The organism is Kordiimonas marina (assembly GCF_023006325.1).
Taxonomy (GTDB): Bacteria; Pseudomonadota; Alphaproteobacteria; order Sphingomonadales; family Kordiimonadaceae; genus Kordiimonas; species Kordiimonas marina.
This window is the reverse complement of sequence record NZ_JAINDF010000003.1, coordinates 57,672-173,014: the sequence shown is the minus strand read 5'-3', so window position 1 is coordinate 173,014 and position 115,343 is coordinate 57,672. Positions and strand designations below refer to the sequence as shown.

At 59.3% G+C, this 115,343-nt stretch carries 103 protein-coding genes and 1 tRNA gene (2 of these 104 cut by a window edge); 46 read left to right on the top strand and 58 right to left on the bottom strand.

Going from position 1 to position 115,343, the window contains the following annotated elements; all coding sequences use genetic code 11:
* Window positions 1-596 carry the 3' end of a DNA gyrase subunit A gene (gene gyrA / locus K6118_RS07275; protein ID WP_247119576.1) on the top strand. Its footprint begins 2,164 nt before the window's first position, so 596 of the gene's 2,760 nt are visible here — the last part of the coding sequence; its start codon lies off the left edge, out of view; its stop codon occupies window positions 594-596.
* Between the two features lie 62 nt (window positions 597-658).
* Here the strand turns inward: gyrA and K6118_RS07270 are convergent, their stop codons facing one another.
* Complete coding sequence (locus K6118_RS07270) at window positions 659-1,294, bottom strand: LysE family translocator (protein ID WP_247119575.1); 636 nt, start codon at window positions 1,292-1,294, stop codon at window positions 659-661.
* 236 nt (window positions 1,295-1,530) lie between these two features.
* Here K6118_RS07270 and K6118_RS07265 point away from each other — a divergent pair, with 236 nt between their 5' ends.
* The 16 genes from K6118_RS07265 to K6118_RS07190 all read left to right on the top strand — a co-directional run bounded on the left by K6118_RS07265 (window position 1,531) and on the right by K6118_RS07190 (window position 16,405).
* Entirely contained in the window at window positions 1,531-2,496 is a 966-nt protein-coding gene (locus K6118_RS07265; protein WP_247119574.1) for an SPFH domain-containing protein, read from the top strand.
* 11 nt (window positions 2,497-2,507) lie between these two features.
* On the top strand, window positions 2,508-2,969 hold the full coding sequence (locus K6118_RS07260; RefSeq protein WP_247119573.1) for an NfeD family protein: 462 nt from the start codon (window positions 2,508-2,510) through the stop codon (window positions 2,967-2,969).
* 135 nt (window positions 2,970-3,104) lie between these two features.
* Window positions 3,105-3,629, top strand: a complete 525-nt coding sequence (coaD, locus tag K6118_RS07255) for a pantetheine-phosphate adenylyltransferase (RefSeq protein ID WP_247119572.1) — start codon at window positions 3,105-3,107, stop codon at window positions 3,627-3,629.
* 68 nt (window positions 3,630-3,697) lie between these two features.
* On the top strand, window positions 3,698-4,249 hold the full coding sequence (locus tag K6118_RS07250; protein WP_247119571.1) for a peptidylprolyl isomerase: 552 nt from the start codon (window positions 3,698-3,700) through the stop codon (window positions 4,247-4,249).
* 99 nt (window positions 4,250-4,348) lie between these two features.
* Window positions 4,349-5,380, top strand: coding sequence for a tRNA preQ1(34) S-adenosylmethionine ribosyltransferase-isomerase QueA (gene queA / locus K6118_RS07245; protein ID WP_247119570.1), 1,032 nt, complete (start codon window positions 4,349-4,351; stop codon window positions 5,378-5,380).
* Window positions 5,381-5,400: 20 nt separating this feature from the next.
* Window positions 5,401-6,543: a tRNA guanosine(34) transglycosylase Tgt gene (gene tgt / locus K6118_RS07240; protein ID WP_247119569.1), complete on the top strand. Its 1,143-nt coding sequence runs from the start codon at window positions 5,401-5,403 to the stop codon at window positions 6,541-6,543.
* Between the two features lie 626 nt (window positions 6,544-7,169).
* Window positions 7,170-7,245: transfer RNA gene (locus K6118_RS07235), tRNA-Lys, on the top strand.
* A 172-nt stretch (window positions 7,246-7,417) separates the two neighbouring features.
* Window positions 7,418-8,473 (top strand): lytic murein transglycosylase, encoded by a 1,056-nt coding sequence (locus tag K6118_RS07230; RefSeq protein ID WP_281500675.1) that lies wholly within the window; start codon window positions 7,418-7,420, stop codon window positions 8,471-8,473.
* A gap of 17 nt (window positions 8,474-8,490) precedes the next feature.
* Window positions 8,491-9,399, top strand: coding sequence for a septal ring lytic transglycosylase RlpA family protein (locus K6118_RS07225; protein ID WP_281500674.1), 909 nt, complete (start codon window positions 8,491-8,493; stop codon window positions 9,397-9,399).
* A 20-nt stretch (window positions 9,400-9,419) separates the two neighbouring features.
* On the top strand, window positions 9,420-10,607 hold the full coding sequence (locus tag K6118_RS07220) for a D-alanyl-D-alanine carboxypeptidase family protein (RefSeq protein ID WP_247119567.1): 1,188 nt from the start codon (window positions 9,420-9,422) through the stop codon (window positions 10,605-10,607).
* 11 nt (window positions 10,608-10,618) lie between these two features.
* The gene (gene tmk / locus K6118_RS07215; RefSeq protein WP_247119566.1) at window positions 10,619-11,275 is read left to right on the top strand and encodes a dTMP kinase; all 657 of its coding nucleotides are present in this window, start codon (window positions 10,619-10,621) and stop codon (window positions 11,273-11,275) included.
* Window positions 11,272-12,381, top strand: coding sequence for a DNA polymerase III subunit delta' (locus K6118_RS07210; protein ID WP_247119565.1), 1,110 nt, complete (start codon window positions 11,272-11,274; stop codon window positions 12,379-12,381). The genes tmk and K6118_RS07210 overlap by 4 nt, the downstream gene beginning before the upstream one ends.
* A 30-nt stretch (window positions 12,382-12,411) precedes the next feature.
* Complete coding sequence (gene metG / locus K6118_RS07205) at window positions 12,412-13,968, top strand: methionine--tRNA ligase (RefSeq protein WP_247119564.1); 1,557 nt, start codon at window positions 12,412-12,414, stop codon at window positions 13,966-13,968.
* A complete protein-coding gene (locus K6118_RS07200) occupies window positions 13,968-14,783 on the top strand; it encodes a TatD family hydrolase (protein WP_247119563.1) in 816 nt (271 codons plus the stop codon). Before metG ends, K6118_RS07200 begins: the two co-directional genes overlap by 1 nt.
* A complete protein-coding gene (locus K6118_RS07195) occupies window positions 14,780-15,532 on the top strand; it encodes an MBL fold metallo-hydrolase (protein ID WP_247119562.1) in 753 nt (250 codons plus the stop codon). Before K6118_RS07200 ends, K6118_RS07195 begins: the two co-directional genes overlap by 4 nt.
* 69 nt (window positions 15,533-15,601) lie before the next feature.
* Entirely contained in the window at window positions 15,602-16,405 is an 804-nt protein-coding gene (locus K6118_RS07190; protein ID WP_247119561.1) for a retropepsin-like aspartic protease family protein, read from the top strand.
* A gap of 17 nt (window positions 16,406-16,422) precedes the next feature.
* Here the strand turns inward: K6118_RS07190 and K6118_RS07185 are convergent, their stop codons facing one another.
* Window positions 16,423-16,755 (bottom strand): hypothetical protein, encoded by a 333-nt coding sequence (locus tag K6118_RS07185; protein ID WP_247119560.1) that lies wholly within the window; start codon window positions 16,753-16,755, stop codon window positions 16,423-16,425.
* A gap of 401 nt (window positions 16,756-17,156) precedes the next feature.
* Between K6118_RS07185 and K6118_RS07180 the strand changes: the two genes are divergently transcribed.
* Both K6118_RS07180 and K6118_RS07175 read left to right on the top strand, forming a co-directional pair.
* Window positions 17,157-17,669, top strand: a complete 513-nt coding sequence (locus K6118_RS07180; protein ID WP_247119559.1) for a YybH family protein — start codon at window positions 17,157-17,159, stop codon at window positions 17,667-17,669.
* Between the two features lie 58 nt (window positions 17,670-17,727).
* The gene (locus K6118_RS07175) at window positions 17,728-18,906 is read left to right on the top strand and encodes an alpha/beta fold hydrolase (protein ID WP_247119558.1); all 1,179 of its coding nucleotides are present in this window, start codon (window positions 17,728-17,730) and stop codon (window positions 18,904-18,906) included.
* Between the two features lie 22 nt (window positions 18,907-18,928).
* On the opposite strand, the gene K6118_RS07170 is transcribed toward K6118_RS07175, so the two are convergent.
* The 4 genes from K6118_RS07170 to betB all read right to left on the bottom strand — a co-directional run bounded on the left by K6118_RS07170 (window position 18,929) and on the right by betB (window position 23,697).
* Window positions 18,929-19,186, bottom strand: coding sequence for a hypothetical protein (locus K6118_RS07170; RefSeq protein ID WP_247119557.1), 258 nt, complete (start codon window positions 19,184-19,186; stop codon window positions 18,929-18,931).
* A 64-nt stretch (window positions 19,187-19,250) separates the two neighbouring features.
* Window positions 19,251-20,471 (bottom strand): BCCT family transporter, encoded by a 1,221-nt coding sequence (locus tag K6118_RS07165; protein ID WP_247119556.1) that lies wholly within the window; start codon window positions 20,469-20,471, stop codon window positions 19,251-19,253.
* Window positions 20,472-20,548: 77 nt separating this feature from the next.
* Window positions 20,549-22,234, bottom strand: a complete 1,686-nt coding sequence (gene betA, locus K6118_RS07160) for a choline dehydrogenase (protein WP_247119555.1) — start codon at window positions 22,232-22,234, stop codon at window positions 20,549-20,551.
* Window positions 22,234-23,697 carry a betaine-aldehyde dehydrogenase gene (gene betB / locus K6118_RS07155; protein WP_247119554.1) on the bottom strand — a complete coding sequence of 488 codons (1,464 nt, stop codon included), beginning with the start codon at window positions 23,695-23,697 and terminating at the stop codon, window positions 22,234-22,236. Before betB ends, betA begins: the two co-directional genes overlap by 1 nt.
* 218 nt (window positions 23,698-23,915) lie before the next feature.
* Between betB and K6118_RS07150 the strand changes: the two genes are divergently transcribed.
* The 12 genes from K6118_RS07150 (at window position 23,916) to K6118_RS07095 (ending at window position 37,470) form a co-directional block, all read left to right on the top strand.
* Window positions 23,916-24,263, top strand: a complete 348-nt coding sequence (locus K6118_RS07150) for a PepSY domain-containing protein (RefSeq protein ID WP_247119553.1) — start codon at window positions 23,916-23,918, stop codon at window positions 24,261-24,263.
* A complete protein-coding gene (locus K6118_RS07145) occupies window positions 24,260-24,925 on the top strand; it encodes a response regulator transcription factor (RefSeq protein ID WP_247119552.1) in 666 nt (221 codons plus the stop codon). Before K6118_RS07150 ends, K6118_RS07145 begins: the two co-directional genes overlap by 4 nt.
* A complete protein-coding gene (locus K6118_RS07140; RefSeq protein WP_247119551.1) occupies window positions 24,922-26,280 on the top strand; it encodes a sensor histidine kinase in 1,359 nt (452 codons plus the stop codon). The genes K6118_RS07145 and K6118_RS07140 overlap by 4 nt, the downstream gene beginning before the upstream one ends.
* Before the next feature lie 44 nt (window positions 26,281-26,324).
* A complete protein-coding gene (locus K6118_RS07135) occupies window positions 26,325-27,377 on the top strand; it encodes an efflux RND transporter periplasmic adaptor subunit (protein WP_247119550.1) in 1,053 nt (350 codons plus the stop codon).
* Between the two features lie 4 nt (window positions 27,378-27,381).
* Window positions 27,382-30,483, top strand: a complete 3,102-nt coding sequence (locus K6118_RS07130) for an efflux RND transporter permease subunit (protein ID WP_247119549.1) — start codon at window positions 27,382-27,384, stop codon at window positions 30,481-30,483.
* Window positions 30,480-30,788 (top strand): DUF3240 family protein, encoded by a 309-nt coding sequence (locus K6118_RS07125; protein WP_247119548.1) that lies wholly within the window; start codon window positions 30,480-30,482, stop codon window positions 30,786-30,788. Before K6118_RS07130 ends, K6118_RS07125 begins: the two co-directional genes overlap by 4 nt.
* Window positions 30,788-32,053, top strand: a complete 1,266-nt coding sequence (locus tag K6118_RS07120; protein ID WP_247119547.1) for a TolC family protein — start codon at window positions 30,788-30,790, stop codon at window positions 32,051-32,053. The genes K6118_RS07125 and K6118_RS07120 overlap by 1 nt, the downstream gene beginning before the upstream one ends.
* Before the next feature lie 175 nt (window positions 32,054-32,228).
* The gene (gene acsA, locus K6118_RS07115) at window positions 32,229-33,983 is read left to right on the top strand and encodes an acetate--CoA ligase (protein ID WP_247119546.1); all 1,755 of its coding nucleotides are present in this window, start codon (window positions 32,229-32,231) and stop codon (window positions 33,981-33,983) included.
* Entirely contained in the window at window positions 33,980-34,972 is a 993-nt protein-coding gene (gene pdhA / locus K6118_RS07110; RefSeq protein ID WP_247119545.1) for a pyruvate dehydrogenase (acetyl-transferring) E1 component subunit alpha, read from the top strand. Before acsA ends, pdhA (K6118_RS07110) begins: the two co-directional genes overlap by 4 nt.
* Window positions 34,969-35,946, top strand: a complete 978-nt coding sequence (locus K6118_RS07105) for an alpha-ketoacid dehydrogenase subunit beta (protein ID WP_247119544.1) — start codon at window positions 34,969-34,971, stop codon at window positions 35,944-35,946. The genes pdhA (K6118_RS07110) and K6118_RS07105 overlap by 4 nt, the downstream gene beginning before the upstream one ends.
* Window positions 35,947-35,962: 16 nt before the next feature.
* Window positions 35,963-37,231, top strand: a complete 1,269-nt coding sequence (locus tag K6118_RS07100; protein ID WP_247119543.1) for a dihydrolipoamide acetyltransferase family protein — start codon at window positions 35,963-35,965, stop codon at window positions 37,229-37,231.
* Entirely contained in the window at window positions 37,228-37,470 is a 243-nt protein-coding gene (locus K6118_RS07095; protein WP_247119542.1) for an acyl carrier protein, read from the top strand. The genes K6118_RS07100 and K6118_RS07095 overlap by 4 nt, the downstream gene beginning before the upstream one ends.
* A 9-nt stretch (window positions 37,471-37,479) precedes the next feature.
* On the opposite strand, the gene K6118_RS07090 is transcribed toward K6118_RS07095, so the two are convergent.
* From K6118_RS07090 to ppsA, 5 genes are all read right to left on the bottom strand, one after another.
* The gene (locus K6118_RS07090; RefSeq protein WP_247119541.1) at window positions 37,480-38,829 is read right to left on the bottom strand and encodes an erythromycin esterase family protein; all 1,350 of its coding nucleotides are present in this window, start codon (window positions 38,827-38,829) and stop codon (window positions 37,480-37,482) included.
* Window positions 38,826-39,482: a phosphoribosyltransferase gene (locus K6118_RS07085; RefSeq protein WP_247119540.1), complete on the bottom strand. Its 657-nt coding sequence runs from the start codon at window positions 39,480-39,482 to the stop codon at window positions 38,826-38,828. The genes K6118_RS07090 and K6118_RS07085 overlap by 4 nt, the downstream gene beginning before the upstream one ends.
* Window positions 39,469-40,170, bottom strand: coding sequence for a dienelactone hydrolase family protein (locus K6118_RS17325; RefSeq protein WP_425531543.1), 702 nt, complete (start codon window positions 40,168-40,170; stop codon window positions 39,469-39,471). The genes K6118_RS07085 and K6118_RS17325 overlap by 14 nt, the downstream gene beginning before the upstream one ends.
* 195 nt (window positions 40,171-40,365) lie before the next feature.
* Window positions 40,366-40,824, bottom strand: coding sequence for a host attachment protein (locus tag K6118_RS07075; RefSeq protein WP_247119538.1), 459 nt, complete (start codon window positions 40,822-40,824; stop codon window positions 40,366-40,368).
* Between the two features lie 78 nt (window positions 40,825-40,902).
* Window positions 40,903-43,332, bottom strand: coding sequence for a phosphoenolpyruvate synthase (gene ppsA / locus K6118_RS07070; protein ID WP_281500671.1), 2,430 nt, complete (start codon window positions 43,330-43,332; stop codon window positions 40,903-40,905).
* 451 nt (window positions 43,333-43,783) lie between these two features.
* Between ppsA and K6118_RS07065 the strand changes: the two genes are divergently transcribed.
* Together K6118_RS07065 and K6118_RS17505 are read left to right on the top strand one after the other, a co-directional pair.
* Window positions 43,784-44,959: a glycosyltransferase family 4 protein gene (locus K6118_RS07065; protein WP_247119536.1), complete on the top strand. Its 1,176-nt coding sequence runs from the start codon at window positions 43,784-43,786 to the stop codon at window positions 44,957-44,959.
* A gap of 49 nt (window positions 44,960-45,008) precedes the next feature.
* A complete protein-coding gene (locus tag K6118_RS17505; protein WP_247119535.1) occupies window positions 45,009-46,208 on the top strand; it encodes a glycosyltransferase in 1,200 nt (399 codons plus the stop codon).
* A gap of 21 nt (window positions 46,209-46,229) precedes the next feature.
* Here the strand turns inward: K6118_RS17505 and K6118_RS07055 are convergent, their stop codons facing one another.
* Complete coding sequence (locus K6118_RS07055) at window positions 46,230-46,976, bottom strand: DUF2334 domain-containing protein (RefSeq protein ID WP_247119534.1); 747 nt, start codon at window positions 46,974-46,976, stop codon at window positions 46,230-46,232.
* An 85-nt stretch (window positions 46,977-47,061) separates the two neighbouring features.
* Window positions 47,062-48,231, bottom strand: coding sequence for an LptF/LptG family permease (locus tag K6118_RS07050; RefSeq protein WP_247119533.1), 1,170 nt, complete (start codon window positions 48,229-48,231; stop codon window positions 47,062-47,064).
* A 170-nt stretch (window positions 48,232-48,401) separates the two neighbouring features.
* On the opposite strand from K6118_RS07050, the gene K6118_RS07045 reads away from it, so the two are divergent.
* The gene (locus K6118_RS07045) at window positions 48,402-49,349 is read left to right on the top strand and encodes a hypothetical protein (RefSeq protein ID WP_247119532.1); all 948 of its coding nucleotides are present in this window, start codon (window positions 48,402-48,404) and stop codon (window positions 49,347-49,349) included.
* Here K6118_RS07045 and K6118_RS07040 read toward each other — a convergent pair.
* The 15 genes from K6118_RS07040 to K6118_RS06970 all read right to left on the bottom strand — a co-directional run bounded on the left by K6118_RS07040 (window position 49,346) and on the right by K6118_RS06970 (window position 63,358).
* Window positions 49,346-49,882, bottom strand: a complete 537-nt coding sequence (locus tag K6118_RS07040; RefSeq protein ID WP_247119531.1) for a DUF2141 domain-containing protein — start codon at window positions 49,880-49,882, stop codon at window positions 49,346-49,348. The two genes, K6118_RS07045 and K6118_RS07040, sit on opposite strands and share 4 nt — an antisense overlap.
* 90 nt (window positions 49,883-49,972) lie before the next feature.
* Window positions 49,973-50,641 (bottom strand): glycosyltransferase family protein, encoded by a 669-nt coding sequence (locus K6118_RS07035; RefSeq protein ID WP_247119530.1) that lies wholly within the window; start codon window positions 50,639-50,641, stop codon window positions 49,973-49,975.
* 133 nt (window positions 50,642-50,774) lie between these two features.
* Window positions 50,775-51,620: a F0F1 ATP synthase subunit gamma gene (locus K6118_RS07030; protein WP_247119529.1), complete on the bottom strand. Its 846-nt coding sequence runs from the start codon at window positions 51,618-51,620 to the stop codon at window positions 50,775-50,777.
* Between the two features lies 1 nt (window position 51,621).
* Window positions 51,622-53,154: a F0F1 ATP synthase subunit alpha gene (locus K6118_RS07025; protein ID WP_247119528.1), complete on the bottom strand. Its 1,533-nt coding sequence runs from the start codon at window positions 53,152-53,154 to the stop codon at window positions 51,622-51,624.
* Complete coding sequence (locus K6118_RS07020; RefSeq protein WP_247119527.1) at window positions 53,141-53,896, bottom strand: F0F1 ATP synthase subunit B family protein; 756 nt, start codon at window positions 53,894-53,896, stop codon at window positions 53,141-53,143. Before K6118_RS07020 ends, K6118_RS07025 begins: the two co-directional genes overlap by 14 nt.
* A gap of 3 nt (window positions 53,897-53,899) precedes the next feature.
* Entirely contained in the window at window positions 53,900-54,142 is a 243-nt protein-coding gene (locus K6118_RS07015; protein WP_247119526.1) for a F0F1 ATP synthase subunit C, read from the bottom strand.
* A 16-nt stretch (window positions 54,143-54,158) separates the two neighbouring features.
* Window positions 54,159-54,836 (bottom strand): F0F1 ATP synthase subunit A, encoded by a 678-nt coding sequence (atpB, locus tag K6118_RS07010; protein WP_247119525.1) that lies wholly within the window; start codon window positions 54,834-54,836, stop codon window positions 54,159-54,161.
* Window positions 54,833-55,105 (bottom strand): ATP synthase subunit I, encoded by a 273-nt coding sequence (locus K6118_RS07005; RefSeq protein WP_247119524.1) that lies wholly within the window; start codon window positions 55,103-55,105, stop codon window positions 54,833-54,835. The genes atpB and K6118_RS07005 overlap by 4 nt, the downstream gene beginning before the upstream one ends.
* On the bottom strand, window positions 55,102-55,392 hold the full coding sequence (locus K6118_RS07000; RefSeq protein WP_247119523.1) for an AtpZ/AtpI family protein: 291 nt from the start codon (window positions 55,390-55,392) through the stop codon (window positions 55,102-55,104). Before K6118_RS07000 ends, K6118_RS07005 begins: the two co-directional genes overlap by 4 nt.
* A gap of 11 nt (window positions 55,393-55,403) precedes the next feature.
* A complete protein-coding gene (locus K6118_RS06995; RefSeq protein WP_247119522.1) occupies window positions 55,404-55,865 on the bottom strand; it encodes a F0F1 ATP synthase subunit epsilon in 462 nt (153 codons plus the stop codon).
* Window positions 55,862-57,367 (bottom strand): F0F1 ATP synthase subunit beta, encoded by a 1,506-nt coding sequence (gene atpD, locus K6118_RS06990; RefSeq protein WP_247119521.1) that lies wholly within the window; start codon window positions 57,365-57,367, stop codon window positions 55,862-55,864. The genes K6118_RS06995 and atpD overlap by 4 nt, the downstream gene beginning before the upstream one ends.
* Window positions 57,368-57,442: 75 nt before the next feature.
* Window positions 57,443-59,146 carry an MBL fold metallo-hydrolase gene (locus K6118_RS06985; RefSeq protein WP_247119520.1) on the bottom strand — a complete coding sequence of 568 codons (1,704 nt, stop codon included), beginning with the start codon at window positions 59,144-59,146 and terminating at the stop codon, window positions 57,443-57,445.
* Complete coding sequence (locus K6118_RS06980; RefSeq protein ID WP_247119519.1) at window positions 59,146-60,036, bottom strand: ribose-phosphate diphosphokinase; 891 nt, start codon at window positions 60,034-60,036, stop codon at window positions 59,146-59,148. The genes K6118_RS06985 and K6118_RS06980 overlap by 1 nt, the downstream gene beginning before the upstream one ends.
* Window positions 60,033-61,526, bottom strand: a complete 1,494-nt coding sequence (locus K6118_RS06975) for a thymidine phosphorylase family protein (RefSeq protein WP_247119518.1) — start codon at window positions 61,524-61,526, stop codon at window positions 60,033-60,035. The genes K6118_RS06980 and K6118_RS06975 overlap by 4 nt, the downstream gene beginning before the upstream one ends.
* 86 nt (window positions 61,527-61,612) lie before the next feature.
* Entirely contained in the window at window positions 61,613-63,358 is a 1,746-nt protein-coding gene (locus tag K6118_RS06970; RefSeq protein ID WP_247119517.1) for a Na/Pi cotransporter family protein, read from the bottom strand.
* Window positions 63,359-63,520: 162 nt separating this feature from the next.
* On the opposite strand from K6118_RS06970, the gene K6118_RS06965 reads away from it, so the two are divergent.
* The 4 genes from K6118_RS06965 (at window position 63,521) to K6118_RS06950 (ending at window position 66,625) form a co-directional block, all read left to right on the top strand.
* Window positions 63,521-64,453, top strand: coding sequence for a DnaJ C-terminal domain-containing protein (locus K6118_RS06965; protein WP_247119516.1), 933 nt, complete (start codon window positions 63,521-63,523; stop codon window positions 64,451-64,453).
* Between the two features lie 8 nt (window positions 64,454-64,461).
* On the top strand, window positions 64,462-64,794 hold the full coding sequence (locus K6118_RS06960; RefSeq protein WP_247119515.1) for a chaperone modulator CbpM: 333 nt from the start codon (window positions 64,462-64,464) through the stop codon (window positions 64,792-64,794).
* A 95-nt stretch (window positions 64,795-64,889) separates the two neighbouring features.
* Window positions 64,890-65,381 carry an Hsp20/alpha crystallin family protein gene (locus K6118_RS06955; RefSeq protein ID WP_247119514.1) on the top strand — a complete coding sequence of 164 codons (492 nt, stop codon included), beginning with the start codon at window positions 64,890-64,892 and terminating at the stop codon, window positions 65,379-65,381.
* 206 nt (window positions 65,382-65,587) lie between these two features.
* Window positions 65,588-66,625 (top strand): LacI family DNA-binding transcriptional regulator, encoded by a 1,038-nt coding sequence (locus K6118_RS06950; protein WP_247119513.1) that lies wholly within the window; start codon window positions 65,588-65,590, stop codon window positions 66,623-66,625.
* 54 nt (window positions 66,626-66,679) lie between these two features.
* On the opposite strand, the gene K6118_RS06945 is transcribed toward K6118_RS06950, so the two are convergent.
* Genes K6118_RS06945 through K6118_RS06935 form a run of 3 tightly spaced genes read right to left on the bottom strand, consistent with a single transcriptional unit; the run spans window position 66,680 to window position 71,764 of the window.
* Complete coding sequence (locus K6118_RS06945; protein ID WP_247119512.1) at window positions 66,680-68,302, bottom strand: alpha-glucosidase family protein; 1,623 nt, start codon at window positions 68,300-68,302, stop codon at window positions 66,680-66,682.
* Window positions 68,302-70,167 carry an alpha-amylase family glycosyl hydrolase gene (locus tag K6118_RS06940; RefSeq protein ID WP_247119511.1) on the bottom strand — a complete coding sequence of 622 codons (1,866 nt, stop codon included), beginning with the start codon at window positions 70,165-70,167 and terminating at the stop codon, window positions 68,302-68,304. The genes K6118_RS06945 and K6118_RS06940 overlap by 1 nt, the downstream gene beginning before the upstream one ends.
* Before the next feature lie 16 nt (window positions 70,168-70,183).
* On the bottom strand, window positions 70,184-71,764 hold the full coding sequence (locus K6118_RS06935) for a sodium:solute symporter (RefSeq protein WP_247119510.1): 1,581 nt from the start codon (window positions 71,762-71,764) through the stop codon (window positions 70,184-70,186).
* A 632-nt stretch (window positions 71,765-72,396) separates the two neighbouring features.
* On the opposite strand from K6118_RS06935, the gene K6118_RS06930 reads away from it, so the two are divergent.
* Window positions 72,397-73,926 (top strand): tryptophan halogenase family protein, encoded by a 1,530-nt coding sequence (locus tag K6118_RS06930; RefSeq protein WP_247119509.1) that lies wholly within the window; start codon window positions 72,397-72,399, stop codon window positions 73,924-73,926.
* On the opposite strand, the gene K6118_RS06925 is transcribed toward K6118_RS06930, so the two are convergent.
* From K6118_RS06925 to K6118_RS06915, 3 genes are all read right to left on the bottom strand, one after another.
* Window positions 73,902-75,410: a tryptophan halogenase family protein gene (locus tag K6118_RS06925; RefSeq protein WP_247119508.1), complete on the bottom strand. Its 1,509-nt coding sequence runs from the start codon at window positions 75,408-75,410 to the stop codon at window positions 73,902-73,904. The two genes, K6118_RS06930 and K6118_RS06925, sit on opposite strands and share 25 nt — an antisense overlap.
* Before the next feature lie 131 nt (window positions 75,411-75,541).
* The gene (locus tag K6118_RS06920; protein ID WP_247119507.1) at window positions 75,542-78,319 is read right to left on the bottom strand and encodes a TonB-dependent receptor; all 2,778 of its coding nucleotides are present in this window, start codon (window positions 78,317-78,319) and stop codon (window positions 75,542-75,544) included.
* A gap of 505 nt (window positions 78,320-78,824) precedes the next feature.
* Window positions 78,825-80,165 carry an SAM-dependent methyltransferase gene (locus tag K6118_RS06915; protein WP_247119506.1) on the bottom strand — a complete coding sequence of 447 codons (1,341 nt, stop codon included), beginning with the start codon at window positions 80,163-80,165 and terminating at the stop codon, window positions 78,825-78,827.
* Window positions 80,166-80,337: 172 nt separating this feature from the next.
* Here K6118_RS06915 and K6118_RS06910 point away from each other — a divergent pair, with 172 nt between their 5' ends.
* A complete protein-coding gene (locus K6118_RS06910) occupies window positions 80,338-81,324 on the top strand; it encodes a zinc-dependent alcohol dehydrogenase family protein (RefSeq protein WP_343269933.1) in 987 nt (328 codons plus the stop codon).
* Here the strand turns inward: K6118_RS06910 and K6118_RS06905 are convergent.
* From K6118_RS06905 to K6118_RS06895, 3 genes are all read right to left on the bottom strand, one after another.
* Window positions 81,321-83,657: a heavy metal translocating P-type ATPase gene (locus K6118_RS06905; RefSeq protein WP_247119504.1), complete on the bottom strand. Its 2,337-nt coding sequence runs from the start codon at window positions 83,655-83,657 to the stop codon at window positions 81,321-81,323. The two genes, K6118_RS06910 and K6118_RS06905, sit on opposite strands and share 4 nt — an antisense overlap.
* Before the next feature lie 206 nt (window positions 83,658-83,863).
* Window positions 83,864-84,811 (bottom strand): nucleotidyltransferase family protein, encoded by a 948-nt coding sequence (locus tag K6118_RS06900; RefSeq protein ID WP_247119503.1) that lies wholly within the window; start codon window positions 84,809-84,811, stop codon window positions 83,864-83,866.
* Between the two features lie 168 nt (window positions 84,812-84,979).
* The gene (locus K6118_RS06895; protein WP_247119502.1) at window positions 84,980-85,675 is read right to left on the bottom strand and encodes a phosphatase PAP2 family protein; all 696 of its coding nucleotides are present in this window, start codon (window positions 85,673-85,675) and stop codon (window positions 84,980-84,982) included.
* Between the two features lie 96 nt (window positions 85,676-85,771).
* Between K6118_RS06895 and mazG the strand changes: the two genes are divergently transcribed.
* The gene (gene mazG, locus K6118_RS06890; protein WP_247119501.1) at window positions 85,772-86,605 is read left to right on the top strand and encodes a nucleoside triphosphate pyrophosphohydrolase; all 834 of its coding nucleotides are present in this window, start codon (window positions 85,772-85,774) and stop codon (window positions 86,603-86,605) included.
* 4 nt (window positions 86,606-86,609) lie between these two features.
* Here the strand turns inward: mazG and hflX are convergent, their stop codons facing one another.
* From hflX to K6118_RS06875, 3 genes are all read right to left on the bottom strand, one after another.
* A complete protein-coding gene (gene hflX, locus K6118_RS06885) occupies window positions 86,610-87,983 on the bottom strand; it encodes a GTPase HflX (RefSeq protein ID WP_247119500.1) in 1,374 nt (457 codons plus the stop codon).
* A 1-nt stretch (window position 87,984) separates the two neighbouring features.
* A complete protein-coding gene (gene hfq, locus K6118_RS06880; RefSeq protein ID WP_247119499.1) occupies window positions 87,985-88,230 on the bottom strand; it encodes an RNA chaperone Hfq in 246 nt (81 codons plus the stop codon).
* Window positions 88,231-88,447: 217 nt separating this feature from the next.
* The gene (locus K6118_RS06875) at window positions 88,448-89,920 is read right to left on the bottom strand and encodes a TrkH family potassium uptake protein (RefSeq protein ID WP_247119498.1); all 1,473 of its coding nucleotides are present in this window, start codon (window positions 89,918-89,920) and stop codon (window positions 88,448-88,450) included.
* Window positions 89,921-90,216: 296 nt separating this feature from the next.
* Between K6118_RS06875 and trkA (K6118_RS06870) the strand changes: the two genes are divergently transcribed.
* A complete protein-coding gene (gene trkA, locus K6118_RS06870) occupies window positions 90,217-91,593 on the top strand; it encodes a Trk system potassium transporter TrkA (RefSeq protein WP_247119497.1) in 1,377 nt (458 codons plus the stop codon).
* 73 nt (window positions 91,594-91,666) lie between these two features.
* On the opposite strand, the gene trkA (K6118_RS06865) is transcribed toward trkA (K6118_RS06870), so the two are convergent.
* From trkA (K6118_RS06865) to dusB, 6 genes are all read right to left on the bottom strand, one after another.
* Window positions 91,667-93,043, bottom strand: coding sequence for a Trk system potassium transporter TrkA (gene trkA, locus K6118_RS06865; RefSeq protein ID WP_247119496.1), 1,377 nt, complete (start codon window positions 93,041-93,043; stop codon window positions 91,667-91,669).
* 36 nt (window positions 93,044-93,079) lie between these two features.
* On the bottom strand, window positions 93,080-94,477 hold the full coding sequence (gene ntrX / locus K6118_RS06860; protein WP_247119495.1) for a nitrogen assimilation response regulator NtrX: 1,398 nt from the start codon (window positions 94,475-94,477) through the stop codon (window positions 93,080-93,082).
* 21 nt (window positions 94,478-94,498) lie between these two features.
* Window positions 94,499-96,754, bottom strand: coding sequence for a sensor histidine kinase NtrY-like (locus K6118_RS06855; protein WP_247119494.1), 2,256 nt, complete (start codon window positions 96,752-96,754; stop codon window positions 94,499-94,501).
* 158 nt (window positions 96,755-96,912) lie between these two features.
* Entirely contained in the window at window positions 96,913-98,370 is a 1,458-nt protein-coding gene (gene ntrC / locus K6118_RS06850; protein ID WP_247119493.1) for a nitrogen regulation protein NR(I), read from the bottom strand.
* Entirely contained in the window at window positions 98,367-99,446 is a 1,080-nt protein-coding gene (locus K6118_RS06845; RefSeq protein ID WP_247119492.1) for a two-component system sensor histidine kinase NtrB, read from the bottom strand. Before K6118_RS06845 ends, ntrC begins: the two co-directional genes overlap by 4 nt.
* A complete protein-coding gene (gene dusB / locus K6118_RS06840; RefSeq protein ID WP_247119491.1) occupies window positions 99,446-100,432 on the bottom strand; it encodes a tRNA dihydrouridine synthase DusB in 987 nt (328 codons plus the stop codon). Before dusB ends, K6118_RS06845 begins: the two co-directional genes overlap by 1 nt.
* 43 nt (window positions 100,433-100,475) lie before the next feature.
* Between dusB and K6118_RS06835 the strand changes: the two genes are divergently transcribed.
* The 3 genes from K6118_RS06835 to K6118_RS06825 all read left to right on the top strand — a co-directional run bounded on the left by K6118_RS06835 (window position 100,476) and on the right by K6118_RS06825 (window position 102,778).
* Window positions 100,476-101,690: a bifunctional 2-C-methyl-D-erythritol 4-phosphate cytidylyltransferase/2-C-methyl-D-erythritol 2,4-cyclodiphosphate synthase gene (locus tag K6118_RS06835; RefSeq protein WP_247119490.1), complete on the top strand. Its 1,215-nt coding sequence runs from the start codon at window positions 100,476-100,478 to the stop codon at window positions 101,688-101,690.
* A gap of 2 nt (window positions 101,691-101,692) precedes the next feature.
* The gene (locus tag K6118_RS06830) at window positions 101,693-102,202 is read left to right on the top strand and encodes a phosphatidylglycerophosphatase A family protein (protein ID WP_247119489.1); all 510 of its coding nucleotides are present in this window, start codon (window positions 101,693-101,695) and stop codon (window positions 102,200-102,202) included.
* A 102-nt stretch (window positions 102,203-102,304) separates the two neighbouring features.
* Window positions 102,305-102,778, top strand: a complete 474-nt coding sequence (locus K6118_RS06825; RefSeq protein WP_343269931.1) for a CinA family protein — start codon at window positions 102,305-102,307, stop codon at window positions 102,776-102,778.
* A gap of 14 nt (window positions 102,779-102,792) precedes the next feature.
* Here the strand turns inward: K6118_RS06825 and K6118_RS06820 are convergent, their stop codons facing one another.
* The 11 genes from K6118_RS06820 to eno form a co-directional block, all read right to left on the bottom strand.
* Window positions 102,793-103,068 (bottom strand): hypothetical protein, encoded by a 276-nt coding sequence (locus K6118_RS06820; RefSeq protein ID WP_247119487.1) that lies wholly within the window; start codon window positions 103,066-103,068, stop codon window positions 102,793-102,795.
* Window positions 103,069-103,167: 99 nt separating this feature from the next.
* Complete coding sequence (locus K6118_RS06815) at window positions 103,168-103,626, bottom strand: type II toxin-antitoxin system RatA family toxin (protein ID WP_247119486.1); 459 nt, start codon at window positions 103,624-103,626, stop codon at window positions 103,168-103,170.
* 64 nt (window positions 103,627-103,690) lie between these two features.
* On the bottom strand, window positions 103,691-104,359 hold the full coding sequence (locus K6118_RS06810) for a DUF3667 domain-containing protein (RefSeq protein ID WP_247119485.1): 669 nt from the start codon (window positions 104,357-104,359) through the stop codon (window positions 103,691-103,693).
* A 280-nt stretch (window positions 104,360-104,639) separates the two neighbouring features.
* Window positions 104,640-105,566 (bottom strand): lipoyl synthase, encoded by a 927-nt coding sequence (lipA, locus tag K6118_RS06805; protein ID WP_343269930.1) that lies wholly within the window; start codon window positions 105,564-105,566, stop codon window positions 104,640-104,642.
* A 342-nt stretch (window positions 105,567-105,908) separates the two neighbouring features.
* Window positions 105,909-107,306 carry a dihydrolipoyl dehydrogenase gene (gene lpdA / locus K6118_RS06800; protein WP_247119483.1) on the bottom strand — a complete coding sequence of 466 codons (1,398 nt, stop codon included), beginning with the start codon at window positions 107,304-107,306 and terminating at the stop codon, window positions 105,909-105,911.
* 11 nt (window positions 107,307-107,317) lie between these two features.
* Window positions 107,318-108,658 carry a pyruvate dehydrogenase complex dihydrolipoamide acetyltransferase gene (locus K6118_RS06795; RefSeq protein WP_247119482.1) on the bottom strand — a complete coding sequence of 447 codons (1,341 nt, stop codon included), beginning with the start codon at window positions 108,656-108,658 and terminating at the stop codon, window positions 107,318-107,320.
* Window positions 108,659-108,683: 25 nt separating this feature from the next.
* Entirely contained in the window at window positions 108,684-108,908 is a 225-nt protein-coding gene (locus K6118_RS06790) for a hypothetical protein (protein ID WP_247119481.1), read from the bottom strand.
* 18 nt (window positions 108,909-108,926) lie between these two features.
* Entirely contained in the window at window positions 108,927-110,300 is a 1,374-nt protein-coding gene (locus K6118_RS06785) for a pyruvate dehydrogenase complex E1 component subunit beta (protein ID WP_247119480.1), read from the bottom strand.
* Between the two features lie 14 nt (window positions 110,301-110,314).
* Window positions 110,315-111,346: a pyruvate dehydrogenase (acetyl-transferring) E1 component subunit alpha gene (gene pdhA, locus K6118_RS06780; protein ID WP_247119479.1), complete on the bottom strand. Its 1,032-nt coding sequence runs from the start codon at window positions 111,344-111,346 to the stop codon at window positions 110,315-110,317.
* Between the two features lie 159 nt (window positions 111,347-111,505).
* Window positions 111,506-111,781, bottom strand: a complete 276-nt coding sequence (locus K6118_RS06775) for an FtsB family cell division protein (protein ID WP_247119478.1) — start codon at window positions 111,779-111,781, stop codon at window positions 111,506-111,508.
* A 198-nt stretch (window positions 111,782-111,979) separates the two neighbouring features.
* The gene (gene eno, locus K6118_RS06770; protein ID WP_247119477.1) at window positions 111,980-113,254 is read right to left on the bottom strand and encodes a phosphopyruvate hydratase; all 1,275 of its coding nucleotides are present in this window, start codon (window positions 113,252-113,254) and stop codon (window positions 111,980-111,982) included.
* Between the two features lie 199 nt (window positions 113,255-113,453).
* Between eno and K6118_RS06765 the strand changes: the two genes are divergently transcribed.
* Window positions 113,454-115,004, top strand: a complete 1,551-nt coding sequence (locus K6118_RS06765) for a M20/M25/M40 family metallo-hydrolase (RefSeq protein ID WP_247119476.1) — start codon at window positions 113,454-113,456, stop codon at window positions 115,002-115,004.
* Here the strand turns inward: K6118_RS06765 and K6118_RS06760 are convergent.
* Window positions 115,001-115,343, bottom strand: the end of a protein-coding gene (locus K6118_RS06760) for a hypothetical protein (protein ID WP_247119475.1). The gene runs 365 nt beyond the window's last position; only the last 343 of its 708 coding nucleotides appear in the window; the start codon falls outside the window, past its right edge; it ends in the stop codon at window positions 115,001-115,003. The two genes, K6118_RS06765 and K6118_RS06760, sit on opposite strands and share 4 nt — an antisense overlap.

Sequence of the window (115,343 nt, the reverse complement as noted above, 5' to 3'; positions counted from 1 at the left end):
GTGTTCGCGGCATGAAGTTCGCGGAAGGCGATGAAGTTGTCTCCATGTGCGTGATCAATGGCACCAATGCCTCGACCGAGGAACGTGATGCCTACCTGAAAGCGGCTTCCTGGAAGGCCGAGCCGGGTGAGCAGACGCTTAGTGATGAGCGCATGGCCGAGCTGGCCGAAACCGAGCAGTTCATCCTGACAGTGACGGACAAGGGTTACGGCAAACGCACCTCCAGCCATGAATACCGCCTGACCAACCGGGGCGGGCAGGGTATCTGGAACGCACCGTCCGATGAGGAGAAGCGTACCCAGATCGGCCCTGTGGTTGCGGCGTTCCCGATCGAGGAAACCGAGCAGATCATGATGGTCACCGACCAGGGCAAGCTGATCCGCACGCGGGTCATCAACGTCCGGATCGTCTCGCGCAACAGCCGTGGCGTCACGCTCTTCAAGGTCGCCGAGGACGAGCATATCGTCTCTGTCGCTAAGCTGCAGGAATCCGACGAGGATGAAAGCGGCGATGAGCTGGAAGAAGGCGCTGAAGCCGGTTCGGAGGCTGTGGCTGATGCTGCGCCGGAAGGTGAGGTTGATTCCGCTGAGGAATAAACTTAGCTAAAACAATGATATTAACGCCCATTCTTCATGTGAAGGATGGGCGTTTCTTATGATTATTTGTTGATGAGCAACAGCGCGATGGCGGCAAAGGCGAGCACGCTGCCGGAGATGCGACTGATCAGCATGGTCGAGCCGCGCTTCTGCAGGAACTTGCGTGCCCCATGGGCGGCCGCGACCCAGCAGAGGTCCAGCATCGGCGCGACGATGGCGAAGGTGAGGGCAAGCGCGATAAGCTGCGGCATCACCGGCAGGTCGTGGGAGATAAACTGCGGGAAGAAGGCGGCAAAAAACAGGATCGCCTTCGGGTTGGTGGCGGCTATCCCGAGCGCGGCCTTGTAAGCCATCTTCGGTGTCCGTGCGACCTGAACGCTGTCCGGGTTGTCGTCCGCGGGTTTCTTGCGGAAATTCTGCACCGCCATATAGATGAGATAGGCGGCACCGGCATAGCGGATCACGCGCAGCACATCGTCCGACAGGTAGCCGACAATGGCGGAAAACCCAGCCAGATAGAGCGCCAGCATGATGATGCCGACGGTTTCAGCGCCGAGCACGACCGCTATGCCGTGGCGCGGGCTTTCGCTCAGCGTTTCCGCGATGATCAGGCTGACGATCGGCCCCGGGGTCAGCACCAGAAGCGCGACGGCACCGACGAACAAGCTATATAGAAACGGGTCGACGACCAGGCCCATGATGATTCCTCACTGACAATCACTGCTGATTGAACATTGGTTTATTCGGTCTCGGGGCCAACAGCCCTCGGAGGCAGACTTTTGCCGCTTCCCTGACCGATTGCAAGCCTTTGAAACCTGCGGTCAAGCATAAGGTCTGCCCTTTGTAACCGTATGAATTGTGCGTGCGGGCCATTTACACGCAGAACTAGCGTTCCTATATCTTGTTTATCGGGATTTATTGAGGGGACTTCAGAATGGATTTTGCAGGGTTTTCCGTATTCGCGCTGGCAATCTTCGCCGTCATTCTCATTACCATTTTCATGGGGGCGGTGGTCGTGAGCCAGGGCTATGAATTCACCGTGGAGCGCATGGGCAAATACACCAAGACGCTGAAACCGGGTTTTCATCTCATCATTCCTTATATCGACCGGATCGGCGCCAAGGTGAATGTGAAGGAACGGGTGCTGGATATCCCCAGCCAGGAAGTCATCACCAAGGACAACGCCATGGTGCGGATCGATGGTGTCGTCTTCTTCCAGGTACTGGACACGGCGATGGCGACCTATGAGGTCAACGACCTCGGCATTGCGATCATGAACCTCTCGACCACCAACCTCAGGACCGTGGTCGGCAGCATGGAGCTGGATGAGCTCTTGTCCAAGCGGGATGAGATCAGCGGCCGCCTGTTGATGGTGGTCGATGAAGCCACCAACCCGTGGGGCGTGAAGATCACCCGGGTGGAGGTGAAGGACATCGAACCGCCGCAGGACATCATTGATTCGATGGCCCGTCAGTTGAAAGCCGAACGGGACAAACGCGCTGCCATCCTGGAAGCTGAAGGCCACCGTCAGGCGCAGGTGTTGCGCGCCGAGGGTGAAAAGAAATCCGCTATTCTGGAGGCTGAAGGCCGCCGGGAGGCTGCGTTCCGTGATGCTGAAGCGCGGGAGCGGTCCGCTGAAGCCGAGGCCAAGGCAACCGAGGTGGTTTCCGAAGCCATCGCCAAAGGGGACGCGCAGGCGATCAACTATTTCGTGGCGCAGAAATATGTCGAGGCCCTTGGCAAGTTTGCTACCTCGAACAATGAAAAACTCGTCTTTATGCCGCTTGAAGCCAGCGGTATCATCGGCTCGATTGGCGGCATCAACGAGCTTGTCAAAGGCCTTGGCGGCAAAGCCGGGGCCGGGCGCGCAGGCGCAAGCGTCCCGAATGCCGGGGACTAGGAGAACCGTTCATGCATCACCTTCTTTCCGACCTTGAGTTCACGCACTGGACCTGGATGATCGCGCTGGCGGTTTTCCTGGGGCTGGAGATGGCGATGCCCGGCATCGTCTTCCTGTGGCTCGCGATCGCGTCCGGTGTCATGGCGGCCGTGGTGTTCATCCTCCCGGACATGAGCTGGGAATGGCAGATGGTCTGGTTCTCGATCCTGTCTGTGATCTCGGTCTTCATGGGGCGGCAGTTCATCCGGAAGCACGGCGAAATTCCGTCCGAGAATGAAAACCTGAACCGGCGCTCAGCCGCGCTGGTTGGGCGGACGGTCAAGGTCGCATCTGCCATTCAGGATGGTCGCGGCAAGGTCAAGGTGGGTGACAGCCTCTGGACCGCCCTTGGCCCTGATGCTGCTGAAGGCACCAAGGTCGTGATCAAAAGCGCGACCAGCACAGAGCTGCATGTCGAACCTGCTTCCGAATAGGGGAAGCATCGGTTGAGGGCCACTTTTCAAGCGCTATTTGCCTCATTTCCGGCAGATGGCGCTTGTGTTTTATGACAGTTTCGGGAATGGTGCAGCCAAACCTGTGGGCACAAGCTGACTTGTGAGGGGAAAGCCTTGAGTACTAAACGTGTTGGTCTCTATCCTGGAACGTTCGACCCGATCACCAACGGACATATCGACATCATCAAGCGCGGGCTCCGGCTTGTGGATCGGCTCGTCATCGGCGTTGCCACAAACCCAAGCAAGAACCCGCTGTTCACGCTTGAGGAGCGTGTGGCCATGGTCGAAGAAGCGACCCGTCCGATGGCTGAGGCTGCAGGTGTTGAGTTTGAAGTCGTTCAGTTCGACGAGCTTCTGATGCATTTTGCCGAACGCGTTGGCGCGACCATCATCATCCGTGGATTGCGGGCCGTGGCCGACTTCGAGTACGAATTCCAGATGACCGGGATGAACTATCAGATCAACCCGTCGATTGAGACGGTATTCCTGATGGCGGACCCGAAATATCAGACAATCGCGTCGCGTCTTGTGAAAGAAGTGGCGCGGTATGGCGGCAAGATTAGCGCCTTTGTGCCGGGCGATGTGGCGAAAGCCGTGGTGGCGCGGGTGGCGGAATTGCCGTCCCCGTCTGAGAGTTGAAGCGGCTGCTTCGCCGGGAGTTGGGTATGAAGAAATTTCTTATTATATTAGCGACAATGGTGGGTTTGATGACTGAACAAGCATCTGCGGTCGACCTCGACCCCGAAAACACCCTTTATATGGACCTTCCCTTTGGCCGTGTGGTTATTGCCATGCGCCCTGATGTTGCGCCCAAGCATGTGGCGCGCATCAAGGAACTGGTCCGTAAAGGCTTTTATGACGGCACGGTGTTTCACCGGGTAATCGAAGGCTTCATGGCCCAGGGCGGGGACCCGACCGGGACCGGCCTTGGTGGCTCCGGCCAGAAGATTCCGGCTGAATTCAGCCGCCTGCCGCACATGCGCGGCACGGTTTCGATGGCACGCGCGAATGATGATAACAGTGCTGACAGCCAGTTCTTCATCTGCTTTACCCGTGTACCGTTCCTGGACGGCAAATATACCGTTTGGGGCCGGGTCATGAAGGGCATGGAATATGTCGATGAGATCGCACGCGGCGAACCGCCTGCGAACCCGACCAAGATCCTGCATATGTATGTCGCCGCCGATGTTGACGGCAAAGACGGCCAGAAGACTGAGAATAAGGCTGAGGAAAAGCCGGAAGATAAAGCCGGCAAATAAGTCTGCCACCAAGAATTCGATAAGGGCGTCCATAGCGGGCGCCCTTTTTCTTGTTCTGGTTCTTGTTCTAAGCCCTGAGTTCCGTTACAAGCCCGCTTCATGGATGTGAACCTGTTCGATTTTGTCCTGCCGAAGGACCATATTGCCCTCCGCCCCGCGCGTCCGCGGGATGCGGCCCGTATGCTTGTTGTCGGCCCGAATGGGGATGAGCACAAAACCGTGCTCGACCTTGCCGATTATCTGACCGACAAGGATGTGCTCGTCTTCAACGATACCCGCGTGATCCCTGGCCGCCTGAGCGGCAAGCGGGGCGAGGCCAATGTTGAAGTGACGCTGCACAAACGCGAAAGCGAGACTGTCTGGCGTGTGTTCGCCAGGCCAGCGCGCAAATGCCGCATGGGCGATGTTCTGAACTTCAGCGGGCTGGAAGCTGAAGTTATCGGCCTGGGGGACGAGGGCGAACGCACGCTCAACTTCCGGGTCGAGGGCGCGGAGATGACCTCAGCGCTTGAAAGCCATGGTGTGATGCCGCTGCCGCCCTATATCGCCAGCCAGCGCGATATCGATGAAGCGGACAAAAGCGACTATCAGACCCTGTTCGCGAAACAGGACGGCGCCGTTGCGGCCCCGACCGCAGGCCTGCATTTCACCCCGCGCATGATCGAAAAGTTGGAAGCCAAGGGCGTTGAGCGCCTTGCGGTGACGCTGCATGTGGGGGCAGGGACCTTCCTGCCGGTCAAGGCCGAGAATACCGACGATCACAAGATGCACAGCGAATGGGGCGAGGTAAGCCCTGAAGTCGCCGCCCGCCTGAATGAAGCGCGCGCCAAGGGGGGCCGCATCGTTGCTGTCGGCACCACGTCGCTCCGGCTGCTGGAAAGCGCCGCGACCGAAGACGGTATTATCAAGCCTTTCATGGGTGATACCGATATCTTCATCACGCCAGGCTACAAGTTCCGGGCTGTCGATATCCTGATGACCAATTTCCACCTGCCGAAATCGACGCTGTTCATGCTGGTTTCCGCCTTTGCGGGGCTGGAGCGGATGCAGGCGGCCTATAAAACGGCGGTTGATGAGAATTACCGTTTCTATTCCTACGGCGACAGCAGCCTGCTGTTCCGGGCCGAATAGCGGACAAGAATGAGGCGATCATGACTGAACGTTTTGCCTTCGACATTCACGCGACAGACGGCATGGCCCGCACAGGGACCATCCGCATGTTGCGCGGCGATATCCGCACGCCGGCTTTTATGCCGGTGGGTACGGCAGGCACGGTCAAGGCGATGATGCCGGAAAGCGTGCGTTCGACCGGCGCCGACATTCTGCTCGGCAATACCTATCACCTGATGCTGCGCCCGACGGCTGAGCGTGTTCACCGCTTGGGTGGGCTGCATAAGTTCATGAACTGGCCCCGGCCGATCCTGACTGACAGCGGCGGCTTCCAGGTTATGTCGCTCACCGAGCTTCGCAAGATGACGGAGGAAGGCGTGACCTTCCAGTCGCACCTTGATGGCCAACGCATCCTCTTGACCCCCGAACGCTCGATGGAAATCCAGCGGCTTCTGGGCTCGGACATCGTGATGGCGTTTGACGAGTGCACGCCGTTCCCGGCCACGCATGACCAGGCGAAAGAATCCATGGAGCTTTCCATGCGCTGGGCCAAACGCTCGCGCGAGGGCTTCAATTCTGGTGCTGACCATGCCGCGCGCTCCGCTTTGTTCGGCATCGTGCAGGGCAGTGTGTATGACGATCTGCGTTTCCGCTCCATCGATGCCTTGCAGGAAATCGGGTTTGACGGTTATGCGGTCGGGGGCCTCGCGGTCGGGGAAGGGCAGGAGATGATGTTCAATGTCCTCGACTTCACCATGCCGCGCATGCCTAAGGAAACCCCGCGGTACCTGATGGGCGTGGGCAAGCCGGATGATATCGTCGGTGCGGTTGAACGCGGTATCGATATGTTCGATTGCGTGATGCCGTCCCGCTCCGGCCGTACCGGGCAGGCCTTTACCTGGCGCGGGGCCCTCAACATGAAGAACGCGCGCCATAAGGACGATGACCGTCCGATTGACGCTGCCTGCCATTGCCCGGCCTGCACGCAATATAGCCGCGCCTATGTTCACCACCTTATCCGGTCCGGTGAAATTTTGGGTGCTATGTTGCTGACATGGCATAACCTGCAGTTCTATCAGGACCTGATGGCGGGCTTGCGGGGCGCCATCAGCGAAGGCCGGTTGACCACATATGCCCGAACCTTCCGCGAGACCTATGCCATGGGTGATATCGACCCGCTGTGATCAAGTGCACCCGCACGGGCGTGTAAAGCCGTTTTCGGGCCATCTTAGCGATGGCTGCTGCCCAACTATCTGTCGCGTGAATCGATGGGCAGATGGCGAATCCCGCACACCTCCAATCCGCGTATCTTGCTGGTAATCCACCCGCCATATGATTCGACCAGGTCATTCCTGCCGTGGATATGAAAATATTTTCGTAAATGCGGAAAGCCATGGCGTTTCAGGCTATTTTGCTGAGCTGCAAGCGTTGTGGCGGCTGTCCCTCGACTTAGGGGCCTGCTTCTTCAACGCAAGGATATCGGCGGTGATGCTGTCTGGCGCGGGGCTCAGGCGACCAACTTTTCAGTGTGTCTGGATGCTGTTTGGGACAGGGCATGGTGCGGGGGGGCAAACGCGGAAAACAGGAAGGGTAGCTGCCTGGTGACGGGCGAATAAACCTGGGGTCGGGACAAGGCAAAATGCGATCTTGATGCATGTGGGAAACAGGCCAAACCCGTTGATATTCAAGGGAAAGCGGGGTGCCTGTTAGAAAAAGTTCATTTTCTATGTTACTTTCTCTTGACCCATCGGAATGATGCCCCTATGTTCCGCCGCGTTCGCAGGGAACACCCCGCGACACTCACTGGTGAGGGCCCGTAGCTCAGCTGGTAGAGCAACTGACTTTTAATCAGTTGGCCACAGGTTCGAATCCTGTCGGGCTCACCAATTCAAGGAAAGGCTGGCGCTTTATTGCGCCGGCCTTTTTCTTATTTCGGCCGTAGCGTCGCCCGGCCAGGGGCCTGCCATCAAAAAGCCGCCTTTATCCCCTTGTTTTTAAGGGGCTCAACCGCCTAAAGTGGGGGGAGAGACAACCCGTATCAGGAGGGACCGTTACGGCATGGCATTTGGTCGTCGAGTTGGGAGTATTTGTGGGCTGGCACTTGGTGCCTGTTTGGGGCTTTCCGCCTCTTTTACAGCCCATGCCGAGACGAATGGTTTTGACACCGCCGGGTTTGAAACCTGGCTTCAGGGTGTGCGCACAGAAGCCCGCAGCCGCGGCATCAGCGACAAGACCATCAAGCTCGCGCTTTCGAACGTCAAGCCGGTCCATATCGTGGTCAAGCGCGACCGCAACCAGCCTGAACTCAAGCAGACCTATGCGCGCTATCTGAAAAGCCGCCTGAGCGACTGGCGCCGCAAGAAGGGCGCTGAGATGATGGCCTCGCACAGCGATGAGCTGAAGACGATCCAGAAAGATTATGGCGTTCAGGGCCAGGTGGTTGCCGCCATCTGGGGCATTGAAACCAATTATGGCACTGTGCCGCTCAGCTATTCGGTCTTCGATGCGGTTGCGACACTTGCGTACGACAAGCGGCGCGGCCCGCGCTTTCGCCGGGAACTGTTCGCGGCGCTCGAGATCCTCGACAAGGGCTATGCGCCTTATGATGAAATGAAGGGCTCCTGGGCGGGCGCCATGGGGCAGCCGCAGTTCATGCCGGAAAACTATCTCAAATATGCTGTCGACCAGGACGGTGACGGCAAGCGGGATATTTGGGCGAGCAGTGAAGATGTCTTCGCCTCGATCGCCAACTTCCTCAAAAGCAATGGGTACCGCAGCGATGAAATCTGGGGCCGCAAGGTCAAGCTGCCCAAGGGTGGCGAGCAGACGCTTCAGGGCACGCAGGCCGCAGGGCTGACGCCGCCGGCTGTATGCGCGCGCTATAAAAGCCTCGGTATCTGGCGGAACCTGCAGGATTGGCAGGCCCTTGGTGTCCGGCGCACGAACGGCGCCGACCTTCCGACACGCTCCATCCCCGCTGCGCTCGTGGTTGGCGATGAGGGGGACGGCGAGGGTTATCTGGTTTACGGCAACTTCTGCTCGATCATGCGCTATAACCCGTCGTTCAAATATGCACTGGCTGTCGGCATGCTGTCCGACATCATCAAGGACTAGGGGAGGGACTTTCACGCATGCGCCTGCTGTTCGCATTTATGGGAGTTGTCCTGCTGGCCGGCTGTTCGTTCGGCCCGAACCTGCCCCATGACAATGAGTTGCCGACAGGCGACCAGGGCGGCGTGCAGAAAGTGGGCAAGCCCTATAAGGTCGCGGGCAAATGGTATTACCCCAAGGAAGACCCGGATTACGACGAAGTCGGCTATGCCTCCTGGTATGGGCCGGATTTTCACGGCAAACACACCGCCAACGGCGAAATGTACAATATGAATGCGCTGACGGCCGCGCATAAGACCCTGCCGCTGCCAAGCTATGTCAAGGTGACCAACCTGTCCAATGGCCGGACACTGGTGCTGCGCGTCAATGACCGCGGGCCGTTCGTGAAAAGCCGCATTCTGGATGTCTCGCGCCGTGGTGCCCAGCTTTTGGGGTTCGACAAAAAAGGCGTTACCCTTGTCCGGGTCCAGGCGTGCGATGAACATGGCAATGTGCATTTCAGCCGTCGTCACCAGAAGCCGAAGGAACTGGACCGGATGCCGGTGATGCAAACCGCGCAAGCATCCTTGACGCCGGCACCTGTTGAAACCGTGACAGAAGAAACCTTGAGCAGCCCGGTGCCCGCGCGCCCGGCGGCAACGGCTTCTGCCCCGGCCACGAATACTGCAACCGCAGCCGCCACAGCCGCCGCCCGGCATTATGTCCAGGTTGGTGCCTATTCGAACCGTGCCAACGCCGCGCTTCAGGTGGCCCGGCTCAAGAAAGAAGGCTTTGCGGCTGAACTGCAGACGAGTACAACACGGGGGCTGACCTTCTGGCGGGTTCGCATCGGACCGTTCGTCGAGCGAATGCTCGCACAGCGGAGCCTTGAACGCGTCCTTGCCGATGGGTTTTACGAGGCCCGCATTTTCACCGAAACGTCACGTTAAGAACGGATCAAGGGATCACAATGTTTAGAAATATACTGGTACGACTGGGGATCATCTGGCTCGCAGCGATGAGCCTCGCGCTTCCTGCATCGGCGCAAATGACGATGGCAACCCCGGCGAAACATGCCATCATTATCGATGCCGACTCCGGTGATGTTCTTTTCGAGAAAAATGCCGATGAGCCGTTCCCGCCGGCGTCGATGACCAAGCTGATGACCGTCTATCTGGCTTTCGAAGCCATCAAGAACGGCCAGATGCACCTGGACGACAAAGTAACCGTGTCGGACGAAGCCTGGCGGAAATGGAACAACAAGGGATCGACCATGTTCCTGCGCGCCCGTGACGTCGTTACGGTGAAGCAGCTTCTGCAGGGCATCATCGTGCTTTCGGGTAACGACTCCTGCGTCGTGCTGTCCGAACATATGGCGGGTTCGGATGAAGTGTTCGTCCAGTGGATGAACGCCAAGGCCAAGGAACTGGGCCTGACCCACAGCCATTTCGAGAACACCAACGGCTGGCCGCATGATAACCATTATATGAGCGCGCGCGACCTGGCGACGCTGGCTTATCACCTGATCAAGGATTTCCCGGATATGTACCCGCTCTTCGGTGAGCGGTCGTTCCTCTATAAGGATTTCGAAAGCAACAAATGGAACCGCAACCCGCTTCTGGGTTCGTTCCCTGGCGCTGACGGCCTCAAGACCGGTCACACCGAAGAAGCGGGCTACGGCCTCGTGGGTTCCGCCGTTCGTGATGGCCGCCGGGTTATCCTGGTGGTTGCCGGCCTGCCGTCGATGGCGGCGCGTGAGCGTGAAAGCCAGCGCCTGATGCAATATGCTTTCCGCAACTTCGACCATTATCCGCTGCTCCGCGCTGGCGAGACGGTCGATCATGCTGAAGTCTGGCTTGGGGACGACGCCACGGTGCCGATGGTCCTGGGCAAGGACCTGGCGCTCACGCTGTCACGCCTGCAGCGGGCGCGGATGAAGGTGTCGATCCATTACACCAACCCGGTTGCCGCCCCGATCAAGAAGGGCCAGCAACTCGGCGAACTGGTCGTTGATGTCCCGAACCGTCAACCGATCCGCCGTCCGCTTCTGGCCGGTGCTGACGTGGCGAAGGTCGGCGGCTTTGGCAAACTCGGCGCCGCGTTCGAATATCTGCTGTTCGGCTCTGCTGGGTCGAGCAAAGCGCCCGAACATAAGTGACGCCTGGGGCCATGACGGCGCGCACGCCGAAATTTATTACGCTTGAAGGCGGGGAAGGGGTCGGTAAATCGACCCAGATCCGCCTTCTTGTCGACTGGCTGCAGTCCTCCGGGATCGGTGTTTGTCAAACCCGGGAACCCGGTGGGTCACCGGGGGCGGAGCATATCCGCGATCTGCTGGTCAAAGGTGACGGTGACCGCTGGGACCCGATGGCCGAAGCGCTTCTGGTCACCGCGGCGCGCGCCGAGCATGTGGCCCGCACGGTCAAACCGGCGCTCAAGCGAGGGGACTGGGTGGTCTGTGACCGTTTCTCCGATTCCACCGTGGCCTACCAAGGCGCGGGCCGGGGGCTTGGCGTGCCTGAGATGCAGGAACTGCAAGCCCTGGCGCTCGGTGGTTTCAAGCCTGACCTGACGATCATCCTCGACATGCCGGTCGATGTCGGCCTTTCCCGGGCTTTGGGCCGCGAAGAAGGCAAGACCAGCGATATGGAAGACAGGTTCGAACGTCTCGACATCAGTTTTCACAAAAAGCTCAGGCAGGCGTTTCTCGATATTGCCGTCGCGGAGCCGGAGCGCTGCGTGGTGCTGGATGCCGCACAGTCGGTCGAAGGCCTCCATACGGCACTAAGGGCGGTCATTAAGGCCCGCTTTGGGGACGTGGCGTGAGCGAGCTTGAAACAGCGGAAATGGACCATCCGCGGGCGACCACGGAGCTGATCGGCCATGAAAGCGCCGAACGGATGTTCCTTGAGGCCTTCAATAATGACCGGCTGCACCACGCCTGGCTGATTACCGGCCCCAAGGGGGTAGGGAAGGCCACGCTGGCCTGGCGTTTTGCCAAGTTTCTTCTCAGTCAGCCCGCAGAGGATGACGGCGGCCTGTTTGGCGAGCCTTTGCCCGCAGTCAAACCTGACACGCTTACTATCGACCCGGACAACCCATTCGTGCAGCGGATCATGTCTGGCGGCCATGGCGGTGTGGCTGTTGCCGAGCGCACGTTCAATGAAAAGACCGGCAAGCTCAGGAACGATATCGTCATCGATGATATCCGCAAGCTGATCAGCTTCTATACCCAGACGAGTGCCGAAGGGGGCTGGCGCGTTGCCATTGTCGATGCCGCCGATGAGATGAACACCAACGCTGCCAACGCGCTCCTGAAACTGCTCGAGGAGCCGCCGCACAAGTCGATCCTGTTCCTGGTGTCCCATTCACCGGGGCGCCTGTTGCCGACGATCCGCAGCCGCTGCCGTACGCTTGCCCTCAAGGCGCTCAGTGAAGACAGCGTCCAGGCTGTGCTGGCCGGGAAATACCCATCCCTGAACCCGGATGACCTCAAGGCGCTTGCGCGTCTGTCCGATGGCGCGCCCGGCAAGGCGATTGAGCTTGCAAGCCTCGGCGGCGTCGGGCTCTACCGCCAGATGGCCGAGGAACTCGTCGGCCTGCCCAGGCTTCATATGCCGCGCATTCATGCGCTGGCCGACAAGCTCGCGGCCCCGAAAGCCGATGGCGAATACCGGCTTTTCATCGAAATGCTGCTTGGCTGGCTCGAGCGGATGGTACGCCAGACGGCGAGCGGTGAGGCCGTCCCGGACATCATGCCCGGCGAAAGTGCCGCCATGGCCCGCATTTCCGCCTTCAGCGGGCTTGATCAGTGGCTGGACCTGTGGGAAAAGATGGGCCAACTCGTGACCCGCGCCGACGCGGTCAACCTTGACCGTCGGCAGGTGATCGTGAACCTGTTTGCTTCGCTTGGCGCCGCCTGCCGTCGCTGACGCTGTTTTTCTTATTGTGATGAGAGACTTATGACCGAGAAACCGGCCTATTATGTGACTACGCCGATCTATTATGTGAACGATGTTCCGCATATCGGCCACGCTTACACGACGCTTGCCGCCGATGTGCTGGCGCGCTTCAAGCGGCTGGATGGTCATGACGTCATGTTCCTCACCGGTACCGATGAGCACGGACAGAAGGTAGAAAAGTCCGCTGAGAAGGCCGGCGTTGACCCGCAAGCCTTCTGTGACCGGGTCTCCGCCCGGTTCCAGGACCTCGCCAAGGCGATGAACTTCTCGAACGACCAGTTCATTCGCACCACGGAAGAGCGGCACAAGAAATCGGTCCAGCACCTGTGGAAGGTGCTTCAGGAAAAAGGCTATATCTACGAAGACAAATATGCCGGCTGGTATTCTGTCCGCGATGAAGCCTTCTATACCGAAACCGAGCTGACGGACGGTGAGAACGGCGAAAAACTGGCGCCTACCGGTGCCCCGGTCGAATGGGTCGAGGAGCCGAGCTATTTCTTCAAGCTGTCCGCGTTTGAAGACAAGCTTCTGGCTTTCTATGACGAAAACCCGGACTTCGTGCTCCCGCGCGCGCGCCTGAATGAAGTGAAAAGCTTCGTTAAAGGCGGGCTTGAGGACCTGTCCATCTCCCGCACCACCTTCAGCTGGGGTGTGCCGGTGCCGGATGCGCCCGGGCATATCATGTATGTCTGGATCGACGCGCTCACCAACTATCTGACCGCTGTCGGCTACCCGGACGAGGGCGCTGAAGCCTACAAGAAATTCTGGCCTGCCAATGTGCATATGGTGGGTAAGGATATCCTGCGGTTCCATGCCGTTTACTGGCCCGCGTTCCTGATGGCGGCGGACCTGCCGCTGCCGGGCAGGGTGTTCGCCCACGGTTGGTGGACCAATGAAGGCCAGAAAATCTCCAAATCGCTCGGCAACGTGATCGACCCGTTTGAGCTGATCGAGAGCTACGGCCTCGACCCCGTGCGTTTCTTCCTTCTGCGCGAAGTGCCGTTTGGGAACGACGGCGATTTCTCGCGCAAGAATTTCGTGCTCCGCTGTAACGCGGACCTCGCCAACGGCATCGGTAACCTGAGCCAGCGCACGCTGTCGATGATTCACAAGAACTGTGACGAACAGGTTCCTGCTCCTGGTTCTTTCACCAGTGATGACAATGCGTTGTTTGCTAAAGCTGAAGAAACGCTTGAGGTCGTGCGGGGCCATATGGACCGTCAGGCTTTCCATCTGGCATTCGATGCCATTATCGGCCTGGTGACGGCAGCGGACGGCTATATTTCGGTCCAGCAGCCCTGGGCGCTCAAGAAAACAGACCCTGAGCGCATGAACACGGTTCTTTATGTACTCGCCGACGTTATCCGCCAGATCGGCATCCTCGCGCAGCCGATTATGCCGCAGTCGATGGACAAGCTGCTGAGCCAGATGAATGTGGCTGAGCGCGGGTTCGAGCAGATCGGCGAAGCGGGCCGCATCAAACCGGGCACGGCTATTCCCAAGCCTGAAGGCGTGTTCCCGCGCTTCGAGCTGCCGGCGGAGGAGGGCGAAGCCTGATGGCTGACTATGGCTATATCGTCGACAGCCATTGCCATCTGAACTACGGCGGGCTTGAAGAACAGCAGGAAGCGGTGGTTGAGCGCGCCCGTGCGGCCGGGGTCGGCTGTATGCTGGCGATCAATACCAAACTGCGCGAATTCGAAGAGATCCGCGCCATTGCGGAATGCTACCCGGATGTTTACGGCACTGTCGGCATTCACCCGCATGAGGCTGAGAATGAGCCTGATGTCGCGCTAGAGGCTCTGCTTGAGCGCGCGATGCATGAGCGCATCGTCGGGATCGGCGAAACCGGGCTCGACTATTTTTACGACAATGCGCCCCGGGACATGCAGGCGGTGAATTTCCGCGTTCATATGACTGCCGCGCGCGAAACCGGCCTGCCGGTCATCATCCATACCCGTGATGCCGATGACGACTGTATCGCCATGGTCGCTGAGGAAATGAAAAAGGGCGAATTTCCGGGCGTTATCCACTGTTTTACCGCCAGCCAGAAGCTCGCGGATGCCATGGTGGAGATGGGGCTCTATATCTCACTGTCCGGCATTGTGACCTTCAAAAGCGCCAAGGCGCTTCAGGGAACCGCGAAAACCATCCCGCTTGACCATTTGCTGGTTGAAACCGATGCGCCGTTCCTCGCCCCCGTGCCGCACCGCGGCCAGACCTGTGAACCCGCCTTCGTGATGGATACGGCGCGCTTTGTGGCTAACTTACGGGGTGAAAGCTTTGAAGAGCTTCAGGAAGCGACCACCAGTAACTTCTTCCGGCTGTTCAACAAATCGAAACCGCCGGTTCTTGCGGGGCAGGCGGCATGAAACTGACCGTCCTCGGCTGTGGGACATCGGGCGGCGTTCCCAAGATGCCGGAATATTGGGGCGCGTGCGACCCCAAGAACCCGAAAAACCGCCGTCGCCGCGCGAGCGTATTGGTCGAGGAGGGCGACACCACCGTCCTGATCGACACCACGCCGGACCTTCGGGAACAGATGCTGTCAGCCCATGTGCAGGCGCTTGATGCTGTTTTCTACACCCACGACCATGCCGACCATACCCACGGGATCGATGATCTGCGCGGTTTCTTCCAGGCTACGCGCGAAAAGGTGCCGGTATACGGTGACGCCTGCACGCTTGAAGCGCTCAAGGAGAAATTTCGGTACGTTTTCCGGTCGCAAAACGGCTATCCGGCCATTTGTGCGGCGAAAGCACTGAACGGACCGGTCAAGGTCGGTGGTCTTACCATGATTCCGTTCGAGCAGGGGCACGGCAGCGGCATCAGCCTTGGCTACCGCTTTGGCAACATGGCTTATTCGACCGACCTGGACCGCCTGCCGGAAACCGCGTTCGATGTGCTGAAGGGTGTGAAGGTCTGGGTCGTCGACGCGCTTCGCTACGAACCGCATCCAACCCATGCGCACCTTGAGAAAACACTAAGCTGGATCAATAGGTTAAAGCCGGATAGGGCGATCCTGACCCATATGACCTGGGACATGGATTACGAGACCCTGCGCGCCAATTTGCCTGAAGGGGTCGAACCCGCCTATGACGGCATGGTGATTGAGGTCTGAGACCCATTAAACAGTCTTGGCGTGTGACAGCGCATTCCGTATGCTGAAGGCGAACAAGGAGGCCCGTGCATGAGCCATTCGTCTTGGCAAGTGCCAGACCATCACAGAAAAGACCATGACCCCGGCGATCCGCCGCCGGGTGACTTAACAGTGCGTGAGCCGAAATCAGACAAAAATACCGACACTCGGGAGATCAGGGCGCCGCGCTGGGGGCGATTCCTCATCTTCGTTGTAGGGCTGGGGCTGTTGCTGCTGGGCCTTTCCCTGGCATTTCCGACCGAAGGACTGACGAGCGATCCTTATTTTGTACGGGCGATGATCATCCTGTTCATTTTTGGCGGTGCCGCAGCTTTCTGGAGCCGTTCAAGCTTGTTTCGCCTCGCAAAAATGGCCGGGCTCTGGATCGTCATCCTGTTCGCTATCGTGGTTTTCTATCTGTACCGGTCGGACTTTGGCACGCGTTTCATGACCGCGCTTGACCCGTCTGGTGTGACCGAAGGCGAGCAAGGGCTGATGCTCGTCCACAGGGCCTTGGACGGCCATTTCTGGCTACGGGCCGATTTTAACGGCGTTCCCGTGCGTTTGATGGTGGATACCGGTGCCTCGAACATTGTTCTGAGCCCGGAAGACGCCAAACGGATAGGGATCGACCCATCCACACTTCATTTCGATGCCGTCGCGGGTACAGCCAACGGGACTGTGCGTTTTGCCCGGACCACGGTGCGGATCATGAAGATCGGGGATAAGGAATTCTATAACGTGCCCGTGACAGTCAATGGCGCGGAAATGCCTGGCTCGCTTTTCGGCATGACGGCACTCAATAAATTCTCAAGCGTGGAATTCCGGTCGAATTTACTGCTGCTGAAGCCGTAAAGGCCGGGCATGTCAGTTCAGACCGTGCTTCTGACGTAGGATTTCGAGCGGGTTTGTGTTTTCCCACAATGCGAACAGGTCATCTCGCCACGGAGAAAGCGTGCCTTATTCGGCATTTGCGCAAGTTTTGTAAAATGACCACAGCTATTGCAGCGCCAGGAAAGTTTCAGCACAGCCTGTGTGAGAAACACCAAGGATACGGACAGGACGACGATGAAGGTCACGAATGTCGGGCTCAGCAAAAACAGCGCGGGGACCACGAGGAGAAACCAAACACTGGCGAATATTTTGTCAGAGAGGGTCATAGAAGATAACTGCGCTGCTTTATTACCGTGATAATCGTCTGACATGGATACAAGCTATTGGTTAAAAAGCAATAAATGTCGAAAAATTTAATTAAGATTTAAGCTATATGAATAACCTAACATTTCCCATAATATAAATTATGCGTTATTCGTGACTCCTTTGTTCACGAACTGTTTGCGCTAGCAGGTTTTTTCCGACTCCCTTCCCGGAATGCCTTTTGATCGAACCAGCATATGGTTTGTGTGATGGACCCGATCGCACTTCCGTATCAGCCCTAGTGATCGACATCTCTCGTCAACATGACTTCGGAGACCAACTAAGGTCGAGCCAATAGTTTTTGATCCGCACGATAGGATCTTGCTTGATGGGGCTGGCCTTCCGCCTTGAATGCATGGCGATATGATATACGATTATTCATGGATCGGGATTTGGGGAGCTTGTAACCATGATGAAACGTTTGATGACAATGCCGCTGATCGTGATCGCGATGTCAGCGTCCTTGGCCTCCCCCGCCGCCGCACAGGTTTCTCCTGAAGTTGCCGCCAAGGCGAAGGCCGATATCATCGCCGTCATTACCGCGATGGAGAAAGCGTGGAACAGCGGGGATTTCAAGGGCTATATGGCTGGCTTTGAAAATCCGGGCGTGCGGTTCGTCTCAGGCGGCCGCATCAAGGGCGGCTGGCAGGATGCGCTCGACCATTATGTGAAGGACTATGGCGGCTCGCCAGACGGGCGCGGCCAGCTCCATTTCTACGACATGACGGTCGAGGTCTATGCCCCCGATGCCGCGCTCCTCATTAGCCATTATCATCTGGAGCGGAAGGATCATCCGCAAGAAGGCATCAACACCCGCCTGTTCCGCAAGATAGACGGGCGGTGGGTTATCAGTATGAATCATGTCTCCTCGTTCGAGGCGCATGCCGGCGCGCCCGGCACAGAGGGTGTGCCCGTCCGCTAAAGGCGCAGACACCGACCGCAGCAGCCCCTACTCCAGGCCGTAATCAAGGAAAACCGCTATGTTATCGATCATCTTCGCCGCCGCCCTCCAGGCCTCAAGCCTCACTTCCGCCGGAGCGGCCATCGATCAGTTTCGCGAGACCGGCACATTGACCGCACCCAAGCCCACCGTGGCGAGCGATTTTCCCCCACCGCTCAAGCCCATGCCGATGCCCGCTCCGGAACGCGTCGCCTGGCCGACCCATGAGGGCGATTATGTCGTCCATGATTTCAAGTTCCGGAGCGGCGAAAGCCTGGCTGAGGTGCGCCTCCACTATACCACGCTCGGCAAGCCGCACAGGAACGCTGACGGCGAGATCGATAATGCGATCATGGTGCTGCACGGCACCGGCGGCAGCGGCAAGCAATTTCTCGTGCCGCAATTCGCAAACCTGCTCTATGGCCCCGGCCAGCCCCTCGACATCAGCAAATATTGGATCATCCTGCCCGACAATATCGGCCATGGCGGGTCAAGCAAGCCGTCGGACGGGCTGCACATGCGCTTCCCCAAATATGATTATGACGACATGGTGGATCTGCAGCACAAGCTGCTGACCGACGGGCTGGGCCTCAAGCATATCCGGCTGATTTTCGGCACCTCGATGGGCTGTATGCATGGCTTCATCTGGGGCGAAAGGTACCCGGATTTTCCGAAGGCGCTGATGCCGATGGCCTGTATGCCGACGCAGATCGCCGGGCTTAACCGACAGTGGCGGCAAATGGCGATGGATGCGATTGTGAACGACCCGGCCTGGATGGGCGGCGAGTATAAGACCGAGCCGCTCCAGGGCATCCGGACCGCCTCCTCCATCCTCTTCATCGCAGGGTCCCGCCCGATCAACTATCAGGCGCTGTACCCGACCCGCGATAAAGCGGTGGCCGCGGTGCGTGCCGCGGTCGAGCGCGACATGAAAACCCGCGACGCCAATGACTTCCTGTTCCAGTTCGACAGTTCGCGCAACTATAACCCCTGGCCGGGGATAGAGAAGATCAAGGCACCGACCATGTGGGTCAACTCGGCCGACGACTTCATCAATCCGCGCAACTTGCCTTATCCAGAATGGACGGTGAAGCGCAACCCGGTCATACAGTATCGCCTGATCCCGGAAAGCACCGAAACCCGTGGCCACGGCACCCACACCTGGGCGAAATTCTGGATCGAGGACCTGAAGGCCTTGATGGCGCGCACGGGCGACTGACCGCCCGGCCGCTGGCGTGTCGTCAGGATATTTTGCCGCCTGACAGCATCATGGCTGCGATGGTGAAGAGCGTGACAGGGGCCAGCACGAGGGCGACGGCGATAACGCCATTCAGGCCCCAGATGAAGCCGGCCGCGACCCAAAACATGATGAGGTTCAGAACCGCGAAAATGAGTGCCTCTTCACTTTTGCCGGCGTCCTTGATCATATGCCCGACGAACGGAAGCGAAAGCAGCAGGCGTTTAAACAGTGACGGGCGAACGGCGATAGTGTCGGTCATGAGGCATAACTCCAATCAATAAGAACAGGTGCGGCGCTATGGGCTGCGCCGCGCGGAGATAGCCTTAGCGGGCGTGAGCGTCACTGCGGGCAAGTGTCGCACCCTGCCCCTTATGCGGAACCGGCTGGCGACTTGATGAGAGCTTCGACCGGTGAGCGACGATATAAAGGAAACAAACGAAATATATGCCGATAACAAGCGCGCCCACCCACTCTATTTTGAGGAAATTCCCCAAGAAAGCCGCTGTTAAGAGTGCGAGCGCGGTAAAATTGATGAGCCAATAGCGCCCGCGTCCGAGCCTTTTAACCGTGAGGCCGAGATTGTCCGTATAAAGCCGAACAAGTGAATCGAGCGAGTTGATCACGAAGGTGATGCCGACAAAGATCATCGCCCAATTGATGAGTCCTTCCGTGGCGAACCCATGCTCGTGATAATAATAAAGCACGGAGAACCAGAGCGCGATCGGGATGGACGGTACCACCACCATGGCGAGGAAGACCTGATATGTCCTCAGTCCGCCGATGAATTGCGCGGTAAACTGGCCGATCATGATGCTCCAGGCGAACCACCAGTAGAGATAAAAGGCGTGATACTGGTTGATCGGCAGCATGAATTTATCGAGGTGTTTGAAATAGCCGCCAATCAGCCCCAGGGTTGAAAGATAGTCCGCAAAGGACCCGCCCTTCATAAGCGACGCTATCCACAGGAACAGGATAAGCGCGCCAAACAGGCCTGAGCTGGCAAGGCTCAGAATCCGGATATATTTGATATCCATGCTGGAGAAAACCGCAGCCCCAATCACCACAAGCACGATGGCCATGAAAATGACAGGGGCCGCCTTATTCTCGGCAAGGGAGGGAATATACCAGGGCAAGTTGGCGAGAAGCAGGTATGCCGTGAAGGCACAAGTCCCAATAATAACTATATTGTTCAGCAGCTTAACGGGCCATAGCTCGAAAAACCGTACCTTGGGTTCGATCAGGCAGAAATAGCTGCATGTCAGGAAATAGAAACCCCAGATCAGGAAGCCCCAGAAGCCGAATTCGATGGCGAGCGGGTTGGTGAAGCCATATTCGGGGTGGGTCGCAAGGTCGGTGTAGGTCCCGAACTCGGTCAGCGGAAACATGATAAGCCCGACATCGAGCCCTGACGTAAACAGGATGGCGATAAAGGTAATCGTCGGGACCGGAAGCGGGCCCTCACACCGGACACGCCCCCACCGGAAAAGAATGTACAGAACCGCTGCAAAGGTGAAGATGAGGCCAAGGCTCAACCATGCTGTCATCGGCCTGCCCTCATGCTATGCCATACGTCCTGTCTGATGTTTCACTCCCGTTTGTTATCAATTTATGTCGTAGGTCATTATTGTTCGGAGGGGCGTTCAGCTGCGTCCTGGCGCTGTCGGTTTTGCCAGTCGGCATCTTCGAAATGCGGTAGATCAGAAGGCGCCAGCGGCGCCCGCCCGAGGATTATGTCCGCCGCTTTTTCCGCCACCATGATGGTTGGCGCATTGAGGTTGCCGTTCGGCAGCGTCGGGAAGATGGACGAATCCACAACGCGCAGGCCCTCAAGCCCCCGCACTTTGGCTTCAGGCGTAACCACGGCCATATCGTCCACCCCCATCCTGCAGCTACAGGAGGGATGGTAAGCACTTTCCACATTCTGCCGGACAAAGGCGTCGATCTGGTCATCCGTCACAATATTGGCCCCAGGCTGGATTTCATTGCCGCGGTATGCGTCGAAAGCGGGTTGGTTGATGATCTCCCGCGTCAGCCGCACGCACGCGCGGAACCCTGCGATATCATCTTCATGTTGCAGATAATTGAACCTGATGGCCGGGGCGTCCTCAGCCCGGGCGGAAAGGGCCTTCACGGAGCCCCTGCTCTTGGGTTTATTGTGGCCGACATGGACCTGGAAGCCATGGCCATTAAAGGCGGATTTGCCGTCATACCGGATTGCAGCCGGCAAGAAATGATACTGGATATCAGGCCAGGCAACCCCTGCTTTCGACCGGATAAACCCACACGATTCAAAGTGGTTCGTGGCCCCGAGACCACGTTTGGTCAGGATCCATTCAGCGCCGATCAAGCCCTTGCTGAACCAATCGAGCTTGCCGTTGAGCGTGATGGGCTCATTACATTCATATTGAAAATAAAATTCGATATGGTCCTGCAGGTTTTCACCGACCCCCGGCAAGTCATGTGTGGGGGTAATGCCCGCGTCCTTGAGGGTATCGGGATTACCGATACCGGAAAGCTGCAGGATATGCGGGGAGCCGATCGGCCCCGCCGACAGGATCACTTCCCGCCCTGCGGATGCAGATTGTTCACGGCCGTGCTGGGTGAAAACGACCCCTGCGGCCCTTTTGCCATCAAGCAGCAGCCTTTCAACCCGGACGCCGGTCAAAACCGTCAGGTTCGGCCGTTTCATGGCAGGGCGCAGATAGGCGTTCGATGCCGACCAGCGCACGCCGTCTTTCACGGTCATATGCATGGGGCCGAAGCCCTCCTGATTGAAACCGTTATAATCCGGGGTTCCCAGATAGCCCGCTTCAACACCGGCCTTGATGAAGGCCCGGTAGAGCGGGTTCTGCATTTCATTGCCGTTGTTAACCGCCAAAGGGCCATGATCGCCGCGGTATTCATCACCCCCGAAAGCCCAGGTTTCAGCCTTTTTGAAGTAAGGCAGGCAGTGGGCATAATCCCAGCCTTCGGCGCCTTCTTGCGCCCATTCGTCGAAATCACGGGCGTGACCGCGCACATAGACCATGCCGTTGATGGAGGACGAGCCCCCGAGCACTTTACCGCGCGGGCAATGGAGGCGCCTGCCGTCAAGCCCTGGCTCAGGCTCGGAATAATATTGCCAGGCGTATTTCTTGGTGTTCATCGGGATCGACAGCGCCGTCGGCATCTGGATGAAGATGCTTTTGTCCGACCCACCGGCTTCCAGAAGCAGGACAGAATACTGCCCGCTTTCGGTCAAACGATTTGCAAGAACGCAGCCCGCCGAGCCTGCGCCGACGATGATAAAATCATATTTTTTTGCCATCAGAACGGGCTTTCGACCGGGGTCATGCCGACATAGACGGCCTTGAGCTGGGTATAGGCCTTGATCGTCTCAAGCCCATTTTCCCGCCCGATACCGGACTGTTTATAGCCGCCGACAGGCATTTCGGCTGGCGATGCGCCATAGGCATTGATCCAGCAGATCCCGGCCTGAAGCCGATGGATCACCCTGTGGGCGCGCCTGATATCCTTGGTGAAGACGCCAGCGGCCAAGCCATAATGGGTGTCGTTGGCGCGGGCAATCACCTCGTCCTCATCATCGAAGACCAGAACCGACATGACCGGCCCGAAAATCTCTTCCTGTGCGATTGTCATGGCATCCGTGCAATCGGCGAATACCGTCGGTGCAACGAAATAGCCGCCTTCGCAGCCGTCTGGCGACACGGTGTTGCCGCCGGTTATCAGACGGGCGCCCTCAGCAATACCTTTGGCGATATAAGCGAGGACCAGATCCCGGTGTTTTTCAGAAATCAACGCCCCAAGATTGGTTCTTTCATTCCCTGGATTACCAATAATTACATTGGTTTCTGTTCTTTCTTTAACCCTATTCAGGAAGTCATCATATAGCGACCGATGAACAAAAACCCGTGTGCCGTTGGTGCAGACCTCGCCCTGGGTATAGAAATTGGCCAGCATCGCGGCGGATACGGCTTCTTCCAACTCAGCGTCGTCGAAGATGATGAGCGGCGATTTGCCGCCAAGTTCCATGGTGACATCCTTCAGCGAACTTGCGGCTGCCGCCATGACCTTTTTGCCGGTCCCTACTTCCCCGGTGAAGGAAACCTTTGCGATCCGGTCGTTATGGGTCAGCCACTCACCAATCTCGGCACCGCCCTGAACAACATTGAAAACACCGGCCGGAACACCGGCCTCGATGAAGATTTCCGCGAGCTTGATGGCCCCAAGCGGTGTTTCTTCCGATGGCTTGAAGATCATGGCGTTGCCGCACGCCAAGGCGGGCGCGGCTTTCCAGCAGGCGATCTGAAGCGGGTAGTTCCAGGCGCCGATCCCGGCACAGACGCCGAGCGGTTCCCGGCGGGTATAATAGAAGTCACCCCCAAGGTCCTGTTGGTTGCCTTCTATGGCTGCGGCAAGCCCCGCGAAGAACTCGATGGCATCGGCCCCGGTGACGACGTCAACGGTAGAGGCTTCCTGCCAGGGTTTTCCCGTGTCCGTCACTTCGATCGCCGCGAGCGCATCATTTCTTTCCCGCAGAAGTGAGACGGCTTTCAGGAGGATGCGGCCCCGTTCCACGCCCGGCATGGCAGACCAGACTGCAAACCCCTCCTCCGCGCTTTTTATAGCTTCTTCCAGGACAAAAGTATCCGCAATTTCAACGCTATAGACCACCTTGCCTGTAGCCGGGTTTATCACCGGCAGGGTTTCCCCTGTTTTATTGGCAAGAAAGCGTCCCCCCACGAAATTCTGGTAAATAGGATCTGTCATCAAACTCTTTCATCTTCAAACCACCCTGCCGCCCAACCATGGCAGGTGCCCTATACGGGCCTTAGGGGGTAAATGTTTAACTTGAATGACTATTCAATAAAACCTTTAATCTGGCACAAATGGCCGATCCCGTGGGTTTAGAGCGAATTCGGAGAATATTTAACCTATTTTGACGTTTGTCAGGTTCTTGTCAGCAGCAAATAGGTATGGTCGCGACCATGATGAGAAAACTCGCCATTGCTATCCTGCTGCTGCTGCCTGGTGCTTATGCTCCTGGCGCGATGGCGACCGTGCATCCGCCCGGGCCGGAAAGCAGTGAGCAAAAGCACAGTGTCGACCATCTGACGGCCCGCGCAGCGCTTGACCGCGGCGAGGTCCTGTCGCTTGAAACAGTGCTCGCCATGGTGCGCCCGAAGCTGAAGGACGAGATCGTCGGCATCAAGTTCGAGATGCACCGCGGTATATGGTATTACGAATTCCGCACCGTCGATAAGGCCGGCCACCTGCATTATATCCACGCCAATGCCAAGACCGGAATCATCCAAAAAGTGGAGAACCATCCATGAAGGTTCTCCTCGTTGAAGATGACGACCGGATCGCAAGCGAGGTCGAGCATGCGCTCGTCGAGGCCGGCTATCTTGTCGACCGCACCGCCGATGGCCAGGAAGCCTGGTTCAAGGGCGATGTCGAAGACTATGACGCCGTCATCCTGGACCTTGGCCTGCCGTCGATGGATGGCCTTGCCGTTCTCAAGCACTGGCGCGCCAATGACCGCACCTGCCCTGTCCTGATCCTGACCGCGCGCGGCAGCTGGGCCGAACGGGTGGATGGGATAGACGCCGGTGCTGATGATTACCTGCCGAAACCTTTCCAGATGCCGGAACTGATGGCCCGTCTTCGCGCCATTACCCGCCGGGCAACCGGCCGAACCCAGCCGGTGATCAAGATTGGTCCCGTAATGCTGGACCCGCGCACCATGAAGGTGGACGTGGGTGGCCGTAACCCCAACTTGTCCGCGCAGGAATACCGCCTGCTTGCCTACCTCATGCATCATGCCGGGCGCGTTGTCTCCCAGGCGGAGCTGATCGAGCACCTCTATCCCGGCGATAGCGATACCACCGAAAACACCATCGAGGTGATGGTCGGCCGGGTACGCCGCAAGCTTGGCGCCAATATTATCCTGACCCGCCGCGGGTTTGGCTATGTGGTGGAGGATGAAGCGAAATGAGCTTTCGGTCCCTCCGCCTCCGCCTTCTCATCGCTGCTGCCGCCGCAATCTCGGTTGCGCTGATCCTTGGTGGCTTCGGGCTTGAATATCTGTTCGACCGCCATGTTGAACGCCGGGTTCAGGATGAACTGGCCACCTATCTGCGCCAACTGTCCGGCGGGATCGAATTTGCCCCTGACGGAAGCTTCAGCCTGCGGATGCCGCTGGCGGACCCACGTTTCGACCAGCCTTTCAGCGGTCTCTACTGGCAGGTGGAAGACAATGACCGTGGGCAGGCCATATATTCCCGCTCGCTGTGGGATACCAAGATCGCGCTACCGCCCGACCCGCTTAAAGTCGGCGCCATTCACCGCCATATCCTGCCGGGGCCGGATCACACCACGCTTCTGGTGCAGGAGCGCCGCATCATTATCCCGACGACGAAGGGGGACCGGTCGCTCCGCATGGCGGTTGGCCTTGATGAAGCCGACCTTGTCCAGGCGCGCGCCGCCTTCGCGGCAGAGTTGAAGCCATCAATGGCGATCCTCGGGCTTGTGCTGCTGATCGCTGTCTGGTTCCAGGTCGGCATGGGCTTGAAGCCGCTTGAGGCGGTCCGCCGCGGTGTCATGGCTATCCGTACCGGGGATGCCCGCCGCCTGAGCGCCGACCAGCCGGATGAGGTCAAGCCGCTCATTGATGAAGTGAATGACCTTCTTGAAGCCCAGGAACAAGCCGTGGAACGGGCCCGAACCCGGGCGGGCGACCTTGCCCATGGCCTGAAAACGCCGCTGACCGTGCTACAGGGCGAAGCCCGGCGCCTGCGTGAGCGCGGCCAGGATGAGATAGCCGAGGAAATCGAACGCCTTGTTGATGTCATGCGCCGTCATGTCGACCAGGAACTTAACCGCACCCGGCTTGATGAACGCGGCACCCTTCGCGGTGTCCGCACCCCCTTGAGGGAAATGGCCGAACGCGTTGTCCGTACCCTACAGCGCACGCCCGCTGGCGAAAGTCATGCCTGGCACATCGATATCGCGCCCGACCTTACGGTTCAGATGAACCGTGATGATCTGGTCGAACTGCTGGGCAACCTGCTCGATAACGCCGCCAAATGGGCAACGGGCAACATATGGCTCCGCGCCAATGCGGCGGGGCCTCAACATGTGATGCTTATCGTCGAAGACGATGGCCCCGGTGTTCCCGCCGAAGGCTTGCCCCGGCTGGGGGAGCGTGGTGTTCGCCTGGACGAAGCCGCCCCAGGTAACGGCCTCGGCCTCGCCATCGTGCGGGACATTGTCACCGCATACGGCGGCAGTATTCATTTTACCAATCGCCCCAAGGGTGGCCTCCATATTGACGCGAGGCTGCCATGTTAACCCCTGTTTTAATCCCCTTTCCCCACCGTAGAGGACTGGTTCCTATGTTTTTGAAACATGCAGTTGCAGCATTCCTGCTTTCCGGCGTTGCCGCCGGTATGGCGTCCGCCGCGCCGATTGAGCTTACTCAGGCGCAAATCGACCATCTGGGCATCCGCCTCAAAACGGTGGAAGCCGCCCAGAAAATGTCGCTGAGCACCTTGCCCGGCAAGATTACCGCGCCGATGAACGCTCGTCTCGCGGTGGCTGCCCCGTTTGCGGGCTCGGTCATGTCGCTTGCTGCCCTTGAGGGCAAGGCGGTGAAGAAAGGCGATACCCTCCTGACCATCGCCAGTGGGGATTACCTGACAGGCCGCTCTGAAATGCAGCAGCACAAGGCTGAATATCAAACCGCCAAGGCGGCCGCTGTTCGGCTTCGTAAGCTGGCGAAAGAAGGCATTATCGCCGAAGCCCGTGCCCAGGAAGCCGAAGCCCGCGCCAAACAACTGAAGGCTGCCCTCAATGCCTTGGAACGCCGGCTGTCCCTTGCCGCTGCCGATCCTAAGCAAACGGGTGTTTACCGCCTGACCGCCCCGCGGGATGCGCGGGTTGCCGTGGTGGATGCCGAACCGGGTGACATGGTCGACGCCATGGAAACCGTTGTGACACTTGAAACGTCTGCGGATGCCTGGGTTGAAGCCAAGCTGCCGCCCGCGCTCGTCGGGGCCGTCTCCGAAGGCTATGAGATTTCCGTCGCACCGGGTGACCTCAAGGGTCATGTCATCGCCGTTGGCAAGGTTATCAACCCCAAGACCCACTCGGCCACTGTGCGCGGTGTGCTGGATAGCGCAGGCAAGCTGCCACTTGGCCATGCCGTGCAGGTAACCGTGTTCGCTCCCGCGCCTGATGGCTCAATCGCCGTCCCGCGCTCGGCCATCATTCGGGTCGACGGCAAGGAAACCATTTTCGTGGCAAACGGCAAATCCTTTGATGCTGTGCAGGTAGACGTGCTGGCGCTCGGGGCTGAGATGGCCACCGTGACCGGGCCGGTCAAGCCTGGGGCGACCGTCGCCGTTGCAGGCGTGTCCGCCCTTAAAGCCATCGCGCAGCAGGAATAGAGCCATGCTGTCAAAAATCATAGAATTCGCGCTGTCACAGCGCTTGCTCATTCTGGTGCTCTCGCTTCTCATCGCGGGCGCCGGGGGCTATTCCTTCTCGAAATTGCCGATTGATGCTTTCCCCGATATTTCGCCGACCCAGGTGAAAATCATCCTCAAGGCGCCGGGTATGACGCCTGAGGAAGTGGAACAGCGCATCAATATGCCGCTGGAGATGGAGCTTCTCGGCATTCCGAAGCAGACCATTCTGCGCTCAGTTGCCAAATATGCCATCGCCGACGTCACTATCGACTTCGAGGAAGGGACCGACGTTTACTGGGCGCGTCAGCAGGTCGCCGAACGGCTGGCCGGGGTCATGGATATCCTGCCTGTCACCGTCTCAGGCGGGCTGGCACCGATCTCCACGCCGCTGTCCGATGTCTTCATGTTTACGATTGAAGGCGGCGGCTTAAGCCTTGAAGAACGCCGCACACTTCTGGATTGGACAATCCGGCCCGCACTCCGGACCCTGCCGGGTGTTGCTGACGTCAACGCGCTCGGCGGCCGTGTCCGCACCTTTGAAGTCGTGCCGAACAACGCTGCCCTTCTGGGCGCAGGCCTTACAGTTGCCGACCTTAAAGACGCCATCGAAATGGCCAACCGGAATGACGGGGCCGGCCGCCTTGATGACGGTGAGGAAGGCCTTATCGTTCGGGCCGTCGGCGCAATTCAGACACTGGATGACCTTCGCCAGATCGTCGTGAGCCAGAACCACGGCCATGTGCTTAGGGTGCAAGACCTTGCCAAGGTGCGCTTCGGGTCGCTCACCCGCTATGGCGCCGTTACCAAAAACGGCCAGGGTGAAGCGGTCGAAGGGCTTGTCCTCGCCCTGCGCGGTGCCGATGCCCGTGCTGTTGTGGATGAGGTCAAAGCACGTATCAAGGAGTTGAAGCCCAGTCTGCCGGAAGGCGTGAATATCAACGTCTTTTACGACCGGTCCACGCTGATCGAACGTGCCGTCGGCACGGTTTCCAGCGCGCTTGTTGAAGCCACGGTGCTTGTGGTGGTCCTGCTGCTCCTGTTCCTCGGGAACGTCCGGGCTGCGCTCGTTGTGGCGGTGACGCTGCCGTTCGCCGCCCTGATCACCTTCATGATGATGCGCACGTTCGGTTTGACCGCAAACCTCATGAGCCTCGGAGGGTTGGCAATCGCCATCGGTATGCTGGTCGATGCTGCCGTCGTGGTGGTGGAAAACACGGTCGAGCACCTGGCGCATCATAAGAAAGAAGCCAAGGTCCCTGCCCTCCATAGGGTTTACCGGGCTACCACTGAAGTGGCCGTGCCTGTGGCATCGGGTATCCTGATCATCTGTCTGGTGTTCCTGCCGCTCCTGTCCTTGCAGGGCCTTGAAGGCAAGCTGTTCGCGCCGGTTGCACTGACCATCGTGTTCGCGCTGTCGGGCTCGCTTGTGCTGTCGCTGACGCTGATCCCGGTCCTGTCATCCTTCGCCCTGAAGGCTGGCGCCCATGCCGACCCTTGGCTTATGCGCCAGATCATGCCGCGCTACCGCAAGCTTCTGGATATGGCGCTCAATCGTCCTTCCCCGGTTTATGCGCTTGCCGGCGTCGGGCTTATCGCTGCCGTCATCAGCTATATGGCTGTGGGCAAGACCTTCATGCCCACCATGGATGAAGGCGCGATCCTGTTGCAGACCACCAAACTGCCGTCCGTGAACCTCAACCGCAGCACCAAGGGTGACCTGTCGGTAGAACAGGCGGTCATGAAGGCTGTCCCTGAAGTCACCGGCGTTTATGCGCGCCTGGGCTCGGACGAACTGGGCCTTGACCCGATGGGCCTCAATGAAAGCGATATCTTCCTGACGCTCAAGCCCAAGGAAGAATGGCGCAAGCCGGATAAGGTCTGGCTCACGGACCAGATCCGCCAAGTCATGGACAATTATCCGGGGGTCGATTTCGCCTTTACGCAGCCGATTGAGATGCGGGTATCCGAAATGCTCACCGGTAGCCGCGGAGACTTGGCAATCAAGGTTTTTGGTCCCGATCTTAAAGTATTGGGTAAACTGGCGGGCGAAATCCAGAAGGTCGTCGGCAGCATCAATGGTGCTGCGGAAGTGATGACCGTCGCCAATGACAACGTCCAGTATCTTCAGGTTGGCATCAACAGGCTCGCCGCCGGTGCCGCCGGGCTCAAAATCTCGGACGTTCAGGATGAGCTCCGGGCCCAGCTTGAAGGCACCCGCGCAGGCTATGTCGCCAAACTCAATCGCCGTATCCCGATCCTGATCCGTGGTGAAGGCGATGTCCGTGACCGGCCTGAGGTGTTCGAGAACCATATGATGGCAACCCCGAACGGCGGTATGGTGCGCCTAAGCGATATCGCCCACATCAGTATGCCGGAAGGTGCGGTGAAGATTGACCGTGAAAACGCGTCCCGCTTCGCCGTCATCCAGGCTTATGTCAGCGGCCGTGACCTCGTCGGTTTCGTGCAGGACGCACAGGCGCAGGTTGCCGCTAAAGTACCGCTGCCGCCGGGCTACCGGCTGGTTTGGGGTGGCCAGTTCGAGAACCAGAAACGGGCCGCGGCCCGCCTGGCGATCGTTGTCCCGCTTGCCATCGCGCTTATCTTCCTGGTGCTGTTCGCCACGCTGCGGTCGGTCCGGCAGTCCATGCTGATCCTCGCGAACATCCCGTTCGCGCTGGTGGGTGGCGTCGTTGCCCTGTGGATTTCCGGCCAGTATCTGTCGGTTCCAGCCTCGGTGGGCTTTATCGCCCTCCTCGGGATCGCGGTGTTGAACGGCCTTGTGCTTGTGGCGCACTTCAACCAGTTGATCGCGCTCGGCATGGATGCCCGCTCGGTGGTGTTTGAAGGGGCCCAGCGCCGGTTGCGGCCGGTTCTGATGACGGCCTGTATCACGGCCTTCGGCCTGATCCCGCTGTTGTTCGCAACCGGACCGGGGTCTGAGATCCAGAAACCGCTCGCGATTGTGGTGATTGGCGGCCTCGCCAGTTCGACCCTGCTCACCCTGTTCCTGTTACCGATCCTGTTCCGCCGCTTTGGCGCGGTGCCGGAAGTAACCTCCCTTTCAGTGGAAAGGAGCGACGCATGACCGAAGCATTGTGCAAGCTCGCTATCGTCTGCCCGACTGAGGTCGCGGAAGACATTGTCGATACTCTTCTCGAGCTGGAGCCGTCCCTGCCTGGGTTCACGACCTTTGCGGCGGACGGCCACGGCCAGGATTTCAGCCATGCCTCCGCGCAGGAACATGTGCGCGGACGCATCGGGCGGCGCGTCCTGTGGGCCGTGCTGGCTGAGAGTGATGTGAAGCGTGCGCTTGAGGCGGTGAAAGCCCGCAGCAAGGGCGCCCATGTCATCTACTGGACCGAACCCGTACTCGAATATGGGAGTCTGTGATGAAGATTACCCCTACTATTGTCGGTCTGCTTCTGACGGTTGCCCCGGTGTTTTCACCCGCGACCGCTGAAGACCAAGACGCTTTCCTGCCGCCCTTCGACATGGTGCAGCAGGCGATCAACGAGCATCCCATGGTGAACGCTGCCTCGGCCCGTTTCACGGCGGCGGAGGCTGATGCCCGCGGCCGCCGCGCAGGCCACGATTATACCTTCAGCGGCAGTTACATGCGCCGTGACACGCCGGAAGGCAATTATGGCGAGCTGGACGGTACCCTCAGCCGCGCCATTCGCCTGCCGGGCAAGGCCAAGGCCGACCGCAAGATCGGCGCGCTCGGCATGGAAGTCGCGGAAAATGCCCGCGATGACGCCCGCCATCAGGTCGCCTTGCTCCTGAAGGACCACTGGATGGCTTGGCTTGCGGCCTCGGCTGTCGCCAAGGTCGACCAGGAAGCGCTCGGCACTTACGAGCGCGAGCTCAAGGCCGTGAAGGAGCGTAAGCGCCTCAAGGATGCGGCTGAACTGGACGTGGAAATGGTCGAAACCGCCCTCATGCAGGCCAAGGCCACAGCCCAAGCCAGCAAGGCCAGGGAGCTGGAGGCCAAACGCGCGCTGCACCGTATCTTCCCGGACCTCGCCCTGCCCGCAACCGCCCCGGCCCTGCCGGACCCGACAGAGACCGGTCACACCCGGCGCGAATGGCATGACCTCATCCTGACCCGCAGCCATGAACTCAAGATGGCTGAACAGGAAGCGCAGCGTCAGTTGGCGCTCGCCCACCGGGCCAAGCTCGACAAGATGCCGGACCCGAGTGTCGGTGTCCGTCTGTTCCGTGAACGCGGCGGGACGGAGACCGGCGTGGGTGTCGTCTTCTCGATGCCCTTCGGCATGTCACGCAGGTCAGCGCAGAGTGACTATCAGCGTGCTCAGGCTGTTGCTGCTGCCGCAGAAGCGCAACAGGCCCGCCGTGACCTTGAAGTGTTGGCTGAACGGGACATCACCCGGGCACAAACCGGCCTCGGCATTTGGCAGGATGCCCAATCGGCCGAGAAATCCGGCATGGCCGTCACCAAACGTTTCGCCCGCGCGGTTGAGCTGGGTGAGCGTGACCTGACTGACTATCTGCGCGCGCTCCGCCAGCAGTATGAGCTCAAGCGCTCTGAAGTCATGGCACGGGCGGAAGCGCAGAATGCCACGCTTCAGCTCAAGATCGATTCACACGAGATTTGGGTGCGTCACGCCGAAGGCGAACACGAACACCATGAATAATCTCGTCTAAAGTTTACCCCCCAGGCTGTGACCCGGCACTCTATTCTCCTCGTCCGGGTCACAGCCGACCCCTAATTTCAAAATACAGTCTATGGTTTGACAAGCGTCAAGGTAGCGCCCAGCATTAGCCCGTACCCAAGGATAACGGTGCAAAGGTTAGGGAGGACCCGCCGCCATGACAGCCAGGACAGTTATCCACCAGAAAAACGACCCCAAGTGCCCACCCAATATGGACGATTATGGCGCCGTGCGTGCGCGCTTCACCTGGGAAGGCGCCCGTAGGACGCTCGATGGCCTTGCCGGAGGTGGCCTCAATATCGCTTATGAGGCTGTGGACCGGCATGTCCGCCACGGAAAGGGCGATAAGACCGCCATTCGCTGGCTCGCCAAATCAGGCGAGGTGACAGACATCAGCTATGCGGAGCTCAAGACCCGCACGGCACGTTTTGCGGCTGCGCTTGAAAGCCTTGGCGTCAAGAAAGGCGACCGTGTCTTCGCCCTGCTCGGCCGTGTGCCTGAGCTTTATATCACGGCGCTTGGCACCCTGAAGCGTGGCGCCGTTTTCTCCCCGCTCTTTTCCGCCTTCGGGCCGGAACCGGTGAAAGCCCGTATGGGCATCGGTGAAGGCCAGGTTCTTGTGACCACCGCGCAATATTACCGCAAAAAAGTTGCCCCCATCCGAGCCGACCTGCCCAAGCTCACGCATGTTCTGATTGTCGGAGACGGTGATCTGCCGGAAGGCACCCAGTCCTTCGATGGGCTGATGAAACGTGCCCGTGATGACTTTGAAACTGTCACCACCCAGGAAGAGGACCCGGCGCTCCTGCATTTCACCAGTGGCACCACCGGCAAGCCCAAAGGCGCGATCCATGTCCATCAGGCGGTGGTCGCCCATCACGCGACGGCTGAGCTGGCGCTCGACCTGCATGAAAGCGACATCCTGTGGTGCACGGCGGACCCTGGCTGGGTAACGGGCACCTCTTACGGCATTATCGCGCCGCTCACGATCGGGGTCACCATGATCATCGATGAGGCCGAGTTCGACGCTGAACGCTGGTACAAAACATTGCAAGACCAGAAGGTTACGGTGTGGTACAGCGCGCCGACAGCGATCCGGATGCTGATGAAAACTGGTGCGGACCTTGCCAAAGGCTATGATCTCATGAGCCTGCGTTTCCTTGCCTCCGTGGGGGAGCCCCTCAATGCCGAGGCTGTGCTCTGGAGCAACGATGTCTTCGGCAAGCCCTTCCATGACAATTGGTGGCAGACCGAAACCGGCGCGATCATGATCGCCAATTTCGCCGTGGGGGACGTCAAACCCGGGTCGATGGGCCGTCCCCTGCCCGGCGTCGATGCCGGCATTGTCGACCGGGAGGCCGACGGCAGCCTGAAGGATGTGACGGAAACCGGCGCAGTGGGCGAGCTTGCCCTCCGCCCCGGCTGGCCGTCCATGTTCCGCGGCTACCTGCATGAGGAAGAACGCTACAAGAAATGCTTCGTAGACGGCTGGTACCTGACCGGTGACCTCGCCATGCGTGATGCGGACGGCTATTTCTGGTTCGTCGGCCGTGCCGATGACATGATCAAATCCTCCGGCCACCTTATCGGCCCATTTGAAGTGGAAAGCGCGCTCGTGGAACACCCAGCCGTCGCCGAAGCCGCGGTGATCGGCATACCCGATGAACGGGCGGGTGAAGTGGTCAAGGCCTATGTCACGCTGCATCACGGCTATGAAGCGTCAGACGAGCTGGAGCGGGATATTATGGCCCATGCACGGCGCGCACTGGGGTCCGCTGTCGCTCCACGGCTTATCACCTTTGCCGCCGACCTCCCGAAAACGCGCTCAGGCAAGATCATGCGGCGGCTCCTGAAGGCGCGTGAGCTCGGCTTGCCTGAAGGCGATACCTCGACCTTGGAGACATTTTCATGAGTGCGAAGGATAAGGACCTCAGACCGCATCTCACGCGCGATCACTGCCTTGATCTGATGCGCAATATGCTCCGCATCCGCCGGTTCGAGGAAAAGGCCGCCGAGCTTTACACGCAGGAGAAAATCCGCGGGTTCCTGCACCTTTATATCGGTGAAGAAGCGGTGGCGACCGGTGTGATGCAGACACTGACACCCGAGGACGCCATCGTCGCGACCTACCGCGAACACGGCCATGCCCTCGTCCGCGGTGTGCCGATGACCGGTGTCATGGCGGAAATGTATGGCAAATCAGGCGGGGTCTCCAAAGGGCGCGGCGGCTCCATGCATATTTTCTCGGCCGAGCACCGCTTCTACGGCGGCAATGCCATTGTCGGCGGCGGCTTGCCGCTTGCGGTCGGCCTGGCGCTCGCGGACAAGATGCAGAACCGGCCGAACGTCACCGTCTGCTTCTTCGGGGAAGGCGCGGCCGCTGAGGGCGAATTCCATGAGAGCCTGAACCTGGCGGCGCTTTGGCAGCTGCCGGTGCTTTTCGTCTGCGAAAACAACCTCTATGCCATGGGCACAGCGTTGGCCCGGTCGGAATCCGAAACCGACATTCACGCCAAGGCGGCGAGCTACAAGATCACGTCTGAGGCCGTGGACGGTATGAATGTGGTGGATGTGGAAGCCGCGGCACGGCGCGCGGTTGCTGCCGTCAGGGACGGGAAAGGCCCCTATTTCCTCGAGTGCCGGACCTACCGGTTCCGGGCCCATTCCATGTTCGACCCGCAGCTGTACCGCAGCAAGGACGAGGTGACTGAATGGGAAGAAAAAGGCCCGATCCGGCGCTTCAGCGACTGGGTAACCAAAAGCGGCCTTCTCCATGCGGATGACATTGAAGCCATCGAGGCCGATATCGCCAAGGAAGTCGAAGACGCGGTCGCCTTCGCGGAGGCCAGCCCTTGGGAAGAGGTAGAAACCCTGCTGGAAGACGTGGGAGCGGCATCATGAGCGAACAAGTCACATACCGGGATGCTGTGGGCGCCGCGATCCGGGACGCCATGACGGCAGATGACCGGGTTTTCATCATGGGTGAAGATGTCGGGCGCTACGGCGGCACCTATGCCGTGACCAAAGGCATGATCGAGGATTTCGGCGAAGACCGGGTCCGCGACACGCCGCTATCCGAATCCGGGTTCACCGGGGCTGGTATTGGCGCGGCCCTCGGCGGCATGAAGCCGATCGTTGAGATCATGACCGTGAATTTCAGCCTGCTGGCGCTTGACCAGATCCTGAACACCGCCGCCACCTTCCGCCATATGTCAGGCGGGCAGCTCAATATTCCTGTGGTGATCCGGATTTCAACGGGGGCCGGCAGACAGCTCGCCGCCCAGCATTCCCACAGCCTGGAAAATTGGTATGCCCATATTCCGGGCCTGAAGGTTCTGGCGCCGGCGACCGTGCAGGATGCCTACGCCATGCTGCGCCCTGCCCTTGAGGACCCGGACCCTGTGGTCATATTTGAGCACGTCATGCTCTATGGCCGCACTGAAGCTCTGGACAAGGAAGCGACCGTAGACTTGAGCTCTGCTGCGGTCCGCCGAAACGGCAGCGATATCAGCCTCATCACCTATGGCGGGTCGCTCTACAAGACCCTGGAAGCGGCTGAAAAGCTCGCCGAAGACGGTATCAGCGCCGAAGTCATCGATCTGCGCGTGCTGCGCCCGCTGGATGACGCCACGATCCTCAAGTCCGTCGGCAAGACGCGCCGGGCCGTCATTGTCGATGAAGGCTGGAAGACCGGCAGCCTCGCCGCAGAAGTCTCCGCCCGCATCATGGAAGGCGGTTTCTGGTCACTGGATGCCCCCGTGGGCCGGGTTTGTTCCGCCGAAGTGCCGATCCCCTACCCCAAACACTTGGAAGACGCGGCGCTGCCACAAGTGGACCGCATCATCGCGGCCGCGAAACTGGCGCTGGGGCGCTGAACGGAAGGCTATGACCATGAGCATCTTCAAAATGCCGTCCCTCGGCGCCGACATGGACGCTGGCACACTGGTTGAATGGAATGTGAAGCCGGGTGATGCGGTCAAACGCGGCGATATTGTCGCCGTGGTCGAAACCCAGAAAGGCGCGATCGAGGTCGAGATTTTCGAAACCGGCACGGTCTCCAAGCTGTTGGTGGAGGAAGGCACCACCGTGCCTGTGGGCACACCGCTCGCTGAAATCGAAGGCGAAGGTGCAAAGCCTGAGGAAACACCAGCGCCAGCACCAGCGCCGACATCTGCTCCAACTCCGGCCCCAACACCAGAACCGACACCCGAACCTACGCCCGAGCCGACACAGGCGCCTACGCCAGCACCAACCTCGGCCCCAACACCTGCGCCGACTGAACTGCCTGCCGCACCTGATAAGGCTGGCGAGAAGCCTGTCTCCCCGGCCGCGCGCAAGCTGGCTGCTGAAAAGGGCATCGACGTTGCCAAGCTCAAGGGCTCAGGCCCTGACGGCGCCATCGTCTATGCCGATGTGGAAGCGGTTGTTGGTCCCACCCACAAGAAAGAGGCCCCAGTCTCCGGCCCAAGCAAGCCATCCGCCCATCCGGGGCTCGATTTCGCGGAAATGCGCAAAGCCATCGCGCAGGCCATGGCGAAATCGAAACGGGAAATCCCGCATTATTACCTCAAGCATCAGATCAATATGCGGGCGGCCAGCCTGTGGCTTGATGAGACAAATGCCGAGCGTCCGCCCGAGGCGCGGCTTCTGATGGGCACCCTGCTCGTCAAGGCCGTGAGCCTGGCGCTGACCCGTTACCCGGAATTCAATGGCTTCTACGAGAACGACACTTTCCGCGCCGTGCCGGAGGTCCATTGCGGGCTTGCGGTCGCGATCCGGGGTGGTGGTCTGATTGCCCCTGCGCTTCATGACTGTGAAACACTTTCGCTCGATGACCTGATGGCGGCGATGCGGGACCTGGTCGGCCGCGTGCGTACAGGCCACCTCAGAAGCTCGGAACTGTCGGACCCGACGGTTACGATAACAAGCCTGGGCGAGCGCGGTGTCGATGAGGTTTACGGCGTCATTTACCCGCCGCAGGTAGCAATCATCGGCTTCGGGACGCTAGAGACCCGGCCTGTGGCTACAGAAGACGGCTTGGATGCCGCCCCCACCATCATCGCAACGCTCGCCGCCGATCACCGTGTCAGTGATGGCAGGCGCGGCGCTCTGTTCCTCAGGGAAATCGAAAAACTCTTACAAGTGCCGGAGGCCCTATGACCCGCGAAGACCTGACCCGTATTTTTGCCGAAGAGCTCACCAAAATCGCGCCGGACGCCAGCCTGGACGGTGTTGGGGAAGACGAAGACCTGCGCGACGCGCTCGATTTGGACTCCATGGATATCTCGAACCTCATCATCGGCCTGCATGAACGGCTGGGCGTGAATATTCCGGATAAGGATGCCGCCAAGATGGTAACGCTCAAGGGCGCGATCGATTATCTGGCGGCTTTGGCCTGAACAGCCACCTCACAAACCCGTCGGGTAGGTTTCGTCGAGTTCACCCTGATGCCAGCGCGTTGGAATATCGAGCGGCTTGAGGGCGGCGGTTTCATCATAATGGATGAGAAAGTCGAACTGCTCCGGCAGGCAGGCGGTGAAATAATGGCTCTGCCGCTCGGTGTCCGGTCGGTAGATCACGCCGATTGCCCGCTGTAGCCGGGGCTCAAGCAGGAAATCCGTCATGGCGTTGTCGCCACGCAGGTCGAGCATGAAGCGCTTATGGTTCACATGGTGGAACAGGCGCTCATAACTGCCTTCCAAGGGTGGGCGAACACGTTTGCGGCCAGCAGGCTCATCCCATTCCGAGGCCGCGGTAACCTCGCCTATCGCGGTCGTAAAGCCGATCAGGAGCGCGTCCTCACCGTGGCTTTCCCGAACGAGCTGGCCGATATTGAACTCGCCGCGCTTGGCCATTTCCGTGGCCGCGGCATTGCCCAGATGGGAATTGTGCGCCCAGACAACGACTTTGGCTGGCCGGCCGAGCCTATCGCTCAAGTACGTGCTGATATCGCCAAGGGCTGAAAACATATGCTGGTCCCGGAGGTTCCAGCTGCTCGGCCTGCCCCGGAACATGGTGCGGTAATATTCCTCCGCATTCTTGACCAGCTTGGCATTCTGTTCGGCGCAGAAATAATCCTCGCCGTCGACAATGCCGCTGTCGGTCATATAACGGTAGGCCTTATGCCGAAGCTCGATAAGCTGTGTGGCGATCTCATGCTCACAGCTTTCTGTGAGGCCGAATTCCGCCGCCCGGCCATAAAGTTGCGGCTTGTGGATGAAGTCGGCCAAACAGCCATAACGGCGTCTCGCGCGCTGTGCCGCAGGCGGATCGCGCTCGTCCAGATAATCGATCACGGCATGGGCGGAGGTGTTCATGCTATAGAGATCGAGGCCATAAAAATGCACGGGCTGCAGGCGACCACCCCGGTCATTATAGTCCCGCAGCCAGCGGATAAAGTGCAGAACTTCGGTATTGGCCCACATCCAGGACGGGAAACGTTCGAACCGCTTGAGGGCATCCTCAGGCAACATATGCGGCCTTGTGCCGGTGACATACTGGTTGATGGCATAGGCATCGGGCCAGTCAGCCTCAACAGCGACGGCGTCATAGCCAAGTTCGGTAATGAGCCGCATGGTGATTTCCGCGCGCGCCCGGTAAAAATCCTGCGTCCCGTGGGAGGCTTCGCCGATCAGGACATAGGTCTTGTTCTCTGCGGCCTCGATAATCGGGTCATAATCCGCCATCGAACCGCCCAGCGGTATCGCGCGCTGCTCCAGGGAGCGGACCGTCAGTTTGTCCATTTCCGTCAGGCTCATGAGGCATTTCCTCCGTCAGGGCCGTACCGGCCCAACAAATCGATCACTTCCTGGTCGCTGGTTTGACCAAACACCTGATACCAGCGCCCGACACCCCAAAAAGGCGACGGCTGATAGAGGCAGATGACCGTATCGGCCAGCTCCGCTAGTTCTTCACAGGTTTCGTACGCGCCAACGGGAACCGCGACGATAATCGCGTCCGCCCCGAGTTTTCTGAGCGCCGCAACAGCCGCCTTCATGGTGGCGCCGGTCGCCAGCCCATCATCGACGACGATCACCGTCTTGGCGTGAAGGTCCGGCATCGGCCTTCCGCCCCGGTACAGTTGGTTCCGGCGGGCCAGTTCAGGCATTTCCCGCCTGACGGCGGCAGTGACGACCGTCTCATCCAGGCCAAGCTGGCGGATGATCTGGTCATTGAGGATGGTGGTGCCGCCCATGGCAATCGCGCCCATGGCTAATTCTTCCTGCCCCGGGACCCCCAGTTTGCGGACCAGCATGACATCAAGCGGAACTTTGAGGGCTTTGGCGACTTCAACGGCAACAGGTACCCCGCCACGGGGGAGCGCCAGCAGAACTAAACCCTGCTGCCCCTGATAATCCTGCAGGGCATCGGCCAGTTGCTGCCCGGCATCTGTCCGGTCACGGAAGTGCATGGCTGACCCCCGTGTGATGCTTGAACCATTCCGCGGCCTTCAGGGCGACCTGTTCCAACGTGCCGGGTTCCTCGAACAGGTGCGTGGCCCCGGGGATCACCTCAATCCGGGACTGGTTATTCAAATGCGCAAGGGCTTGCTCGTTCAAGGCAAGAACCTGGGTATCAAACCCGCCGACGATAAGCAGGGTCGGTGCCTTGACGGCGGGCAGATAGTCCCCGGCCATGTCCGGCCGGCCGCCGCGCGAAACGATGGCGGCAATCGGCACGTCACTGTCCGCCGCGGCGATCAGCGCAGCCCCTGCCCCCGTGCTGGAGCCAAAATAGCCGATATGGAGGTGGCGTGTCTCCTGCGTGGCATGGACCCACGCGGCGACGTTCGCCAGTCGTGTGGCAAGAAGCGGAATATTGAAGCGCAAATGCCCTGTCCGCATGTCTTCCTGCCCCTCGGCTTCCGTGAGCAGATCAATCAGCAGGGTCGCGATATTATGGCCATGCAGGACTTCCGCGACATACCAGTTTCGCGGGCTGAAACGGCTGCTGCCGCTGCCATGCGCAAATATTACGATCTGTGTTGCTGTGGCAGGCACCGTCAGGCGGCCTTCCAGCATCGCGCTTTCTGTGGGGACAGAAACCGTAACATCATAGATAGGATACGCTGTACTGGACCTCTTGGCAGGCACCGTCATTCTCCTTGCCCTTTCAGGTCGCGCAAAACGTGCGGCCAGCATGGCTGGCACCATAGGAACGTTAGCCTTGTCCGCCATTGATGTTGGTCAATCAGCCAGGAAATTTCACGCTTGAACAGGCGCGGCTCAAAGAAAAAGGCGGTGAAAACCTAAGGTTTTACACCGCCGATGAGTGCTTGGGGAGGAACTCAGGGGTTACTTAAGCTCTTGCAACTTATCGATCCGGTCACCCAGCGTATGTTCGGGGACGCCAATGAGGTTCTTGGCATACTCGCCCGAGACTTTGCTGAGGGTATGGGTATTGAGACCGGATTTGATAACCGCCATGGTCTTGGGAAGCGCAACAAGGATGACCTTGTCCATCTCTTCCTGCTGGGCGGCTTCGTTGATTTCATCTGCGACGGCGTGCAGGAAAATCTCGCTTTCCTGCTCCGGGAAGTCGGCATGGTCTTCATAGGCGAACCGGTGATGGGACGCGGACCCATGGCTGTGCCCTGGCCGGTCTGTCCCCTCTTCATGTTGGAAATTCCGCGCTTCCGGATGTTCCAGCATCAGAATCTGCTGCATAGCGCCATCCACATAATGCCGGGTGTAAATTTTAGCATGAGCGCGATCCGCCAGGACAATCCATTCGCGTTTCATCTCTGTCCTCATGGCTGTTCTCCGATCCTTCAAACGACCAACGTTGAGATGAAGATTACAACGCGGCAGAGAGCCCAGCATTGACCGACGTCAATCCCCCACGACCTTCTTTACGGGCAGGTCGGCTTCTGCACGGGCGGCGATATCGAACATTTCGAAGAAGCTGTCGCTGGTGACACTGATGCTATCGATCCCGGCCTCGACAAGGAAGCGGGTGAAGTCCGGATAGTCGGATGGGGCCTGTCCGCAAATACCGATGTGCCGCCCACCCCGGTGCGCGCCTTCAATCGCCATGGAGATTGCTTTCTTCACCGCGGGGTCGCGCTCATTGAAGGTGTCTGCCAGCTTGGCGGAGTCCCGGTCTACCCCAAGCACCAGTTGGGTCAGGTCATTGGAGCCGATTGAGAAACCGTCAAACCGCTTGGCGAACTCATCGATCGACAGCACGTTCGAGGGAATTTCACACATGATGTAGACTTGGAGGCCGTTCTCCCCACGTTTCAAGCCGCGGCTTTCCATGGCCCTCAGCACGCTTTCGGCTTCATGGATCGAGCGGCAGAAGGGGATCATCACCTTGACGTTCGTGAGCCCCATATCCTCCCGCACACGCTTGATGGCGGCACATTCGAGCGCGAAGGCCTCGGCATAGTCCGGGTGGATATAGCGCGCGGCCCCGCGGAAGCCGATCATCGGGTTGTCTTCAGCCCTTTCAAAGTCAGCCCCGCCCAGAAGCGCTGCATATTCGTTGGTTTTGAAGTCCGACATGCGCACGATCACCTGGCGGGGGTGGAAACTGGCAGCAATGGCTGCCACCCCTTCGGCCAGGGCGTTCACGAAAAACGCGCCACCATCCGGAAAATCACGGGTCAGCGCCTCGATGTTTTTGCGGGCGTCCACGTCCGTCACCTTGTCCGGGTGCAGAAGCGCCATCGGGTGTACGCCGACCGCATGGGTGATGATGAATTCGATCCGCGCCAGCCCGACACCGTCACTGGGCAGCATTCCCATCTGGAACCCCTGTTCCGGGTCGGCGATATTGACCATGATCTCGGTCTGGGGGCGCTTCAGTTTGCCAATATCGGTTTTTTGGACGCTGAAGGGAACGAGCCCGTCGAGCACCTCACCCGTTTCGCCATGCGCACAATTGACCGTCACTTCCATGCCGTCCTTGATCACCGCCATGGCATTGCCTGTGCCGACCACCGCCGGAATACCCAATTCGCGGGAGACAATGGCGCTGTGGCATGTCCTGCCGCCATGATCGGTCACAATCGCCGCCGCGCGTTTCATGATCGGCTCCCAATCGGGGCTGGTGGTTTTAGCAATCAGGATATCCCCGGTTTGGAAATCGCCGATCTCATCCTTGCTGAGCACCCGGCGCGCCGTGCCAGACGCGATTTTCTTGCCGACCGCGCGGCCTGACGTGATCACCGGCCCGGTCCCTTTGAGGGTAAAGCGCGTGACCTCGTTCGGGTTCACAAGCGACTCCACGGTCTCCGGCCGCGCCTGCAGGATGTAGAGCGTGCCGGTCACACCGTCCTTGCCCCATTCGATATCCATGGGGGTCTCATGGCCATAATGGCTGCTGTAATGGCTTTCGATGGCCAGCGCCGCGTCAGCGAGGCTCATGATCTCGTCATCACTCAGGCAATAGTGGCTCTGGTCTTCAGTGGGGACAGGTATTTCCTTGGGCGCCGCGGCCGGGTCGTCACCGCCACCGATCAATTTGGTCAGCTTCGCACCGCGCTTATGCCGGTAAACGGTGCGGTAGCCCGCGTTGAAGGTTGCCTTATGGACATAATATTCATCGGGCTCGACAATCCCCTGCACGATGCCCTCCCCCGTGCCGTAAACGGCGCTGATGAGCACGCTCTGGCGGGAGCCGGTTTCAGGGTCTAGCGTGAAGATAACGCCGGCCGAGGCCGTGTCGGAATGCACCATCATCTGCACGCCCACCGAGATCGCCACCGCCATATGATCAACCTTCTGGTCGATACGGTATGAAATCGCCCGGTCGTTATAGAGGGAGGCAAAACAGCGGCGGGTCGCATCCAGAAGTGCCTCTTCCCCTTCAATGAAAAGGTAACTGTCATGCTGGCCTGCGAAGGAAAGGCCAGGCAGGTCTTCCGCCGTGGCGCTTGAGCGCACGGCAACACTGACAGGGCGGCCAACCTTCTCCGATAAGTCGCGATAGGCTTTCCGGATCGCATCGGCGACGCCTTCGGGTATATTGGTGGCGAGAACAGCGTCGCGGATTTTTTGCCCTGTCGCCTGGAAGGCCCGCATGTCCGATTTGTCGAGTCCCTCCAGAAGGCCCGTAACTTTCTCCCGCAGGCCGTCCTGATCCAGGAACAGGCGGAAGGCTTCCGTCGTTACCGCGAAACCCGGCGGGACCCCGATCCCGTCCTTCGGCAAGCTACGGGTAAGTTCCCCCAGGGAGGCATTTTTGCCGCCTACAAGCGCCAGGTCGTCAAGGGACATACTGTCAAAGGAAAGGGTTAAGGCGGCCTGCCGGTTCATGGTGTGTGCTCCCGTATCGTGCTGTCATGGAAAGGCTTGTTTGGCGCTCATGATACTCTCTCAGGCCTCGGCGCCATTGACGCCGGTCAATCCTGTCAGAATGCAGCTTGCGACCTTCTGTGGGGTTGCGTCAAACGCGTAATCGGTCTATCCCGAGCGCCAGAAATTTTGTTCAGTTGTCACGCCACCGTCATTATGATTCTGTCATGATACGTCATGGCATGAAGCCTGCCTTTCCGGGACCAAAAATACGCGCTAGACTTGAATGTCGCGATTTTGACATGATCTTTGTCCAAGAAAATGCGACTTTAACGGACGTCATGGCCCCGAAAGTCCGTGCAGACGACAAACACAATAATAACCGCCAGACGACAAAACCAAAGCGAGACCACCGATGACAGCTGCTTTTGCAAGATTGGATCAAGCGAACGCACTTCCTGAGACGGACCAAATGGGCCCCGAACAGAAGTATGACGGCAGCAACGTGCGGGTCGCCCTCTTTTCTGGCAATTACAATTATGTCCGGGACGGCGCCAACCAGGCCCTAAACCGTCTGGTCGCCTTCCTCGAACGCCACGGCGCCACCGTTCGGGTTTATTCCCCTACGGTGAAGGAGCCTGCGTTCGAACCCCAAGGCACGCTGATCAGTGTGCCTTCGGTTCCCGTGCCGCTGAGACGTGAGTACCGCATCGCCCTTGGCCTGCCGAAGCGGATCGAACGGGACCTGGATGCCTTCGCCCCCAATGTCGTGCATATCTCCGCCCCTGATTTTCTCGGCCAGAAAGCCGTGCAATATGCCCGCAGCCGGGGGGTGCCTGTCGCGGCCTCCGTGCACACGCGTTTCGAAAATTACCTGCGTTATTATAAGCTTGGCTGGCTGGAGAACTATCTGACCCGTAAAATCAGCGGCACATACAACAGCTGTGATGAGATTTATGTTCCCACGCCCTGCATGGCGGACATCATGGCGGATTCCGGTGTCACCGTCCCGATCAAGATGTGGACACGGGGCGTGGAGACCAGCCTGTTCCGGCCTGACCGGCGGGACCTCAAATGGCGTCAGTCGCTGGGAATCGCGGATATCGATGTCGTCATTTCCTTCGTCGGCCGGCTTGTTTACGAAAAAGGCCTGGGCACTTATGCCGAAACCATCCGCACGCTCAAGGATCGCGGCCTCGATTTCAAGGTGATCGTCGTGGGCGAAGGCCCCGCGAAACAGTGGTTTCAGGAGCGAATGCCGGAGGCACTTTTCCTCGGCTTCATGAATGGCGAAGACCTGGCGCGCGCCTATGCGTCGTCCGATATTTTCCTCAACCCGTCGAGCACGGAAGCTTTCGGCAACGTCACCCTGGAGGCGATGGCCTCAGGCGTGCCGCCGGTTTGTGCCGATTCCACCGGCAGCAGATATCTTGTGCACAGCGGTGAAAACGGCTATCTGGTACCGCCAGAGGATGTCACGGCCTATGCGGACCGCTTGGAAAGCCTTATTTCCGACCGCGACCTGCGGCGGCGCTTCGCGACAGCAAGCATCGCACGCGGGCTGTCCTTCCAGTGGGATGCCATCCTCGGGGAAGTGCTTGGGCACTATCAGGCGCTGCTCGCCAAGGCTGAGACGCGCACCACATAAGGGCTTGGTCCTTTTTGGACCCCGCCGCGCGTCATCGTGAAGGTCGACCGTGAAGTTAATTGATGTTGCAGAATTCTACAGCGAACAAGGTGGTGGGGTAAAAACCTATATCCACCAGAAGCTGGAAGCCGGTAGCCGCTTTGGCGTCAAGACCATTATCGTTGCCCCCGGCGCTGAAGACCGGCGCGAGGAACGCGGCGCAGGCACGATCATCTGGGTCAAAGCGCCCCGCATTCCCGTCGACCACCGTTATCATATTTTCAATAAGATAGCCCCCATACTTCAGGTATTGGATGAGGAAAAGCCTGACGTTGTCGAAGGCTCCTCCCCCTGGATCGGCGGCAAAGCCGTGGCCAAGTGGCAAACGGATGCCGCAAAGTCCTTCTTCATCCACCAGGAACCTGTGTCCTCCTACCCGCAACTGCTGCTCGAGAATGTGCTGAAGCCGTCGCAGGTAGACTGGCTGTTCGGCTGGTTCTGGCGCTACTGGCGCAACCTCAGCAGTGCCTATGACACCAGCATCGTCAGCTCCAAATGGCTTGCCGACCGGTTTGAAGGCCTTGGTGTCCGTCGGCCGACGGTTGTGCCCTTTGGTATCGACAAGTCGCTGTTTTCGCCTTCCCTCAGGAATGAGGAAGTCCGGCGGGAGATGCTGGCAGCCTGCGGAATATCGGACCCCAATGCCCCGCTGATCCTCAGCATTTCCCGGCATCACCCGGAAAAACGCATCGGCACCATGATTGATGCGGCCGATAAATTGAACCGTAAACGCCCGGTTGGCCTTTATATCATTGGTGATGGCCCGCGCCGAAAAGCCGTTGAAAAACATGCCAGTAAGGTACCTGCCGTTCATGTGGCCGGGCAAATCGCTGACCGTCAGCGCATTGCCACCATGCTGGCGAGCGCAGACGCCATGGTGCACTGCTGTGCCTCGGAAACCTACGGTCTCGTCATCGCGGAAGCCCTGTGTTCAGGCCTGCCGCTTATCGTGCCGGACCGGGGCGGTGCCTTCGACCTTTCCGCGCCCGACTATGCCGAAAGCCATAAGGTTGGGGATGCCGACGCCTGCGCTGCAGCTATAGAGCGCTTGCTTGACCGCCCGCAGGAACCCCTTAGGGCCGCTGCGGCCGCTGCCGGCAAGACTATCCGCGAACCCGCCGACCATTTCGAGCATCTGTTCCGCCACTATGCTGAAGTCGCTGAAAAGAAGCGCGCGGGAACCGCAGAAAAGTCCCCGGAAGGTCAGTAAATAGTCTGATTATTAAATGGGTTACGTTGATTTCGCCAGCAGGTCCTGGTAGCGGATCGCAGTGCGCGTGCTCAACAGGCTCCTGAGCGCCCGGTCGATTTCCCGGGTCAGAACATCCTTGTCGAAATCATGCGGATGCAAGGCCTGGCGTACGATTTTCATCTGCGACAGGACAACCGTAGCAAGCCGCGACCACAGAAGCGAGCTTGCGGTGCGGGACCAGCTCCGGCTCGCGTAGGAGATAACCGGCGAGCGCTCGACCAGCATATGGCCATCGTTGGGCGCCCACACATTCATATGGTCCTCGGCGAAGGTGAAACCTTCGTCCTTGAGCGCGGCATGGGCGCCTTCGCCATAAAGCCAGGCTGGCGCGATGAAACCGCTTACAGGGCGGGAGAGGATATCTTCCAGAAGCTTACGGCCATCCCGGATACGGCCCAAGGCGTCTTCATGGCTGAGGCCCAGGAACTCCCCTTCCCCGGCGGTCATCTTGGTCGCCTTGAATTGGGCCATGCGGCCTTCGTGCTGGCTGGTATCCTTGTGATAGAAGCCGTGCAGGATCATCTCGACACCGGCATCGGCCTTCTCACGCAGCCACTGACCGAATTCAGGGTGCTTTTCCAAAGGCCACTCGCCCCAGAAATTGGGCACCACGAGCATGGCGTAATTATTGCCAAGGTCGGTCTTCTGCAAAAAGGCGTCAATCTCCCGCAGGCGGTCGAAATGCCGCGGGCTGACGTCGTGAATGCTGAAAAGAAGCTGCTTCATTGGCCCTGTTGTCCATCCTATCGGTCTTCAGCGCACTATAGCGCACGAAATTGCGTCCGTCCTGTGGCACAGGCGCGGGGCCCCGTCAACGGGCTTTGCCGCGCAACCACCGGACTTTTTTCGCCGTCCAGTCCGACAGGCGGAACATGATCGAAAGCGGATGACGCCCCGAGGTAAAGCCGAAGACATAGAAGAGCCTGAGGCTCAGCCCCGCAAATCCGAAGAAGACCGGCCACAGGATCAGCCCCGGGGCTGTACCTTCGATATTGGCGCCAAAATCCAACAGCTTGATCAGAAGGATGATGAGCGCGATGCCGACAACGATGCCCATCGGGGAGCGTTTCCGGGGCGGCGGTACCGCCAGCGCGATCGCAAGGAACGGGATGAACAAGGGCACCAGGAACCAGATGATCCGCCGCTGCGCTTCGCCACTATAGGCCTGGCGTTTCTCTGGCACGGTCTTGGTGGAATCCGAGAAGTGGATCAATTCACGAAGGGTCAGTTCGTTCTCTTGCCCCCCGCGATGGCGGAAACCGGGAATATCCGGCAAGGGTACCAGGATGTCATACTGGTCAAAGCCGATGGTTTCCGGGGCTGCAGGGTCGATCGCGGTTGTCAGGATAAGCCCGTCCCGCAGGCGGAACACCAGTTTGTCCGCGTCGCTGGACTGGTAGAAGTTGCCCTTGGCCGCAGTCGCGTAAGTGATGGAGCCCTTTTTATCCAGGACCTCGAGGAAGACATCATCCAGCGCGCCGGTTTTGCGGTCGACCGATTGCACCATCAGCGTGATACCCGGCCCCAGTTTGGTGAATTCGCCGGTCGAGATGGACCGGCCAAAGGCGCCACTGCGGGTCTTGAAGCTGAATTCGGCGAACTTGAACTCGGCATACGGCTCGATATAGCTGACCAGCACGGCATTCAGGACGGCGAACAGCGCACCATACATCAAGGGCACCCGGAGAAGCCGCCAGGGTGAGACCCGGCAGGCATTCATTGCCGCCAGTTCCTGATCATTCGCCAGCTTCTGATACACCAGCATGATGCCGAGAAGCAGGCTGATCGGCACCCCAATGGTCATATACTCAGGAACAAGATAGGCGAGCATGGAGAAAACCGCGCTCACGGGGCCGCTTGTCTGGACGACGAAACGGAACAGGTTCAGCATGTTTTCAATGAGCAGAAGCCCCACCGTCAGTGCCATGACGGCGCTGATCCGGACCAAAATCTGCTTGCTGATATAGCGCTCTAGAATCATCGAATTCGCTGGACACCCATAAGCCGCGGGCCCTATAAAACCCGCCAAACAGCATGTAGTTACCACAGTTTGCGGGCACTACACATAAAACAGGCCCGGACAGGATGACCGGGCGCCATTTGGCCGACCGTAGGCCAATGTAAAATTCATTGAAAGAATTTTGTCCGCCTATGGAAAAGATCTCGGCATTTTTTGGCCATCCCGTCCTCCAGCGCCTTGTCCGGTTCCTTCAAATCGGGCTGATGGTCGCGCTGGTGGTCTATCTTTTCGACCGCCTGTCTGATATCGGCTGGCATGAGGTGCTGGCGAATCTGCCGACCACGCCTGTGTTCTATATCGTTCTGATCCTGAATTTCCTGCTTCTGCCCGCAAGTGAGCTGCTGATCTACCGCCCCCTGTGGCCGACACCGACACCGCCCGCAGGCATGACGCTTGCGGCGCTGATGCGTAAGCAGGCCTTCAACGATGCCGTGATCGGCTATGGCGGCGAAGCATTCTTCTTCCTGTGGGGGCGCAGGCACCTGGGCCTGACGGCCGGCAAGGTCTTTTCGCTCATCAAGGACAATAACATCATCTCGGCGGCGACATCGTCGTCGGCAGCCTTGTTGATCGTCCTCCTGTTCGCGGCCATCGGCCAGCTCAAAATGATTACGGGCGGCGCACCGGAAGCCCTGCCCTATATCGCCGGGGCTTTGGGGATCGGCATTCTGGTGGTGCCGCTTTTGATGCTGTTTGGCCGCCATATCATCAAGATCCCGCGCAAGCAGGCCTGGCGCGTTGCGGGCCTGCATTTCGGCCGCATCATCCTGTTTGAAAGCCTGCTGATCACACAGTGGAGTGTGGTGCTGCCCGATGTGCCGGTTTCAACCTGGGTCGGCTTCATCGCCGCCAAGATGGTGCTGACGCGCATCCCGCTGATGCCCAACAAGGAGCTGATGCTCCTCGGGCTTGCCGTCACCATATCCAAGCATGTTCAGGCGGGTGAAGCGGCGCTGGCCGGGCTGTTCCTGGCCGGAACCGCGATCAGCCAAATCCTGAATGTCAGTGTGTTCCTGGGCACCAGCCTGCCGGGTGTGACCGGTCCGAAGACCGCCCTGCCCGACGACGAGCCCGCTTAGCGACGAACCCGGCGGCGTTTCTGATCCCGCGCAACCTCATCCTCAGAAAGCGGCCGAGCGGTCAGCCCCTGAACATAGTTCAGAATAACCGTCATCTTGTTTTCGCCCTTCTTGGCGGTAAAGGCGGTCTTTTCCCGCGCGGGCGTGCCCATACCGATTTTCGGGTTATTGGAGAAACCGAAGCCATCGCTCAGAACATTCAGCTTGTTGTTCTTGTCGCGGTCATGCAGGACGACGAGGATATATTTCTTGCCAGCTTCCGGAAGCGGCACGCAAACGGTGGGGTCTGAGGATGGGGTCTCGATCCGGACACGGCCGACCAGCTTGTCGAGATAGTCGCCTTCGATATCCGGGTGCAGCTCAACCGAAACATCGCCTGTGCGGTCCTTGAAGCCGGTTACATTGACCTCAAGCCAGCTTTCCGGCTTGCTTTTACAGTCCTTCAGGGCCGCGTAGGACGGGGCCGAGACAAAGGCGGCCAGAGCACCTGCCGCCGCGAGTTTGGCTAATACTGTCTTTTTCAAAAAATCCACCAGTCACCTCATACATTTGGGTGTTGTCATCATCCTCGGTGGCGTTTCCTCATTCCCCATATGGGGATTATTCCACCGCTTATCCAGCATTTAAGCAGGCATTTGCGGCAATCTTTTGTCATGGAGGACGAAAGCCTGGCTCCAGTCTGTGGTGAATTTGTCCAGAAACGCGTTGTTGCCGATACGCATGACCTCATCCCCCAGCATGGCGATATGGTCGCGGTCAGTATGGAAAAGCGTCATCCACAGGATGCGTTGCTCGCGCGGGAAAATGTCGGCCACATGGGCACAGTCACCGCGGCCGTGCGCCAGCCAGCGGGTCACGAAATCAAGACCGTACGCATTGTTGCGGATCATCATGAAGCCGCAGTTGGGCCCGCGCCGGTTGCGGCACAGCCGCACGCTGAGCGTATCAAGCGGGATCGGAATACCGAACCGGCGGGACACGTCTTCCGAGATGATGAAATCCTTGCCCGGATGTTTTTCGGTCAGGTACGTCATCGGCAGTTCGGGCCGGTTGACCATGGTGTCGGCATCGACGACAACCAGCCAATCGGCTTTCGATTTCTCCAAGTGCCGGCGCATCAGCTCGATCTTGGACCAGATCAGGTGCATGTCCTCGAGGACCGGCTCCCGCCACACCGTGAACTCATAGCCGTGCCGGTCACAGTAAGCCTGCCAGTTGGCTTTTGTGGTATCGGCATAATAATCGATATTGGGGGTCGCAAGCATTGCGACATCAAAAGTGGGGTTGGCCACTCGCCGGTCTCCTACCTGTCCTCATGCCCCACAAAACCAGCCGCGAGGCCTTCCTTGCGGGCGGTGTCATCCCGTTCGCGCTACCCGCATAGCAAGTGTGGACGCATTAGTCCAGAAACAGCGCACGCCCGCGTCATATAGCGCCTGAGGACATGATGGCTTCCGAGCCCGTCACCACATCCAGCATCTCGGAGGTGATGCTTTCCTGCCTCAGGCTATGTTCCTGCCGCTCGAAGCCATCGAGCTTGTCGCTGATGTTATGATCGGCGGATTCCATCACCCCAAGCCGGGCGCCGTTTTCACTGGCGAGCGATTCCATGATCGCACCGGTGATCTCAGCCAGCAGATATTCATTGGCAAGGCGGGTGATGAGGGTTTCCGGGTCAAGGTGATGCAGGGGCGGTTTTGGACCGGCCTTGCCTTTGAGGAGCACAGGGTCAAGCGGGAGGATGCTTCTGAGCGCCACATCATAACGACCGCCTTTCTCATACCGGCCGTAAACCACACGAGCCCTGACGGCGGTCGCCATATAATCCGCCACGCGGCGCGCAACGGCAAGGACACCGCCAACATGGGTCGCCATCGGGAATTGCTTCACGCTTTCAAGGCTGCGTTCTTCGGCAAGCCCCGCCCCGCGTTGACCAACAATAACCAGTTTCTCATCCGGCAGGCGCTCAGCCAAGGCATGGTTCAGCAGCTTTTCGTTGAAGCCGCCGACAAACCCGTGTTCGGAGCAGACGACGAGCAGAAGGTCCTGGTTGCCCGTGGCGTGGTTGCCGTCACCACGACCCGTCTCCGGCAGCAAGGCGGCCCCTTCAAGGATCGCATCCTCCACCACGCTGACATATTGCCGGATGCCTTCGAGCGCGCCCTGTGCCTGTTGCACGTGTGACGCCGCCAACGCCCGCAGGGCATGGATAAGGTCCTGCAGCTCCTTCAGGCTTTCGATACGCTTTTGCAGGCGGGGCAGCTGTTCCATGTCAACCGGCCTCAGCCTCATCTCCGCTGCCAGCCAGACAGGCGTCAATGGCGGAGAGAAGATCGGCCCTGTCTTCCTCCGACAGGTCACCGGTTTGAAGGATGCGCGCTACCGTCCGTGGGATATGCGTCTCAATCCATCCGCCGATCGCGGCTTTGAAGGCGGCGATGTCTTCCGCGCTCTTGTCATCCAGGCGTCCTTCATGGACCGCCAGCAACAAGGCGACCTCTACCTGCATGGGCTGGGGCTTATATTCCGGCTGGGTCAGGATCGCGCGGATGCTGCGGCCGTGGGCGATGGCCTTCTTGCTGCGTTCATCGACCATGGCGCCGAAGCGGGTGAAAACCTCAAGTTCCAGGAACTGCGCGTAATCCAGCTTCAGCCGTTTGGCGAGGCCCTTGATCGCGGGCGCCTGGGTCTGGCCACCAACGCGGGAAACGCTCATGCCCACATTTACCGCGGGCTTGTGGCCTTCATAGAAAAGCTTGGGCTCCAGATAGATCTGCCCGTCGGTGATGGATATCAGGTTCGTCGGGATATAGGCGGTGAGGTTCCCTGCCTGGGTTTCGGCGATCGGCAATGCGGTCAGCGAGCCGCCGCCCAACTCCTTGTTCAGTTTCGCCGCCCGCTCCAACAGGCGCGCATGGATATAGAAGACATCGCCCGGATAGGCTTCGCGCCCCGGCGGCTTACGGAGCAGCAGCGACAGTTGCCGGTACACGATGGCATGTTTGGTCAGGTCATCGATGATCAGGAGCGCATCCTGCCCGCGGTCCCGGAAATATTCGGCCATGGTGCAGGCGGTATAGGGCGTCACCCATTGGGCACCGGGCGGCATGTCAGCCTCCCCCACCACGAAAATACAGTGGTCGATCGCCCCATGTTCTCGCACCGCCTCAACGACCTGGTTCACCGCAGACGCCTTCTGCCCGATGGCGGCATAGATGCAGATCACATCGCTATCCCGCTGGTTGATGATGGTATCAACGGCGATGGCGGTTTTGCCGGTCTTGCGGTCACCGATGATCAGCTCGCGCTGGCCGCGGCCGAGCGGGATCATGGCATCGATGACGTTGATCCCCGTCATCAGGGGCTGGGTGACAAGGTCACGGTCGACAATGCCCGGCGCGGGTCGCTCGATGGGGTCTTGGCGCTCGGCCTCAACCGCCGCACCGCCATCGAGCGGCTGGCCGAGAGAATCCACCACGCGGCCAAGGAGCGCCTCGCCCACGGGTACGCGGATCACCTGCCCGGTGCCGTGCACCTGGCTGCCAGCCCTGATGCCGTCACCGCCACCCAGAAGCGCGCACCCGACCGAGGTTTCATCCACCCGGAAGGCAAGCCCCAGCGTACCGTCAGAAAACATCAGCAGTTCATCCAGCCGGGTCCGCGGCAGGCTGACAACCACCGCCACACCGTCCCCGATGTGGGAGACCGTGCCGACATGGTCGAGCTTGGGCGCAACGGTCAGCCCCTCGAGCTTGTCCTTGGCTTCCGGCAGCCAGGCAGCGATATCGTCCTTAAGCGTGGTCATCACCGCTCATGGCCTCCCTGGCTTTGGCCAACTGATCAGCCCAGGTGAAGCGGATCACGGCATGGGGGGCATGAAGCTCAGCGCCACCCAGGATATCCGCCCGGGTTTTGAAGGCTACTGTTTCAACACCTGGCATGTGCGCCTGCAGGCGGGAGAGCCACTGTTTCTTTTCGGCAGCTTTCAGCGCCTGGGCTGTCACCACGGTGAGTTCAGCACCCTCTTCCGTCAGATCAGCACGCAGGCTTTCCATCTCAGCTTTCGGTAAAGTCTTCAGATGCGCGTCAATCCGCTCCAGAAAGGCACTTTGCGGAATATCGAGGTCCGCCCGTTTGATCAGCCCTGCCGCCATATCAAGCGCTAGGCCGCTCATCTCGCCCTGCAGGTCCTTGAGGGCGGCCCCCCGTTCCTTGGTGATGGCCGCCTTGGCGTCATCGATGATCTTGGCAGCTTCTGCCTTGGCTTCCTTGATCGTCGCCTGGCGTTCGGCGTCCGCTTCCTCATGCAGCTTCTTGAGCAGCGCCTGGCGTTCGCCTGCGAGCGCGGCCTTGCCGTCCTCATACTGCTTTTTGGCAACATCGGCCTCGGCCTCCCGCTTTTCAGCCTCGGCGAAGGCCTCATCGGCAAGCGCCTTCCGCTTGGCGATAATCTCCTTCACAGGCTTATAGAGAAGCCGCTTGAGCAGCCATACCAGGATCAGGAAATTGAGCGCCTGCAGCGCGAATGTCCACCAGTCTATGGTCATGCGTTAGCTCACGAACGGGTTGGCATAAAGTAGCAGGAGCGCGATCACGAGACAGTAGATCGCCATGGTTTCGATCATGGCGAGGCCGACAAACAGCGTGCGGGAGATCGTCCCCGCCGCTTCAGGCTGCCGCGCGATGGCATCCATGGCTGAGGCAACCGCCCGGCCTTCACCGAGGGCTGGCCCAATGGCCCCGAACGACACGGCAATCGCCGCCCCGAGAATACTGATCATTTGTATTGTCATGCTGACATTTCCTCCTTTATCCGGCTTCAACGCTGCCGATGGCGGCGCCGATAAACACGGCGGCGAGAACAGTGAAAATATAGGCCTGGACGATCCCGATCAGCACACCCAGAAGCATGAAGGGGATCGGCATGAAAAGCCCGGCCAGGAACACGACGATGGCGATGACGAACTCATGGCTCATCATATTGCCGAACAGCCGGATCATCAGTGAGAAGACGCGGGTGAATTCCGACAGAATATTCAGGGGCAAAAGCAAGGGGCTCGGTTTCACATAATGGCGCACATAGCCCGCGAACCCTTTGGTCCTAATGCCGAAATAATGCACCGACAGGAACACCAGCGCCGCAAGGGCTGCCGGGGTTTCGATATGCCCGGTCGGCGGTTTCAAGCCCGGCACGATGGCGGACAGGTTGGCAACCGCAAGGAAGATGAACAGCGTCGCCAGAAGCGGCACAAAGGGCCACGGGTCACGCCGGACGATATCCTTCACCTGCTTCTCAAGGGCTTCGACGATGATCTCGAGCACGGTCTGAAGCGTCCCGGCTTCCACACGCGGGCGCCTGAAGCCCAGCCAGCAGATGAAGCTGAGTGCGGCCATGATGCCCCATGTCGTCACCACAGGCTGGCTGATCGGGATCGGCCCGATATGGAACAGGATATCTTCGGCAAGTGGGCTGGTGCTCAGGCTCATGACGGCATCCCCTTACGCTGGACGACGTAGCGGCCGATCAGGAACCCGGCGAGCGCGGTCAGGAGCGGCAGCGCCCCTGCCTGCGCGATCAGCCAGAAACTCCCGCCTGCTATCACATACCGGCTGAGGTAAAGCGGCAAAATACGTGTGAGCGCCGCCCCCGATGCCTGCAGCCGCACCGACCACAGAAGCAGGCCAAAGAAACAGATGCCCAGCGCAAGCCCGCCCACGGCATAAAGGATAAGCTCAGGTCCAATGTGTGCGTTCATTCTTTCCCCACCCTTTGCCATGCGAGGTAACAGCCGAAGGCCACACCAAGGAACAGGCAGGCACCCGTAAGCTGGATGTTGGTGCCAAACAGGCCATCAAGCCAACGGCCGACAAAGACGCCCAGAAGCGTCGGCACGATGATCAGCCAGCCAAGTGCCCCGATCATCGACATATTCTGCCACAAGGAGCGTTCGCCCTCACGCTCCCACAGCGTACGGCGCTGCTCTCTAAGCTCGACCGCCTTGTGCATATCCTTGGCGTCCTTTTCGCCGTTTTTACCGGTCATCGCCCTATGCCTCACTGCGGTTCTTCAAGCCCGGTGCGGAAGGGTGGCATCCCCTGCCCGCCAGCCCCCAGGCTTTGACGTCCAGATTCCAGATAGCGCTCAATCTGCTTGATCGCCGCCAGATGAAGCCGGGCTGTGGACACGCGGGAGACTTCCTCCGCCTCCTTTTCCTCCTTGAAACGGGCGAGAACCGCGGGGCCCAACTCCTTCAGCGTATCTTCCCCAACGGCATCCCGGCTGGCGATTTCAATCAGATTGCCGTCTTTCACCGTCAAAACGCCGCCAGAAACCGCCGCATGGTGTTCATGGTCGGCCTTGTCCTTCCAGGTGAGGACCGAGACAGACAGAACGGTCACGAAATCCCCGTGGCCCGGAAGGATGCCGAAGGCACCGGTTTCATCCTCAGCGCGCAGGTGTCGGATATCGCCTTCATCGACGACGACAGCAACAGGTGTGGTGATCATAAGTTTCATGCCACGGCCTCCGTCTCAGGGGCGGTTTCCTGTTTTGGCGCTTTCAGGGCTTGTTCTTTCGCCCGCGCATCCGCAAGCGTGCCCACCATGTAAAGCGAGCTTTCGGCCCAGTCATCAGCCTCGCCGTCCAGGATGGCGCGGCAGCCTGCCAGCGTATCCTTAAGCGAGACGGACGCCCCTGCAAGGCCGGTAAACTGGGACGTTACCTCAAACGGCTGGGTCAGGAAGCGGATCAAGCGGCGGGCACGGCCGACGGCGGTCCGGTCCGCGAGGCTCAATTCCTCCATGCCGAGGAGCGAGATAATCTCCTGCAGTTCGCGGTAATGCTCAATCAGCCGCCGGGCTTCCTCGGCGATGCCATAGTGTTCCTCGCCCACCAGACGCGGGTCCAGCATGATGGAGGTGGAAGAAAGCGGGTCGATGGCCGGGTAAAAACCCTGGCTCGCCATCTCCCGGCTGAGGACGATGGAGGAATCCAGGTGGGTGAAGGTTTCGGCAACCGCTGGGTCGGTAAAATCATCCGCGGGCACATAGACCGCCTGGATTGACGTCACCGCCGCTTCGCGCACCGATGCGATACGCTCCTGCAATTCGGCGATTTCGGTTGATAGCGTCGGCTGGTAGCCCACACGTGACGGCAGGCGGCCGAGCAGGCCTGATACTTCGCTGCCCGCCTGAACGAAGCGGAAAACATTATCGATGAGCAAAAGCACATTCTGGTGCATGGCGTCGCGGAAATGCTCGGCCACCGTCAGGGCCGTCATGCCGACACGCCAGCGTGCGCCCGGTGGTTCGTTCATCTGTCCGAACACCAGGGCCGTACGGTCCAAAACACCGGACCGCTTGAGTTCCAGCCACAGTTCATGACCCTCACGGGAGCGTTCACCGATCCCCGCGAACACGGAAATGCCGGAATATTTGGCAACGGTGGCCCGGATCAGTTCCATGATCAGCACGGTTTTGCCAACTCCCGCCCCACCGAACATACCCGCCTTCCCGCCTTTGGCAAGCGGGGCCAGAAGGTCGATGATCTTGATACCTGTCAGGAATATTTCCTTGCCTGCCGTCTGCTCGCTGAGCTTCGGCGGCCTGCGGTGGATGGCTTCGCGGGGGACATCGTCGCCAAAGGCGCCTTCATGGTCGATCGGTTCGCCAACCACATTGATCAATCGGCCAAGCACAGCGTTGCCCGTAGGCACACGGATCGGGCCGCCTGTATCGAGAACAGGCGTTCCGGGGCGCAGGCCCGCGGTTTCCTGCATGGCCACGCCGCGCGCCACAGTCGGGCTCAGATGCTGCTGGATTTCGATGATAAGGCTATGGGGGCCGTCCCAATCCGCCTTGAGGGCGGTATTGATCGCCGGCAAGTCGCCTTCCTGGAAGGTGACGTCAACAACAGACCCGCTGACCGCACTGACATGGCCGGAAACAGGCTCAGCGGCGCTAGTGCTGGGCTGATCTGCTTTCTTTTTCGTCGCCTGGTCTTGGGCTCGGCTATCCATTGGCCGCTTGCTCCCTTGCCGTTTCCATCAGCGTATCATCACACGATGCCGTTTTCGAAGCCCCGATCCCTGTTTCTAGCGACGCCTATGATGACGCTTGTGGGAATGGTCCTGCCGGTGGCCTTGATCCTGCTTATGGCCCTGGCGCCTGCCTCCGCTATCGCCGCGGCTTTTCGCCTGATGCGTCTTGTAGGCCGCAAGCGCGTCATGCAGGTTATGCAACAGTTCATCACGCGCCTGGTCGTCCGTGACATGGTCAAGCTGGGACCGGATATCGAGCGTAAGTTCAGCCAGGTCATTGTGCCAGTCAGGCTTGCCAACCACTTCAGGCTTGATCCGCCGGATCGCCTTGGCTTCACGCGGGCCTTTCTCAAGCGCCAGAAGGTCGTAATCGTCATCCAGGTTGGGCACGATAACCTTGTCTTCCGGTAAGCCCAGCGCCAGCGCACCTTCACGCATGGCCGCGAGCGCATGTTCGTTGCCATGGGTCAGGAATAGCACACGGTTGACCGGCAACCGGCCCTTGATCCATTCAAGTAAGCCATCCCCATCCGCGTGGCCAGAATAGGTATCAATCGTTCTAATACGGGCTCTTACACGAATTTCTTCACCTTGAATTTTAACCATCTTCTTGCCCTGCTCCAGCATCCAGCCAAGGGTACCTTCAGCTTGATAGCCAACAAGCAGTACGGTCGACTGAGGTCGCCACAGATGGTTCTTGAGGTGATGGCGAATACGGCCGGCATCGCACATGCCGGATGCCGCCATGATGATCACGCCTTCGCTGAAGCGGGCGATTGCCTTGCTCTGGTCCACGGTTTCGGTGAAATGGAAGCTGGGATGGGAAAAAGGCGACCGTCCGGCGTTGATATCTTCCAGTTCGCCCGCATGTTCCGCGAATACGGACGTGACCTTGATGGCGAGCGGAGAGTCGATGAAGACCGGCACGCACGGGATTTCGCCATTTTTGAGCAGGACGGACAGATCGAGCAGCAGTTCCTGCGTGCGCTCGACCGCGAAGGACGGGATCACCAGCGCCCCGCCTGCGCTGAGCGCGTCATTGATTTCCTTGGCCAGTACTTCGCGCCGCACTTCCGGCGTCGGGTCCTGCCGCCTGCGGCCGCCATAGGTGGATTCACAGAACAGGTAATCCATGCTTGTGGGCGCCTCTGGGTCTGGATGGAAAAGCTTATCATCCGGCCCGATATCGCCGGAAAACAGCATTTTCACCGTTTCCGGCTTCTTGCCGCCCAGGTCCACCTCCAGTTCGATTGAGGCAGCGCCGAGGATATGGCCCGCATTCCAATAGCGCGCCCGCACGGTGCCCAGGTCATTCCATGTATCATATTCGACGATCCGAACGGCATTGAGGCAGTTGGAGACATCGTCATGATCGTAAATCGTCTCCACCTCAGGCCTGCCGCGCTGGCGGTTGCGGCGGTTGAGGCGGTCGACCTCCATCTCCTGAATGAAGGCGCTGTCCGGCAGCATGTAGGTCAGAAGGTCACGGGAACCGTCCGTCATATAGATCGGCCCCGTGTAGCCATGCTTGACCAGCTTCGGTAGCAGCCCGGCATGGTCGGTATGCGCGTGGGTCAAAAGAACGAAGTCAATTTTCGTCGGATCAAACGGAAACTCACCATAGTTCAGCTCCTTGATCGTCTTGGAGCCCTGGAACATGCCGCAATCGACCAGAAACTGGCAGCTATCGGTCCGAACCCAATAGCAGGACCCGGTTACCGTGCCTGCCGCGCCGCAGAATTTAACCATGAAAGACATCAGACTTCCTTTCTCAGCGCATCGGCCAGCAAGGGCGTAAGCGTGTAAGCATTGGTAAGATGGTGGATGCTGTCGCTGGACGCGACAGTCTGGATGCCCGATGCCTTGAGCCCTTCCAGGTCCTCAGGGCTGCAAAGGGCATGAACCGTGTAGGCGGCAACCGATGACGCCCCCGCGGCTTCGAGAAGCGCCGCACACCGCCGCATGGTCATACCGCTAGAGATGATGTCATCGACAATGATCGCCGTCCGCCCTTCTGCCTTGCCGGCTTCCGGTAAAGTGACGTCAACTTTCCGGTCGCCCGAGCGTTCCTTGGTGGCGACGATGAAATCGAGCCCAGCTTTTTCCGCGACAGAACGCACCCACTGCATGGATTCACCGTCAGGGCCGACCAGAAGCGCGCCAGAGAAGTCCGGCACCGCGCCAATGGCGTCAGCGATGAGGCCCGTGGCGGACAGGCTATCTGCCTCAATCCCAGGAAATACCTCACTCAGAGAAGATACCCTGTGCAAATGCGGGTCGACGGTAATGATCCGGTCGATATGGCGCGCGAGCATGGCCCCGATGATGCGTTGGCTGACTGCCTCGCCCTCATGAAAGGCCATATCCTGCCGCATATAGCAAAGATAGGGTGCTACCAGCACCACACGAGATGCACCGTTCGCCTTCAAGGCCTCAGCCGCCAGAACCAGCTCAACCAGCTTGGCATTCGGGTGGTCGAGCGTCGCGAACAACAACGCCGTGCCCTGCCCCGGTTTTACGCGGATGAGGCTCTCACCGTCCGGAAACCGGTGAACGTCGACAAAGGCATGAGCACAGCCAAGTGCATCCGCCAGCGCCTGTCCGGTTTTTTCATTGCCCGGCATGATGTGGAGTGTGGTGGCCGTCATGAATGGCCCCCAAGGGCATAGCCGCTATCTTCCTCCGCATAGGCCTTGGTGAATTTGAAGTCGGATTCAAAGCAGGCATGAATTCGGTACAGCGGTTCACCGGCTTCCACCGTGTCCCCGACCTTTTTGAACATGTCGATCCCGGCGCCTTTATCCATCGGCGCACCAGCCAAACGGGCGATACGGTTGATGCGGAAACAGTCGATGGCGATTACCGTCCCGGTTTTGGAGGCGAGCACATCATGGGTCAGCGCGCCCGCACAAGGCTGCGCGCTTTGCCGCCCCTGGGCATCGATGATCTTGTTCATGGACTTAAGCGCCTCGCCGGATTCGAGCAGCTGTTGCGCGCGTTCATATCCTGAGCCACCTTCAAGCGCAGGGTCTGCTTCCAGAATTGCGCCCGCGAGCTGCAGGGCTTTCTCCCTGAGGTCCGCAGGCGCATCTGGTTCATTATTCAGCACCGCCATGACGTCCCGCGCCTCAAGCACAGGGCCGATCCCGCGGCCGATTGGCTGGCTGCCGTCGGTCGTCACCACCTCGACATGGAGGCCGACTTCCCGGCCGACATATTCGAACAGCTTCCTGAGCCGCATTGCCTCCTCATGGCCATGCACCTTGGAGGACGGTCCGATGGGGATATCGATCAGCAAGTGGGTCGACCCCGCCGACATTTTCTTGGACATGATCGACGCGACCATCTGTTCCCGCGTGTCGATCGAGAGAGGCCGTTCGACCGAAATGAGCACGTCATCCGCAGGCGACAGGTTCACATGTCCACCCCAGACAAGGCAGCCGTTACAGGCGCCGACCACTTCCTGCATTTCATGCATGGTCAGGTCTACGCGCGCCAGCACTTCCATGGTGTCAGCCGTACCGGCCGGCGACGTGATCGCCCGGGAGGATGTTTTCGGGATGGTGAGGCCATGGGCCGCGACAATCGGTACCACGATCATTGAGGTCCTGTTGCCGGGCACACCGCCGATACAGTGCTTGTCGACGATGATGGGCGAGCGCCAGGTCAGCTTGTTGCCGACATCCGCCATGCTGCGGGTCAGCGCCAGCATTTCGCTCGTCGTTAGAAAACCGGCACAGGAAACGAGAAAGGCCGCGATCTCCATCTCTGAATAGCGGTGGGAAGCGATATCGGAGATGATTGCCTTGATCTGGTCGGCTTCAAGCGTGTGACCGTGAATTTTGCGGCGCAGATAATCCAGGCTTTTGGGCGGTTCGGCGGGGGCGATTGTGATTTCATCGCCTTCCGACACACCGAGCCGATTGAACGCCTGTTCCGAGAGGCCGAGTTCTTCGCCGCTGACGATACCGTCATCATCAACGATCATCAGCGAGGCCAGAAGTTGCCTGCCGTCATGGATGACCTCGATTTTCTTGAAGGCCTGATATTCCTCCGGCCGGTAGACCGAACAGTCCCGCGCGAGATAAGCGACATTCTCCCTATAGGTGTCAATCGCGACGCGCTTGAGTTTCAGCATATGCTCCCCTTCTGCCGTATCGGCTTATTATCAAACAGCTTATGATGTCTTCTCCCCCAGTCACCATGCGCTTGCCTTGACGGACGTCAAGCTTCCTTTTTCGCTTCGGAGCTGTCTGGCTCATCCCTCTCCGGGGATGGGTTGGCTTCCTTCGCCTCGGCCGTCAGCTCATCCTCGCTGGTCTGTGCCGTGACCTCAATTTCCTCTTTGGTTTCATTCCCGCCATTCTGGCTTTCACTGGCAACCTCATTGAGGACGTTGGCGGCCTTGGCAAAGCGGGAGACAAGCCGGTTGAGCGTGCTGAGGATTTCGAGGAAATCATTCACGGCCCCCGGCTCAACCTCATGCGCCATAACCCCGCTCAGAAGGTCCGACCGCAGGCTGTGATAGCCCAGATCCAGTTTCTTCGCGTTGTCTTCCGGGATCGCGGGCACCATGGGGGCGGCTTCCAGTCCTTGCCGCTCGATCGCCGGTGCGATCAGGTTCACATAGCGCGAACAGTTCCGCCGCACCTGTGGGTTCCCAAGCCGGCGGATCGCGCCGCGAACGCCCTTGGCCTGAAGCGCCAGGTGCGCCGCCTCCAGATAATATTGGCTGGTTTTCAGGACCGTCGTCAGCTGTGTCGAAACCTCGGGTGCCAGGTTCGTTTGCTGGACACGGCCGACAAAGTCATACACCTGCTCCACCAGCACATGAATGGCGTAGGATGTCGGCACCAGTTCCGGGTGGTCGGCCTCATTTTCATCCAGCGCCTGGGCAACCAGCGTAGTGATATAGCCATCGATCCGCGCCACTTCCTGCATGGCGGCCTGAACGGCAAGCGGCGGTGTGCCGATCAGCGTCTTGTCCAGATAGCGCGGCTTCAGCATGTCTTCCTCGCGGGTGCGGAACTGGGTTTCCAGAAAGGCCACAAGACGGCCCCGGAACGCCCAAATGAGAATGACGCCCATGACGTTGAAGCAGGTATGAAACAGCGCCAGCAGGGTCGCAGGGGCCGCGAGGGTTGCGATCTTGTCATCGAACGGCACCGTCGCGATCAGGATCAAAACCGCAACGACACCGGTGATCAGGTTGAAGATCACATGGGCCATGGCCACACGCCGCGCATTGGCCGTGGCGCCAATGGCTGCGAGGACAGCGGTCGAGGATGTGCCGATATTGGCGCCGACGACCATGGCAGCAGCACTCGGCAGCGTGATCGCCCCGCCCGCCGCTGCGGTCAGGACAAGGGCGACCGCCACGCTTGAGGACTGGGCAATCGCGGTTACCACAAAGCCGATCAGCACGCCCAGGAGAACGCCAAACACGCCGAACTGGCTGACAATCTTGAAATTGATGGAGGGGCTGATGAGTTCGAACCCGTCGCGCAGAAAGTCGAGCCCCAGGAAAAACAGGCCAAACCCGGCAAGCGCGATGCCGAAACCGCCGTATGACCGTTCGCCATAAAGCAGTTTGACCAGCATCCCGACACCGACCATCGGCAGGGCCAAAACCGCGATTTTGATCTCAAACCCAAGGAAGGACACCATCCAGCCTGTCGCCGTGGTGCCGATATTGGTGCCGAACACGACAGTCACAGCCTGTTGCAGCGTCATCAGCCCGGCGTTGACAAACCCGATGGTCGCGACCGTGACAGCGCTTGAAGACTGGGCGACAGCCGTCACCGAAATGCCGGAGAGCAGCCCGCGCCAGGCTGGAGTCGTGCTTTTCTTGAGGATCTGGGTCAGGCGGTCCCCCGCCGCAACCCTCAGGCCCGACGTCATCATCGAGAGCGCCAAAAGAAGCAGCCCCAGTCCGCCCGCAAGTTCGCCAAACTCGGTCAATTCCGCCATACAGTCTGCCCGTAAGTCTTTGTCATCATTGCGGCATAATACACCACATGCCCCTGTTTCACTTGAGAAATGTCAAGGCAACCTCATGAAGGCGCGCTAAGATACACCTTCAATCACGAATTTCTTTGGTCCCGATGAGATCAATGCAAGAGAGGCCGCACTGTGAGCGACAATCCGTATGACATATTGGGCGTCAAACCCGATGCCTCCGACAAGGAAATTAAATCCGCTTACCGCAAGCTCGCCAAGGACCTGCACCCGGACCTGAACCCCGGGGACAAAAAGGCCGAGGAGAAATTCAAGAATATTTCCGCGGCCTATAATCTCCTGGGGGATAAGGAGCGGCGGGCCCGGTTCGACCGGGGTGAGATCGATGCCACGGGTGCCGAGCGGCCAGACAATGCCTATTACAAGACCTACGCGGGCGAAGGACCACGCCAGCAATATTATTCAAGCGGCGGCTTTGCCGACTTCGGCGATGAAAGCGATATCTTTTCCGAGCTGTTCGGCCGGGCTGCCCGCGGCGGTCATGGCCGGCACCATCACACGCAGGCCTTCAGGGGCGCCGACGTCCAGTATGCCTTCGAGGTCAACTTCATGGACGCGGCCCTCGGTGCCAAACGCCGTGTAACCATGCCGGACGGCGCCTCCCTCGATATTACGGTGCCCGCAGGCGTCAGCGATGGCCAGACCCTGCGCCTCAAAGGCAAGGGGATCGCGGGGCACGGCGGCGGCCCGAACGGGGATGCCTACGTGAAGGTGACGGTAACACCCCACCCCTATTTCAAGCGGCGCGGGCGGGATATCCTTCTTGATGTGCCGATCACGCTTGATGAAGCCGTCCTCGGCGGCAAAGTGACGGTCCCGACCATTCACGGCAAGGTCGCCGTGCCTGTCCCTGCTGGCGCCTCCTCAGGCCAGACCCTGCGCCTCAAGGGCAAGGGCATCAAGCCCGCGAAGGGGGCGGCGGGCGACCAGTTGGTCAGCCTCAAGATCGTCATGCCTGCGAAACCGGATGAGGAACTCAAAACCTTTATGGAAGGCTGGAAGGACAAGCACAGCTACAGCGTCCGCCAGGCTTTTGACGGAGAATGACCATGATCATGACCGAACAAGACGTTATCGCCCGTGTCCGCGGTTTGACCCGATCTGAGCTTCACCTCTGTATCGAGCGTGGCTGGGTCAAACCTGCTCTAAGCCCGGAAGGCCAGTGTTTCAACGAGATAGACATCGCCCGGCTTGATTTCATCCGTCATCTGCAGGCCGATCTCGCCGCCAATGAGGAAGCTGTGCCGTTTGTCCTCTCGCTCATTGATCAGGTCCATGGCCTCCGCCATGCGCTCAAGACCATAACCGTCGCGGTCGAGGCGCAGGACGAGGATGTTCGCAACGCTGTACGCTCGGCACTTCTGGAAGCCTTCGATAACGAAAAGTAGCAGGTCTGCCACTTTGGCTTGACCATGATCAAAGAATTTTACCGGCGCCTCGCTAAAGTGGGATCATCATTTAACGCTCTGATGAGGTGATGATCATGGCACGCAAAGAAACACTCCCCAGTAAAAACGGCGGTCATAGCATGGCAACGTGGCAGCATCCGTTTGAAACGCTCCATGCCGACATGGACCGGTTGATCGACCGTTATTTCAACGCCGCACCGGCACAGTGGTTCTCGGACGATCGCGAATTCGCGAACTTCGCGAAGATGGATGTGTCCGAAAACGACAAAGCCTTCGATATCACTGTCGATGTGCCCGGCCTCGATGAGAAAGACATCGACGTCAGCCTGAGCGGCAACCTCCTGCTGATCAGCGGCAAGCGCGAAAGCAGCTCGGAGGAAAAGAAAGATAATTTCCACCGCATTGAGCGCTCTTTCGGCAGCTTCCAGCGCCGGGTCGAACTCCCCGCTGAGGTCGACACCGACAAGATCGAGGCGTCGGTGAAAAAAGGCGTTCTGGCCCTGCACTTGCCGAAATCGGCAAAGGCGAAATCCAAAGAACGCAAGATTGCAATAAACGCTTCTTAACCTCCCTGAGTACCCCACACTTGCCGGCGCTTATTCCTCCCCTCAAAGCGCCGGCATTTTCTTGGGAAATTGACTTGAGAACGATCGGATTGCAAAATTTTGCATATTTTTGCAATCCATCCTTGAAATAGCCCTCGCGGCGCGCCACAATCATGGAAAATCTTTAATTTTTTCAGTGATTAGCGATGGTGGGAGTGGGTAGCCAAATGAAATCGGCCAAGAAAGATACGACCGCACGTAAACCTGTGCGTCTTGAAGATGTTGCAGAGATCGCCGGTGTGTCGATTTCAACAGTCTCCCGCGCGCTCAGTGACAGCCCCCTGGTCTCGGATGCTACCAAGCAGCGCATTCTGGCAATTGTCGAAGAAAACAACATGGTGCTCCGCCGTAAGGAGGAGCCCGGCCCCCAGGCCAACTACCGTACGCTGGAGCTGATCATTCCGCTGCCTCAAGGCAAGGAAGCCCGGATTTCCGACGCTTTCTACCTGGACCTCATTGGCGGCATCGGCGATGCCATGAAGGAAAATGACTGCGACTTCCTGATCTCCCACCACAGCCCGCGGGATTTCAAGGACCTGGAAAAGGCCGTCCATGACCGCCGCGCTGAAGCCTTCATCATCATCGGCCAGAGCTTGCTGCATGAGCCATTGAACCAACTTGCCCGCACCGGCGCGCCGTTCGTGGTTTGGGGCGCTCAGCTTGAAAACCAGGCCTATTGCTCAATCGGGTCCGACAACAAGCGCGGCGGCTATATGGCTGCGAGCCACCTTTTGCGCCTTGGCCGCAAGAAGGTCGCCTTCATTGGCGATATCGAAGCCCCTGAGGTCACCTTGCGCTATGAAGGATATTGCGACGCCCTCAAGGAAGCTGGCGTGCCCCTGGATGAGAACCTCGTTCGCAACGCCGCTTTCTCGTTTGAATCCGCCATGGAGACCATTGAGGTATTGATGGAAACCGGCGTGAAATTCGATGGTGTTGTCGCCGCCGCCGACGTCATCGCCATGGGCGCTATCCGCGCGTTGATGCGCAACGGCCTGTCCGTGCCGGGCGATGTTTCGGTCATCGGCTATGACGATGTCCGCATCTCCGCCTACAGCACACCCGCGCTCACCACGATCCGCCAGGATGTCGCCCGTGCAGGCCGCAGGCTTGTCAGCAAGGCGCTCCGGCTCGCCGAGGGTGAAAAAGTCCGCTCAGAGCTGCTGCCGACCGAACTGATCGTGCGCGAAAGCTGCGGCGCTTAACCGATGAGGACTGATACGAAGAAGGCCGCCCATTGAGGCGGCCTTTTTGTTGGTTTAGAGCGCTGCGATATAGCCGCTGATCGGCGGCAATGCCTTGCCGGGTTCGGCTTCGTTGACACTGTAGAGCAGCATCCCATTGCCCTCAGCCCACTCGGCCGCTTCGGTGCCCAGGTTGAAGACGCACAACAGCTTGCGGCCCTCATGCTCCCGCACGAAAGCCAGAACCGGTTCAGCGGTATCAAGGAAGCTGATGCTGCCTTTGACGAGCGCCAACTCCTTGTGCCGGAAAGCCAGGAAGTCCCGAAGCGCATGAAGTGGCGACTTGGGGTCTTTCTCCTGGGCGTCGATCGCGAAATCATGATGGCGTTCATCAACCGGCAGCCAGGGTTCGGCTTCGGAGAACCCGGCGTGCGGCACACCCTTGAGCCACGGGATCGGTGTCCGTGTACCATCCCGCCCCAGCGTATCCGGCCAGTTGGCGATGGCTTCGGGGTCCACCAGGCGTTCGAACGGCACCCTGCCCTGCGGCAAGCCGACCTCTTCACCCTGGTACAGGCAAATGCTGCCCCGCAGCGAACACAGAAGCGTATTGAGGAAAATCGCGAAGCGTGGGTCCAGCTCCTCGGATTCAGACCGTGCCCAGCGCGTGACAGCCCGCGGCCGGTCATGGTTCGAGAAGGTGAAGGACGGCCAGCCGGTCCCCGCGGCCTGCGGCCACGCGGCAACAGCGTCCCGGATCACCGCCGCGGAAAGCGTATCAGCCTCAAGGAACTCAAAGCTGTAGGCGGTCTGCAGGCGCTTGCCACCCTCGGTATAAAGCTGCATTTCCTCAAGCGCACGCTCACCGCCGACTTCAGCGACGGCAAAGCTTTCAGGATACTCGTCCAGCAGCCCGCGGATACGTTCCAGGAACTTGGGAATATCCGGGTGCGACTGGTTATAAAGATGGTCCTGCAGGTCGAAAGGTTTGTGTCCCTTTGCCCCTGCAAGCGCCGGATTGTCCCGGAATTCCGGGTCATGCATATAGAAATTGACCGCATCAAGCCTGAAGCCATCGACACCACGATCCAACCAGAAGCGTGCCGTATCCAGAAGCGCCTTCTGAACCGCCGGGTTATGGACATTCAGGTCCGGCTGGCTTGAGAGGAAATTGTGCAGGTAATATTGACCACGGCGGGAATCGAAGGTCCAGGCCGGGCCCATGAAGACCGACTGCCAGTTCGACGGCGGCGTGCCGTCCGGCCGGGCATCAGCCCAGATATACCAGTCAGCCTTGTCGCTATCCCGGCCTTCGCGGCTGGCCTGGAACCAGGCGTGCTGATCCGAAGTATGGCTATAAACCTGATCGATGATGACCTTGAGGCCAAGCCGGTGTGCCGTCTCCAGAAGCTCATCAAAATCTTCGAGGGAGCCGAAAATCGGGTCGACACCGCAAAAATCGGCGACGTCATAGCCGAAATCCTTCATTGGCGAGGTGAAGAAAGGCGACAGCCAGATACCGTCAACACCGAGCGAGGCAACGTGCTTGAGCCGGGCGGTGATGCCCTTGAGGTCTCCGACACCGTCACCGTTGCTGTCCGCAAAGCTGCGCGGATAAATCTGGTAGATGACCGCACCGCGCCACCAGTCGTCGCCAGCGATAACCCGGGTTCGGTGTTTATTATCCTGTTGCTGCATCAGTTATTTTTCCCCATCCGGCACACAGCATAGCTAAGCGGCGCAAGGTGGAGGTCGGTTTCCCCCTTGTCGCTTGCCAGCGTGCAGCCATCCGTCATCGGCGTCAGCGCCGCGCCGGTTTTATATGTCATTGCTTCTTTGGCAGTGTTAACCACCACCAGGACCGTTTCACCGGAGGCCTTGTCGGTCCGGCTGAAGACGAAAAGCCCAGGTTTCGGGCTGCTCATCAGCACTTTCTGCTTGCCCTGGCGGAGCGCCGGGTTGGCGTGATAAAGCGCCGCCATCGCCTTCAGCGACCGGTAAAGCGGGTGATTTTCGTTGAAATTGTCTACCGCCGTGGTGGCGTCCGTGCCGATCAGCTTGTTGTCGTTATAGCTGGCGACCTTGCTGGGGAACATATCTTCCCGCGCGTCCTGATCGCCGCCATCGCCCACAAAGCCCTGCTCATCACCATAATAGATAACCGGCACACCGCGCGCGAAGAACATCAGCGCGTTGCCGAGAATGGTGCGTTTCATCATCTCGGCGTCGCTCATATGCGGGTGTGCTTCCCGCAGGAAATGACCAAACCGGCCCATGTCATGGTTGCCGAGGAAGGTCGGCAGCGTATCCGCGACACCGGGGCCATAAAGGCTGTCTTCCGAGAAGAGCTTGGCAAGGACATCCGTGCCCTTGTCGTGCGCCAGCACCTGCGTGACAGCCCCCTGGAAGCCGAAGTCCAGAACCGCCGGCAGCTTGGCCACCGTCGTAAAGTGGGACAGACGCTTCGGATCTCCGTCATAGACCTCCCCGAACATATAGAAATGCGGGATGCCTTCCTTGGCGGCATATTTGATGATGGCCGGGGAGAATTTCTGCCAGAAGCTATCATTCACATGACGTGCAGTATCAATGCGGTAGCCGTCTATCTTAAAGTTTTTGATCCAGCTTTCGTAAAGCTTGGTGAAGCCCTTCACGACCGCCGGATTTTCCGTGAACACATCATCGAGGCCACCGAAATCACCATAGAGCGAGTTCTCGCCCTGGAAGGTCGTGTTGCCGCGGTTGTGGTAATAGAGGACATTGTTCAGCCAGTCCGGCTTCTTGATATGTTCCTCACCCTTCGGTACATAGGGCGTGTAGGCATAATCCGGGTTGGTGAGCTTGGCGAAGTTCGCCTCTGTCTGGTGCGCAGGACCGTCGCCCGCAAAGCCCTTGTTGATGGCAGGACCGGTCTTGCCGCCCTTATGGGTGTAGGGATAGTCCGCAAGCGACCGGTATTTGCAGCCAGGCGCCGTCACACCACCAGGGTTACCCTCGCCCGTGCACTCCCGGTACTGGATCACATCCGCCGTGTGGTTGACGATGATATCGAAGATCACCTTCATGTTGCGCTTGTGCGCTTCCGTAACCAACGCCTTCAGGTCGTCATTGGTACCGAGGTGCGGGTCAACACTGGTGAAATCGGTAATCCAGTAGCCATGATAGCCCGCTGAAAGGTGCTTGGCATCGCCCTGCACGGCTTTGTTCTTGAAGATCGGCGTGAACCAGATGGCGGTCACGCCCATATCCTGCAGATAATCCAGCTTGCTGATCAGCCCCTTGATATCCCCGCCGTGGTAGAAGCCCTTGTTGGTCGGGTCGAAGCCATTCACCTTCGCGCCACCTGCGATACCGCCGGTATCATTGGATGGATCGCCATTCGCGAACCGGTCCGGCATGACGAAATAGATCACGTCATCGGTGGCTGGCCTGTCGGCGTAAGGCTTGAGGGAATGGACCGCGCCACCGTCGGCCGCCTGAAGGGAGGCGGTCGGGATGAGCGGCGCGCAGGTGAGCGCGGTCCCCAGGAAGAAGGCTTTGCGTGCTTTGGTCCAGAAGGTCATGGCGTCTCTCCCCCGCTTACCAGAAGGAAATCACAATGGCCGCGGCCATGGCCATCAGGACAAGCGCCTGAACACGGTAGTTCTGCCACATCGGACGCTGTTTCAGTTCGGCCGTCTCTTCATGATAGCTTGCGACAGTCCAGATATAAGGCGTCGGATCCTTTTCGGACGGCGCGGTCATCAGGCTGCCGACAACCAGCATCAGGCAGGAGAAACCGAACACAATCGGCGTTACAAGCAGGAAGTGCAGGCTGAAGAGGTGCCAGACCTCGATCATCAGGAACATCAGGACACCGAGCGCGGTACCGCTCATCAGCGCGATGAAACCGCCGGTCCCGTTGGCGCGGCGCCAGAAGCTGCCGACCAGGAACAGCGCCAGGGTCGGCGTAACCGCATACGACAGGATCGTCTGCAGATATTTGAACAGCGAACCGAAACGTTCAATTTGAGGTGCCCACAGGATGGCGAGTACAAGCACGGTGAAGGTGGACCAGCGGCCAACCTTGACCATGTCGCTTTCGGTGATCTCCGGCTTCCAGATGCGCACAAAGTCCATGGTGACGAGGGTCGAGGCCGAGTTCATGGCGCTATCGATCTGCGACATCATCGCCGCCAGGAAGCCCGCAAGCACGAGGCCCAGAAGGCCCGCCGGCAGGAACTTGAAGATCAGCGTCGGATACACAAGGTCCGGGTTCGACAGGTTCGGCAGCAGGATGATGGCGGCCGTGCCCGGCAGCACCATCAGGAACAGCCCCGGCAGCTTGATGAAACCGGCGAACAGCGCGCCCCAGCGGCCATGTTCAAGCGACTTGGCGGAAAGCACCCGCTGCACCATGAACTGGTTGGTACACCAGAAATAGAAGCCGAGAAGCGGCGCGCCAAGAATGAGGCCCAGCCACGGAACGCCGGGGTCGCCCATCGGCCTGATCAGGCTCAGCTTTTCATGCGGAACAGCATGCATAAGCTGGGACCAGCTGCCGATATGGTCGAAGGCGGACCAAGCTACCACGACGGCACCGATAAGCAGGATAACGGCCTGCACGGCGTCGGTGATGATAACCGCAGCCAAACCGCCGACGATGGTATAGGCGCCTGCGAAAATTGCCAGAACCGCGATCATGAGCGAGATCGGGATGTCCGGGAAGATCATCTTGAGGATAAGGCCACCGGCATAAAGCGTGGCCGACGTGTCGATGACAACGGTCAGGAACAGTGTAAGGCCGGAGAAATATACCCGGGCACGGCGGTCATAGCGGCGTTCCAGATATTCCGGAACCGTATAGACCTTGGCCCGGAGGATGAAGGGCATCACGAAAATGGCGAAGAGCGCCAACACCAGCGCCGCCAGCCATTCATAGTTATAGACCGAGATCCCGGTTGCGTACGCATCCCCCGCAAGGCCAACAAGTGTCGTCCCGGAGATGTTGGATGCATAAAGCGACAGACCGATGAACGGCCAGGTGAAACGCCGTCCGGCCAGAAAGTAATCTTCCGCGGTATCCTGGCGGCCGGACAATGCCCAGGCCATGCCAACAACCAATACAAAATACAGGCCGATTACGACCAGATCGAGCTGACCCAGATGAAACTCGCTCACCCCAATTCCCCTTTTCCCAGATGCTGTTCCCAAGCATCGAAATGATTCTTATTTCTTATAAGTGAGAAAAGGCCTGAATTGCAAACTTTTTGCAAATTCAAAGTGAAATTACTTTATTTTTGCAACAGGGCAACAGGCCTCTGATTGACGGGAAAACTGGATGGTTTGTCTATAGTAACGCTGACTCGGCGCCGAACGCTACGTAAAGCCGCGCAGGGCCTCTCCTGCTGCAACCACCAAATTATAATGCAACAAATTACATAATTTATTGATTTTTGCATTTTTTACGTTATTTTTGCAAAATACGGAAACGATACAGGTCCAGCATGTCCTGTTGGAGACACAGGCCTGTATTGGGGGATTTACGCCCAATGGGCGCAGTATGAGTTAAGTGGGGTCGACGCAGCTTTCCTCTTCGACGACCAAAGTTTAGGGGCCTCTTTTAGGAAGACTTCATGCCTGCAGCAGGCTTCCCTCCCGCAAGGCATGAACCTGAAAGAGCTATCTTCACCCTGGCAGATTCCGTCTGCCAGGGTGCTTTTTAAATACCCCTAACCATGGCACCATACCTTAAGGTCAGGCGAAGCATGGCCGACGCTACGCACTAGGGAACGAGTGGGGGAGAAAGTTCAGTGTCCAACAAGGCAGCAGAAACTAATCCGCAGGCACTGCGCCGCATTGCCATCATCGGTGGCGGATCCGCAGGCTGGATGACCGCAGCGGCCCTTGCCAATGCCATCGGCACCAGCTGCGACATTACCCTGATCGAATCCGAAGAAATCGGCGTGATTGGCGTTGGCGAAGCGACCATCCCCCCGATCAAGCTGTTCAACCAAAGCCTGGGCATCGATGAGAATGTCTTCGTCGCAGCCACGAACGGCAGCTTCAAACTGGGCATCCAATTCATCGACTGGACGCGCAAGGGCCACGCCTATTTCCATCCGTTCGGCCAATATGGTGCCGATTTCGACGCTATTCCGCTCTATCACTATTGGCTGCGCGAACGGGCGCATGGCGACACATCCAGCCTGGACGACTATTCCATGGCGTGGGCCGCCGCGGCCCGGGGGCGCTTCAACCGCCCGACCGATGACCCACGGCTTGTGCAGTCCACCTACGATTACGCCTACCATTTTGACGCCATTCTCTACGCCAAGCTTCTGCGCTCCTATGCCACTGAACGCGGCGTTGAGCGGATCGAAGGCAAGGTGACCGATGTCTCGCTTGCAGGCGAGACCGGCTTCATTGAAAGTGTCACGCTCGCGGATGGCCGCACGGTAGAGGCTGACTTTTTTGTCGATTGCACCGGCTTTTATGGCCTGTTGATCGAAAAGACGCTGCAGACAGGCTATGAGGACTGGACCCGCTGGCTGCCGTGCGACCGCGCCGTCGCTGTCCCATGCGCAAGCGGCGGCGACTTCACGCCTTACACCAAGTCGATCGCCCATAAGGCCGGCTGGCAGTGGCGCATTCCGCTCCAGCACCGCATCGGCAATGGCCATGTTTATTGCAGCCAGTATATCTCCGATGAGGACGCGACCGGGACCCTGCTCTCGAACCTTGACGGCAAGCCGCTCGCCGACCCGCGCCTCCTCCGCTTCACCACAGGCCGCCGCAAGCAGTTTTGGAACAAGAACTGTGTTGCGATCGGGCTTTCAGCGGGGTTCATGGAACCACTTGAATCGACCAGCCTGCACCTTATCCAGTCAGGCATCCGACGCCTATTGGCGCTGTTCCCGGATCGGGACATGAACCCGCTTCTCGCCACGGAATATAACCGTATCACCAAAGCGGAATACGAACGCACGCGCGATTTCCTGATCCTGCACTATAAAGCAACGGAAAGGCGCGACAGCCCCTTGTGGCAATATACCGGCGCGATGGAAATCCCGGAGACGCTTCAATACAAGATCGATCATTTCCGCGCCTACGGCCGCATCGTCGCGAAAGATCTGGAACTGTTCCAGAACCCGAGCTGGCTTGCTGTCTTCATTGGGCAGGATATATGGCCAGAGCATTATGACCCGCTTGTGGACATGCGCCCGCAAGTCCCGGCCGCAGACAACCTAAAGAGCCTGCGCCGCATCATGCAGGAAGCCGCCGAGGTCATGCCGACCCATGAGCAATATATCGCGCACTATTGCCGTGCTATGGCGCAGTGAGCCCGGATAAAATCTTCCTGTGACGGCAGCTGGGCAACCGTGCGGTCGACGATGGTCTTGAGGTCCCCCATGAAACCCTTGAGCTGATCGCGCGTCAGCATATCCGCCATCGGGTGGTAAGCTTCAGGGGTAATCCCCTGCCCGATCATCACCTGGAACCAGCCAAGTTCGGTGAACAGCTCTTCGTGCTCCCGGAAAATACGGCCTGTTGACCTAAACAGGTCGATCTTGTGCTGAAGGGTTTCCGGGATGTCCATTTCGCGGCAGCGGGTCCAGAAGTCGGAATCCGTACGCTCATTTGCATGATAATGCAAAATCAGGAAGTCGCGGATACGCTCGAACTCGAAATCCGCCTGCCGGTTATATTCATCAATTTCCGCCTGGGCGAAACTCTTGTCCGGGAACAGCGACAGCAGACGGCTGAGGCCAGACTGGATCAGGTGAATACTGGTGGATTCCAAGGGCTCCATGAAACCGCTGGAAAGCCCGAGCGCGATACAGTTCTTGTTCCAGAATTTCCGCCGTTTCCCGGTGGTAAACTTCAACACCCGCGGGTCCGCAAGCGGCTTGCCTTCCAGGTTCGAAAGCAGGATCGCGGTCGCTTCGTCCTCGCTCATATAATCACTGCAGAAGACATGGCCATTCCCCGTCCGGTGCTGGAGCGGGATACGCCACTGCCACCCTGCCGTATGCGCGATAGACTGGGTATAAGGCCTTGGCGCCGAAACATTTTCACTGGGGACGGCGATCGCCCGGTCACACGGCAGCCAATGGGTCCAATCGTCATAGCCCGTCTTCAGGGCGTCTTCGATCAGAAGCCCGCGGAAGCCCGAGCAGTCGATAAACAGGTCGCCGCCGATCTCCGTACCATTTTCCAGCGTCACGCTTTCAATGAAACCGTCGCTGCCCCGTAAGGTGACGTCGACGATTTTGCCTTCGGTGCGCGTTACCCCCTTGGCCTCAGCCCTTTTCCTGAGAAACCGGGCATACAAGGTGGCGTCAAAATGGAAAGCATAGGATATCCCCTGCATATTGGTGCCCGGAATGGTGTCGAACCGCGCCATTTTTCCGGCCAGCGCCGCCGTATCGTTGAGGGAATAGTCCCACAGGCTGCCCGCCACACCTTCGGCCCGCGCCTTCAGCCAGTAATTCTCAAACTCCAGCATGCCAAGCCCGCGCCCGATGGAGCCAAAGGCATGCATGTAACAATCCCCAAGCTTGTTCCAGTTCTGAAACTGGATGCCCAGCTTGAAGGTGCCGTGCGTGGCTTTCAGGAATTCGTCTTCATCCAGCTCAACCAGGCGGTTAAAAAGCCGGATCTGCGGGATGGTCGCTTCACCGACACCGACGGTGCCGATGGCATCCGATTCAATCAGGCGGATGTTCAGGAGCCCCGGCATGGCATAGGAAAGCGCCGAAGCTGCCATCCACCCCGCCGTGCCACCACCTACAATCACGACATCCTTGATCCTGTTATCGGTCATCCGCCCTTCCCTTTTTACTTACCGCCAAACAGTGCCAGCCCTCACCGGCGCCGTCAAAGCCGTTCCTAAAAAATTGCCCCTGTCGACCGCGAAGTCGGCAGGGGCATGATTGAGTACCTGTTAGGTCAGGCTTAGAAGTCGTAAGTCACACCCAACATGATGTTCCGACCGTATTCCTGATAGTCACGAACCTGACGGATATCATTGTTCAGGTAGGTGATGAACGGACGGTTGGTCAGGTTCTTACCCTGCAGCAGGATCGACAGACCATCGAACGGACCGCTCTGGAACTCATAGCCAATTTGAGCATCGACCAGGAATTCCGACCGGGCTTCAACCAGCGTACGGCTCAGGCTGAGCGCCGCGACTTCGGCCAGGAATGCAGTCCGGTAGCGGCCGCTGACACGGGCTTGGAAGCCGTTCTTTTCATAGTAGAGCGTGTCGTTCAGCACCCAGTGCGACAGACCCGGCATGGTAGCCGTGTTAACCGGGTCGATCTTCACCTTACTGTTGGTGTAGGACAGGCTGAACTGGTTGCCGAAGCCATCCAGTTTCTCGCTCAGGAGCGTGCCCGGCAAGGTCGTGGCCAGTTCCGCACCCCAGAGGTTGCCACCGCCGGTGTTGACCGGAACAGTGATAAAGCCCTGATAGACGTTGTTGACGTCGATGCCATTGGTCGGCAGGCCGCTGAAATCGGTCAGGATCGGCAGATCCGTTACCCACGTCTCCAGGTGCTTATAGTAAGCGGCCACCGAGACAGCGCCACCATTGCCGAAATAGGCTTCGTAGGCCAGGTCAGCCGAGTCCGCCAGGTACGGCCGCAGGTTGGGGTTACCGCCCGAACCGCTCCACGGTGATTCACCGTTAACCGACTTGTGCACGGAATAACCAAGACCGGAGTTTTCCTGATCCAGGCGCGCCCGAGCCAGAGTCCGGGACAGACCGACGCGGATGAAGTGGTTTTCCGACACTTCGAACGACATGTTCAAGCTGGGCAGGATTTCCCAATATTTGTCACCGAAGGTGCCCGGCGTTACCACCGTCTGGCCGTTGTCATTCGTGGTAACCCGGTTACCGAGCGAACTTTGGTCAGTATGCACCGCCTGCACGCCGATATTGCCTTTAACCGGGGTATTGCCCCAGGTGCCGTCAATATTGGCTTTCACGAACGGCGTGATAACCTTCTCGGTCACGGTCCAGGTATTGGTCAGACGGCCGGTGTTCCACAGGCTTTCACGGGTACGGGTGTAGTTGCCGTCCTGGAAGAAGCTGTAGCTGTCGAAGCTAACCATGCCCGGAATACCGATGAAGCCCAGCGATACCGGATCATACATATACTGCGACGGAACCTGAACGTCGGTCGGGTAATCCTTCAGCGTCAGCACGTCACCCTGGTCCAGAAGCGATTTTTCACGGTGCGAGAAATAGACACCGAAATCGACGCTGGAGAACAAGCCTTTTTCGAACTGGCGGTTCGCCGCAAGGCGGATAGCATACAGTTCGTCATGGATTTTCGGGTGGTTGATGAAGCCATCCTGACAGTTGGCAAGGCGGCCACCGCAGTTGTTCCAGCCCTGGCTGTCCGTCAACTTGAACAGGGTCGGGTCGGCATAGTCGATGGTCGGGTCGAATTGAGCGACACCGTTGCTGTTGAGCGTGAAGCCGAGGTTATCGGTCGCGCCAACACCACCACCACGGCCAGTACCGGCGTAGATCTCGATATTGGATTCAAACTTCTTCAGGCGCGAATAGCTGAGGTCAGCATTCACGGACCACTTATCATTAACCTGATAGTCGACGTTCCAGCCAGCAGCGAAGATGCTGGAGTCACGATGGACAACATCGTTCCGCATCACGGCTTCGACGCCATCGAACGTACCATTCGTAATCAGGCCATTGTCGACAGTATAGCCCGGCTGAAGCTGGGCGGCCGACCAGGCAAGCGGCAGCTCGATGCCGCGCAGGCGCTGGTGATCCTTGAATTTGGAATAGTAGAGGTCAAGCCGGGTATGCAGGGATGCATCGGGCTTATATTCCAGAACGCCGATCAGGCCGTCACGATCAAGCGTGTTGGATTTCACATAAGGCTTGGCACCACCCAGAACCAGGTTGCCGTCGGCTGCTGTCGGGTAACCCCATGCCTGCCAACGGTTTTCCTGGGTCGGCTCTTTCATCTTCGAATAGCCGATCGCAACACCGATCGTGTCATCTGCGAACTGGTCGATGTAGGTGAAGTTGGCGCGATAGCCCTTGTTCGATACGTCAGGGTTCAGCTTGCCCAAGGTATTGAGCTCACCACGCAAGCCAACGACCACCCGGCGGCGGCCATAGGAGAGCGGGCGAACCGTCTGCATATCGATGGTGCCGCCAAGACCCTGACCGACAAGGCCGGCATCCGGGGTTTTATAGACGACAACACCGCTCATCAGTTCAGCCGGATATTGGTCAAGCTCGACGCTGCGGTTATCGCTGGCGCTCACCTGCTCGCGGCCATTAAGCAAAGTGGTGGTGAAATCCGGGCCGAGGCCACGGATGCTGACAACGTTGGCGCGACCATCAAGGCGCTGGGCGGCAAGGCCCGGCAGGCGCGCGATCGATTCAGCAATACTGGTATCCGGCAGCTTGCCGATATCTTCCGCGGTGATGGCCTCGACCATCGAGGTATTGTCTTTTTTCTTTTGAAGCGAACTTTCAATACTGGCGCGAAGACCCGTTACGGTGATCTCCTCCAGCGTATTGACGTCTTGCGTTTTCTTTTTGCTAGCCTTGGCCGTAGCCGCAGCCTTGTCGCTTGCCTTAGCGGCGGCGTCCTGGGCATGTACCGAGCCCGCAGCCAATAGCACAAGCGCCATACCCGTCGCCGCACTGCTCATCAGCCGCGAACGGTAAAGCTTTCGTTTAGATTCCATTACCCTCTCCCAAGATTGGCGTTCCCGAAGAACCAAGGCGTGCCTTTTCTTTGCAAAAAGACAACGGGCCTATCAGACCTGTACCGGAACGGCTACCTTTCCCTGAGACCGCCCCGACGCCCTTTTTATTGGTCGTTTGCAAAAGTTACCCCATATTCTGCAAATCGCAAGCTTGATTATCATTTTTTCAATATAATTTGCAAAATTATGCAGCATTTCTGCAACAGTCCTATTGTATAGGCCCCAGGGACTATGCGGCATACGGCGCAGATTCAAGCCATTTACATGGGCCTCTTGATAGAATCAGATCACATGTATGGGAAATGCCGTTTTTTGCATTGTTTTTGCATTTTCGCATAAATTCATGCAATGAATACCAAAACAGAAGGCAGCCGACTCTCTTTTGCAGGCGCAAACTGGACGTTACCAATGCCTTTCGTTTATTTGAGTCGTCAGCCATGACCATACGCTGCAAAGAGGCATAGGGCATCCGGTATAGGCGCCTTTAGTGCTTTTGCTGATCCGGGTTTGGCTCGCTGAGGTGATGGGAGTGCCTGTGATGCGGAAGGGGACTTGCCTCATCCTCGGCATGGATAAGAACTTCCTTATGCCATTCCGTCGCCTGTCGTGCGGCATAGGTATCAAGCGTTTTTGTAGGCCAGATATTCAGGAGATAATCCCGCGTCAGCGGTACAGCATCCTGCTTCTTCGCCAATTGAAACTGGAACACCACAAGGTCGCCATTCCTGAAGGCGGTTTCACTGGCGACCAGATAGAATTCCCACATCCGGCAGAAGCGTTCATCATAGAGCGCTGCAGCCTTGGCCCGGTTGGCCAGGAACCGTCGGCGCCAGGCCTTTAGCGTCTCGGCATAATGAAGCCTCAGAATTTCCAGGTCCGTAACATAGAGCCCTGCCCGTTCAATCGCCGATGATGCCTCCGACAGGGACGGCACATGGCCGCCCGGGAAGATATATTTGCTGATCCAGGCGTTGGTGGCGGACGATCCGCTCGCGGCCCCAATGGTATGGACCAGGGCCACACCATCATCCGTCAGCGTCCGCCTGATCATCTGGAAATATTCGTCATAGTGCGGGACGCCGACATGCTCGAACATGCCGACGGACACAACCCGGTCAAAACGGGCGCTGACTTCCCGGTAGTCTTCCTGCGCAAAAGAAAGATGGCTCCCCACCGCCTTGCTGCCTGGGTGGGTGCGGGCATATTCATACTGGTTTTCGGAAAGCGTGACGCCTGTCACCATCACATTGTGCGCCCGAACCAAATGCCGGGCCAAACCGCCCCAGCCACAGCCGATATCGAGCACACGCTGCCCGGGCTTGAGCCTGAGTTTGGCGGCAATCAGCTCCATCTTCTGGCGCTGAGCCGTCTCCAGGTCATCATCGGGGGAGCGGAAATAGCCACAGGAATACTGCCGGTCCTCATCAAGGAACAATTCATAAAGCTCATCCGAAAGGTCATAATGGTGGGCGACATTGGCCCGCGCCCGCCCTTGCGGATTGAAACTTCTGATCCAGCGCCCGACCTTGCCGCCACCGACTAGCCGCCTGCCCGCCCCCCAGCCGGTGTTCCGGGTCAGGAGATCCATCAGTTCATAAATGGTGCCACCCCCATCAACGGTCAGCTGGCCGTTCATATAGGCCTCGCCGAAATAGAGGCCCGGGTTCAAGGCGATCTTCAGTGCGGTCCAGCGGCCTGAAAGCCGCATGGTCAAAGCCGGCCCCGGCATATCACCTTGGAAATGATATTGCCGTCCGCGTGCGTCGATCACAGTCAGGGTGCCGATCTTGATCAGCCTGGTCAAAACCGCCGCCAAAAGTTTCATGCTAACCTCCGAGCAGGATGAGGCATTAACCTTGGGTACGCGATAAACTCATAGGTGTAACTATAGCGGTAAAATGGCTTAATCTCAATGCTACCCCCTGCCGCAGGCCGGGAATAAGCTCTATAGTCACCTACTGGGTGACAAGGAGAATGGACGGATGCTGCCCAAAACCATGAAAGCGATGGTCTTCTCAGCCACCGGTAAACCGCTGCAGGAAAGCGAGCTGCCGGTCCCGCACCCGTCTCAGGGGCAAATCCTCATCCGGGTTCATGCCTGCGCGGTTTGCCGGACCGACCTTCATGTGGTCGACGGCGACCTGAAGGAGCCGAAACTGCCGCTTATTCCCGGCCATGAAGTCATCGGTTCGGTTGCCGCGCTTGGTGCCGGGGCTGAAGGCTTCCAGCTTGGCGACCGCGTTGGCGTGCCCTGGCTTGGCTACACCTGTGGGAAATGCCGTTTCTGCCTCTCCGGCCGTGAAAACCTGTGCGAAAGCGCCCGCTTTACCGGCTATACGCTTGATGGCGGGTTTGCCGACTATATGGTTGCTGACGCCCGTTACTGCTTCCCCGTGCCAGAGCGCTATTCGGATGTCGAAGCGGCACCGCTTATGTGCGCGGGTCTCATTGGCTACCGTGGCCTCGCCGCAGCAGGGGACGCCAAGCGGTTAGGCCTCTATGGTTTCGGCGCTGCCGCCCATATCATCGCCCAAGTGGCCCGCCATCAGGGGCGTGAGGTCTATGCCTTCACCAAACCGGGGGATGACAAGGCGCAAGCCTTCGCCCGGTCCCTTGGCGCCAAATGGGCTGGCAGCAGCGACGATAAGGCACCTGACCTTCTGGATGCCGCCATCATTTTTGCCCCCGTTGGGGCCTTGGTGCCTACAGCCCTCAAGGCGGTCGACAAAGGCGGCATCGTGGTTTGCGCCGGCATTCATATGAGCGATATACCGAGCTTCCCCTATTCTATCCTATGGCAGGAACGGACAGTGACCTCAGTCGCCAACCTCACCCGCGCTGACGGCGATGCGTTTCTGAAGATCGCGCCTGAAGTCCCGGTGACGACGGAAACCCACGTCTATCCGCTTTCCGCCGCCAATCAGGCGCTCGATGATCTGCGCGCTGGCCGGTTTGAAGGCGCAGCCGTCCTCCAAATCCGCTAAAGCTTGGTCCGGCCAAGGCGGAGCGCATTGGTGACGACCGAAACCGAGCTCATGCTCATCGCGGCTGCCGCAAAAATCGGCGACAGGGTAATGCCCCAAACCGGATACAGCACACCGGCTGCAATCGGCACGCCGAGCATGTTGTAAATAAAGGCGAAGAACAGGTTCTGCCGGATATTGGCCATGGTCGCATCCGCCAACCTGCGCGCCCGCACGATACCGTTCAGGTCGCCATGCAGCAGGGTGAACCCCGCGCTTTCAACGGCAACATCCGCGCCGGTGCCCATGGCAATGCCGACCTCAGCCTCAGCGAGCGCCGGGGCGTCATTCACGCCGTCCCCCGCCATGGCGACGCGCGCGCCCTTGTCTGTCAGTTCCTCGACCACCGCCGCTTTGCCCGCGGGCAACACCCCGGCATGGACCTCATCAATCCCAAGCCGCTTGGCCACCGCTGCGGCCGTCACCGCGTTGTCGCCCGTGACCATCACCACGCGCAAGCCTTCGTCCCTGAGGGCATTGAGGGCTTCGAGGGCCGTATCCTTGACAGGGTCCGCCACGGCAACAAGCCCCTTCAGTGCTTCGCCCGAAGCCAGGAACATCACCGTTTTGCCGTCATGGCGGAGAGTATCAGCCTTCTCCTCCCAGGCCGTGATATCGACCCCAAGGTCCTCCATCAGGGCACCGTTGCCGAAGGCCACCGGATTGCCGTCAACCGACCCGGTTACGCCCTTGCCGGTCACGGCGTCAAAGTCCGTGACCTTGGCGGCGGACAAGCCCCGCTTATCGGCGGCATCATGAACCGCGGCAGCAAGCGGGTGTTCGCTGCCGGCTTCCAAGGTGACCGCAAGCTGGAGGAGCCCCTCCTCCGTTTCGCCTTCAACCGGCAAAAGGTCGGTGACGACCGGTTTCCCGACCGTCAGTGTCCCGGTTTTGTCCAGGATGAGCGTATCGACCTTGGCGAAGCGTTCCAGCGCCTCGGCATTCTTGATCAGCACACCGGCATGGGCACCGCGCCCTGTCGCCACCATGATCGACATCGGCGTCGCAAGCCCCAGCGCGCACGGGCACGCGATGATAAGGACGGAGACAAACGCGATAATCGCATAACTGTAGCTCGGGGATGGGCCGACAAGCGCCCATACGATGAAGGCCAGCACGGCTGAGCCGATCACCGTCGGCACGAACCAACCGGCGACGGTATCCGCAAGCTTCTGGATCGGCGCGCGGCTCCTTTGTGCGTTCGCCACCATCTCGACAATCTGCGACAGCATGGTCTCGGCGCCGACACGCTCGGCTTTCATGTCGAAACTGCCGGTGCCGTTGAGGGTGCCGCCGGTCACGGTGTCGCCCTCTGTCTTCTCGACCGGAATGGCCTCGCCCGTCAGCATCGATTCATCGATACTTGAGCGGCCTTCCAGAACGGTACCATCGACCGGAACCTTTTCCCCGGGGCGCACACGCAGATGATCCCCCACAACAACGGAATCGAGCGGCACTTCTTCCGTACCGCCGCAGCCTTTGACCCTGAGGGCGGTCTTTGGCGCCAGGTCCATCAAGGCCCGGATGGCGCCGCCGGTTTTCTCCCGCGCGCGCAGTTCCAGCATCTGGCCCAGAAGCACCAGGATGATGATCACCGCCGAAGCTTCGAAATAGACGCCGACATGGCCTGTCGCATCCCGAAAAGCGGGCGGAAAGGCACCTGGGGCAAGTGCGGCGACAAGGCTATACACATAGGCCGCCCCGGTGCCGATCGCGATCAGCGTGAACATATTGAGCGCGCGGTTGGCAAGCGACGCCCAGCCGCGTTCGAAAAACGGTTTCCCACACCACAGCACCACCGGGGTGGACAGGATCAACTGCACCCAGATATTCACCCGCTCACTGATGATCCCGTCGAGGCGCAGTCCAAAATGGGGCGCCATGGCGAGGATGAAGACAGGCAGCGTGAAGATAAGGCCGATCCAGAAACGGCGGGTGAAATCGACAAGCTCGGGGTTCGGACCCGCGTCGGCGGCGGGGATGCCCATGGGCTCAAGCGCCATACCGCAGATCGGGCATGTCCCCGGCCCTTCCTGCACGATTTCCGGGTCCATCGGGCAGGTATAAAGCGTACCCTTCGGCATCGGCTTTTCGGGCTTCTTTTCACCCAGATAGCTTTCCGGGTCCGCCACGAATTTTTCCCGGCAGCGTGCCGCGCAGAAATAATAATCCGTGCCCTTATAAGCCGCCGTATGCTTGGCGGTCTCGGGGTTCACTGTCATGCCGCAGACAGGGTCCTTGACCTCATGTCCGCCTGTTTCTTCATGGGTGTGGTGACAACAGTGATCGCTCATAACGTCCCTTTCCACGTGCGGAGAGTACCGCCCGTACGCCATACAGTCTTGTGGTTGTATAAGGCAATATGGACCAGCCCGGGTCGTATTTAAACCCCTGCGACAAAGACTTACCTCAACAATGACGGAAAGACGCCAACCCGTATAAGGCACAGCCGCACACTTGCGATTTCGGGAAAAAGCCGCCAAGAAACGGCCAGCGCGATTTATTCGGCGGCGGCCATGGCTTTGCTGCCGGAAAGCTCAAGCTCGAGATTGTGCCTGAAGGTATCGATCGTCGAGCGGCGTTTGCTCAGGATATTGCTGACCTGATGGTAATCCGCCGGCGAATCCACATCGATCGCAGCCTCGGCAAACGGCAGCTTGACGGCCGTTGCCTGAACCCCGAGCGTGCGTGAGGCGCGCTCAAACGCCTGCTCGACCGTGAAGCGGCGGAACAGAAGCCCGGCAAGATTGCGGAACCCGAAGGCCGCGAACAGCTTCCAAGGCTTCTTGCGCTCATTTTCGATCCGCTTCCAGAAAGCGATGGCGGCAGCGGCTTCAGGGCCCATGAAGGCAAACAGGTTCGCGCCCGAGAAGCCTTCGCCGCGGAACGGCAGATAGGTCCGCTTGGACCCCTCATGCTGTGCTTCGATATGGCGGCGCTCGACAAGCCCGATGGAAACACCGGCGCTATAGCGTGCTTCGGTACAGAAACGGTCAACCATTGTGGGCGTCAACAGCGCATGGTCTGCGGTGGTGACAAGGTAAGGCCAGGCCCCTTCCGTTTCTTCCAAGGCAGCTGCGACGCTGCCACAGATAGTGTCGGCACACGGAAGCACTTCAACCGGCACCAGCTGTTTGGGGTCCATCAGGTCCGGACATGTGGCCTTCAGCACATCAGCGTCATCAAACACCACCAGGATACGGCGGATAGAGCGCGAGGCGCGAAGCGCGGCCACAACGCGGGAAATCATCGGCGCGCCTTCGATCGGCACCAGGGCTTTGTAGGGTTGGTCGAACATGGAGGCCACGGCATCATCGGCGTGGCGGCTGCCGGCGAGCACGACGGCGGTAAAAATCCGGACATTGTCATAATTCTGACGTACCGGCTGTGCTAGCTCATGCTGCATTGGCTGTTGTACGTCAAAATCATAAACGGCAACGTCGTTCATGCCCTACGGTCCTCCTAGATTACGGCTGACCGGCAAGTGCGGCACAGCTTATTCGCAGAAACCGCGGCGACCAAAGAGCGGCCGGCGATAGGCACGGTTCTGCATCTTTTAATGTCTTCTGTAGCTGAGAGTGGCACCAAAGGCAACTTTTGGCACACTTTTTTAGCGCTAAGGCTTAGCCCTGCCCAGAACCGGATACCATAAACTGAGCCAAAAAAGCGCAGTAAACCAGCCGCCGATCACGTCGCTCGGCCAATGAACCCCGACCATGACCCGGCTGACACCAACGGCCAGCGCCATCAGGAGCGCGAGGGTCAGGATTGCGCGGCGGTAAGCCGGGTAAACCTGGGCCAGAAACATCGTGACAATCAGATAAACGACGGTCGAGCGCGTGGCATGACCGCTTGGGAAACTGGCGCTGGTCTCATGCATCAGGTGGCTGACAACCTCCGGCCGCGCCCGGTTAAACAGATGTTTGAGCACGGTCACGATCAGCATCCCGCCCGTGATCGCCAAGGCGTAAAGCCCTGCCCGAGCCCCGCCTTCACGCCGCCACACGAGGCCGACAAGGCCAAGGCACAGAGCGATGAGCGCGACCGTGCCGCCGATATGGCTGAGGCCAAGCGCAAACGAGCCCGTCCAGGACGGCCCGATGAGCACAGACGTATCGGCCGCTTGCCGGAAAAACAGCAGCCCCCCTCGGTCAAAGCCAGACAGCGCGCCCGAGTTGGCAAGCCCCGCCCAGGCAGTGCCAATTCCTGCGAACACAATGATGCGCAGCTTTTCCTTCCGGGTATAAAGTGACTTTCCAGCCGGACTGGAACCATCAGTAGAATGAACAGCAGCGTCAGACTTATCCGCCATAAAATCTTCCATATCTATGCCTTGACCCGCCCCCTTTAAGCCACGATGCTTGCCGCCTGCGCAACCGTTTTTGCAACCGATTTCAAGAGAGTGCTCATGTCCGAGACCTACACCATCGACGACCTTCTCGCCATCATGGCCAAGCTGCGGGACCCTGAAGGCGGCTGTCCGTGGGACATTGAGCAGAATTTCGAGACCATCGCGCCCTATACCATCGAAGAAGCCTATGAGGTCGATGAAGCCATCCGGGCGGATGACATGGCATCCCTGAAAGACGAACTGGGTGACCTTTTGTTCCAGACCGTCTTCCATGCCCAGATGGCGAAGGAGGCCGGACATTTCGATTTCGCGAGCGTCGTTCAGAATGTGTCGGAGAAGATGGTGCGGCGTCACCCGCACGTGTTTGGGGATGCCAGCATTGAGGATGCCGACGCCCAGACAAGCGCATGGGAAGCCCAAAAAGCCCGCGAACGCGCGGAGAAGGCCGAACGTGAAGGCCGCGCGCCGTCCGTACTTGATGGCGTTTCCTTAAGCCTGCCCGCACTCCTCCGCGCGGTGAAACTGCAAAAGCGCGCGGCCCGCGTCGGCTTCGACTGGCCTGAAACCCTGCAGGTTCTTGATAAAATGCAGGAAGAATCGGCCGAACTGGTTGAGGAATATAAGGCGGGCGCCGATCCGGCCCGGATACGGGAAGAATATGGCGACCTTCTGTTCGTCGTCGCCAACCTCGGCCGTCACCTGAAGGTCGATCCCGAAGAAGCGCTCCGTGACGCCAACGCCAAATTCACCCGGCGTTTCCACCGCATTGAAGCGCTTCTGGCCGCAGATGGCCGCACGCCTTCCCAGTCCAACCTTGAGGAAATGGACAGCCTATGGGACCAGGCCAAAGCGGAAGAAAAAGCCGCAGCAAAGGAAACAGGCAAGGCCTGAAGCCTTAACGGCGGCTCTGGAATTTGCTCCAGGCGACGGGGTCCACCGTGAATTTGAAGGTCATCCCCTCCTCCCCGGCTTCGCTGGAGAGGACTTTCGTGTTGGCGTGAATCCATGACTGGGTGCCGCCATCGGCATAAGGCACCAGAAGCTCGATTGTCTCATCCTGACGGCTAAGCACGATATCGATGGCATCCAGAAGCCTGTCACAGCCTTCCCCGGTCAGGCCCGAGATCGCCACCATTCGCTCCTGGCGCTTGTCGAGATTGAGAAGCCCTGTCTTCGCTTCCTCATCCAGAAGGTCGGTCTTGTTCATGGCCTCAATGACAGGCGTGCCTTCCCCGTCCTCGGCCAGTTCCACGCCCAGATCCTTGAGGACCAGCTCCACATCCGTTTTCTGGATGTCTGTATCAGGGTGGGAGGCATCGCGTACGTGAACGATGATGTTGGCTTCCAGCACTTCCTCAAGCGTGGCACGGAACGCCGCAACCAGCGTTGTCGGCAGCTCGGAGATGAAGCCGACAGTATCGGACAGGATGATTTTCTTCCCGCTCGGCAGGATCACGGCGCGCATGGTCGGATCGAGCGTGGCGAACAGCATGTCTTCGGCCAGCACCTCGGCGCGGGTGAGATAGTTGAAAAGCGTCGATTTCCCGGCGTTGGTGTAGCCGACAAGCGCGATGATCGGGTACGGCGCCTTCTGGCGGCGCGCACGGTGCAGCCCGCGAGTACGTGTTACCTGTTCAAGCTGGCGTTTGATACGGGTGATGCGGTCGGCGATGATCCGGCGGTCGGCCTCGATCTGGGTTTCACCCGGCCCGCCCATGAAGCCTGAGCCGCCGCGCTGGCGCTCAAGGTGGGTCCAGGACCGGACAAGACGGCTTTTCTGATATTCGAGGTGGGCAAGCTCGACCTGAAGCTCGCCTTCCTTGGTGCTGGCGCGGGCGCCGAAAATCTCGAGAATCAGCGCGGTGCGGTCGATCACCTTGGCCTTGATCGCGCGTTCCAGGTTGCGCTGCTGGCCGGGGCTCAGCTCACAATCGAAGATGACGAGGTCAATTTCCTCGGCCTCAACGCGCTCCCTAAGGTCCTCAAGCCGGCCTTCACCGATAAAGGTTCTGGGGGTCAGCGACCGCAGCGGGATGACCTCACCGCCCAACAGGTCGACATCGATTGCCTCGGCAAGGCCCATGGCTTCATCGAGCCGGGCCTCGGGCGTGCGTTTATGTGGGCCTTCGTCGCGCCCCCGAACATACGGGTGCACAACAAAAACACGTTGCCGGACTACCTTCTCCTGAAGATACCCCAGTCCGTCAGTCGACCAACCGGCACCATCCGGCCGGTCGGCCGCACGATCCTCGTCGGTCCGATCTGACAAATTAACCTTCTAGGTCTTTTTCCGGTTCGAACAGCTGGACCGGGCCTGACGGCATTACAGTGGAAATGGCGTGCTTGTAAACAAGCTGGGAATGCCCGTCGCGGCGCAACAGTACGCAGAAGTTATCGAACCAGGTGATAACACCCTGCAGTTTAACACCATTGACTAGAAACACCGTAACCGGCGTTTTGGTTTTGCGAACGGCATTGAGAAAGACGTCCTGAAGGTTTTGATTTTTGTCTGACATGGACAGTCCGTTTATCTTTTCTAAGTTTTTGATTTTGCGCCCTTTTCAGGCATTAATGCGGCCAATGGTCATGGAGTAAACACAAACCTCCCCCGTCACCGTCCCGGCACGCACACCATATATGTCAGACAGACTGACCCTCGGTCAATATGCTTCCAGCAAAAAATCGCTATAAAACCAATAACATCCGGCAATTTTATTGCGAGTCGGTTGCAGCTTAGCTCCGCCAGAAATGCGGATCGAACAGCATAATGAGCGTGAAGATTTCCAATCGACCCAGAATCATGGCAAAGCTCAGCAGCCATTTGGCCGGGTCCGGCAGGCTGGAGAAATTGCCAGCGGGGCCGATAATATGGCCGATGCCGGGGCCAATGTTGGCAACCGCCGACACCGCCGCGCTCAAAGCCGTGACCACATCCAGGTTCATCAGAGACAGCAGAATCGCCACCACGACGATGGACGCGAAGAAAGCCGCCGTGAAAGCCGTGACCGACATCGGCAGGTCTTCCGGCATCCGGCGCCCCTGATATCGAAGCACGACAACCCGGTTAGGGCTCGCAAGCTTCATGATCTGTTCCCTGAGCGTGATCCAAAGCACCTGGAAGCGGTATATCTTGATCGCGCCGGAGGTCGAGCCCGCACAGCCCCCCACGAACATCAGGAGGAAAAAGCCCATCACGGCGGCCGTTCCCCAAGTGGTATAGTCAGCCGAGGCAAACCCGGTGGTGCTGACGATCGACACGATGTTGAAGGCCACTTTTGTCAGTGCGTCAAAGAAGCCCAGGTGCTGGTCGAACATCAGCATGACAGCCGCAACCAGAATCACGATCGTCAGGAAACGCAGGAATACGCGAATCTGCGGGTCGGTGAAGATGGCTTTGAAGTCGCCATCGGCAAACTTGACGAAAGCGATGAAGGGCGACGCCCCGACAATCATGAAGATGATCCCCACCCACTGTGCCGCCGGGCCGTAATAACCGAAGGAGGCATCGTGCGTGCTGAACCCGCCCGTCGCGATGGTCGCCAGGGCGTGGTTGATGGCATCAAAGCTGCTCATGCCCGCCAGCCAATAGCAGAAAGCACAGATGACCGTCAGGCCGACAAAGACCACGGCGATCTTTTTCACGATTTCGCCTGACTTGGGTACGATCTTCTCGGACTGGTCCGAGCTTTCGGTCCGGAAAAGCTGCATCCCGCCGATGCGCAGGAACGGCAGCATGATGATCGCCATCATGATGATCCCTGCCCCGCCGATCCAGTTGACCAGCGAACGCCACAGCAGAAGCCCTGGCAGCATATGGTCAAGCCCGGTCAACACCGTTGAGCCTGTCGTCGTCATGCCTGAAACGGTCTCAAACACCGCGTCGGTATAGGAAATGCCGGTGCTTTCATCGAGCCCGAGCCCCAAAAGCGGCAAGGCCGCGAAGGCCGGCACGATAATCCAGCTGAGCGACGTCAGGAGAAACGCCGTTTTAACGTTCAGGCGTTCCTCATTGGTCTGGTCCCGGGTCGAGATGGCAGCCATAAGACCCAAAAAGCCGGTGAAGATGGCGGAATAGAGGAACTCAAGCGGCGCGGAGCCATTCATCATGGCTTCAACCACTGCAGGGATGGCCATGACGAGCGCAAGGGCCACCAGCAGAATCCCGATGATATGGATGACAGGGCGCAGGTTGATTTGAGAATTCATCGTCAATCCGGGCTGACGGCCTCAGGCCATCCGCCTTCTTCGCAATTAAAGGTGGCGCACGCTAAGGCGGTTTTTGGCCTTTCGTCAAGGCTGTATGGACCAGCCTATGAAGCTTCCCCTGCCGCTAATAGCTTTTCAAAAGCCTCAAGTTGCGCTAAGGGCTTATCGCCTCTTGTCTCGAATGGCTTGATGAAAAAAGCTTATTCGGTCAGGGCGGTGCCGGGAATAGAACCGGTGGAAAGGCACACGAACCCCCAGGGGTTGTGTACCGATCAACGACCAAGGAAGTGCGTACCATGAAGATCATCGTCTGCGGTGCTGGCCAGGTTGGCTTTAACATTGCCCAGCATTTGGCCGATCAACAACATGACGTCACGGTGATTGACCAATCACCCAGCCTCGTCGCCCAGATCAGCGATAAACTGGAGCTTCAGGCGATCGTCGGACACGGTGCCAGCCCCGATGTGCTCGACCGCGCCGGAGCGGCAGACGCGGACCTATTGGTCGCCGTCACCAACTCGGACGAAGTCAATATGGTCGCCTGCCAGGTGGCGCATTCGCTGTTTTCCGTGCCGATCAAGATCGCCCGTATCCGGAACCAGACCTACCAGAAGCCCAAATGGGCCGACCTTTTCTCGCGCGATCACCTGCCGATCGACGTGGTGATCTCGCCCGAACGCGAAGTCGCCAAGGCACTTTACCGCCGTCTGCGCGTGCCCGGCGCCTTCAACATGGTGCCGTTCGCCGACAGCCGTATCAATATGCTTGGCCTCAACATCACCGAAACCTGCCCCGTGGTGGATACACCGCTTCACCAATTGACCGAACTGTTCCCGAACCTGCGCGCCGTGGTGGCTGCCGTGCTTCGGGGCGAAAAACTGTTCGTGCCGGGCCGGGATGACCAGCTTCAGGCCGGTGACACCGTCTATGTCGCCAGTGACTCGGAGACCACATCCCGCACCATGTCCGCCTTCGGCTATGAGGAGAAGGAAGCCCAGCGCATCCTGATCATCGGCGGCGGCAACGTCGGCCTGTTCCTCGGCCAGTATCTCGAGCGCGACAGCGGCATGAGCAACATCAAGATTATCGAGATCAACCGTGACCGGGCCGCCCTTGTGGCTGAAAAGCTCAGCAAATCGGTTGTCATCAACGGCGACGCACTTGACCAGGATATCCTGACCGAGGCCTCGGCCGGGCTTGCCGATACCGTCGTCGCCGTCGCCGACGATGACGAGGTGAACATCCTGTCGTCGCTGTTGGCCAAGCGCCAGGGCTGCGGCCGGGTTATCACGCTGGTGAACAACTCGATCTATAAATGCCTGATCAGTTCGCTTGGTATCGATGTCGCGCTCGACCCGAAGGAAACCTCGGTATCCTCGATCGTCCGCCACATCCGCCGCGGCCGCATTCGGGATCTCTACAGCATCTTTGACGGCAAAGCCGAAATCATCGAAGCCGAAGTGCTTTCGGGCTCGGAAGTCGCCGGCAAGGAACTGGGCGCGCTCCATCTGGGCGGCGAGGCAAAATTCTGCATGATCCTGCGTGAGGAAGAAACCTTGGTGCCGCAATCCAGCACCATCCTCAAAGACGGCGACCGTGTTGTCGTGCTGGCGCTGACCGATTCCGTGAAGAAGATCGAACAGCTCTTCTCCGCCCGCGCGGACATCTTCTAAGCCATTGATAACGAATAAATAAAAGGCCGGGTGATGACCCGGCCTTTTTCGTATCCGCCCAATCAGCAGCCTGTCAGAACAGGTCGGCTTTGGCCGAAAACAGCTGCTCGATACGTTTGACAGCGCCTGAAAGCGACAGGATCACCACCCGGTCGCCGGCCTCCAGGACCGTGTCAGCCTGCGGCAGAATGGTTTCCTCATCGCGGACCAGCATGGTGAATTTGACATCCCCATGCAGCCGAAGCGCGCCGACCTTGCGGCCCGCAACCTCAGACCCCGCCAATACCTCCGCCTCGATGATTTCGGCCTTGCCGTCAAAGATGCTGTACAGGTCGCGGATACGGCCACGGCGGATGTGGCGCACGATGGACGACACCGTCGTCTCACGCGGGTCCAGCGCCACATCAATGCCGAGCGAGCCAATGAGCGCATTATAGACCGTGCTTGTGCTGAGCGTGATCACCTTGCCGCAGCCCATCTGTTTGGCAAGGAGAGACGCCAGGATATTGACCTCATCGTCGTCCACGACCGAAACCACCGTATCGGCTTTTGAAACCTCCGCCCTCAGAAGAACATCCTGATTGAGAGCATCACCCTGTATCACCATGGTTTTATTGAGTTTTTCAGCGATATGCTTTGCCCGATCCGCATTATACTCAATGATACGGACATCCTTGGCGCCTTCGCCCTGCTCCAGGTGATCAGCCAGGAAAAAGCCGATATTGCCACCGCCCACAATCACGATCCGCTGCGCGGTCTTTTCTTCATGGCCGAACACTGCGAGCGCACGGTCGGTCATGCTGGTATCCACCGCGACATAGATCGAATCGCCGGCCCTTAGGTCGTCTTTTGCCTTAGGCACAAAGATGCGCTTGCCGCGCACCACAGCGGCCACGGTGGTGTTCAGCGTCGGGAACAGCTCACTCAGCTGTCTGAGCGGCGTGTCGAGCACCGGACAGGTTTCATCAAGCGTCAAGCCTATCATGCGCACCCGGCCGTCGACAAACGGCACCATATTGAAGGCGCCCGGGATCTGCAGGCGGCGATAAAGGGCCGCCGCAGCTTCAAGCTCAGGCGAGATAATGACATCGATCGGCAGGTTGTCACGGGCAAACAGGTCGGCCCAGGCCGGGCGCAGATAGTCCTGGTTCCGGATACGGGCGATCTTGGTCGGCACGGAAAACAGTGAGTGCGCAAGCTGGCACGCGACCATATTGACCTCATCCGACATGGTCACCGCGACCACGAGGTCTGCCGCCCCGGTTCCCGCACGTTCCAGTACCGCGGGGTCGGAGGCATAGCCCACGATCCCCTGCACCTCCAGCGCGTCACTGAGATGGTTGATCAGGTCCTGTGACCGGTCGATCACCGTCACGTCATTCTGCTGATCCGCCAAATGCTTGGCGATATTGTAGCCAACCTGGCCTGCACCGCACACGATGACTTTCATGATGGTCGTCCCTTCCGTGCGGCCCCTGGCCGAGGCTTATTCTGCGGCTTCGTCCGTTCTGGTACCGGCCCCAGCGAGACCGAGCGACTTGAGCTTCCGGTGCAGGGCTGAACGCTCCATACCGATAAAGGCTGCCGTCCGCGAGATATTGCCACTGAAACGGTTGATCTGAACCTTCAGATATTCGCGTTCAAAGGCTTCGCGCGCTTCCCGAAGCGGCGTGGTCATGATCGCACTGTCGCCGCCGGAGCCCAGAAGATCGGTAGAACCGCTCCTGATCTCCTGCGGCAGGTGGTCGACCTTGATCTCGCCGTTCATATCGTCTGAGCTCATGATCACGACGCGCTCGATGATATTCTTGAGCTGGCGCACGTTGCCGGGCCAGTCGTACGCCTGCAGCGCCGCGGTCGCATCTTCCGCAAGCCTGAGCCGCGCCCGCCCGGTCGCTTCCGCGAGGGCATCGAGGAAATATTGCGCCAGGATCGGGATATCCTCACGCCGGTCCGCGAGCGCCGCCATCGTGAGCGGCACCACATTCAGCCGGTGATAGAGGTCTTCCCGGAAGCGGCCATCAGCAATTTCGTTCAGCAAATCCTTGCTGGTGGCGGAGATCACCCGCACATCCACCTTCACGCCGGTATTCCCGCCCACGCGCTCGAACGCCTGGTCGGTCAGCACCCGCAGGATTTTCGCCTGGGTCGGCAACGGCATATCCGCCACTTCATCAATGAACAGTGTGCCGCCGTGGGCGCGCTCGAACAGCCCGGTCTTGACCACACCGCCATTCTGCTCAACGCCGAACAGTTCCTGCTCCATGCGGTGCGGCTCCATCGACGCGGCGCTGACGACAATGAAATTGTTGCTAACCCGGTGTGACCGCGCATGAATCTGCCGGGCGACGACTTCCTTGCCCGCGCCCGAAGGACCATGGATCAGCACACGGCTGTTGGTGGCCGCGACCTTCTCGATATTCTGCCTGAGACTGTTGATGGCGGGCGAGCGGCCAGTGATGTCCACCGAATAGGCGGAGCGGCGCTTCAGCTCCTCATTCTCGCGGCGCAGGCGCTCGGCCTCGGTCGCGCGGCGCACGGTCAGGAGCAGATGGTCGGCCTCAAACGGCTTTTCGATAAAGTCGTAGGCGCCCTTCTTGATCGCGGCGACAGCGGTTTCGATATTGCCGTGCCCGCTGATCACGATAACCGGCAGGTCACGGTGACGCGACTTCACCAGTTCCAGAATCTCAAGCCCATCGAGCTTGCTGCCCTGAAGCCAGATATCCAGTACCATCAAGGACGGCAGGCGTGCCTCGATCTCGGCGAGGCCACTATCGCTGTCATGCGCGGTGCGCGTGGCATAGCCCTCGTCGTCGAGAATCCCGGCCATCAGGTCGCGGATATCCGCTTCGTCGTCGATAATCAGAATATCAAGTGCCATTTTCGGCAGTCTCCTTGAGCATCATTCGGCCGCTTGTGCGTCGGCCTTGTCCTGTTGTCGTGTTGCTTTTTCAGCGCGTTTTTTGAGCGCTTTATGATTGAAGGTCAGTACCGCCCGGGCGCCCAGCGGTGTCCGGTCGAAAATCTTGGCGGTACCGCCATGTTCTTCCATCACCCGGCGCACGATGGCGAGGCCGAGGCCGGTGCCCTTGGCGCGGGTGGTGACATAGGGTTCCATCAGACGGCCCTTCTGGTCGGGCGGCAGGCCGAGGCCATTGTCCTCAACGGTGATGACGGTTTCATCCTTGTCATGCTTGAGCTCGACCCGGATCGCGCCGGGTTCGATGGTGTCGGCTTCATGGTCGCGGTCCTTGTCGACCCGCGCCTCCACCGATTCCACGGCATTCTTGAGGATATTGGTCAGCGCCTGCCCGATCAGGCGGCCATCACACAGAAGATGCACGGGCCCCTCAGGCATTTCAGGGGTAAAGCTGATGCGTGGGGCTGCAACATCCTGCAGGAACACCGCCTGCTTGAGCACATCGGCGATATCGGTATCGCGGAACACCGGCGCCGGCATCCGGGCGAAGGAGGAGAATTCATCCACCATGCGGCGCAGGTCGCCCACCTGACGGATGATGGTGTCCGTACACTGGCTGAACACGGTCGCGTCGGAGGTGATTTCCTTGAGATATTTACGCTTGAGGCGCTCGGCCGATAGCTGGATCGGCGTCAGCGGGTTCTTGATTTCGTGGGCGATGCGGCGCGCGACGTCAGCCCAGGCGGCGGTCCGCTGGTCGGCAAGCTGTTCGGTCAGGTCATCGAAGGTGACCACATAGCCGCCTTCCCCGCCCGCGCGGTCGACAATCACCCGTACAAGCAGCGTCCGCATGGCACCGTTCACATCAACCTGTACCTGACCCTTGGCTTCACCGCGGTCGGATTCTTCCGCCTTGGTCAGGATCGGCTTGAAGCCCGGAACCACCTCATCCAGCCGCTTGTCGATCATATCGTCATGGTTTAGCCCCAGAAGGGTCGCCGCCGAATGGTTGGGCAGGAAGATGTGGCCATCACTGTGCAAGCCGATCACACCGGCCGACACACCTTCAAGCACTTCTTCAAGGAAGCGGCGGCGGTCATCCAGTTCGCGGTTGGCGTCAATCAGCGCCGACCGGTGCCCGGCAAGCTGGTCGGTCATGCGGTTGAAGGCGCGGCTCAGCGTACCGACCTCGTCACTGGTGGCCATATTGGGAACGCGGGCCGCAAGGTCACCCTGCCCCACACGGTCCGCCGCATCCACAAGCGCGGACAAAGGCGTGACCAGTTTGGACGAGAATCTGAGCCCCACCCAGATCGCCGCGAGCAGAATCAGAAGGGCGACGATGATAAAGACCACATTGAACTGGAGCTGCAGGTTACTGCGCTGCCCTTCAAGGTTGGCATAGTCCGCCACGGCGGAACGCGCGGCCTGCAGATAATTCAGCACCTGCGGGTTCAGGTCCCGCGCCACATAGAGATACGTGGGCCTCAGGAAAGATGTCAGGCGGATCATGCCGACAATGGTGTTATCCGCCGTGTTGGAGGCCACGAGCGTGCCGTCGCGCTTGACCCGCTCGATCATGCCGTTTTCGATCCGGCTGGTGGTCAGCCCCAGGCCCTGGCTCGCCCGCGCGATCACTGTGCCTTCGCCGCCCTGGTCCGGCACCTCGATCACCAGCACCTCGGACAGAAGCCGGGTATTGAGCGCCGAATAGGCCACCTGTTGAAGCGTCATATTGTCCTGTTGCTGGAACGGCGTCAGCTGGTTGAAGGCGAAGGCAATCGCCTGCATGTCCTTCTCGATCGATCGTCGGTGCTCCAGCATGTAAGCCTCAGCCACCTCGAGCGAGTTATTGACGGTCGAGCGCACATTTTCGCTGAACCAGCTTTGCACCCCGAACTCCAGAAACAGCGCCGAAAAGACGGTCATGATAATCGGCGGCACGATGGCAATGGCGATGAAGAAGCCCGTCACCTTGGACTGAAGCCGCGACCCCGCCGCCTTGCCCTTCCGCGCCATCCAAAGCTTTACAAACCAGCGGCCGATGGCAACACCGAGCGCAAGCAGGAGAACGAGGTTGATGGCCAGAAGCGCCCGCATGGTGCGGCCTGACGTCACCTCGAAAGGCGCCGCCTTCCGGGACATGGCGATATAGGTCGCAATAGCTGAGATAACAGCGAGGATCGAGAGGACGACTTCAAGGCGTCCGGCAAGCTTGAAGCGCCGTGCCCATAGCATAAAACGGGCCCAACGGCGGCTGGGCCAGTTTCCGGCGCCACCTGGGATTTGGGTCGTTTGAGGCAAGTCTTGATCCGACATGCATACCATGATGCATATTTGTCACATTTGTTCCAGATATATCACACTCAAAAATGCGATATTTCTGTCGCCTGCGCTTAACTGTCGCGGCGCGGCGGAACGGAGATGTCGAGTTCGCGGATTTTCTTGCGGAGCGTATTGCGGTTAAGGCCCAGGAGTTCCGCGGCTTTCACCTGGTTCCCCGCCGTTGCCGACAGTACTTTCTGGATGAGCGGCCGTTCGATCTCCCGAAGAATTCGCTGGTAAAGACCGGGCGGCGGCAGGCCGTCGTCATGGAAGTCGAAATACTGGTCCAGGTGCTGGCGCACGGTCTGCGAGAGGTTGCCGCCGGTGACGTTCGCCATGATGCTCATCGGCCCGCCCGCCAGCTCGGACGTCGAGCGGTCGAATTCGGCCTTCACCATGGTACCGGAGATTTCCTTGCCCGCATAAAGCGCGCAAATCCGCTGCAGCAGGTTCTCAAGCTCACGCACGTTACCCGGCCAATCGAAGGATTTGAGCACCTTCTTGGCGCCTTCGGTCAGCGTCTTGTAGGGTAAGCCCGATTCCGTCGCCTTCTGGAGGAAATGCTCCGCCAGGTCCGGCACGTCATCGAGGCGCTCCCGAAGCGGCGGCAGCGACAGCGGCACCACATTCAGGCGGAAATACAGGTCTTCCCGGAAATCGCCGGACTTGACCATATTCTTGAGGTTGCGGTTGGTGGCCGCGATGATGCGGACGTTGGCCTTGATCGAGGACTGCCCGCCCACTGTGCGGTATTCCCCTTCCTGCAACACCCGCAGAAGCCGGGTCTGCGCCTCAAGCGGCATATCGCCGATCTCATCCAGGAACAGCGTACCGCCCTTTGCCTGGCCAAACCGGCCGAGCGTGCGGGTTTCAGCGCCCGTAAACGCGCCGCGTTCGTGACCGAACAGCTCGCTTTCAATGAGTTCCTTCGGGATCGCCGCCATATTGACCGGCACGAACGGATTGTCGGCACGCGGCCCATGGGCATGAAGCGCGCGGGCAACCAGTTCCTTACCGGTGCCGCTTTCGCCGGTCACCAGCACGGTGAGGTCGGTTTGAACCACCCGCGCCATGGTGCGGTAAATTTCCTGCATCGCCGCCGACCGGCCGATCAGGATATTTTCATCCTTGATACCTGCCTTGGCTACAGAGGCACCCTTTTCCTTAAGTGCCTTCTTAACTATTGATACTAACTCATCAATATCAAAAGGTTTTGGCAGGTAATCGAATGCGCCCTTATTGGTCGCGGCCATTGCTGTCGACAGGGTATTCTGCGCGCTCATGATGATGAAAGGCAGGTCCGGTCGTTCGGCAATCAGCTGCGGCATGACATCAAGCCCGCTGCCCGACGGCATCAGAACGTCCGAAACCACGACATCGCCCTGCCCACCGCGGACAAGCCGCTCCAGCTCCGGGATGTCATCCGCTTCCAGGACCATCCAGCCTTCCTGCCGGAGGGCTTCACCGACCACCAGCCGGATTGCCATATCGTCGTCTGCGACAATGATGTTGGCCTTACCGCGTGTCATAGTCTCGTATCCTCATGCATGGCGAGCTGGACCTTGAACACGGCCCCGCCCTTCGGATGATTGTCACAGGTGACTGTCCCGCCCATCTGGCTGACAAAGCGGGCGACAAGCGCGAGGCCAAGCCCGGTGCCGCCTTCCTTGCCGCTGACAAACGGGTCGAACAGGTGGCCCTTCAGGTCATCGGGGATGCCGGGGCCATTGTCATGGATCGCGATCTCGATCGGCAGGCGGATGCGTTCGCCATTCGCGCCCCGAAGCCAGATGCCGTGCCGGTAAGCCGTAGTCACCGAAATGTCCGCGTCCGGGCCTGCGGCTTCGACCGCGTTCTTGATCAGGTTCAGGAACACCTGGATAAGACGGTCGAAATTACCCTCAACCGACGGCAGGGACGGATCAAAGCGCGGGCGGAAGCTACATTTCTCGCCAAACCCGGCCACGGCAACATTGAGCACATGATCGAGCACTTCGTGGATATTGACGGCCTCAAGCTGTTGCTCGGTCGGTGAGGAGAAGGTCTCCAGCTCATCGACCAAATTCTTGATCCTGTCCACTTCCTTGCAGATAAGCTCGGTAAGCTTCTTGTCCTCAAGTGCGCGGCCCATCAGCTGCGCAGCCCCCCTGATGCCGGAAAGTGGGTTCTTGATCTCATGCGCCAGCATCGAAGCAAGCCCCGCGACCGAGCGCGCCGCCGCTTCCATATGGTCGCGTTTCTCAAGGAACGCAGTAATACGCCGTGGCTGGACTGACAGCAGCACAGCACCCTCGTCCCCATATGGATGAGCGTGAAGGTCCATAAGCTCTATGTCGCCAATGGGCGGCATGCAGGAAACGTCATAGCTGTTGAGTGGCGTGTCTTCAGCGCGAGACCGGCTTACAAGCTCTGCCGCGGCATAGCCGATACCGCGCAGCTGACTGACCGGACTGCCGATCAGGCCCTCACGGCTGCGCTCAAAAATGGCTTCGGTCTGGGCATAAACGCCCGAAATCTGGTCATTTGCGTCGACGAGCACAATGGCCTGCGTCAGGCCATGCAGTATATCTTCCGGAACATTCTGTAACCCGGCTGCGCTGTCCATCAGGCCGCCAACTGGTCGCAGAGTGGCAGGTAGAAGCCCTTAAGCGCTTCCTTGACCTCTTCAGGATTTTCGAGCGCATTGATCCGGTTACGGAACTCGGCCGAGCTGTGCAGGCCCTTGGTGTACCAGCCAAGATGCTTGCGCGCGATACGGACACCGGCCTCGACGCCATAGTGGGTGAGCATGTCGTCATAATGCTCCATCACCGTCTCATACTGTTCCTCGAGGCTCGGGTCCTCGATCTTTTCACCGGTGCGCAGGTAATGCATCGCCTGGCTGACGAACCAGGGACGGCCATAGGTGCCACGGCCGATCATCACGCCGTCGGCTTTCGATTCCTCAAGCGCGCGGGTCACATCGTCGAACGTGTTGATGTCACCGTTCACGATCACCGGAATGCTCACGGCTTCCTTGACCTTGCCAACCTTGGTCCAGTCGGCGCTGCCCCGGTACATCTGGCAGCGGGTCCGGCCGTGCACGACAACCATTTTGATGCCGAGCTGTTCGGCGATCTTGGCCAGTTCCGGCGCATTGAAGCTGCTGTCGTCCCAGCCGAGGCGCATCTTGAGCGTCACCGGCAGCGAAACCGCGTTCACGGTGGCTTCGATCAAGGAACCGGCATGGTCCAGATCGCGCATCAGCGAGGAGCCCGCGTGACCGTTCACGACCTTTTTCACCGGGCAGCCCATGTTGATATCGATGATGGCGGCGCCGCGGTCCTCATTGAGCTTGGCGGCCTCGGCCATCTTGGCGCCTTCGCAGCCGGCCAGTTGGACTGACATCGGGAATTCCTCGGCGCAGCTCGTCGCCATTTTCTGGCTTCTGCGGCTGGCGCGGATCATGGCCTCGGACGCGATCATTTCAGACACGACAAGGCCTGCCCCGTAGCGCTTCACGAGCCTGCGGAACGGCATATCGGTAACGCCGGACATGGGGGCCAAGATTACTGGGTCTTTGATTTCGACCGGACCAATGTTAAGAGCCATCTTCGTACCTAAATAAACACTGCCTAAATATTGGGCACAGCTTATGCCAGAAGTCTTAACAAAAAGCCAGCCTCAGCGTGCGGAAAAATCGCTGATCCCCGCGGCCTTCCTTGTGGTTGCCGCCGGACGCGGCACCCGTGCGGGTGAAGGCCTGCCGAAGCAATATCGCACCATTGCCGGTAAACCTTTGATTCGCTTAACGCTTGAGGCGCTGGCCCGTGCCCTGCCCGGTACGCCGATCCAGGTGGTGATCAATGCTGATGACCGTGCATTTTTTGATACCGCCACCGCCGGGCTCGAGCTTCTGCCCCCGGTGAATGGCGGTGAGACCCGGCAGGCGAGCGTGCGCGCCGGGCTTGAGGCGCTTTCGGCTGCCGCACCAAATTATATCCTCGTCCATGATGCCGCCCGGCCGTTTATCGACGCAGGCACCGTTTCGCGCCTGATCACCGCGCTTGAAGACGGCGCCAAAGCCGTGTTGCCAGCCACCAAGGTCACCGATACGCTGAAAGCGGTAGAAGACGGCGTGATCAAGCGCACGGTGGACCGGGATGGGCTTTATGCCGTGCAGACCCCACAGGCGTTCCCCTTCGCAGACCTGATGGCCGCGCACGCAGCCGCAGAAGGTGACGGCTACACCGACGACGGCGCCGTGATGGAAGCCGCGGGCGCCCACGTCCAGGTCGTCGAAGGCCGCGAGGACAATTTCAAAATCACCACGCCGGGCGATTTCATCAAGGCGGAGCAGAAAATCATGATGGCAAACGCGGATGTCCGCACCGGCATGGGCTATGACGTCCACCGTTTCGAGGACGGCGACCATGTCTGGCTCTGCGGTATCAAAATCCCGCACGGGCGCACGCTCAAGGGCCATTCGGACGCCGATGTCGGCCTCCATGCGCTGACTGACGCCCTGCTCGCCGCCCTGTGCGACGGCGATATCGGCACCCATTTCCCGCCAAGCGACGAAAAATGGCGCGGATGCGAAAGCCATGTGTTCCTGAGTTTCGCCCGTGACCGTGTGTTGGCCCGCGGCGGACAGATCGCCCATGTCGGCGTGTTGCTCATCTGCGAAAAGCCCAAGATCGGCCCACATATGGATGCCATGCGCGCCCGCATCGCCGAGCTTCTGGACATCCCGATGAACCGGGTGAGCGTTCAGGCGACTACGACCGAAAAGCTCGGCTTCACTGGGCGCGAGGAAGGCATCGCAGCCCAAGCGACCGCCACCGTGCGCCTTCCACTGGAGGACATGTAACGATGGCGAAAATCTCCCTCCGCACCTGGCCTGAACGCCATAAAAGCCCGGCCTTCTGGGTCGTGACCTTCTTCGGCTCCGGCCTTTTGAAGCCCGCGCCCGGCACCTGGGGCAGCCTCGCCGCGCTGATCGCGGGCTACGGCCTGCTCGTCGCAGGCACCGGCCCCGTGCTGATGACCGTGCTGGTGGCTGCCCTCACCCTCGTCTCCGCCAAGCTGATCGACGGCATCGAGGCCAAAACCCGCATTCATGACGCGCCCGAGATCGTGATCGACGAAGTCGCCGGGCTGTGGCTCGCGCTTCTGCCGCTCACACACCAGCCGCCGCATATCCTGCCGCTCATCGCCGCCTTCCTGCTGTTCCGGGTGTTCGATATCCTCAAACCCTGGCCGATCTGCTGGCTCGATACCCACGTGAAGGGTGGGCTCGGCGTTATTGTCGATGATCTTGTCGCGGGCCTCTTCGCGGCTGGCATCCTGTGGTTCCTGATGGGCGCCGGGCTGATTGCCTAAACACTAAGCCTGCTTGACGGAAGCGTCTTCCGCGTGGCTCAATGAGCGGGCCGGTTACCCCTTCTGACCAAGCGAGGCTTTATGACCGACCCCGAAATCGAAATGCTGGCAAGCTCGATCCTCGACATGGCCCGCGCGCACGGCCAGATGATCGTCACGGCCGAATCCTGCACCGGCGGCATGATCGCCGCGGCACTCACCGACATTCCGGGCTCCTCCGACGTGGTCGACCGTGGCTTCGTCACCTATTCGAACGAAGCCAAGAACCAGATGCTGGATGTGAGTGCGGAGAGCCTGGACCGTTTCGGCGCGGTGTCCGAGGCGGTCGCCAAGGAGATGGCTTACGGCGCGCTGGTCAACAGCAAGGCTGACCTTGCGATTTCGGTGACAGGGGTTGCCGGGCCCGGCGGCGGCAGTGCCGAAAAGCCGGTCGGCATGGTGTGTTTCGGCCTCGCGCGCCAGGGCGAGATGCCGATATCCGAGACTGTCCAGTTCGGGGATCTGGGCCGCGCACATGTGCGGACCCAAAGCGTGCGTCACGCGCTCAAGATGCTGCGGTCAGCGCTTCTCAGCTGACACGCATATTGCCCTTAGCGCTGCAGAGTCTTTGACCAGGCCTCGATACGCATCTGCATCTTTTCGGCACGCTCCTTGATCTCGCGCTCGAAATGCACATCGAAATCCTTGCCGCTGTCGCGCGCTTTGGTCACCTGCTCCACAAAGGCCTTCAGGTCATTCAGAAGCCGGTCGAATTCGAGCCGACTTTCCTGGCCGCCTTGCTGGAAGGCCGGCGTGGTCGAATGATCTTCCATGAACTTCTCACGGACCCGAAGTTCTTCCGCCAAACGGTGCAGAAATTCTGACATAGGCTGTGTCTCCTTCTTGAGCTTGGGACCATAGCACCATTTTCACGCGCTGTGGACCTTGACCCCGGTCAAACACCTGAAAAAGCACAAAAATCGCCGTCAGACGTGGCTTTCCGGCAGGCTGCGGTCACCGTAAAGTGCCTGTGCGCGCAGCTCAAACGCATGAACCATGCGCTTGCTGGCCTCACCGAACAGGCCGCCGATCATCTGGTTGAGGAGCGCGTTCTTGAAATCGAAATCGACCTCGAAATCGATCATGCAGCTGCCGTCGCCTTGCGGGATGAAACGCCAGTGATTGTAAAGCCGCTTCATCGGCCCCTTGATATAGTCGACATCAACCCGCGCATCTTCCTGGAGCGTCACGCGGGAGGTGAAGCGTTCGCGGAACATCTTGAAGCCGATCATCACGTCGGCATCGAACTGCCCGGCCTTGCGGTTATAAACCCGTGCGCCCACGCACCAGGGCAGGAATTCCGGGTACTTGGCGACATCGGCGACGAGGTCGTAAAGCTCGTGCGCGCTGTAGGGCAGGATTTTCTTTTCGGCGTAATGGGGCATGGTGTCCTGAAACGAGTGTCTGCTTGCGGGCTTTTCTAACGGTGAAACCGGGAGGCTTCAAGCATCAAAGCAACCCCGCCATATGCAGCCACGCCAAAACGATACCCTCGGCAATCATACAAACGAAATAGATGATGACCGCAACCATAAGCCCACCGATGGCGCGCGGCCATGTCATGTCGAAAAACGTACGCGAACCAATGAGGAACAGGAATGTCAGGATCATGCCGCGCGGTGTGCCGCTGTAGGTATGGAACGCGTAGAAAACCGGCACGAACAGCAAGCTATAGAGCGAAGTGATCCCGGCCAGATAGCTCACAAACGCCAGCGTTTCAGCATAGGTGCGACCGGCCCGCCAATATTGCCACCTGAGCGCAAAAGCAGCGACCGGCAGGGCGATAAAAAAGATCAGGTTGAAATGGGTTCGGAGGACGGCCTGAATGGCCACAGCCGTACGCGCGACGGAGCTTTGCATGTCCGTGTCCGCGCTGAAATGAACGGCGTCATCTGCAATGCGGTCCAGCGTGCCGGAAAATGTCAGCGCCGCGACATAGACCGCAAACACGGTGAGAAAAAATTTAACCGGATTCACATAGCGCGCGCGCTGGCCAGAAATATAGTTAAGCGCCACAAGGCCGGGATTGAGGGTGCATTCGCGCACCGTGCGCCAAAGCCTTGAATCGAACTCTGTCAGCGCTTCGAAGGTGTGGGAGGCTATATCAGGCAGCGTCAAGCGCCCGCTGGCATGTTTCTGCCCACACTGGCTGCAATAAGGCCCAGAAAGCTGAGCACTGCAATTCAAACAGGTTTCCACCAGCCCCTCCCCTTTGGTGTCGGGCCAGTGTCACAATTGCGGCGGAACTGTCAAGCGGATGAGCGCCGGTTACAGAAACTGGACCCTGAAACAAGTTCAGGGGGACGCATGAACAGGCTGAAAACGAAAGCCCCCTGTCATGCTGAACTTGTTTCAGCATCCAGACGTCACACAGATTATCGCCTAGTGAGGCTAAGCCCTACTTGGCGGCCTTCGCGTTGAGCTGCGCTTCGCGCGCGGCGCGGAGCTTGGCGAAATCGTCCCCTGCCAGATAGCTGGAACGCGTGAGCGGCGTGGCCGAGACCATCAGGAAGCCCTTGCCCTTCGCCATGCGCTCATACGCCTTGAACTCATCCGGGGTCACGAACCGGTCCAGCTTGGTATGGCGCGGGGTCGGCTGCAGATACTGGCCGATGGTGATGAAGTCGATATCGGCCATGCGCATGTCATCCATAACCTGGCTGACTTCCATGCGCTCTTCCCCGAGGCCGACCATGATGCCGGATTTGGTGAAGATCGACGGGTCGATCTGCTTCACTTTATCGAGGAGGCGCAGCGAATGGTAATAGCGCGCGCCCGGGCGAATTTTCGGATAGTTCCGCGGCACGGTTTCCAGGTTGTGGTTGAACACATCCGGCTTGGCCGCGGCGACCTTCTCGATCGCGCCCGGCTTGTTGCGGAAGTCCGGCGTCAGGATTTCAATGGTCGTCTGCGGGCTTTTGGCTCTGAGCGCCTCGATCACACGCACGAACTGGTCGGCACCGCCGTCCTCCAGGTCATCGCGGTCGACGGAGGTGATAACGATGTGGCTGAGGCCCATGGCGGCACAGGCTTCTGCGGTATGCAAGGGCTCCAAGGGGTCAACGGCCATCGGGCGGCCAGTCTTGACGTTACAGAAGGCGCAGGCGCGGGTGCAGGTATCGCCGAGGATCATGATGGTGGCGTGCTTCTGCTTCCAGCATTCGCCGATGTTCGGGCACGCGGCTTCCTCGCAGACGGTGTGCAGCTTCAGCTCCCGCATCATCTTGCGGGTTTCGTTATATTCGCGGCTTACCGGCGCCTTGACGCGGATCCAGTCCGGCTTGCGCGCGAACCGCGGCGCCTCCGCCTCTTTGGGCTGGTCCATGTTCGGCTGCTTGATATCGTCTGCCATGCTACTCATCCACTTCGGGGCCAACTCTTCCCTGACCTTCAGGGAGCGGCCCGCTGTTTGAGACCTTGGTGCGCCTGCATGGGCGCGGCGTTCCTGCCAGTTTCCGGCCAGTATAACGACCGGATGGGCGGCTTTCACCCCCCGTGACACGCGGGGCAGCTTGTACCTGAGCGCGGGGCCCGTGTCCAGAAGGACGGGTTCTTACCCGCAGGACCATTGCCCGGCACCACTGGATTCGCCGATCAAGTCGGCGAATGACGAAATTAATTAAGTCGTCACCCGCCGGCTTGACCGGCGGGTCCAGGAACTCTGTCCTTAGAAATGAATGACCTTGCCGTAAGCGTCCAGCACGCTTTCGTGCATCATCTCGGAAAGCGTCGGGTGCGGGAACACGGTGTGCATCAGCTCGGCTTCCGTACTCTCCAGCGTGCGCGCGACCACATAGCCCTGGATCAGCTCGGTCACTTCAGCGCCGACCATATGGGCGCCCAGAAGCTCGCCCGTCTTCTTGTCGAACACGGTTTTGACGAAACCTTCCGGCTCGCCGAGCGCGATGGCCTTGCCGTTGCCGATGAAGGGGAACTTGCCGACCCGGACCTCATGGCCCGCTTCCTTCGCCTTGGCTTCCGTGAGGCCGACGGAGGCGACCTGCGGGCGGCAGTAGGTGCAACCCGGAATGTTGCCCTTGTCCATCGGGTGGACGCCCTTGACGCCGGCGATTTTCTCAACCGCGACGACGCCTTCGTGCGACGCCTTGTGCGCGAGCCACGGGGCCCCCGCCACGTCGCCGATGGCCCAGAAACCGTCGACGCCAGTGTGGCCCCATTCGTCGGTGACGATATGGCCGCGATCAACCTTGATGCCGACGCCTTCGAGACCGAGGTTTTCCACGTTGCCGGTGATGCCGATGGCGAGGATCACACGGTCAACGGTGATTTCCTGCTTTTTGCCCTTCTGCTCCACCACGCAGGTGACAGTGTTCGCGCCCTTCTTGAGCTCGGTCACCGCCGCTTCGGTCATCAGGGTCATGCCCTGCTTCTTGAAGGACTTGGCGGCGAAGGCGGAGACTTCTTCGTCTTCGACCGGCAGGACACGGTCCATCATCTCGACGACCGTGACGTCCGCGCCCAGCTCATTGAAGAAGCTGGCGAATTCGATGCCGATGGCGCCGGAGCCAATGACCAGAAGCTTTTTCGGCATCATGTTGGGCGCCAGCGCATGACGGTAGGACCACACGAGCTTGCCGTCGGCCTTCAGGTGCGGCAGCTCACGCGCGCGGGCACCGGTGGCGACGATGATATCCTTGGCGGAAACTTCGGTGGTTTTGCCGTCCGCGGCTTTGACCGAAAGCGTGCCCTTGCCGGTGATTTTGGCTTCCCCGGCGATATGGGTGACCTTGTTCTTCTTGAACAGCGACTTGATGCCGCCGGAAAGCTGACCGGCGACGCCGCGGCTGCGTTTGACGATCGCGTCAAAATCGAAACCGACATTCTCCGCCTTGATGCCATAATCCTTGGCATGTTTGGCGAGGTGGAAGACTTCCGCGGAACGGAGCAGCGCTTTCGTCGGGATACAGCCCCAGTTGAGGCAGATACCGCCGAGGTTTTCACGCTCCACGCACGCGACCTTCAGGCCGAGCTGAGCGCCGCGGATCGCCGCGACATAACCACCCGGGCCACCGCCGACGACAACGAGATCATATACTTCAGACATCTATCGTCCCCTTAAAGCAGCATGGTGATCGGGTCTTCGATATACCCTTTGAAAGCGGCGAGGAACTGGGCACCCACGGCACCGTCAACCGCGCGGTGGTCACACGAAAGCGTGCAGCTCATCACCGTGGCGACGGCCAGCGCGCCGTCTTTCACCACCGGACGCTGTTCACCGGCACCGACCGCGAGGATCGCGCCCTGCGGCGGGTTGATGACCGCGCCGAATTCCTTGATGCCATACATGCCGAGGTTGGAGATGGAGAAGGTACCGCCGGCGTAATCTTCCGGCATCAGCTTGCCGTCACGCGCGCGGGTGGCCAGGTCCTTCATGTCGGCGGAGATTTCACCGAGGCCCTTCTGGTCGGCGCCGCGGATAACCGGGGTGACCAGGCCGCCTTCGATGGCGACCGCGACCGAAATGTCGGCGCGCTCATACCAGTACATCTTGTCGCCCGCGAACTGAACGTTGGCGGCCGGGACTTTCTTGAGCGCGAGCGCTGAGGCGCGGATGATGAAATCGTTGACCGACAGCTTGGTGCCCGTCTCCGCCAGTTTGGCGTTCAGCACCTTGCGCTGCTCCATCAGCTTGTCCATCTCGCAATCGATGGTCAGGTAGAAGTGCGGCACATGCTGCTTCGATTCCGTCAGGCGCTTGGCGATGGTTTTGCGCATGTTCGACAGCCGTTCCTCGCGGTACGGAATGTCGTCATGCGGGCCATAGGTCGGTGCAGCGCCAACTGTTGCAGGTGCAACAGCGGTTTGGGCGGCTTGTGTTGCAGGTGCAACAGCTTGGGCCGTGCCGGATTTGAGCGCGGCTTCGACGTCACGCTTGATCACGCGGCCGTGTGGGCCGGTGCCGGAAACAGCAGCGATATCAACACCTTCTTGGGACGCGATACGGCGGGCAAGCGGCGAGGCCTTCACCCGGTCGCCGGTCACCGCGTCGGTAACTTGCGGATTGACGACCTGAGCATCGGTGATCTGGCCATTGACCGGCGTCGGAATCGCATCAACGACAGGCTTAACTGCTTGTTCTGCCTTGGCTTCTACGGCCGGTGCAGGTGCGGGAGCTGCGGCCGCCGCAGGCGCTTCCACGCTCGCGACATCCTCGCCCTCTTCCGCCAGCATGGCGATAATCTTGCCGACCGGCACATCGTCCGTACCTTCAGCAACGAGGATTTTCGCGACCGTACCATCGTCGATGCTCTCGACTTCCATGGTCGCCTTATCGGTCTCGATCTCGGCGATCACGTCACCTGAGGAGATCGTATCCCCTTCTTTTACCAGCCATTTTGCCAACGTACCCTTTTCCATCGTGGGTGACAGGGCCGGCATGAAAATCTCAATAGCCATACTTATTCTCTTTCACTCTCCACCCTCACATGAGGGCGTTATGAGGCCACAAGACCGAATGGACCACCATGACGATGCCCGCGATGATCACGAGAAGGTATAGTCGGCTTTCCCAGTCGCCGAAGGTGCTCGTCGCCCCTTCACTTCCGCCCGTGCTCGGCTCCCGATAATCAGAGCGTGCCTTGGGGCCACGAAACGCTGAACTAAGTCCGTGACGGCTGTTGAACCGCCGAATAAACCTTCTTCTCATTCGGTTTCTCCTTGGTGCTTACTCCGTGTAACAAACGGCTTTCGCCGCCTCGACAATCTTGTCCGCGTTCACGACCGCTGCCTTTTCAAGGTTGTTGGCGTAGGGAAGCGGGACATCGACACTGTTCACACGCGTCACCGGCGCATCGAGCCAGTCGAAAGCTTTTTCCATCAGCTGAGCGGACACATCGGACGCGACCGAACACTGCGGCCAACCTTCTTCAGCGACCACGCAGCGATTGGTTTTCTTGACACTTTCGATGACGGTTTCGATGTCGAGCGGGCGGATGGTGCGGAGGTCGATCACCTCTGCGCTGATGCCCTGCTCTGCCAGCTTATCAGCAGCCTTAAGCGCTTCACCGACCGTGATCGAGTAGGACACGATAGTGACATCGGTACCTTCACGGTAGATGCGCGCCTTGCCGATCGGCAGGACATAGTCATCCAGGTCCGGGACGTCGAAGCTTTCACCGTACATCAGCTCGTTCTCAAGGAACACGACCGGGTTCGGGTCCCGGATCGCGGCCTTCAGAAGGCCTTTGCAGTCCGCCGCGTCATAAGGGGCGATCACCTTGAGCCCCGGCACATGGGCGTACCAGGCGGCATAGTTCTGGCTATGCTGGGCACCAACACGGCTTGCGGCGCCGTTCGGGCCACGGAACACGATCGGGCACTGCACCAGACCACCGGACATATAACGCGTCTTGGCGGCCGAGTTGATGATATGGTCGATCGCCTGCATGGCGAAGTTGAAGGTCATGAATTCGATGACCGGCTTGAGGCCCGAGAAGGCCGCGCCAGCACCGAGGCCTGCGAAACCATGTTCGGTGATCGGCGTGTCGATCACGCGGTCAGCCCCGAATTCCTGCAGAAGGCCCTGGGTAACCTTGTAAGCGCCCTGATATTCGGCGACTTCCTCACCCATGACGAACACATCGCCATCCTTGCGCATTTCCTCAGCCATGGCATCACGGAGCGCTTCACGAACCGTGAGCGACACCATCTGCGTGCCAGCCGGAATGGCCGGATCGGCCAGCGTCGGGGCTGCGGCAATCGGTGCAGCGGGGGCTGCGGCCGGAGCTTCAACCGCAGGCGCCGGGGCTGGCGCGGCTTCAGCTTTCGACGCAACGCATACATTTGCCGGGTCTTCATCCTCTTCCGCGAGAATGGCGATCGGCTGGCCAACCGGCACGTCATCGGTGCCTTCCGCAATCAGGATCTTGGCGATGGTGCCTTCATCCACGGCTTCCACTTCCATGGTTGCCTTGTCGGTTTCGATTTCGGCGAGCACATCGCCCGCTTCAACCGTATCGCCTTCTTTCTTGAGCCATTTTGCCAAGGTCCCCTTCTCCATGGTCGGGGACAGGGCGGGCATGGTAATTTCAATAGCCATTACGTGTACTTCCCTTACGCCAGAACGTCGGTATAAAGCTCGCTGAGATCCGGCTCCGGACACTCGGTCGCGAAAGTGGCCGCGTCAGCGACAGCAGCCTTGATTTCGCGGTCGATATCCTTGAGCCCGGCCTCATCCATGATGCCCTGGTCAAGGATCATCTGCTTGAGCTGATCGATCGAATCATGCTCGGCGCGCATTTTCTGGACTTCTTCCTTGGAACGGTATTTCGCCGGGTCAGACATGGAGTGACCGCGGTAGCGGTAGGTCTTCATCTCAAGAATGAACGGCCCTTCACCAGCACGGCAGTGGGCGACAGCCTCATCCATCGCGGCGCGGACAGCCAGGACGTTCATGCCGTCAACTTGCTTGCCCGGAATGCGGAAACTTTCCCCACGGCGGTACAGCTCGATTTCAGAGCTCGCACGGGCGACCGAAGTCCCCATGGCATACTGGTTGTTCTCGATGATGTAGATCACCGGCAGGTTCCAGATGCGCGCCATGTTGAAGCTTTCGTACACCTGGCCCTGGTTTGCGGCACCGTCGCCGAAATAGGCGATGGAGACATTATCGCTCTTGCGGTATTTGGCGGCGAAGCCAAGACCCGTGCCCAGCGAAACCTGCGCGCCGACGATCCCGTGACCGCCATAGAAGCCGCGTGCGGGGTCGAACATGTGCATGGAGCCCCCCTTGCCGCGCGAAACCCCGCCGGACCGGCCGGTGAGTTCGGCCATGACGCCACGCGGGTCACACCCGGCGGCGATCATATGGCCATGCTCCCGGTAACCGGTGATAACGCTATCGCCATCCTTAAGGGCGGTCTGTACGCCGACGGCAACAGCTTCCTGGCCGATATAAAGGTGACAGAAGCCACCGATCAGGCCCATGCCATACATCTGGCCAGCTTTTTCTTCAAAGCGGCGGATCATCAGCATTTGCCGGTAAAATTCAATGAGTTCGTCGTTAGACGCTTCGTAAAGTGCCGGTTTGGCGGCGCGGCGGCGTGTGGGTTTCGCCGCCTTTTTCGTTGTTTTTGCTGTGGTCATCTCGGCCTTCCAAAACAAAGGGCGCGGGCGGACTGCCCGAAACTGGAGAAGTTCGGACTATGGATACCCCGGTTAAGATGATTTTGCAATAGGATGTAAATTATTGAAAAACATACATAAATTACAATTAACTAGATTTTTGTTAATTGATGTTTTTCATTAACTCTGATCACGGACCAGAACCACCACTTCATCAGGGTGGACGAAGCCGAGACGCAGGCGAACCTGCTCTTCCAACATATCGGGATCGACGGCCTTGCCGGAAAGCTTGGCCGTGCGGGCCTCAAGCACGGCACGCTGATGAGCGACCTTAGCCGCTTCCGCCGCCAGAACCACTTGTTGGCGGTCAAGCGCTTTCAGTGCCCCAAGGCTGTTGTCGCCCTGGAAAGCATGGAAGGCAAAATAGGCACCCAGGAAGACCCATACGGCGGTCATCCAGGACTGACCTAAATAGCGTGATATTTTTCCGACTCGCTTCATGATTCGAATCATCTCATAGCCGAATCGGGCGTGCAAGAGAAAATCGACAAAAAATACAAGAAAATTCGTCGCTTAGTTTCACCCCCACCAGACCCGGTAGGGGTGAGTCTTTTTGCTGGCAGCAGGGCTGATAGACGGCCCTGCCCTTTGGACTTAACCGCGCAGGATCGAACGCCCTGCATAGAAGGCGGAAGCGCCGAGCTGCTCTTCGATACGGATGAGCTGGTTATATTTCGCCAACCGGTCGGAACGGGCAAGCGAACCGGTCTTGATCTGCCCGCAGTTGAGCGCAACAGCGAGGTCAGCGATGGTGCTGTCCTCGGTCTCGCCCGAGCGGTGCGACATGACCGACGTGTAGCGCGCACGGTGCGCCATATCGACAGCCTTCATGGTCTCACTAAGTGTACCGATCTGGTTGACCTTGACGAGGATCGAGTTGGCAACGCCCATATCGATCCCGCGCTCAAGCCGTACCGGGTTGGTCACGAACAGGTCGTCCCCGACCAGTTGGCACTTATCGCCAATGGCGTCGGTCAGGGCTTTCCAGCCATCCCAGTCATCCTCGGCCATGCCATCTTCGATGGAGATGATCGGGAACTTGCCAATCAGGTCCGCCCAGTAGGCAGCCATTTCGCCGCTATCCAGCTTCTTGCCTTCACCCTTGAGGTTATAGACACCATTCTCAAAGAACTCGGTCGAGGCGGCATCAAGCGCGAGGTAGATATCTTCCCCCGGCTTGTAGCCTGCGCTTTCAACCGCCTTCATGATGAAGTCGAGTGCATCGACGGTGCCGTTAAGGTTCGGCGCGAAACCGCCCTCGTCACCCACAGAGGTGCTGAGACCCGCGGCCGAAAGTTTCGACTTCAGCTCATGGAATATCTCACTGCCCATACGGATCGCGTCAGCGCAGCTGTCGGCGTTGACCGGCATGATCATGAATTCCTGAACATCGATCGGGTTGTCGGCATGTTCGCCGCCGTTGATGATGTTCATCATCGGCACCGGCAGCACATGGGCGTTCGGGCCGCCAACATAGCGGTAAAGCGGCAGGCCGAGACTGTCTGCGCTCGCGCGGGCAACGGCCAGCGAAACACCGAGGATGGCATTGGCGCCCAGACGGCTCTTGTTCTCAGTACCATCAAGCTCGCGCATCACCTGGTCGATCGCCAGCTGCTCTTCGCTTTCGAGGCCAACAAGAGCATCGAAAAGCTCACCATTGACGGCATCAACTGCCTTCAGGACGCCTTTGCCCCGGAAACGGCCGCCGCCATCGCGCAGCTCAACGGCTTCGTGGGCGCCGGTGGAGGCACCAGACGGAACCGCGGCACGGCCGAAACCACCGTCTTCGAGGATAACGTCTACTTCAACGGTGGGGTTACCGCGGCTGTCGAGAATTTCGCGGCCGATGATGTCGATAATCGCGCTCATGGGGAAGTGTCCTTAGTCGGTCAAAGGAAAAAACAGAAATCGGTGGCCGATATGTACCGCTTAAGGCGTCCCTCTGCAAGACTTGGGCGCATAGTCAGGGCGCAAGCCTTAACAGAAGTGTGATGCCCGGGAGCTGGCAAGGGACTAGTAAAAAGTGCCCGACGGGCTAGAGTGCCTGCAAATAGTGGGAGGAAACTCAATGCCAGTCGTCCGTTTCAGAAAAACAATCGCCGCAGCCCTCATGGCCGGGACAGCCGCCCTTTCATCCTTGAGCGCGTGCGCTGGCGACAGTGCTGACATCGGCGCGGTCCGCAGCTACCGCGCTGCCCATGAAGCGCAAATCATGGCGGACTTCCGGGCGCTCCTCTCCATGCGCAATATTGCCACCAATCATCAGGACATGCTGACGAACGCCGCCTGGATTACGGACTATCTGGGCAAGCGCGGCTTCACATCCGAAACCGTCAGCGCCGGTGGCGCGCCTTATATCCTGGCGGAACGCAAGGCCGCAGGCGCCACCAAGACCATCCTCATCTATGCCCATTATGACGGCCAACCTGTCGTGCCGAAAGATTGGATCTCCCCGCCCTATACCCCAAGCCTCAGGGACGGCCTGGTTGAAGAAGGCGGCAAGGCCGTCGCTTGGCCCAAAGATGGCCATTTCAAGCCAGAATGGCGGCTTTTCGCCCGCGCCTCCGGCGACGACAAGGCGCCGATCATTACCCTGATGGCCGCGATCGACGCGCTTCAGGCCACGAAGCAAGGCATCAGCGTCAACATCAAACTGATTCTCGATGGCGAGGAGGAACAGGGCTCCCCCTCCCTGCCCGGCATCCTCAAGAAATACGGCGACCGGCTTTCAACCGACCTGATGCTGTTCTGTGACGGCCCGATGCACCAAAGCGGCCGCCGGATGCTGGTGTTCGGTGCACGCGGCGACATGGGTGTGGATATCACCACCTACGGCGCCCTGCGCCCTCTTCATAGTGGCCATTATGGCAACTGGGCACCGAACCCGGCTGACCGCCTGATGCGCCTTCTGACCGCCATGAAGAATGCGGACGGCCATGTCATCGTGCCTGGCTATAGCGACTCTGTGATCCCGATCAGTCCGGCGGAAGAAAAAGCCGTCGAGGCCCTTCCCGATATGGGGGCGAAACTCCAGAAGGAACTGGCGCTTGGCTCGGTCGATGGTGGCGGAGAGCGCCTCGCGGCACTTATCATGAAACCGGCGATCGTCGTCCGGGGCATGAAATCCGGTGAAATTGGCGCCAAGGCCCGCAATGTTATCCCGACAACGGCGACAGCCTCGCTCGACCTCAGGCTCGTGCCCAACCAAACCCCGGAAAGTGCCAAGACAAGCCTGACGGCCTTCTTCAAGGCCCAAGGCTATTTCCTGACGGAGAAAGACCCGAGCCCAGCCGTGCTTAGTGCCCACGCCAAGGTCCTCAAGGTTGACTGGAAAGAAGGCGCCTACCCCGCCTTCCGCAGCCGGCTCGATAGCCCTTCAGCCCTCAAGCTCAAAGCCATTCTGGACGGCATAAACGGCGACCAGACACTGATGGCGCCGACCATGGGCGGCAGCTTGCCGATTTACCTGTTCAAGGATGTGGTGAAAGCACCGATCGTGCTGTTGCCGATTGCCAACCATGACGACAACCAGCATGGCCGCAATGAAAATGTCCGCATCGCAAACCTATGGAATGCGATCGACACCTATGCGGCTGTTCTGGCGTCCTTCGGGCGCTAAAGCTTGAACTTGTCCTCAAGCGTATACAAAAGCTGGCGGATGCGCGGGGTATAGAGGGACAACATGTCCTCGGTCATCCCCTTTTGCATGAGCTGGACATCCGTCTTCAGCTGGCGAAGGGCCTCGCGCTTTTCCTTGTCGTCCGGTTCATACATGAGCCGGATTTCGGCTTCGCTGACCAGGGCATCCAGCCTGGGGCCTGTCCACATCGGGAAGTTCTCCGAATAATGACGGAGATCAGCAAGCGCGTCCCGAAGTTCGCGCCACTGCATGGAGCCGCCGATCTGCTTCAGCTCCTGAATGCGCAGTTGCTGGCGGGCGGTACCCGCATCTTTACCC

What these genes read in the sequence shown, in the direction of transcription:
- K6118_RS06950 (WP_247119513.1), top strand. Translation starts at nt 65,588, where the DNA reads ATGAAATCGGCCAAGAAAGATACGACCGCACGTAAACCTGTGCGTCTT.
- K6118_RS07090 (WP_247119541.1), bottom strand. Translation starts at nt 38,829, where the DNA reads ATGAGCCTGACGGAAATGGACAAACTGACGGTCCGCTCCCTGGAGCAG.
- K6118_RS07180 (WP_247119559.1), top strand. Translation starts at nt 17,157, where the DNA reads ATGATGAAACGTTTGATGACAATGCCGCTGATCGTGATCGCGATGTCA.
- K6118_RS06835 (WP_247119490.1), top strand. Translation starts at nt 100,476, where the DNA reads ATGCCAGAAGTCTTAACAAAAAGCCAGCCTCAGCGTGCGGAAAAATCG.
- K6118_RS06980 (WP_247119519.1), bottom strand. Translation starts at nt 60,036, where the DNA reads ATGACGGCCACCACACTCCACATCATGCCGGGCAATGAAAAAACCGGA.
- ppsA (WP_281500671.1), bottom strand. Translation starts at nt 43,332, where the DNA reads ATGAACCGGCAGGCCGCCTTAACCCTTTCCTTTGACAGTATGTCCCTT.
- K6118_RS06905 (WP_247119504.1), bottom strand. Translation starts at nt 83,657, where the DNA reads ATGAGCGATCACTGTTGTCACCACACCCATGAAGAAACAGGCGGACAT.
- acsA (WP_247119546.1), top strand. Translation starts at nt 32,229, where the DNA reads ATGACAGCCAGGACAGTTATCCACCAGAAAAACGACCCCAAGTGCCCA.
- K6118_RS07025 (WP_247119528.1), bottom strand. Translation starts at nt 53,154, where the DNA reads ATGACCACGCTTAAGGACGATATCGCTGCCTGGCTGCCGGAAGCCAAG.
- K6118_RS06925 (WP_247119508.1), bottom strand. Translation starts at nt 75,410, where the DNA reads ATGACCGATAACAGGATCAAGGATGTCGTGATTGTAGGTGGTGGCACG.
- K6118_RS07175 (WP_247119558.1), top strand. Translation starts at nt 17,728, where the DNA reads ATGTTATCGATCATCTTCGCCGCCGCCCTCCAGGCCTCAAGCCTCACT.
- K6118_RS07225 (WP_281500674.1), top strand. Translation starts at nt 8,491, where the DNA reads ATGCGCCTGCTGTTCGCATTTATGGGAGTTGTCCTGCTGGCCGGCTGT.
- K6118_RS07065 (WP_247119536.1), top strand. Translation starts at nt 43,784, where the DNA reads ATGGGCCCCGAACAGAAGTATGACGGCAGCAACGTGCGGGTCGCCCTC.
- lpdA (WP_247119483.1), bottom strand. Translation starts at nt 107,306, where the DNA reads ATGTCTGAAGTATATGATCTCGTTGTCGTCGGCGGTGGCCCGGGTGGT.
- K6118_RS07250 (WP_247119571.1), top strand. Translation starts at nt 3,698, where the DNA reads ATGACTGAACAAGCATCTGCGGTCGACCTCGACCCCGAAAACACCCTT.
- pdhA (WP_247119545.1), top strand. Translation starts at nt 33,980, where the DNA reads ATGAGTGCGAAGGATAAGGACCTCAGACCGCATCTCACGCGCGATCAC.
- betA (WP_247119555.1), bottom strand. Translation starts at nt 22,234, where the DNA reads ATGGCAAAAAAATATGATTTTATCATCGTCGGCGCAGGCTCGGCGGGC.
- metG (WP_247119564.1), top strand. Translation starts at nt 12,412, where the DNA reads ATGACCGAGAAACCGGCCTATTATGTGACTACGCCGATCTATTATGTG.
- K6118_RS07045 (WP_247119532.1), top strand. Translation starts at nt 48,402, where the DNA reads ATGGAAAAGATCTCGGCATTTTTTGGCCATCCCGTCCTCCAGCGCCTT.
- K6118_RS06985 (WP_247119520.1), bottom strand. Translation starts at nt 59,146, where the DNA reads ATGTCTTTCATGGTTAAATTCTGCGGCGCGGCAGGCACGGTAACCGGG.
- K6118_RS07125 (WP_247119548.1), top strand. Translation starts at nt 30,480, where the DNA reads ATGACCGAAGCATTGTGCAAGCTCGCTATCGTCTGCCCGACTGAGGTC.
- K6118_RS07085 (WP_247119540.1), bottom strand. Translation starts at nt 39,482, where the DNA reads ATGCACTTCCGTGACCGGACAGATGCCGGGCAGCAACTGGCCGATGCC.
- dusB (WP_247119491.1), bottom strand. Translation starts at nt 100,432, where the DNA reads ATGGCTCTTAACATTGGTCCGGTCGAAATCAAAGACCCAGTAATCTTG.
- K6118_RS07105 (WP_247119544.1), top strand. Translation starts at nt 34,969, where the DNA reads ATGAGCGAACAAGTCACATACCGGGATGCTGTGGGCGCCGCGATCCGG.
- ntrX (WP_247119495.1), bottom strand. Translation starts at nt 94,477, where the DNA reads ATGGCACTTGATATTCTGATTATCGACGACGAAGCGGATATCCGCGAC.
- K6118_RS06940 (WP_247119511.1), bottom strand. Translation starts at nt 70,167, where the DNA reads ATGACCTTCTGGACCAAAGCACGCAAAGCCTTCTTCCTGGGGACCGCG.
- K6118_RS07030 (WP_247119529.1), bottom strand. Translation starts at nt 51,620, where the DNA reads ATGGAACAGCTGCCCCGCCTGCAAAAGCGTATCGAAAGCCTGAAGGAG.
- K6118_RS06855 (WP_247119494.1), bottom strand. Translation starts at nt 96,754, where the DNA reads ATGCTATGGGCACGGCGCTTCAAGCTTGCCGGACGCCTTGAAGTCGTC.
- K6118_RS07095 (WP_247119542.1), top strand. Translation starts at nt 37,228, where the DNA reads ATGACCCGCGAAGACCTGACCCGTATTTTTGCCGAAGAGCTCACCAAA.
- K6118_RS06785 (WP_247119480.1), bottom strand. Translation starts at nt 110,300, where the DNA reads ATGGCTATTGAAATTACCATGCCCGCCCTGTCCCCGACCATGGAGAAG.
- atpB (WP_247119525.1), bottom strand. Translation starts at nt 54,836, where the DNA reads ATGAGCCTGAGCACCAGCCCACTTGCCGAAGATATCCTGTTCCATATC.
- K6118_RS07200 (WP_247119563.1), top strand. Translation starts at nt 13,968, where the DNA reads ATGGCTGACTATGGCTATATCGTCGACAGCCATTGCCATCTGAACTAC.
- queA (WP_247119570.1), top strand. Translation starts at nt 4,349, where the DNA reads ATGGATGTGAACCTGTTCGATTTTGTCCTGCCGAAGGACCATATTGCC.
- K6118_RS06845 (WP_247119492.1), bottom strand. Translation starts at nt 99,446, where the DNA reads ATGGACAGCGCAGCCGGGTTACAGAATGTTCCGGAAGATATACTGCAT.
- K6118_RS07100 (WP_247119543.1), top strand. Translation starts at nt 35,963, where the DNA reads ATGAGCATCTTCAAAATGCCGTCCCTCGGCGCCGACATGGACGCTGGC.
- K6118_RS07165 (WP_247119556.1), bottom strand. Translation starts at nt 20,471, where the DNA reads ATGACAGCATGGTTGAGCCTTGGCCTCATCTTCACCTTTGCAGCGGTT.
- K6118_RS07150 (WP_247119553.1), top strand. Translation starts at nt 23,916, where the DNA reads ATGATGAGAAAACTCGCCATTGCTATCCTGCTGCTGCTGCCTGGTGCT.
- K6118_RS07135 (WP_247119550.1), top strand. Translation starts at nt 26,325, where the DNA reads ATGTTTTTGAAACATGCAGTTGCAGCATTCCTGCTTTCCGGCGTTGCC.
- trkA (WP_247119496.1), bottom strand. Translation starts at nt 93,043, where the DNA reads ATGAAAGTCATCGTGTGCGGTGCAGGCCAGGTTGGCTACAATATCGCC.
- K6118_RS07270 (WP_247119575.1), bottom strand. Translation starts at nt 1,294, where the DNA reads ATGGGCCTGGTCGTCGACCCGTTTCTATATAGCTTGTTCGTCGGTGCC.
- K6118_RS06975 (WP_247119518.1), bottom strand. Translation starts at nt 61,526, where the DNA reads ATGCTGAAACTCAAGCGCGTCGCGATTGACACCTATAGGGAGAATGTC.
- K6118_RS06825 (WP_343269931.1), top strand. Translation starts at nt 102,305, where the DNA reads ATGCTGGCAAGCTCGATCCTCGACATGGCCCGCGCGCACGGCCAGATG.
- K6118_RS06790 (WP_247119481.1), bottom strand. Translation starts at nt 108,908, where the DNA reads ATGAGAAGAAGGTTTATTCGGCGGTTCAACAGCCGTCACGGACTTAGT.
- eno (WP_247119477.1), bottom strand. Translation starts at nt 113,254, where the DNA reads ATGAGCGCGATTATCGACATCATCGGCCGCGAAATTCTCGACAGCCGC.
- K6118_RS06775 (WP_247119478.1), bottom strand. Translation starts at nt 111,781, where the DNA reads ATGACCGCCGTATGGGTCTTCCTGGGTGCCTATTTTGCCTTCCATGCT.
- K6118_RS07145 (WP_247119552.1), top strand. Translation starts at nt 24,260, where the DNA reads ATGAAGGTTCTCCTCGTTGAAGATGACGACCGGATCGCAAGCGAGGTC.
- trkA (WP_247119497.1), top strand. Translation starts at nt 90,217, where the DNA reads ATGAAGATCATCGTCTGCGGTGCTGGCCAGGTTGGCTTTAACATTGCC.
- K6118_RS07020 (WP_247119527.1), bottom strand. Translation starts at nt 53,896, where the DNA reads ATGACCATAGACTGGTGGACATTCGCGCTGCAGGCGCTCAATTTCCTG.
- K6118_RS06920 (WP_247119507.1), bottom strand. Translation starts at nt 78,319, where the DNA reads ATGGAATCTAAACGAAAGCTTTACCGTTCGCGGCTGATGAGCAGTGCG.
- mazG (WP_247119501.1), top strand. Translation starts at nt 85,772, where the DNA reads ATGTCCGAGACCTACACCATCGACGACCTTCTCGCCATCATGGCCAAG.
- K6118_RS07000 (WP_247119523.1), bottom strand. Translation starts at nt 55,392, where the DNA reads ATGACCGGTAAAAACGGCGAAAAGGACGCCAAGGATATGCACAAGGCG.
- K6118_RS07050 (WP_247119533.1), bottom strand. Translation starts at nt 48,231, where the DNA reads ATGATTCTAGAGCGCTATATCAGCAAGCAGATTTTGGTCCGGATCAGC.
- K6118_RS07005 (WP_247119524.1), bottom strand. Translation starts at nt 55,105, where the DNA reads ATGAACGCACACATTGGACCTGAGCTTATCCTTTATGCCGTGGGCGGG.
- K6118_RS07260 (WP_247119573.1), top strand. Translation starts at nt 2,508, where the DNA reads ATGCATCACCTTCTTTCCGACCTTGAGTTCACGCACTGGACCTGGATG.
- K6118_RS07265 (WP_247119574.1), top strand. Translation starts at nt 1,531, where the DNA reads ATGGATTTTGCAGGGTTTTCCGTATTCGCGCTGGCAATCTTCGCCGTC.
- K6118_RS06910 (WP_343269933.1), top strand. Translation starts at nt 80,338, where the DNA reads ATGAAAGCGATGGTCTTCTCAGCCACCGGTAAACCGCTGCAGGAAAGC.
- K6118_RS07130 (WP_247119549.1), top strand. Translation starts at nt 27,382, where the DNA reads ATGCTGTCAAAAATCATAGAATTCGCGCTGTCACAGCGCTTGCTCATT.
- lipA (WP_343269930.1), bottom strand. Translation starts at nt 105,566, where the DNA reads ATGGACCAGCCCAAAGAGGCGGAGGCGCCGCGGTTCGCGCGCAAGCCG.
- K6118_RS06995 (WP_247119522.1), bottom strand. Translation starts at nt 55,865, where the DNA reads ATGAAACTTATGATCACCACACCTGTTGCTGTCGTCGTCGATGAAGGC.
- K6118_RS06945 (WP_247119512.1), bottom strand. Translation starts at nt 68,302, where the DNA reads ATGCAGCAACAGGATAATAAACACCGAACCCGGGTTATCGCTGGCGAC.
- K6118_RS06820 (WP_247119487.1), bottom strand. Translation starts at nt 103,068, where the DNA reads ATGTCAGAATTTCTGCACCGTTTGGCGGAAGAACTTCGGGTCCGTGAG.
- K6118_RS07230 (WP_281500675.1), top strand. Translation starts at nt 7,418, where the DNA reads ATGGCATTTGGTCGTCGAGTTGGGAGTATTTGTGGGCTGGCACTTGGT.
- ntrC (WP_247119493.1), bottom strand. Translation starts at nt 98,370, where the DNA reads ATGACACGCGGTAAGGCCAACATCATTGTCGCAGACGACGATATGGCA.
- K6118_RS06830 (WP_247119489.1), top strand. Translation starts at nt 101,693, where the DNA reads ATGGCGAAAATCTCCCTCCGCACCTGGCCTGAACGCCATAAAAGCCCG.
- K6118_RS07075 (WP_247119538.1), bottom strand. Translation starts at nt 40,824, where the DNA reads ATGAGGACAGAGATGAAACGCGAATGGATTGTCCTGGCGGATCGCGCT.
- atpD (WP_247119521.1), bottom strand. Translation starts at nt 57,367, where the DNA reads ATGGATAGCCGAGCCCAAGACCAGGCGACGAAAAAGAAAGCAGATCAG.
- K6118_RS07185 (WP_247119560.1), bottom strand. Translation starts at nt 16,755, where the DNA reads ATGTCAGACGATTATCACGGTAATAAAGCAGCGCAGTTATCTTCTATG.
- K6118_RS07220 (WP_247119567.1), top strand. Translation starts at nt 9,420, where the DNA reads ATGTTTAGAAATATACTGGTACGACTGGGGATCATCTGGCTCGCAGCG.
- K6118_RS06875 (WP_247119498.1), bottom strand. Translation starts at nt 89,920, where the DNA reads ATGAATTCTCAAATCAACCTGCGCCCTGTCATCCATATCATCGGGATT.
- K6118_RS06960 (WP_247119515.1), top strand. Translation starts at nt 64,462, where the DNA reads ATGACCGAACAAGACGTTATCGCCCGTGTCCGCGGTTTGACCCGATCT.
- K6118_RS06970 (WP_247119517.1), bottom strand. Translation starts at nt 63,358, where the DNA reads ATGGCGGAATTGACCGAGTTTGGCGAACTTGCGGGCGGACTGGGGCTG.
- K6118_RS06915 (WP_247119506.1), bottom strand. Translation starts at nt 80,165, where the DNA reads ATGAAACTTTTGGCGGCGGTTTTGACCAGGCTGATCAAGATCGGCACC.
- betB (WP_247119554.1), bottom strand. Translation starts at nt 23,697, where the DNA reads ATGACAGATCCTATTTACCAGAATTTCGTGGGGGGACGCTTTCTTGCC.
- K6118_RS06815 (WP_247119486.1), bottom strand. Translation starts at nt 103,626, where the DNA reads ATGCCCCATTACGCCGAAAAGAAAATCCTGCCCTACAGCGCGCACGAG.
- pdhA (WP_247119479.1), bottom strand. Translation starts at nt 111,346, where the DNA reads ATGACCACAGCAAAAACAACGAAAAAGGCGGCGAAACCCACACGCCGC.
- K6118_RS07170 (WP_247119557.1), bottom strand. Translation starts at nt 19,186, where the DNA reads ATGACCGACACTATCGCCGTTCGCCCGTCACTGTTTAAACGCCTGCTG.
- K6118_RS06895 (WP_247119502.1), bottom strand. Translation starts at nt 85,675, where the DNA reads ATGGCGGATAAGTCTGACGCTGCTGTTCATTCTACTGATGGTTCCAGT.
- hfq (WP_247119499.1), bottom strand. Translation starts at nt 88,230, where the DNA reads ATGTCAGACAAAAATCAAAACCTTCAGGACGTCTTTCTCAATGCCGTT.
- K6118_RS06795 (WP_247119482.1), bottom strand. Translation starts at nt 108,658, where the DNA reads ATGGCTATTGAGATTTTCATGCCGGCCCTGTCACCCACGATGGAAAAG.
- K6118_RS17325 (WP_425531543.1), bottom strand. Translation starts at nt 40,170, where the DNA reads ATGACGGTGCCTGCCAAGAGGTCCAGTACAGCGTATCCTATCTATGAT.
- K6118_RS07190 (WP_247119561.1), top strand. Translation starts at nt 15,602, where the DNA reads ATGAGCCATTCGTCTTGGCAAGTGCCAGACCATCACAGAAAAGACCAT.
- tmk (WP_247119566.1), top strand. Translation starts at nt 10,619, where the DNA reads ATGACGGCGCGCACGCCGAAATTTATTACGCTTGAAGGCGGGGAAGGG.
- K6118_RS07055 (WP_247119534.1), bottom strand. Translation starts at nt 46,976, where the DNA reads ATGAAGCAGCTTCTTTTCAGCATTCACGACGTCAGCCCGCGGCATTTC.
- K6118_RS06900 (WP_247119503.1), bottom strand. Translation starts at nt 84,811, where the DNA reads ATGAACGACGTTGCCGTTTATGATTTTGACGTACAACAGCCAATGCAG.
- tgt (WP_247119569.1), top strand. Translation starts at nt 5,401, where the DNA reads ATGACTGAACGTTTTGCCTTCGACATTCACGCGACAGACGGCATGGCC.
- K6118_RS06765 (WP_247119476.1), top strand. Translation starts at nt 113,454, where the DNA reads ATGCCAGTCGTCCGTTTCAGAAAAACAATCGCCGCAGCCCTCATGGCC.
- K6118_RS06955 (WP_247119514.1), top strand. Translation starts at nt 64,890, where the DNA reads ATGGCACGCAAAGAAACACTCCCCAGTAAAAACGGCGGTCATAGCATG.
- K6118_RS07015 (WP_247119526.1), bottom strand. Translation starts at nt 54,142, where the DNA reads ATGACAATACAAATGATCAGTATTCTCGGGGCGGCGATTGCCGTGTCG.
- K6118_RS07120 (WP_247119547.1), top strand. Translation starts at nt 30,788, where the DNA reads ATGAAGATTACCCCTACTATTGTCGGTCTGCTTCTGACGGTTGCCCCG.
- K6118_RS07195 (WP_247119562.1), top strand. Translation starts at nt 14,780, where the DNA reads ATGAAACTGACCGTCCTCGGCTGTGGGACATCGGGCGGCGTTCCCAAG.
- K6118_RS07140 (WP_247119551.1), top strand. Translation starts at nt 24,922, where the DNA reads ATGAGCTTTCGGTCCCTCCGCCTCCGCCTTCTCATCGCTGCTGCCGCC.